This window comes from Streptomyces tremellae, assembly GCF_039540215.1.
Classification (GTDB): Bacteria; Actinomycetota; Actinomycetes; order Streptomycetales; family Streptomycetaceae; genus Streptomyces; species Streptomyces tremellae.
On record NZ_BAABEP010000032.1, the window covers coordinates 1 to 84,128 of the forward strand.

Here is an 84,128-nt window from a genome sequence, read left to right on the forward strand (position 1 = left end):
GGGGGCCGCCGCGCCGGGCGCCCAGCCGCGGCCGCAGGGCCAGGCCGGGCCGTCGGGCCGGGGGAGCGGGGGCGCGCCCGGCGGCGGGGAAGGCCGCGGGGACGGGGAGGGCGACAGGTGAGCGGCGGCGGCACGGTCGCCGGAGCCGACGGGCTGCCGCGCTGCCCCTGGGGCGTGTCCACCGAGGACTACGTCGCGTACCACGACACCGAGTGGGGCCGCCCGGTGCGCGGCGACGACGCGCTGTTCGAGCGGCTCAGCCTTGAGGCGTTCCAGTCCGGGCTCTCCTGGATCACCATCCTGCGCAGGCGCGAGACCTTCCGCGCCGCCTTCGCCGGCTTCCGGATCGCCGAGGTCGCGCGCTTCACCGGGAAGGACAGGGAGCGGCTGCTCGCCGACCCCGGCATCATCCGCAACCGCGCCAAGGTCGACGCCACCCTGGCCAACGCACGGTCCCTCGCCGGCTGGGCGCCGGGCGAGCTGACCGACCTCGTCTGGTCGTACGCGCCCGACCCCGCGACCCGCCCGCTGCCGCGCACCACGGCCGACGTCCCGGCCGTCACCGACGAGTCGAAGGCCCTGTCGAAGGAGCTCAAGAGGCGCGGCATCCGCTTCGTGGGACCCACCACCGCCTATGCGCTGATGCAGGCGTGCGGCCTGGTCAACGACCACCTGGCGGGGTGCGCCTTCGCCGGCGCGGGCGTGCGGGCCTGAGCCCGCGCGCCCGGCGGCCGCGGGCGCCTCAGCGGCCCAGGTACTCCGGCCTCCGCTTCGCCAGGAAGGCGTCCACCGCGATGGCATGGTCCTCGGACGAGCCCGCCCGCGTCTGGAGCTCGTCCTCCTTGCTCAGCGCCTCGTCGAGCGAGCGGTCGCTGCCGAAGGCGAGCGCCTCCTTGATCCCGGCGTACGCCACGGTCGGGCCCGCGGCCAGCGTCCGCGCCACGGCCAGCGCCTCCCTCGCCAGGTCGGCCGCGGGCACGACCCGGTGCACCATGCCGAGCTCGTACGCCTCGTCGGCCTTCACCGTGCGCGGGAACAGCAGCAGGTCGGCCGCGCGGCCCCGGCCGATGACGCGCGGCAGCGTCCAGGAGAGGCCCGAGTCGGCGCTGAGCGCGACCCCGGCGAAGGACGTGTTGAAGCTGGCGGTGTCCGCCACCACCCGGTAGTCGGCGGCGAGCGCGAAGCCCATGCCCGCGCCGGCCGCCACCCCGTTCACGCCGGCCACCACGGGCTTGCGCATGGTCGTGAGGGTGTGCGCGATCGGGTTGTAGTGCTCGCGCACCGTGCTCATGGTGCCGGTGGTCCCCTTGGCCCGGTTCTCGGCCAGCAGCGCGGTGTGCTCCTTGAGGTCCTGGCCCACGCAGAAGGCGCGGTCGCCCGCCGCGGTCAGCAGGACGGCCCGCACGGCGGTGTCGTCCGCAGCTTCCCGCAGGGCCTCGCGCAGCGCCACCTTGGTCGCGACGTCGAGCGCGTTCATCGCCTCGGGCCGGTTGAGAGTGATTGTCGCGAGGGCGTCGCCCACCTCGTACAGCACGGTGTCCGCCATGATCGGGGTCCCTTCGGGCTCGTCTTCACAGGTGCGCGCACCAGCATGACGGACGCCCGGGGCGCCGGGGCGGGCGAGGGCGGCGCAGTATCGCAGGCGGAACGCCGAAATGGACGGGTTTGTGTGAGCGCGTTGCGCAAGCGATGCCGTCCGATGTTGGTCATCGGGTCGTGGGATGCGGGATAATGCGCAGGAAGCAATGTGTTCGATGCCGGTGACACAGCGCCTGCCATGGGGCCGCCGGCTGCGACGAGCTGGTTTCAGGAAGGGGAACGAGCATGGCGGCCATGAAGCCGCGGACGGGTGACGGCCCGCTCGAGGTGACCAAGGAGGGGCGGGGCATCGTCATGCGTGTTCCGCTCGAAGGCGGCGGTCGGCTCGTGGTCGAGCTCACGCCGGACGAGGCGGACGCCCTCGGCGACGCACTGAAGAAGGTCGTCGGCTGAGCGGGAGGCTCGACGCCCCCTTGTCCGGAGGCCCTTGCCCGAGGGCGGTCGGCGGGAGGTTCCCCGGGGAGACCCCAGGAAGGCCCAGGAGGCCGTTCGGGTCCTTCACCCGCTGATCGCCCTCAGGCCTCCGAACGACCCGAAGTCACCGTCGCTGCCCCGGTACGGACGACCACCATCCGTGCCGGGGCAGTGTGCTGTTTTCCCCCGCCCGCCCAGCTGTTTTTCCCCGCCCGCCCAGCTGTTTTCCCCCGCTCGCACCCACCTGCTTCCCCACGCTCGCACCCGCCTGCTTCCCCCGCCCGCCCACTTGCCTTCCCCCGCCCGCACCCACGCGCGCTTCCCTCACCCGCGTCCACGCGCGCTTCCCCCGCACCCGTGCACACGCGTTCCCCCCCCGCCCGCACGAGGCCGCGGGCTCCCCTCACGCGGCCGACGAGGGCCCCCTGCGCACCGCGCACAGCAGCCCGTCGCCCACCGGGAGCAGCGAGGAGACCAGCCCGTCGCTCTCCCGCACGGCCCGCAGCAGCTCCCGCAGTCTGAGCACCTCGGTGGGCTGCACGCCCGAGTCGACCGTACGGCCGCCCGCGAAGGCCCCCTCGAAGCACACGAGCCCGCCGGGACGCAGCAGACGCAACGATTCGTCCAGGTAGTCGAGGCTCTCCAGCCGGTCGCCGTCGCAGAACACGATGTCGTAGCCGCCGTCCGCGAGGCGCGGCAGCACGTCGAGCGCGTGCCCGGGGATGAAGCGGGCCCGGTTGCCGGTGAAGCCCGCGGCCCTGAACGCCTGCCGGGCGAACTGCTGGCACTCGGGATCGGCGTCCACGGTGGTCAGCACACCGTCGGGGCGCATGCCCCGCAGCAGGTGGATGCCGGAGACACCGGTGCCGGTGCCGATCTCGGCGACGGCCTTCGCGTCCACCGTGGCGGCGAGCAGGCACAGCGCTGCGCCGGTGCCTGGTGACACCGGGCGGAGTCCACTCTCCCTGGCCCGCTCGCGGGCCCAGCGAAGTGCCTCGTCCTCGGCGACAAAGGCGTCGGCGAACGCCCAGCTCGTCTGCCGGTTGGCGGTAATGACCCTCTCCTTGTCCCCCGGTGTCGGCGCAACCGTGACTGTAGCCGCTGGGCCCGGGAACCCGCTGATGGGACCGGACGTTAAGGGGGAGTAAGCGCGAAGCGGAGGGAACGGCCGCCGCGCGTGACGAGGGAACGGCCGCCGCGCGTGACGTCGGAGGGCCCCGATCGGGGCCGCTCCCAAATTCGCGTAAAGATTCTTATCCGGAGCTAACGGGCGAGGTGGCTATGGTAGGGGCTCTACTGGAGACCACCAGAGCTGACAGGGGAGGTGCGGCCGCGACTGCGGACCTTCGGGGAGCGCTCCGGCGCTTCCTCGGGCCGGCAGGTGAGCCGAAATCCGTGACCGACACTGCTGACCGTTCCCGCTCCACCGACTCCGCGGTCACCGCGACCTTCGCATCGGATGCGGAGTCGCCGGCGTGGACGCCTCCCACCTGGGAGGAGATCGTCAGCACGCACAGCGGACGCGTCTACCGCCTGGCCTACCGCCTCACGGGCAACCAGCACGACGCGGAGGACCTGACCCAGGAGGTCTTCGTCCGCGTCTTCCGCTCGCTGTCGACGTACACGCCAGGCACCTTCGAGGGCTGGCTGCACCGCATCACCACCAACCTCTTCCTCGACATGGTCCGCCGCAAGCAGCGCATCCGCTTCGACGCCCTCGGCGACGACGCGGCCGAGCGCCTCGCGAGCCGCGAGCCCTCCCCGCAGCAGGCGTTCCACGACACCCACTTCGACGCGGACGTGCAGCAGGCGCTCGACACGCTCGCGCCGGAGTTCCGCGCCGCCGTCGTGCTCTGCGACATCGAGGGCCTTTCGTACGAGGAGATCGCCGCCACGCTCGGCGTGAAGCTCGGCACGGTCCGCAGCAGGATCCACCGCGGCCGCTCCCACCTGCGCAAGGCCCTCAAGCACCGTTCCCCCGAGGCACGTGCCGAGCAGCGCCCGTTCGTGGGCGTCGCCGGTGTCAGTGTGGCCGGGGAGGGTGGGACGGCGTGAGTGCGAGCCAGACCCCCGCGGAACACCATCTGGGGGACCGGCTCGCCGCCCTGGTGGACGGTGAGCTGGACCACGACGAGCGCGAGCGCGTCCTCGCGCACCTCGCGACGTGCGCCCGCTGCAAGGCCGAGGCGGACTGTCAGCGTCGGCTGAAGAACGTCTTCGCCGAGGTGGCGCCGCCGCCGCCGTCCGCGGGGTTCCTCGCCCGGCTGCAGAGCCTGCCCGCGGGCCGGCCGCAGCCGCCGGACGGCGACGGCGGACCGGGCGCGCCGGGCCACGAGCCGTTCGGGCACGGAGTGTTCGACGCGCAGGACCCGCGCGGCCCGCTGGCCGACACGATGGACGCCTTCGCGTTCGCCGGGGCGCACGGCGCCTCGGTGTTCCCCGTCCACCGGGCGGGGCAGCAGGAGCGCTCGGCGCGCCGCGGCAGGCGCTTCGCGTTCGCCGCGGCCGGCGCGGTCTCGCTGGCCGCCGTGGCGCTCGGCGGCACACTGCCCCTCGGCTCGTCCGTGTCCGCCCCCGCGAGGAACAACGTCGTACCGCTGCGCGCGGTGGGCACCTCCGCGACCGCGGAGACCGGCCGGAGGAACGGCACATCCGGCGGCGGCCTGCTGCCGCAGTCGGGGGCGCCCGCGAGGACCGTGGCCGCGCCGGGCACGCTCCAGGCGCGCAACCTCCCGGATCCGTCGGCGCGGCCCGCGCTCTCCGCGCTCTCCGGGGCTGGGCTCTCCGGGGGGCCGGCGCGCTCCGGCTTCTCGGCCCTGGTGGCGCACGAGCCGTCCGCGCTGACGCTCTGGGCGTTCACGGCGCCGTCGTCCGCCTCCTCGCCCTTCCCGGCCGCCGGGTTCGGCGCGCCCGCCTTCCCCGCCTCCGCGGTCAACAGCGGCCCTGCCGCCCCCAGCCTGCCCGCCACGGACCCGGCGCGCGGCGCCGCGGCGCGTCCGGAACTCCTCGCGGGCCCAGGCCCGTTGTCCGGGACGCGCTGACCGCGCGCGCCCCGGGACCTGGTTGAATCCTCAGCCTGGGCGCCCGCAGGGGGCGCCCGCCGGCGCGTACGGGGATGCGGGAGAGTGCATGGACGGCGGGGACGACGGGAAGACCACCAGGCCCGGAGTGTCGTGGTGGAGCCGTCCCGCCACCCCGCGCCCCGCCCCGCCCGGTGCCCGTAGACCGTCCCGCCCCGCGCCGGGGCCCGCGGCGGACGCGATACCCGTCCCCGACCCCGCGATACCCGGCGCCCCTGTGGGGGCCCCGCTGCACGACCCGGATCCGTACAGCACACCGCCCTACGGCGATCCCGGGCCCTGGGCGCCCGCGCCCCCGGTCCGCCACCCCGCCGCGCCCGCGGGGGCGTGGCAGGACGCCCCGGCCGGGCACGGCCCGTTCGCGGGCGTGCCGCCGCACGGGACGGCGGCTCCCGGCCCGCGCTTCGCCCCCTATCCGGCGCCCGGCGTGCGGCCCGCGGCCGACCCGTGGTCGGCCGTGGCGCCGGGCGGCGCGACCTGGCAGCGGCTCGACCCCTGGGGCGCGCCGGGCGAGGAACCGTACGCGGCGGACGGCGACGACGGGTACCCCGCGTACCCCGAGCGACCGCGCCGTCGCCGCGGTCTCGCGGCCGCCCTGGTGTTCGCGCTGGTCACCGGCGTGGTCGGGGGAGGCGTCGGCGCGTATCTCGAACAGCGCGCGGCGCTCGGGCCCACCACGCTGCCGCAGGAGGCGAAGAACGACGCGGGCCGCGCGCCCGACAGCGTCGCGGGCATAGCGGCGAGCACCCTGCCGGGCGTCGTCACCCTCCATGTGCGCGGCGCCGACGAGGCGGGCACCGGTACCGGGTTCGTCCTCGACCGCCAGGGCCACATCCTGACGAACAACCACGTCGTCGCCCTCGCGGGCAGCGGCGGCGAGATATCGGTCACGTTCAGCAGCGGGCGGACCGCCGAGGCGAAGGTCGTCGGCAAGGACGGGGGATACGACCTCGCCGTCGTGCGGGTGACGGGCGTCACCGGGCTCGCGCCGCTGCCGCTCGGCAACTCCGACAACGTCCGCGTGGGCGACCCGGTGGTGGCGATCGGGGCGCCCTTCGACCTGTCGAACACCGTCACCTCCGGCATCATCAGCGCCAAGGACCGGCCCATCACGGCGGGCGGCGAGGACGGCACGGGAAGCGACGTCAGCTATGTGGACGCGCTCCAGACCGACGCCCCGATCAACCCCGGCAACTCCGGCGGGCCGCTCGTGGACGCGCACGCCCGCGTCATCGGCATCAACAGCGCGATCCGCGCGGCCGGCAGCGGAAGCACCGGCGAAGGCGGGCAGGCAGGATCCATCGGCCTCGGCTTCGCCATCCCGGTCAACCAGGCCAAACGGGTCGCGGAGGAACTCATCGGCACCGGCAGGGCCACCCACCCGGTGATAGGCGTCACGCTCGACACCGGCTACACCGGCGACGGCGCCAGGGTCGCGGCGAAGGCGGCGGACGGCGGGCCCGCCGTGACCGCGGGCGGCCCGGCCGCCAGGTCCGGGATCAGGGCGGGCGACGTCATCACCGCGGTGGACGGCGATCCGGTGCACAGCGGCGAGGAACTGATCGTGCGGATCCGCGCGCACCGGCCGGGCGACCGCCTGACGCTCACCGTTCGCCGGGGCGGCACCGAGCGTACGGCCGCGCTGACGCTCGGCTCCGCCGGAGGGACGTGAAGGGCCGGGGGAGGTACCGCGGCGACAGGGGTGCGGGTACCGTGTAACGGCCCGGACCTTGACCCGACCGCGGACCAGGACGGACCTCAGACCGTCCCACCGGCACGGAGAGCACAAGGAGCTGCTAGGTGTTCAACGACATCGGTCCCCTGGAGATCCTCGCCCTCGTGGTCCTCGCCGTGATCGTCTTCGGTCCCGAGAAGCTGCCGAAGGTCATCCAGGACACCGCCCGGTTCATCCGCAAGGTCCGTGAGTTCTCCGACAACGCGAAGCAGGACATCAGGAACGAGCTGGGGCCCGAGTTCAAGGACTTCGACTTCGAGGACCTCAACCCGAAGACGTTCGTCCGCAAGCAGCTCCTGGAGAACGACGACTTCAAGGAGATCCGCGGCAGCCTCGACCTGCGCAAGGAGATCGCTGACGTCGCCGACCTGAAGAAGGACTTCGGCGAGGTGACCGACCTCAAGAAGGAGATGGCCGAGGTCGCGGACACCGTCCACGGCCGCGACACGGCCGCCGCGACGCCGCTCGCCTCCGCGAACGGCTCAGGCGCCGCCTCCACCACCCCCGACCTGCTCAAAAAGCGCCCCGAGTCGAAGGGCGACGGCCACCCGCCGTTCGACGCGGACGCCACCTGAGCACCGCCTGTCCCGCCCCCCGGCGGCGGGATGGCTATCCTCCATCTGTCCGGCAGGTGTGAGTCCCCGGACCCCGTGCAGATCGAGGAGGCGGCCGGACCGATGGAGACGACCAGTCAGGCGGCGACCGACGAGGTGTCCGACCGGGCCGAGAAGCCCGGCAAACAGAGCCCGCTCGAACCGTCGAGACCCGTCGACGGCTTTCTGCGGGCCACCTTCCCCTGGTACGGGCTCGACGCCGCGTACACCGGGCCGCGCAGCCTGATGCAGGCGGTCGCGGCGGCCGACGGCACGGTGCAGCACGGCGCCGTACGCCACGGCTCGGAGCCGCAGATCAGGCCGGAGGCGGCGGTGGCGCCCGAGGGCGCGGAGGACGGCGAGGACAAGCAGCGCTTCGTCGTGGTCATCACGGTCGCCGCGAACCCCGCGCGGACCAGCGGTGACGGCACGGGCAGGCTCGACGCCACCACGGCGTCCTCGGCGGCGTGGCTCGCCGGTTCCGGGCTGCTGTCCTGCACCTGGCCGGGACAGCTCGACCACACCCTGCGCGACGACTGGCTGAACCAGCAGACGGAGACCGCGTTCGACCTCGCGGACGACCTGGAGAGCCCCGAGTGGTCGACGCTCTCCCTGCCCGTGGACGGCGTCCCCACCCCCTTCCGCTACCGCGAGTCCGTGTACGGCTGGGTGCTCGCGGGCTCCGCGGAAGGCGTCCACCTGGGGGCGTACGGGCGGGGGATGAGCGCGTACGGCCTCGGCTTCGCCCGGATCGAGGACCTCAGGGCGTACGAGGGCTGACCTCCGCGCTCCCGCGCCGGCGACCCGGTCGCCGGCGCGGGGCGGCCCGGAGCGCCGGGCCGCCCCGGGCGGCGCGTCAGAACTTGTTGCGCGGGGTGATCCCGAGTGACAGCCCGGAGAGGCCGCGCTTGCGCTCGCCGAGGCGCTCCGCGACACCGCGCAGCGCGGCCCCCGCGGGCGAGTCCGGGTCGGTCAGGACCACAGGACGGCCCTCGTCGCCGCCCTCCCGCAGCCGCACGTCGATCGGGATCGCACCGAGCACCGGCACCTCGGCGCCCGTCGTGCGGGTCAGGCCCTCGGCGACGAGCTTGCCGCCGCCCGTGCCGAACACGTCGAGCATCTCGCCGCAGTGCGGGCACGGCAGGCCCGCCATGTTCTCCACGACGCCCACGATCTTCTGGTGGGTCTGCACCGCGATGGAGCCCGCCCGCTCCGCGACCTCGGCCGCGGCCTGCTGAGGCGTCGTCACCACGAGGATCTCCGCGTTCGGCACGAGCTGCGCCACGGAGATCGCGATGTCACCCGTGCCGGGCGGCAGGTCGAGCAGCAGCACGTCCAGGTCGCCCCAGTACACGTCGGCGAGGAACTGCTGGAGCGCCCGGTGCAGCATCGGGCCGCGCCACACCACCGGCGCGTTGCCCGGGGTGAACATCCCGATCGAGATGACCTTCACGCCGTTCGCGGACGGCGGCATGATCATGTTCTCGACCTGGGTGGGGCGCCCGTCGGCGCCGAGCATCCGCGGCACGCTGTGCCCGTAGATGTCCGCATCGACGACACCGACCTTGAGGCCGTCGGCCGCCATCGCCGCCGCCAGGTTCACCGTCACCGACGACTTGCCGACGCCGCCCTTGCCCGAGGCCACCGCGTACACCCGGGTCAGCGAGCCCGGCTGGGCGAACGGCACCTCCCGCTCGGTCTGGCCGCCGCGCAGCGACGACGCGAGCTCGCGCCGCTGCTCGTCGCTCATCACGTCGAGCGCCACGGACACGGACGTCACGCCGGCGACCCGCGAGACCGCCTCGGTGACATTGCGGGTGATGGTGTCGCGCAGCGGACAGCCCGAGACCGTCAGGTACACCGTCACGGCCACCGCGCCGTCGTCCGCGATCTCCACCGATTTGACCATGCCGAGCTCCGTGATCGGCCGGTGGATCTCGGGGTCGTTCACCGTCGAGAGCGCCTCGCGCACCGCGTCTTCCGCGGGGACGGTGGTTCCGTACGTGTCGGTAGCCATAACCCAGATGGTACGGCGCCGCGCGGCCCGCCCGGAAAGCGCGGAGCCCCCGCGAGACGGGTGTCACGCCGGGCCCGCGGGACCGCGTGCGGGGCCTCAGCCGTCGCGCCCCGCGCCGTCCTGCGCGGCCCCGGCCTGGCCGCCGCGCTCGTCGCCCCCGCGGTGGCCGTCGCGGCGCTCGTCGAGGTCCCGCACCAGGTCCTCCAGCTCCGACCTGATCCAGTCGCGCGTGGCGACCTCGCCGAGCCCCATCCGCAGGGCCGCGATCTCCCGCGTCAGGTACTCCGTGTCCGCGATGGACCGCTCGTTCTGCTTGCGCTCACGCTCCCGGGTGACCCGGTCGCGGTCGTCCTGCCTGTTCTGCGCCAGCAGGATCAGCGGCGCCGCGTACGACGCCTGGAGCGACAGCGCCAGCGTCAGGAAGATGAACGGGTACTCGTCGAACCGCAGGCCCTTCGGCGCCGCGACGTTCCACACCACCCAGATGATGATGATCATCGTCATCCAGACGATGAACCGGCCCGTGCCGAGGAACCGCGCCACCCGTTCCGACAGCCGCCCGAACGCCTCGGGGTCCCACTCGGGCACCAGCCTGCGCCGCTGCTCGCGCGGCTGGTCGAGGCGCTCGCGCGAGCGCCTGCCGTCGTCGAGGCGGCACCCCGCGCGGGGGCCGGCGCGCCGCCGTCCGCGGCCGTCCCCGCCGCCGTCGCGGCGCACCGCCGTCGCCCCGTGCGGGCGCGGTCCCGCGCCCGAGCCGTCGCGGCGCTGGTCACTCGTCACGGGCCGGTGCCTCCTCCATGCCGTGGAAGCCGGTCTCCCGCCAGTCGTCGGGCAGCAGATGGTCCAGCACGTCGTCCACGGTCACCGCCCCGAGCAGCGCCCCGCTCGCGTCCACCACCGCGGCCGACACCATGTTGTACGCGGCGAGGTGGCTGGTGACCGCGGGCAGCGGGGTGCCGGGCGACAGCGGCGGCAGATCGCTGTCGACCACCGCGCCGACCATCGTGAACGGCGGCTCGCGCAGCAGCCGCTGGAAGTGCACCGTGCCCAGGTACTTGCCCGTGGGGGTGTCCTCGGGCGGCCGGCACACGTAGACCTGCGCGGCCAGCGCGGGCGACAGGTCGCGCACCCGCACCCGGGCGAGCGCGTCCGCGACCGTCGCGTCGGGCCGCAGCACGATCGGCTCCGTCGTCATCAGACCGCCCGCGGTGCGCTCCTCGTACGACATGAGCCGGCGCACGTCCGCGGCGTCGTGCGGCTGCATCAGTTCCAGCAGCCGCTCCTTGTCGTCCTCGGGCAGTTCGGAGAGCAGGTCGGCCGCGTCGTCCGGGTCCATCGCCTCCAGCACGTCCGCGGCCCGCTCGTCCTCCAGCTTCCCGAGGATCTCCACCTGGTCGTCGTCCGGCAGCTCCTCCAGCACGTCCGCGAGCCGGTCGTCGTCGAGCGCGGCGGCGACCTCGGCGCGGCGTTTCGCCGTCAGGTTGTGCATGACGTTGGCGAGTTCGACCGGGCGCAGGGTCTCGAACGTCGCGACGAGGTTCTCCGCGCCCTGCCCCTCCTCCTCCAGCGAGAAGCCCGTCACGTCCGACCAGTCGACCGTGAAGGCGTCCTTGCGGCGCCGCAGCGCCCCGGAGCGTCCGCCCCGCCGCACGAAGACCTTCGCCACCTCGAACTCGCGGCGCGCGGGCAGCTGCTGCACCGCCACGTCGAGGACGGTCACCTCCGAGCCGTCCTCCACCAGCCGCACCCGCCGGTCGAGCAACTCGCCGAAGACCAGACGCTCCGTGGCCCGCTGCTCGAACCTGCGCACGTTCAGCACGCCCGTCGTGATGATCTGTCCCGAGGCGATGTCGGTGACCCGCGTCATCGGCAGGAAGATCCGGCGCCTGCTCGCCACCTCGACGACCAGCCCCACCAGGCGGGGCGGCCTGCTGCCGACCCTGAGCATGGCGACCAGGTCGCGCAGCCGCCCCACCGGGTCACCCTGGGGGTCGAACACGGGCACGCCCGACAGGTGGGACACGAAGATCACCGGGGCGCCTCCCGCCATGTCGCGCGCCTCCTCGATCACATCGCTTCGGACGTGATCAGGCTAGCCCCACGGCGGCCCGCGTGCTGCGGCGGACGCGGGTACGCTGCGGTCTGCCGCGGCCCCGGTCGTGTGCGCCGACCCCCCTCGGCCCGCCCGCGACCCGCGCAGCCACCGGTCCGCGCCCGTCCCGAACGAGAGGTTTCGCGTGTCCCTGCCCCCTTCCCGGCCCTCCTCCCGGCTCCGCTCCGGCCGTGCCCCCGCCGCCGTCGCGCTCTGCGCCGGCCTCGCGGTGGCGCTGTCCGGCTGCGCGGACCCCGATGAGGGGACCAACGGCGTGGGCAGACTCGAAGCGGGCGCGATCGAGCAGAAGGCGCGCGCCGCGGTGGGCGCCGCCACGGCGGTACGGGTCACCGGCGCGCTCGTCACCCAGGGGCAGACCTACCGGCTCGACATGCGCCTCAAGAAGGACGGCGGCGAGGGGTCCGTCACGGCACGCTCCACCACGTTCGCGCTGCTGCGGGTGGGTGACGCGCTGTTCCTGAAGGGCTCGGAGGACTTCTGGGGCCAGGCGGCGGGCGCCAGCCCGAGCCCCGGAGCCTCGGCCGGTTCCGCCGGCGCGGCCGGTTCCGCGGGTTCTGCCGGTGCGGCCGGCTCTGCCGGGTCGGGCGCGGATGTCGCGGGCAAGCTCGGCGGCAAGTACGTCAAGGTCCCCTCGGGCGACCCCGTGTACAAGCAGCTGCGGGGCTTCACCGACCTCGGCGCGCTGCTCGACGGCCTGATCACGCTCGACGGCGAGCCCGTGAAGGGCGAGCGGCCGACCGTGCACGGCGTGGAGACCATCGAGATCACCGGCGGCGAGGACGCCGAGGGCGGCCGTCTCGACGTCTCCCTGCACGGCGCCCCCTACCCCGTGCGCCTCGAACGGGCGGGCGGCGCGGGCACGTTGACGCTCGCCGACTGGGGCAAGGACTTCCCGCTGAAGGCCCCGGCCGAGGACGAGACGGTCGACTACGGCAGCGCGATTCCCCGCACCTGACGGCGCGGAACGCGCCCCGGGCGTCAGCCCCTGCGGCGGCGCAGCCCGAGCGCCGGGGGCAGGGGGCCCCTGGTCGTCGCCGGGCTCGGCGCGGGGCGTGAGGCCGCCGACGCGTCCGGCAGGTCCGTGGTGGCGGCGCACGGCGTCAGGCGCAGGACGCGGCACTCGCGCGCCCAGCGCTCCGGCACGGCCTCCGCGTCCGGCGCGTTCAGCCGCTTGCCCTTGAGCTCGCCGACCGCGCTCTCCCACTCGGCGGAGCCCGGCGGGCACTCCGCGACGCGCGCGGTCCAGGACACCAGCCGGCCGCGCTTGTCCTTGCTCGGCACGGTCACCTCGGCCCGCGCCCCCGCCGCGAGCCCCTCGGGCAGCGGCTGCTCACCCGGCCCGCCGCCGACCACCCAGGCGGCGCCGTCCAGCCACACGTGCCACAGCGGGCGGGCCCTCCCGGTGCCCCGCACCCAGACGAGGCCCGACTTCCTGGTGGCCTCCTCGACCAGGGCGCGGAGCGCGGGGGACTGTGCGTACTCCGTCATGGCGGCAGCCTACGCGGCGCGCGGGCGCCCCCTACAGCCAGCCGTTCTTCTTCAGCGTCCGGTGGATGGCCAGGCAGATCGCCGCGATCGCGCCGAGGACCAGCGGATAGCCGTACTTCCAGTGCAGCTCGGGCATGTACTGGAAGTTCATGCCGTAGACGCCGCAGACCGCCGTCGGCACGGCGATGATCGCCGCCCAGGAGGTGATCTTGCGCATGTCCTCGTTCTGCGCGACGGTCGCCTGCGCGAGGTTGGCCTGGAGGATGGAGTTGAGCAGTTCGTCGAAGCCGACGACCTGTTCGTGCACGCGGACCAGGTGGTCCGCCACGTCGCGGAAGTACTTCTGGATCGCCGGCTCGACCAGCCGCATCGGCCGCTCGCTCAGCATCTGCATCGGGCGCAGCAGCGGCGCGACCGCGCGCTTGAACTCCAGCACCTCGCGCTTGAGCTGGTAGATGCGCTGGGCGTCCTGGCCGCCCTTCTGGCCCTTCGCGGGCTCGGAGAAGACGTCGATCTCGACCTCGTCGATGTCGTCCTGCACCGAGTCGGCGACCGCCAGGTAGCCGTCGACGACATGGTCGGCGATGGCGTGCAGCACGGCGGAGGGTCCGTGCGCCAGGTGCTCGGGGTCGTCCTCCAGGCGGTGCCTGAGGTTGCGCAGCGAGCCCTTCGCGCCGTGCCGGACCGTGATGACGAAGTCCCGGCCGGTGAAGCACATCACCTCGCCGGTCTCCACGACCTCGCTGTTCTCGGTCAGCCTGTCGTGGTCGACGTAGTGGATGGTCTTGAAGACGGTGAAGAGGGTGTCGTCGTACGGCTCCAGTTTGGGCCGCTGGTGGGCGTGGACGGCGTCCTCGACGGCCAGCGGGTGGAGGCCGAACTCGGCGGCGATCCCGGCGAACTCCTCCTCCGTGGGCTCGTAGAGGCCGATCCAGGCGAAGCCGCCGTCGGCGCGCACCTGGAGCATCGCCTCGTGCGGGGTGCGGCAGGTCTCAAAGGGCACGCGGCGGCCGTCGCGGTAGACGCCGCAGTCCACCACGGCGGTGGAGACGGAGGTGTCGCGGGCCGCGTCGTACGCGGATTCGTACGGGCGGTAGCCGCGGGCGTTCTTGCGGAACGACGGGCGGACGGCCGCACGCAGGTCACGGATCATCGACATGGCAGGCTCCTTCACGACAGAGACCGTCAGGCGAGGCGTGGCGCAGCCGGGAATGAGGACGTGGCTCCGACGGAACTCCTACGTCCGCAAAGCGGGCGGCACCGGGGGTCGCGAGGACGGTGTGCGCTACCGACAGGTGAAAAACACAAGCTGGGATGACGTGTGCTCATCCGCCGGACGGAAAGCCAGGGAGCGATTGGCCGGGACGAGGCCGGAACGGACCGCGATACGCGGACCTGCGCGGTGCCCGGTCAAAGGGACGAGGCTCAGCTCACAACGCTGTGAAGCCGTACGGAGAGCGGTTGGTACTGGCCGGGTGACTTCGATCCACCGCAGCCCCACCTCCTCCGGTCGGTCCCCCGTAGGGGATGGTCGGTCCCCCTGCGGGGGATGCCGTGGGCGTGTCGGGGCTGGAGAGCAAGGCTTCTGCCTGCTGCCCCGACCGGCGCCCCAGCTTAACAGCTGGCACCGGCCCAATCTTGCGTGATGCCCCTTCCTTACGCGATCTATGCTCGCCGGGTGGCAGAAATTCTCCCGCTCGTCGAGTCCCACCTGCGCGCGGCGCTCGGCGCACCGGACGCACGGGCCGCCGTCACCTTCCTCGGCGCCGACCGGATCGAAGTGCTCCGCTTCGTTGACGCGGCGGGCGGACTCGTCCGCTACGCGACGCTCGGCATGTCGGCAGCGCCCATGGGCGACGCGGCCTCGGCGGTTGTGGACCCGGTGCGCGGCCCGCGCGCGGAGTTGCTGCTCACGGTCCGCGCCGGGCTCGCGCGCACCGACGAGGTGCTGCGGCCCCTCGCGGTGCTCGCCGCTTCGCCGCAGGTCGAGGGCGTCGTGGTGGCGCCGGGCGCGTCGCTCGACGTGGGCGGGCCGCTGTGGCCAGGCGCGCCGTTCACCTCCGTACTGGTCGCCGAGGGCGGCGGCCTCGTCGAGGACCTGGAGCTCACGGAGCTGACGGCGTCCCCGGGAGTGCCGGGCGTGCCGGAGCTCACGGGCCCCGCCGGGGCCCCGGAGCGCGGGGACCCGGTGCGGTTCCTCCCGCTGCTGCCGATGACGCCCAACGAGGCGGCCTTCAAGCGCGCCAGAGGCGCACAGGAGCTCCAGGAGCGCTGGCTGTCGCACGGCACGGACCTGCGTGACCCACTGCGCGGGGCCGTACCCCTTGACTGAGGGAGCAGGGCCCTCCCCGCAGTCGCGTGATCGCCTTGACGCGGCGTCGGCCGGAGAGGACTGTTGGCCGATATGAGGGGCGAACCCAGCTGCCCGAGGTGCGGTGGACGCGTCAGGGCGCCCGGCCTCTTCGCCGACTCCTGGCACTGCGACGCGCACGGCACGGTGCACCCGCTGCAACCCGTCGTCCCCCCGGGCGTCGAGGCGCTCGCCGTCGTGGTCAACCGGGCCAGGGTCCCGGTCTGGATGCCCTGGCCGCTGCCGGTCGGCTGGCTGTTCACCGGTGTGTCGTACGCGGGTGACGACCGCAGCGGTGGTCGCGCCACCGCCGTCGCCTGCTCGGGCCCGGGGCCCCTCGGCGGCGTCGGCGAACTGCTGCTCGTCGCGGAGGAGCCGGGCGTGGGGCTCGGCGCCCGGTACGCAGGCGTCGACGGCCCCGACCCGGGCCCGCGCCTGCGGATGGACGAGCCCCCGCGCACGAAACTGCTCGCCGCGGGCCGCCCCACCCCCCTGTGGCTGGTGTCGGGCGCGCCCGACGACCGGGCCGTCTTCGCGGGCGAGGCCCTCGGCTCGTGGCTGTGGGCCGTGCTCTGGCCGCAGGAGTCAGGGCTGCTGATGTACGACGAGATCGTCCTCACCGACCTGCGCGACGCCGGCGCCGAGGTCGACCTGCTCCCCTGCGGCGCGCTCTCGCCCCGCCTGCTGTCCTAGGCTGTGTCTTCGTCTTCCTGAGTGCCCTCCACACGTCGTGACAGGCCCTGCGCACGCGGGCCCTCCGTGACGTCGTGACAGGCCCTGCGCACGCGGGCCCTCCGTGCGTGGGGGAGCGCGGCGCGGGGGCGGAGGGCGGGCCGTTACGCTGGACGGGTCGCCGCCATGCCCAGCCGTACCGCAGACCCAGGAGCCCGTCCGTGCGCATCGACCTGCACACCCACTCCTCGGCGTCCGACGGCACCGACACCCCCGCCGAGCTGGTGCGCAACGCCGCGGCCCGCGGTCTCGACGTCGTCGCGCTCACCGACCACGACACCACCCGAGGGCACGCGGAGGCGCTCGCCGCGCTGCCCGCCCAGCTCACCCTGGTGACCGGCGCCGAGCTGTCCTGCCGCGTCGACGGCGTCAGCATGCACCTGCTCGCCTACCTCTTCGACCCCGACGAGCCCGCGCTGTTCGCCGAGCGCGAGCTGGTGCGCGACGACCGCGTGCCGCGCGCCAAGGCGATGGTCCGCAAGCTCCAGGACCTCGGCGTCCCCGTCACCTGGGAGCAGGTCGCGAGGATCGCGGGCGAGGCCTCCGTGGGCCGGCCCCACGTCGCCTCCGCGCTGGTCGAGCTGGGCGTCGTGCCCACCGTCTCGGACGCCTTCACCGAGGACTGGCTCGCCGACGGCGGGCGGGCGTACGCGGAGAAGCACGAGACGGACCCGTTCGAGGCGGTGCGCCTGGTGCACGGCGCGGGGGGCGTCGCCGTCTTCGCCCACCCCGCCGCAGCGAAGCGGGGCAGGACCGTGCCGGAGGAGACCATCGCGCGGCTCGCCGAGGCCGGCCTCGACGGCATCGAGGTCGACCACGCCGACCACGACATGCCCGCAAGGCAGCGGCTGCGCGGCCTCGCCGCCGACCTCGGCCTCCTCGTCACGGGGTCGAGCGACTACCACGGCAGCCGCAAGGACATCGCGCTCGGCGCCCACACCACGGACCCCGAGGTCTACGCGGAGATCGTGCGGCGCGCCACCGGCGCCTTCCCCGTCCCCGGCACGGGCGGTCCCGCCACCGCCTAGCGCCCGCGCCCGGCCCGCACCCCGGCCCCGACCCGGTCACCACCGGATTCCACGGCCTACCCGGCCGCGCGCCGCGCCCGTACGCACCACACCACCCGCCCAGGTCCCGTCAGCCGCCCGCGCGCGGCCGGGGCCCGCCCGTGTGTGTCCCACGTCCCCGGTCCACCCCTACGCAAGGCCCGCCATGTTCGACTTCGCCGTGTTCGGCTCCCTCTTCCTGACCCTGTTCGTGATCATGGACCCGCCGGGGATCACCCCGATCTTTCTGGCCCTGACCTCGGGCCGTACCGCCAAGACGCAGCGCTCCATGGCCTGGCAGGCGGTCGTCGTCGCGTTCTGCGTCATCGCCGTCTTCGGCGTGCTCGGCCGGCAGATCCTCGACTACCTGCACATCACCGTGCCCGCCCTGATGATCTCCGGCGGGCTGCTGCTGCTCCTGATCGCGCTCGACCTGCTCACCGGCAAGAGCGAGGAGCCCAAGCAGACCAAGGACGTCAACGCGGCGCTCGTGCCTCTCGGCATGCCGCTGCTCGCGGGGCCCGGCGCCATCGTCTCGGTGATCCTCGCCGTCCAGCACGCGCACAGCCCCGCCGCGCGGGTCTCCGTGTGGGCGGCGATCGCGGCCATGCACGTGGTCCTCTGGCTGGTGCTGCGGTACTCGCTGCTGATCATCCGGGTCATCAAGGACGGCGGCGTCGTGCTGGTGACCAGGCTCGCGGGCATGATGCTCTCCGCCATCGCCGTGCAGCAGATCATCAACGGCGTCACCCAGGTCGTGCGGGGCGGGTGAGGGGCCGGTCCGCACGGGGGACGCGCCCCGTTTGTGAGATCCCCTCATGCGAAACCGCGCCCTCCGGGTGGTGGAGGGCGCGGTCGCGTGTCACATCCCGAACCGTATGATTCCGTGAGAACAATTCTTTTGGATCATGCCAGGTGCGGGGGTCGGCGGAGAGTAGTTATGAAGCCGGCGTCTCGGCCGGCCGGATGTAGATGCGCTGGCCCATTTCGGCGGCCTGCTGCACGATCCGGTTGACGGAGGCTGCGTCAACGACGGTGCTGTCCACGGCGGTGCCGTTGACGTCGTCGAGTCGCGTGATCTCGAAGCGCACAGGCTTCTCCCTTCGTCTGATCCTCCTGCTGGAGAACTGTTGATGACAGCGAAAGTGTCGATCGATACACCGGGATCAACGGCTTGCGCTGTGCAAACATTCCCTACGCTAACGAAAAACTTCGAATTGCTAACTACTGGCGGGTACGGTGCGGCCCGCGACCCCCACGGAGAATGAGCCGGGTATGAGCGAGCCACGCGAGCCGGCGGCACAGACCGCCCCGGAGCAGGCACCCGAGGGGCCGGGCCCCGTGCCGGACGGCGCCTTCGCCGCCGACCTCGACCGGCACCTCACGCGCACCAACGAGCTGCTGAACCGCATGCTCGCCGAGGTCGCGAAGACGCCCTCCACCCACGCCATCTTCGTCGACGCCGGTTACGTCTACGCTTCGGCGGGGTTGCTGGTCGCGGGCACCGAGGACCGGCGCTCCTTCGACCTCGACGCCGAGGGCCTCATCGAGGCGTTCATCGACAAGGCGCGGGTGATCTTCGCGGACAGCAGGCTGCTCCGCGTGTACTGGTACGACGGCGCGCGGCGCCGCATCCACACGCCCGAGCAGCAGGCCATCGCGGAACTGCCCGACGTCAAGGTCCGCCTCGGCAACCTCAACGCCAACAACCAGCAGAAGGGCGTCGACTCGCTGATCCGCTCGGACCTCGAATCGCTCGCCCGCCACCGCGCCATCAGCGACGCCGCGCTCGTCGGCGGCGACGAGGACCTCGTCTCCGCGGTGGAGGCGGCGCAGGGGTACGGCGCGCGCGTGCACCTGTGGGGCATCGAGGCCGCGGACGGCCGCAACCAGGCGGAGCCGCTGCTGTGGGAGGTCGACAGCCAGCGCACCTTCGACCTCGACTTCTGCAAGCCGTTCGTCACGCGCAGGCCCGTCACCACCTGGGAGCACGACGCGGAGCCGCCGCCCAGCCGCGACGAGGTGCGCTTCATCGGCGCGCAGATCGCCGCGACCTGGCTGGTCGAGCGGGGGCGCGAGGCGCTCGCCGACCTGCTGCCCGGCCACCCCTACCTGCCGGGCGCCGTCGACCAGGACCTCTTGATCGAGGCGGAGCGGCTGCTCGGCCGCTCCCTGCGCGGCCACGCCATGCTGCGCCGCGCGCTGCGCGACGGCTTCTGGCAGCACCTCCAGTCCCAGTACTGACGCACCCGCGGGTAGGGGCGGCCCGCCCGTCCCGCTACCGGTGCGCGTCCCAGAAGGCGAGCAGCGCCGCCGCGGTCTCGGCCGGGCGGTCCGTGTTGGGGGAGTGGTTGGCGCCCGCCACGGCCGTACGGCGTGCGCCGAGGCGGCACGCCATGTCGTCGAGGAGCTCGGGCGGCCACACCCCGTCCTCGACGCCGGAGACCACATGCACCGGCAGGCCCGTGGCGGCCAGCTCCGCCACCCGGTCGGGCTCGGAGGCCAGCTGCCCGGCCGCCGCGACCAGCTGCGCGGGGTCCGTCGCGAGCCAGCGCCTGCGCAGGTCCCCGGCGCCGGTGGGGACCGCGGGGCCGCCGGCCTCGGCGCCGGGTGTCGCGGGGGCCACGGGGACTTCTTCAAGAGGCTCCATCCGTCGCATGGCCTCCCACACCTCCTCCATGCTCATCACCGCGAGGGCGTCGATCAGCAGCTTGGCCCGTGCCTTCTCGCCCTGCGAGATCGCCGCGGGCCCCGACGACATCATCGTGAACGTGCGGAAGCTCCCCGGGCCGGCGATCGCGGCGGCCCGGCCGACCTGCCCGCCGAAGGAGTGGCCGAGCAGGTGCACCGGCGCGCCGAGGGCCTCGGCCTGCGCCAGCACGTCCGCGGCCAGCTCCGTGCGCGCGTAGCCGTCGGGCGAGGCGGGCGGCGCCGACTCGTACTGCCCGCGGCCGTCGACCGCCACCACGCGGTAGCCGCCCGCGGCGACCGGTTCGAGCAGGGCGTTGAAGTCCTCCTTGCTGCCGGTGAAGCCGGGCAGCATCAGGACCGTGCCGCGCGGCTGCCCCTCGGGCTCCGCCTCGATCGCCGCGAAGCCACCGCGCGAGGTGGCGAGCGTGCGGGCACGGGCGACGGCGGGCGGCACGAAGCTGTCTGGGCGACTCATGGCCACGAGGCTAGCCGGGGCGTGCGCGGGCGCGCGCCGGGCCAGGGAAAGGGCCGTGGCGCGGACCCCCGTGCGGGGTTCCGGGCCACGGCCCCTGTGCTGTGCGCGCTCAGGCCTCCGGCTGCTGCGCCGGCTTCGCCGAGCGGGTGCGGCGGCGGCGCGGCTTCGCCTCCGCCTCGGACGCCGCCGGCGCCTCGGCCGCGGCGGGTGCCGCCTCCGCCTGCGACGCCACCGTGCGCGTACGGCGCCTGCGGGGCTTCGCGGGCGCGTCGTCCGCGGCCACGTCCGGTGCCTCCGCGGGCGCCGGGACAGCGGCTTCCGCCGCCGCGGCGCCGGAGCGGGTACGGCGGCGGCGCCGCGGCGCACGCGCCTCGTCGGCGCCCGTGGCACCGCCCGTGGCACCCTCCGCAGTGTCGGCCGCCTCGACGGCCTCCGTCGCTGCCTCGCCCAGCGACAGCCCGCCCCGGGTGCGGCGCCGCTGCCGTGGCGTACGCGTACGCGCCGGGCGCTCCTCCTGGGGCGCGGCGGGGGCCGGGGCGCCGCGGCGGCCACGGCCGCCCGTCTCGCCCAGGTCCTCGACCTGCTCGGCCGCGAGGCCCGCGCGGGTCCGCTCGGCCCGAGGGAGGATGCCCCTGGTGCCCTCGGGGATCGACAGTTCCTCGAAGAGGTGCGCCGAGGTGGAGTACGTCTCCGGCGGGTCGGGGAAGCCCAGGCCGAGCGCCTTGTCGATGAGCTGCCAGCGCGGGATGTCGTCCCAGTCGACGAGGGTGACGGCCGTACCGGTCGCGCCCGCGCGGCCGGTACGGCCGATGCGGTGCAGGTACGTCTTCTCGTCCTCGGGCGACTGGTAGTTGATGACGTGCGTGACGCCCTCGACGTCGATGCCGCGGGCCGCGACGTCCGTGCACACCAGCACGTCGACCTTGCCGTTGCGGAACGCGCGCAGCGCCTGCTCGCGCGCGCCCTGGCCCAGGTCGCCGTGGACCGCGCCCGCGGCGAAGCCGCGCTGCACCAGCTGGTCGGCGATGTCCGCGGCCGTGCGCTTCGTGCGGCAGAAGATCATCGCGAGTCCGCGGCCCTCGGCCTGGAGGATGCGGGCGACCATCTCCGGCTTGTCCATGGAGTGGGCGCGGTAGACGCGCTGCGTGGTCGCGGCCACCGTCGCACCCGCGTCGTCGGGCGACGTGGCGCTGATGTGGGTGGGCTGCGACATGTACCGGCGGGCGAGGCCGATGACCGCGCCCGGCATGGTCGCCGAGAACAGCATCGTCTGGCGGCGCGCGGGAAGCTGCTGGATGATCTTCTCGACATCGGGCAGGAAGCCCAGGTCGAGCATCTCGTCGGCCTCGTCGAGGACGAGGGCCCGCACGTGCGAGAGGTCCAGCTTGCGCTGGCCCACCAGGTCGAGCAGCCGGCCGGGCGTGCCGACGACGACGTCGACGCCCTTCTTCAGCGCCTCGACCTGCGGCTCGTAGGCACGGCCGCCGTAGATGGCGAGGACCCGCACATTGCGGACCTTGCCCGCGGTCAGCAGGTCGTTCGTCACCTGCGTGCACAGCTCGCGCGTCGGCACGACGACCAGGGCCTGCGGCGCGCTCGTCAGCTGCTCGGGGGCAGCGCGGCCCGCCTCCACGTCGGCGGGCACGGTGACGCGCTCAAGCAGCGGGAGGCCGAAGCCGAGGGTCTTGCCCGTGCCGGTCTTGGCCTGGCCGATGACGTCGGTGCCCGAGAGGGCGACCGGGAGTGTCATCTCCTGGATGGGAAAGGGGGATGTGATGCCGACGGCTTCGAGGGCCTCGGCCGTCTCGGGGAGGATCCCGAGATCGCGGAACGTCGTAGTCAGGGTGCTGCCTCTTCCGTGAGGTGCGGTACGAGGCGAACGCTGGGGGGTCCTACCGCGCAACGGTCCGCGCCGGTTCGGCTCGGCCGGCCGTGGAGGGCCGGATGGCGCGGGACCCCTGCCGTCGCTCAAGCGCTCGCGCCGCTCAGGGTGCCCCTCATGTGCGGGTTCGTGTGCTGCTGCGCACGGACCGCGCTGAGGGCGGTCGGGTCGGAGCCGATCGGGCCACCGACCGGGCATCCTCTGGGGGCCTGGCCGAGAACCTCCCGGCGGTCAGGCGCCGTGGTGGCGCACGTCCGTCCCGTCGATCCTCGGTCAAACACTGTGATGGCCCACCACACACTCGGCAGGCGCAATATCACTGTACCCCGGATCCGTGCACATGTGTCGGCCGAAGTTCACCGGCCGCTCCCCGGGCCGCCGAGTACGGGCGTCCTGCGCCCTTCCCGCGCGGACTATTGTGCGGTGACGCGGGTTACGACGAGCACACGAATCGGAAGGTTGGCCGTGGCAGACGCAGACAGCGAGAACACCGGGATCGCCGCGCAGGACTGGGCCACGGCGTCCGCGCAGCCGCAGTACCACGCGGCCGTGGTGGACCTCCTCGGCGCCCTCGCCTACGGCGAACTCGCGGCCTTCGAGCGCCTCGCCGAGGACGCGAAACTCGCGCCGAGCCTCGCCGACAAGGCTGCGCTCGCGCGCATGGCCTCCGCCGAGTTCCACCACTTCGAGCAGCTCACGGAACGGCTCAGCGCCATCGACGCCACCCCCACGGAGGCGATGGAGCCGTTCGCCAGGGCGCTCGACGAGTTCCACCGCCAGACCGCGCCGTCCGACTGGCTCGAAGGCCTGGTCAAGGCGTACGTCGGAGACTCGATCGCGAGCGACTTCTACCGCGAGGTCGCCGCCAGGCTCGACACGGACACCCGCGCGCTGGTCCTCGCCGTGCTCGATGACACGGGACACGGCAACTTCGCCGTGGAGAAGGTGCGGGCCGCCATCGAGGCCGACCCCCGCGTCGGCGGCCGCCTCGCGCTGTGGGCGCGCCGTCTGATGGGCGAGGCGCTCTCGCAGGCCCAGCGGGTGGTCGCGGACCGCGACGCGCTCTCCACGATGCTGGTGGGCGGCGTCGCGGACGGCTTCGACCTCGCCGAGGTCGGCCGGATGTTCTCCCGCATCACCGAGGCCCACACCAAGCGGATGGCGGCCCTCGGCCTCGCCGCGTGACACCCCGCCGGCATCAGGCCGGCCGCCGCGCGGGCGCTACGGCACCGCGCGGTGCGCCGGAGCGGGCGCGGCGGCCTGCGCCGCGGGGCGCAGCAGCAGGGAGACCACCACGGCGGAGACGCCGAGCGACCCCAGCAGGGTGACCAGCACATGTCCGGGGCCCAGCGCCTCGTGCGTGACGTACGCGCCCAGCAGCGCCCCGATGCCGCCCGCGAGCAGCACCAGGCGGCGGGCCGGCAGGCGGTGCGCGAGCAGCACCGCCGCGGCAGCGGCCAGGCCGAGACCGAGCAGGGCAGAACCGAGAATCTCCAGCATCACGGCGATCACCTCGCGGCTCCGGGTGTGGCGCGCCGGGCGAGCGGCCCGTGCGTCCAGCCCGTCATTACCCCGCGTGCCCGGCCGACAACCCTGCGGCGCGCGATGAGCCCGCGATCAGGTGAGGCGAACCCCGGACAGCAGAAGGGCCCGGCAGGGGCGAACCCTGCCGGGCCTTCCGTGTGTCGGCGTCTCGCCCCGGGCGGCGCCTACAGCGGGCCGAAGCCCACCCGGCGCGTCGCCGTCTCGCCGATCTCCACGTACGCGAGCCGGTCCGCCGGCACCAGGACCTTGCGGCCCTTCTCGTCCGTGAGGCTCAGCAGCTGCGCCTTGCCGCCCAGCGCGTCCGCCACCGCGCGTTCGACGTCCTCTGCGGAGTCACCGCTCTCCAGAACGATCTCGCGGGGCGCGTGCTGCACTCCGATCTTGACCTCCACGGCTATGTCCCTCCGACGGTCAGTGCGTTGCGCGGACAGCCGCGCGGTACGCAGCACACATTAGCCCGCGTGGCGGGTGCGGAAGACGCCGCGCGGCCACGCCCGCAGCGAACACGCGGCGGGAACTCAGTGCTGCTCGCCGTGGAGGGGGAAGCCCGCGATGCCCCGCCAGGCCAGCGAGGTCAGCAGGGAGACGGCGCGGTCGCGCGGCACGGGCGAGGCGCTCGACAGCCAGTACCGCGCCACCACCTGCGACACCCCGCCCAGGCCCGTGGCCAGCAGCATCGACTCGTCCCTGGAGAGGCCCGTGTCCTCGGCGATCACGTCGGAGATCGCCTCGGCGCACTGGAGCGTCACCCGGTCCACCCGCTCGCGCACGGCCGGCTCGTTGGTCAGGTCCGACTCGAAGACCAGCCGGAACGCACCGCCCTCGTCCTCCACGTACGCGAAGTACGCGTCCATCGTGGCCTCGACGCGCTGCTTGTTGTCCGTGGTCGACGCCAGCGCCGTGCGCACCGCCTGGAGCAGCGACTCGCAGTGCTGGTCGAGCAGGGCCAGATAGAGCTCAAGCTTGCCGGGGAAGTGCTGGTAGAGCACCGGCTTGCTGACCCCCGCACGCTCCGCGATGTCGTCCATCGCGGCCGCGTGGTACCCCTGGGCCACGAACACTTCCTGCGCCGCGCCGAGCAGCTGGTTGCGCCGGGCGCGGCGTGGAAGCCGCGTCCCGCGCGGGCGCGCCGCCTCCGTCTGCTCCATGGCTTTCACGCCGCCTCCCATATCGTCTGTGCGCCGGGCCGCCTCCGTGGTCCGCAGGCCGCGGGGCGCGCTCGGGCCCCGACTGGCCATCGTACTTTTGGGTAACCCGCTCGTGCGCGGGGAGGCGGCAGAAAATCACCGGCGGCCGGCCGCGGCCTGTCCCGTCGGCGCCGGTCGCGGCCGGACCCGGCGCGGGCCGGCGGCGGTCAGAACTCGCCGCCGGCCCGCGAGGGGGAGGCGGCGGTCAGCGGTAGTCGTCCTCTTCCTCCTCGTCGCCCGCCGGGATGGCCTGCTCGGCGCGGTCGGCCTCGTCCGCCTCGCCGCCCTCTGCCGCGGAGAGCGGCTCGTCCACCTCCGCCCGCAGGCCGGTGCGCTGCTCCGCGGCGTCGGCCTCCGGGGTCTCCGGGGAGAGCTCCGGCTCGCCCGCCTGCTCGGCGAAGGTGTCCGGGTCTTCGGGGTCCACCGGGTTCTGGGGGTGGCTGGGCACCGACATGTGGTTCCTCCGGTCTCGGGTCCGCGGCCGTGTCAGGGTGCGCGTCCCGCGGTCGCGTGCGTTCCGGTCGTACTCCGTACTCCCGGTTGCCCCGTGACGAGCGCGGAAACCGCCCCGTACAAGCCTAGGAGCGGCCACCGGGCGACGCCACACGTGCTGTGACCGCCACCACACGGCCCTGGGCGTGACGTGCTCGTAACATTGCGGGCATGTCTTCGACCGAGCTACCGGAATCCGTCGCAGCCGCCGCGACCCCCCGGGCCGCTCCGGTCCGGGTGGCCGAGGGGGAGGAGCTGAGCACGGTCGCGCTGCCGGGGCTCACCCTCACCGTCCGCGCCAGGACCGCCGCACGGACGGGCCTGCCGCCCGCGCTGTACGTGCACGGTCTCGGCGGGTCGTCGCAGAACTGGTCGGCGCTGATGGCCCTGCTCGCCGACGCCGTCGACGGCGAGGCGGTCGACCTGCCGGGCTTCGGTGACTCGCCGCCGCCCGACGACGGCAACTACTCGGTCTCCGGGCACGCGCGCGCCGTGGTCCGGTTGCTCGACGCCCGCGACCGCGGCCCCGTGCACCTCTTCGCCAACTCGCTCGGCGGCGCCGTCGCCACCCGGGTCGCCGCCGCGCGGCCCGATCTGGTGCGTACCCTGACGCTGGTCTCGCCCGCGCTGCCCGAACTGCGGGTTCAGCGCGGCGCGCTGCCCACCGCGCTGATGGCGGTCCCCGGGGTCACCGCGCTGTTCGCACGCCTCAGCCGGGACTGGACGCCCGAGCAGCGCACCCGCGGTGTGCTCGACCTCTGCTACGGCAACCCGGCGTCGGTGGGCGAGGAGGAGTTCGCCGCGGCGGCCGAGGAGACCGCCCGCCGACTCCAACTCCCTTATTTCTGGGACGCGATGACCCGCTCCGCGCGCGGTATCGTCAACGCGTACACCCTGGGCGGCCAGTACGGGCTGTGGCGGCAGGCCGAACGGGTCCTCGCGCCGACGCTGCTCGTCTACGGGGGCCGGGACCGGCTCGTGTCGTACCGCATGGCGCGCAAGGCGACCCGGGCCTTCCGCGACTCGCGCCTGCTGACGCTGCCCGAGGCGGGGCACGTCGCCATGATGGAATACCCGCGCGAGATCGCGGCGGCGGCGAGGCAGCTCGTCGCCGAGCACGCGGAGGATCCAGCGGGCGGCGCGTAGGCGCCGGGCACGCGAGCGCGACGACGGGAGCTGATCCGGGGAGTGGGACGACACCGCCGCACGGCTCCCTCGGGTCCTGCCGCCGGGCGTCCCGCCGACCCCGCGGCGCGCCCCGCGGACCGAGCCCTCCCGGCGGCCCGCCGGCCCGGGTCCCCCCGGCCGGCCGGTGAGGAGCACGGGCGCGCCGCGGGCGGCGCGGACACGGAAGCCTCCGGTGTGCCGGGGGCGCGCGGCGGCCACCCCGAGCACCCCGAGGCCCTGGGAGCCACGGGAGCCCCGGCAGGGCAGCGGTACGGGGACCGGGCCGCGCACCCCGGAGCCACGGGTGGCGGCCGTACGCTCCGGGCCACGGCGCCGCCCGCCGCGCACGGCGCCGCGCTCCGGGAGCCGGGACCCAGGCCCGAGTACCTCGCGGCCTTCGACGGGCCGCGGGAAGTCCCGGCCCCGCCCCTTTCGGGCGCGGCGGACGGACCCGGGGCGCCCTGCGGCAGGCGCGGGCGCGCTCTCGGCGGCGCCGCGGCGGCCGCGGTCGTCACGGTCCTCGCCCTGGTCGTCGCCGGCCAGTTCCTCGGCAGGCCCGGGGCGCGGTCGGCGGGCGCAGAGGGCGGCGCGGCGCACGCCGGCGGGGCCCGGCCGTCCGCCACGGCGTCCGCCCGCGTGCGGGCCGCGCACGCCCCGGCGCCCACGTACGACCAGCTGATGGCGCGTGTCTTCCCGCTCCCCGCCGACCTCAGGGGGACGGGCCGCTTCACCGCCGTGCCAGGATCCGACCCCGCGCCCGGCACCGGCCGCCGCTACCGCTACCGCGTCGACATCGAGGACGGACTGCCCCTGGACGGGCGGCTGTTCGCCGAGGCCGTGCAGAAGACGCTCAACGACGACCGCAGTTGGGCCCACCACGGGGTAAGGACCTTCGAGCGCGTCTCCAGCGGCAGGCCCGACTTCGTGATCACCCTCGCGAGCCCGGGGACCACCGACGTCTGGTGCGCCAAGTCCGGGCTCGACACCAGCGAGGAGCGCGTCTCCTGCGACTCGGCCGCCACCGAGCGCGTCATGATCAACGCGTACCGGTGGGCGCGCGGCGCGCGGACGTACGGGCCGGGCGCGATGCACGCCTACCGCCAGATGCTGATCAACCACGAGGTCGGCCACCGCCTCGGGCACAACCACGTGAACTGCGCCAGGCCCGGGGCGCTCGCGCCCGTGATGCAGCAGCAGACCAAGTCGCTCGACATCGGCGGCGTCCGCTGCCGCGCCAACCCCTGGCCGTACCCGCGGGGCTGACGGGCCGACCGGCGCGCCCGCCCGGGAGGGCCGCGCGCCGGCGTGCGCCCCGAAGGGCGCGAACGCGCGCGGCGCGGGAAAGTTACGTGCATTCACCCCTTCCGGTGGCGCGACGGACAACCGTCCGCCGCGCCGCCGGTGGATCCGCATACGGTCGTGGCGCAGCGGGTCGCCGGACCGGACGGCGGCCTCCCACACGGAGGAACGGGGGAAGTGTCGTGCGGATCGGACTGCTCACGGATGGTGGCTATCCGTACGCGACCGGTGAGTTGAGGCTCTGGTGCGAACGGCTCGTGCGCGGGCTGCCCGACCACGAGTTCGACGTCCACGCGCTCGTCCGCGACCCCCGGCAGGAGCGCGCGGGCCTCGTCGGGCTCCCGCCCCAGGTGCTCCGGGTGCGTACCGCGCGGCTGTGGGAGCCGGTGGACGGCGGGCGCGCCCACGGCAGGCGCGACCGCCGCAGGTTCGCCGAGCACTTCGCCCAACTCGCCCACTCCCTCTGCGACGAGGGTGCGGCAGACTCCTTCGCGGCCGGCCTCTACGGCCTCGCGGAACTCGCCAGGGAGCGCGGCGGCCTCTGCGCGGCGCTCCGCTCGGAGCGTGCCGTCCGCATCCTCGAATCCGCCTGCCGCGCCCCGGGCGCGCGCCGGGGCGTGCGCGACGCCACCGTGACCGACCACCTCGCCTTCGCCCGCGCCCTCGAACAGGCCCTGCGCCCCCTCAGCCTCGACTGGTACGGCGCGGGCGGGCCCGCGGACGACCGGGAGGCGGAGGACGGGTGGGAGGGCGCGCGGGCGGGCGGACTCGCCGCGGCCGACATCTGCCACGCCACGACCGCGGGCGCCGCCGCCCTCCCGGGGCTGCTGGCCAAACGCTTCTTCGGCACCCCTCTGCTGGTGACCGAGTACGGCGTGGGGCTGCGCGCCCACTACCTCGCGACCGACGGCGCGCGTGAGGACGCCCTGCGCGGCCCCGTACGCGCCCTGCTCGCGGCCTTCCACGGCGGGCTCGCCGCCGAGGTCTACCGCGCCGCCCACCTCGTCACCCCCGGCGACGCGCACACACGCCGCTGGCAGGAGCGGTGCGGCGCCGACCGCGCCAAGCTGCGCACCATCCACCCCGGCCTGGCGGCCGACCGGTTCGCTGAGGTGGGGGAGAGCGACGACGCGGGCGACCCCGACACCCTCGTGTGGACCGGCAGGATCGAACCGGCCAAGGACCTGGTCTCCCTGCTGCACGCCTTCGCGGAGATCCGCAGGCGGCGCCCCGGCACCCGGCTGCGCGTCGTCGGCGCGCCCGCCCAGGGCGGCGAGGCGCACGCCTACCTCGCCCACTGCCGCACCCTCGCCGCGCAGCTCTTCCCCGACGAGGCCCCCGGCGCGTACGCGGTCGGCGAGAACCCCGTCTCCTTCGAGGAGGCGGGCGGCCCAGAGGCGCCCGAGCCCGCGGACGCCTACGCGGGCGCGGGCGTCGCCGTCCTCTCCAGCTCCGTCGAGGGGTTCCCGCTCAGCCTGGTCGAGGCGATGCTCTGCGGCCGCGCGACCGTCTCGACCGACGTCGGGGCCGTGGTCGAGGTCGTCGGCGGCACCGGGCTCGTCGTCCCGCCGCACAACCCCAAGGCGCTCGCGGACGCCTGCCTCGGCCTGCTCGCCGACGACGACCGCAGGCGCAGGCTCGGCGCCGCCGCGCGCTCCCGCGCGCTCGAACTCTTCACCGTCGAACAGAACGTGGCCGCGTTCCGCGCCGCGTACCTCGACGTCCTCTCGCACAGCCCAGGACGTCCCGCGCCCCGTGCCCCCGGCGCGCCGCTGCCCTTCGCCGGTGCCGCGGAGGCGGGCGTCCCGGTCCGCTGGGCCGGGCCCGCCGCCCGCGAGACGGTCGGCGCGGGCGCCGGGAGCCGCGATGTCTGACGGAGGCACGCCCATGGCGACGACCCCGCACGCCGGCCACGGCACCCGCCGGGAGACCAGCGCGCACGCCCCCGTGCGGCGGGGGACGGCCGACCCGGTGAAGGTGCTGCTCCACCGGCACCGTGCGCTCTGCGCGAGCGCCGTCGACCCGCTGGAGATCGCCGCGGGCCTCGAAGCCCACGGCATCACCGACAGGACCGCCCTCACCCGCTTCCGCCACCGCGACGTCTTCACGCTCGCCGAGGAGCTGTACGCCCGGGTGCCGCACGACGAGCCCGCGGGGCCGCAGCCCCCGGCCGCGCCAAAGACCGCGCGGCCCGCCCTCGCGCCCTGGGCGCCGGCCACCCTGCTGCCGGGGCCGGCCGCCGCGCTGATCGAGGCCACGGCCGGCCACACCGAGGGGCCCGCGCGGATCGGCGCGGTGCTCGCAGGGGCGCTCGCGCTGAGCGCCGCCGTCGCGGCGAGCCTGCGCCGCGGCCCGCTGCGCGCGGCCGGCCGCGAGGTGCCGGGCGGCGGGCTGTGGACCGGCTGGCTGCTCGCCTTCGCCGCGTGCGGCGGCGGTGCGCTCGACGCCCTCGCAGGCGTCCGCGCCTTCCACGCGGGCCCCGCGCCCCTGGTCGCGCTCTGCTGCGCCCTGGCCCCCGCCGCCTGGTGCGCACACCTGTTCTCCGTACGGGCGGGGCGCAGGCTCGCACACAGCCGCGACCTCGCGCACTTCGCGGCCGGGACCCGGCCGCTGCTGCTCGCCTCTGTGGCGTTGTACGCGTGCGCCCTGACCGGGATCGCGCTGCTCCTCGCCCGCGCGCAGGGCGGCGGCGCGGGACCCGCGCACGTCGTCGCGCTCGGCGCGCTGCTGCTGCTCGCGCGGCTGCTCGCCGTCCACGGCTTCCCCGGCGCCGCCGCAGCGGGGCTCGCCGCCGCGTGCTGCGTGGAGGCGCTGGCCACCGCCTCCCTCCTCGCGGCGCGGCTGCCCGGCTGCGCCGCGCTCGGCGCGCCGGTCGCCCGGCTCACCGGCGCCTGGGGAGCGGACGCCGTGCCCACCCTCGCCTGCGGCGCCGCGGCGCTCGGGCTCCTCTGCCACGCGGCGGTCACCCTCGCACGGGCCTCGGCCCACACCTGAGGCGGCACAGGGCCCGCCCACCCCCACCCGTCCCCCCTCAGCCACTCATCCACAAAGGAGACACCCCGCCATGACCCCCGAGTCCCGATCCCAGGCCCCCCGGGCCGCCCGGCAGTCAGGAGCGGCGCGATGAGGGTCCTGCTGCTCGGCGCCAACGGCTTCCTCGGCCGGTTCGTCGCCGACCGCCTGCTCGCCGACCCCGCGGTCCACCTGACCGCGCTCGGCCGCGGCGACGACGCCGACGTGCGCTTCGACCTCGCGGGCGGCAGCCCCGGCGCGCTGACCCGCTTCATGGACGCCGTGCACCCCGGCGTCGTCATCAACTGCGCGGGCTCCACCCGGGGCGGCGCGCGCGACCTGATCCGCCACAACACCGTCTCCGTCGCGACGGTGTGCGAGGCGCTGCGGCGCAGCGGCTGCGGCGCCCGCCTCGTCCAGATCGGCTGCGCCTCCGAGTACGGGCCCTCGCAGCCCGGCTCCTCCACCGCGGAGGACGCGCTGCCGCGCCCCGGCGGTCCGTACGGGGTGAGCAAGCTCTCCGCCACCGAACTGGTCCTCGGCTCGGGGCTCGACGCCGTGGTCCTGCGCGTGTTCTCGCCGGTCGGCCCCGGCACCCCAGCGGGTTCACCCCTCGGCCGCCTCGCGGAGGCGATGCGCCGTGCCATGCAGGCCGGCGACGCGGAGCTGAAGCTCGCGGGGCTCGGGGTGCAGCGCGACTTCGTCGATGTGCGGGACGTGGCGCGCGCCGTGCACGCGGCCTCGCTCTCGGCCGCGCAGGGCATCGTCAACATCGGCACGGGCCGCGCCGTCAAGCTCCGCGACGCGGCGGCCGTGCTGGCCCGCGTCGCCGGATACGCGGGCGCGCTCAACGAACTCGACGCGCCACCGCCCGGTGCCCAGCGCCCCCATGTGCACGGCCCGATCGGCGCCCCGCGCGGCGAGCCCGCGGCCGAACACCTGGGCATCGGCCCCTTCCCGTACCCCGACGGCTGCGGCCCCTGGCAGCAGGCCGACGTGCGCACGGCCCGCGACCGGCTCGGCTGGCGCCCGAGGATCGGCCTCGAAGAGTCGCTCGCGGACATCTGGATGGAGGCGGCGTGCCGCATCTGACCAGCGCGGGAAGGAAGTTGTCCGGCACGGCGGCCGGCCGTACGGGCTTCGGCGTGCCGGGGTACGCGCACCCGCTGCTCGCGCCCGTCGAATGGGCCGAGCTGACCCGGCCGGGCACGCCGCTGCACTGGGCCGTGCTCAACGTCGCGGACGGGCCGGGCGCGCGGCCGGACCCGCACTGCCTTGAGGCGGCGGGGCGGCTCACCAACGCGGGCCTCAGGCTGCTGGGCCACCTCGACCTGAAATACGGCATGTACGACTTCGCGGACCTGGTCTGCGACGCGCAGCGCTACGTCGACTGGTACCGCGTGGACGGGTTCTACCTGGACCGGGCGCCCGCCGACCGGGCCGAGCTCGCCGGAGTGAGAAGAGTCACCGCGACGCTGGACGCGGTGCTCGACGGCGGACACCTCGTCCTCGGGCACGGCACCCACCCGTACGCCGGGTACGCGGAGGCCGCCGACCAGTTGGTGACGTACTCGGGGCCCTGGGCCGACTACCGCTGGTCGCAGGCGGCGCCCTGGACCGCGGCCTACACGCAGGACCACTTCGTCCACCTGGTGCACGGCGTGCCGCGCGGGCACCTCGACGAGGCGATGCGCATCGCGCGCTGGCAGGGCGCCGGCACCATCTTCTTCACGGACCGGTCGGACCCCGGGGGCGCGTTCGCCGCGCTGCCCGGGTACTGGGACGAGATCGTCTCGCGCGTCGGACCGGGTATCTCGGAATGAGAAAGCGCGTGGCACTGTTACAGGGAGAACTCGTTAGTGAATGACCTACCCCTGTAGAGGTCCCTGTGTCGTTGCCCCCCTTGGTCGAGCCCGCCGAAGGGCTCACCGTCGACGAGGTCCGCAGGTACTCCCGTCATCTGATCATCCCCGACGTGGGCATGGACGGGCAGAAGCGGCTGAAGAACGCGAAGGTGCTGATCGTGGGCGCCGGCGGACTCGGGTCCCCGGCGCTGATGTACCTGGCGGCGGCCGGTGTCGGCACGCTCGGCATCGTGGAGTTCGACGAGGTGGACGAGTCGAACCTCCAGCGCCAGATCATCCACAGCCAGGCCGACATCGGCCGGTCCAAGGCCGAGTCCGCCCGGGACTCGATCAAGGGCATCAACCCGTACGTGAACGTGGTCCTCCACGAAGAGCGGCTCGAAGCCGAGAACGTGATGGACATCTTCGCGCAGTACGACCTGATCGTGGACGGGACGGACAACTTCGCCACCCGCTACCTGGTCAACGACGCCTGCGTGCTGCTGAACAAGCCGTACATCTGGGGTTCGATCTACCGGTTCGACGGCCAGGCCAGCGTGTTCTGGTCCGAGCACGGGCCCTGCTACCGCTGCCTGTACCCGGAGCCGCCCCCGCCGGGCATGGTCCCCTCCTGCGCCGAGGGCGGCGTGCTGGGCGTGCTGTGCGCGTCCATCGGGTCCATCCAGGTCAACGAGGCGATCAAGCTCCTCGCGGGCATCGGCGAGCCGCTGGTCGGCCGGCTGATGATCTACGACGCCCTGGAGATGCAGTACCGCCAGGTGAAGGTCCGCAAGGACCCGAACTGCGCGGTCTGCGGCGAGAACCCGACGGTCACCGAGCTGATCGACTACGAGGCGTTCTGCGGGGTCGTGTCGGAGGAGGCCCAGGAGGCGGCGGCCGGTTCGACGATCACTCCCAAGCAGCTCAAGGAGTGGATCGACGACGGCGAGAACATCGAGATCATCGACGTCCGCGAGCCGAACGAGTACGAGATCGTCTCGATCCCCGGCGCGAAGCTGATCCCCAAGGACCAGTTCCTGCTGGGCAACGCGCTGGAGACACTGCCCCAGGACCGGAAGATCGTCCTGCACTGCAAGACCGGTGTCCGCAGTGCGGAGGTGCTCGCGGTGCTGAAGTCGGCGGGCTTCTCCGACGCGGTGCACGTCGGCGGCGGCGTCATCGGCTGGGTCAACCAGATCGAACCGAGCAAGCCGGTCTACTAGACCGCGCTGTCTCCGGGGGAGGGGCCGGTCCGCGCACGTGCGCGGACCGGCCCCTCCCCCGTGTGCTCCCCGCGCAGGTCAGCGGCAGACCGTGCCGGCCTTCGGCACCGTGCCGTCCAGCAGGTACGCGTTGACGGTGCGCTGCACGCAGGCGCTGCCGCTGTCGTACGCGCCGTGGCCCTGCCCCTTGTACGTCAACTCGACGGCGACGCCCTTGCCGAGGGCCTTCTCCATCGCCTTGGCGCCCTCGTACGGCGTCGCGGGGTCGCCGGTGTTGCCGACGACCAGGACCGGGCCCGCGCCGGGCGCGCTGACGTCCGGGTGCGTCCAGCGCCCCGGCACCGGCCACTTGGTGCAGCTGAGCATCCCCCAGCCGAGCAGGTCGCCGAAGGCGGGGGACGCCTTGCGGAACTCGGGCAGCCGCTCGCGGGTCTCGGCCACGCTGAACCGCTGCTTGGAGTCGAGGCAGTTGACGGCCGCGTTGGCTGCCTGCGTGTTGCTGTAGCGGCCGTGCTCGTCGCGGCCGTTGAGCGAGTCGGACAGCGCGAGGAGCAGGGCGCCGTTCCCGCCGTGCGCCTCGTCGAGGCCCTGTTCGAGCAGCGGCCAGAAGTCCTTGGAGTACAGCGCCTCGACCACGCCGTTGGTGCCCTCGGTCTGGGTGAGCCTGCGTCCGCCGATGCCCGCGACCGGGTGGGCGTCGAGGCCGCGCAGCAGCTTCACCACGAAGGACTCGACCTGCCGCGGGGTGGAGCCGGGCAGCCGGCAGGCGTCGCCGCGCGCCACGCAGTCCTCGGCGAAGTTGTCCAGGGCGAGCTGGAACCCCTTTGCCTGGCCGAGCGCGCCCTGCTCCGCGTCCTGCGTCGGGTCGACGACCCCGTCGAACACGGCGCGCCCGAGGCGGGTGGGGAAGAGGTGCGCGTAGACGCCGCCGAGTTCGGTGCCGTACGAGATGCCGAAGTAGTACAGCTTCTTGTCGCCGAGGACCTGCCGCATCAGGTCCAGGTCGCGCGCGGTCTCCGTCGTGCCCACGTGCGGGAGTTGGCGCGGCGAGCGCCGCTCGCACGCGGCGGCGTACCGCGCGAGGCCCGCCGTGTACGCCTTCTGCTCCGCGGCCGTGTCGGGGGTGGCGTCCTGCGCGTAGAACGTGTCGAGCCGCCGGTCGTCCTCGCACTGCACCGGGGCGCTGCCGCCGACGCCGCGCGGGTCGAAGCTGACCAGGTCGTAGCGCGCCCTGAGCTTCTCGTAGTCCTTGGCGAACGACGGCAGCCCCGTGACGCCGGAGCCGCCGGGGCCGCCGAAGTTGAAGACGAGGGAGCCGATGCGGTGCTTCTGGTCGACGGCCTTCGCGCGGATGAGGGCGAGGCGCAGGGTGCCGGCCGAGGGGTGCGCGTAGTCGAGCGGCACGGCCATGGTGGCGCACTGCCAGCGGGTGCCGCCCGGCAGCGGCTTGGGGGCTGCGCCGCCGCCCTGCGCGACGTTCGGGGCGGTGCAGGCGCGCCAGTCGGGCTTCTGCGTGCCGAGGTCGCTGGGCGCGGGGGAGGCCCCCGAGTCGCCCGCCGAGGAGGCGGCGGGCGCCGCGGAGCGGTTGGTTCCGCTGTCGGAGCACCCGGCGAGCGCGACGAGGGAGAGTACGGACACGGCGGCGACCAGGGATCTGCGCATGTCCCCATGCTCGGTGCGCGCCCCAGGACCCGCCCGTGGCCGCGGTCCAAGCGGGTGGCGGGGCCGCGGCCGGGCCCAGGCGCGCGCGGCTACAGGGAGCCTCTGCGGGTGAGCTGGTTGAAGCAGACCCAGCCGGGCAGCACCGGCAGCCACAGCGTCATCAGGCGGAACAGCAGCACCGCGGGCGCCGCGACCTCCTTCGGCAGGCCTACCGCGAGCAGGCCGAGCGTCAGGGCGCCGTCGATGGCGCCCACACCGCCGGGCGTCGGGGCGGCCGAGCCGATCGCGTTGCCCGCGAGGAAGACCACCGCGATGCTCGCGTAGCTCAGCTGCTGGGCGCCGTCGTCGAACGCGCGGATCGACGCGTCGAGGCACATCACGAACATGCCCGTGAGCAGCAGCTGCCCGCCGATGCCCGTCGCCAGCTTCATCGGCTGCTGGAGCACGTCGAGCATGCGCGGCACGACCCCGGCGAACAGCGACCGCAGCCGCGTCACCACGAACTTCCGCAGGAACGGGATGGCCGTCACCACGAGCACCAGCACCGCGACCGTCAGCAGCCCGGCGATCACCGTCCTCGACGGCGTCAGCGACGTCGTCTTCTCCGTGCCCGTCAGATAGCCGAAGGCCGCGAGGAGCAGGATGTGCGCGCCGAGCCCGAACAGCTGCGACGCGCCCACGCTCGCCACCGCGAGCCCCGGACGCACGCCGGAGCGCTGGAGGAAGCGCGTGTTCAGGGCGACCCCGCCGACCGCGGCGGGCGCGACGATCTTCACGAAGGACCCGGCGACCTGCGCCGACACCGTACGCAGGAACGCCACCCGCTCCGGCACGAAGCCGAGCAGGCTCATCGCGGCCGCCACGTACGACAGCGCGGAGAACGCCACCGCAGCCGCCACCCAGCCCCAGTGCGCCTGGCTGACGACCATGCCGAAGTCCAGCTGCGTGAGCTGCGACAGCAGGAAGTACGCGGCGATCGCGCCCGCGATGAAGCCGATCAGCGTGCGCGGCCTGATCCGCTCCAGGCGCACGGGCTCCACCGGCGCCTGCGGCCTGATCAGCAGGACCTGCTTGCGGATCTGCGAGAGCAGGTCCTCCTCGCGCGCCTCGTCGAGCGCGTCGTCTATGGCGCGCTTCTCCGCCTGCTTCTCCTGCCGCAGCGACTTGCGCACGGCCTTCCTGCCGCCGTCGGCGGCGGCTGCCGCCTCCGCGACGCGGGCCTTCTTGTTCGCGTCGGACGCTTCGAGCACCGCGTCGCGCTCCCGCTGCGCGCGCTCCCTGGCGAGCCTGCGCAGCGTCGCCCTGGTGGAGCGGCTCAGCGCGATCGGCTGGAGCAGCGGCAGGCAGTCGGCGACCGCGTCGGGCCCGAGCACCTCGACGGCTGCGGCCACGGAGCGCTCGGCACCCACCCGCAGCCCGATCGTGGTGAGCAGCTGCGCGGTGTCCATGCGCAGCACCACGTCGCCCGCGGCGATCTCGCCGCCGCGCAGCTCGGTGAGGATGACCCCGCCCGCCCGGTCCACGAGCAGCGCGTCGCCGGTCAGCCCGCGGTGCGCGATGCGCCGCGACTGGAGGTGGCGCACCTGCTCCCAGGCGCCGCGCACCAGCTCGTCGGTGATCTCGGCGTCCGTCAGCGCGTCCAGGGTCCGGCCGCCGAGGTGCTCGTACACGAGCATGACCGCGTCGGGGCCGAGCTCGGAGGTGGCGATCAGCTTCGGGGCGCGGGCGCCGGCCGCGATCGCCGCGTACGCGAGCAGCGCCTCCTGCTCCAGGGCCTGGCGCAGCGAGGGGATGGAGCGGCGCGAGGTGATGGAGCGCAGCGTCAGCCTGCGCCACACGCGGTAGAAGAACCCCTGCGCCTGCTGTTCGCGGTCGACGACGGTGACGTCGAGCGGAGCGCCGTCCTCCAGGGAGACGAAGTAGCGCCGCCCCCGGTCGCCCGCCTCGACCGACTCGGCACCTGGCTCCTCCGCGCGCATCGCGCTGACCGGGCGGAAGCCGACCCGGCGCAGGCCCGCCATCAGGGTCTGGCCCGTGGGCCGCACATTGGGCGAGCCGACCGCGTAGAGGGTGCCGTACGCGACGGTCCAGCCGATCATCACGGTCAGCACGATCGAGAACGGCGTGGTGTACCCGGCGACCAGCATGGCGAACGCGTCGAGCAGCAGCACCGCCCACAGCACCACGCGCCAGCGCGGTCTGCGGGCCATCCCGACCGCCGTCATGTACGCGATAACCGGAGCGAGGTAGCCGTGCACGGGGTCGGTGGCGCCGCTGCCCGCCTGCGGCAGCGTCAGCGCGTCCTGGAGGGCGTGCGGGGCGGCGCGCGCCACCCACAGGTCGGTGGCGAGGGTCACGCCGTGCGCCAGCACGGCCGCGAGCACCCCGTCCGCGATGCGCAGCCCGTCGCGTTTGATCAGCCGCTCGATCGCGAAGGCGACCGGCACGAGCAGCACCGCGATGCTGGAGAGCAGGCCCGCGAACTTCGCCAGCAGGTCGGGCGCCTGGCCGGTACCCCTGCTGATGTCGTGTTCGAGACCCGAGGTGGTGCCGTGCGCGAAGGCCGCGAGCAGCAGGATCAGCGCGATCGCGAGCAGCCCCACGAGCAGGCGCAGCAGGTCGGAGGGGCGGTGCACCCGGGCGGCGAGCAGCGGCTCGTCGCCGGAGACGCGGTCGGTGTGGGGCACGCCGTCCTCGTCGCAGGCGGGCTCGGTCTCGGCGCGCACGACCTCGGGGTCGTCGGTGCCGGTGCCCGCGGCGGTCGCGCCGAGCGCGTCCCGCGGGGCGCCGCCGGTGCCGTCCTCCCGGTCCGCGCCGCCGTCCGCGCCGTTCGCGTCGCCTGCCGTGAAGCCCGCGGGGGACCCGGTGCCGCCGTCCGCGCCGCGCGGCGTGCCGTCCGCGGTGCCGTCCGCTGCGGGCCTGGCCCGCTCCCCGGCCCCGCGGGTCGCCTCAGCGCCGGAGTGGCCCTCGGCCCCGGCAGACCTCCCGGCCTGCCCCTCCGTCGCGTCCGTCTCTTCTCGGTCTCGTATCACCAGTCACCGCCCGCACGATGGTGGCACGCGAGGCCCGCGTACGGGAGCAACACGGGGCGTTGCGCGGGCCCGGCCGAGCCCACGCCTTCCGGTTTGCGCGGAAAAGCAGGGATTGGTCCGGTGCGGGGCCGCTGTCGGCGGGGTGAGGCAGGATGGGACGGATGAGGCGCCAGGAGGAGCGGGACAGCGGACGGGGCGAGGGCCGGGCGGTGCAGCCGTCCGGCCCCGGCGAGCTGCCTTTGTACGCGGAGCGGGTGCTCGACGTGGCCGAGCTGGTCCCGCCGGGCCGCGTCATGACGTACGGCGACGTCGCCGAGTGGCTCGACGAGGGCGGCCCGCGGCAGGTCGGCCGGGTGATGGCGCTCTACGGGGCCGCCGTCCCCTGGTGGCGGGTGGTGCGCTCCGACGGGGTGCTGCTGCCGGGCCACGAGCTGCGCGCGCTCGACGCCTACCGCGCGGAGGGCACGCCCCTGCGCGAGGCCCCGCGCTCCGCCGAGGGCCACCTGCCGCGCCTCGACATGAAGCGCGCCCGGTGGGACGGCGGCGCGGGGGACGGCGGCGGGCAGGCCGCGCGGGGCGCGGGCGATCGGTCTCACATATGACAGTTTCCGCCATCGTGGTGCGTGGTGGGGGCACCTGGGCCGCCTCGTCTGTTCCGTACGACTGCCCGCGCCGCACCGGCCCGCGGGCGTAACGTCGCCCGCGGGCGTCCCGCGCGGCGGGGCGGCCGTCCGTCCGTGCGCCCCCGGTGGCCTCCGCACCTGGCCAAGCACCTCCCGATGCACGCGCCCTCGCGCGTGCGTACCGTCGTCCCCTCCGTCCGCGGAGCGGGACCCTGCCCCTCGAACGTCGCAGCTTCCAGGACCGGCGAAATCCACGTGAGTCTCCCCACCGTCACCGGCCGCCCCCCGCACACCGGGGCGCGGCAGCGCGGCACCGGCACGTTCCGGCTGGTGCGCACCGCGCCCGCCGCGCCGGCCCCTCCCGTACTGGACGCGGACCAGCGCGCCGTGGTTGAGCACGGCGCGGGACCGCTGCTGGTGCTCGCGGGCCCCGGCACAGGAAAGACCACGACGCTGGTCGAGTCGGTCGCCGAGCGGGTCGCCCGGGGCACGGACCCCGCGCGGATCCTGGTGCTCACCTTCAGCCGCAAGGCCGCGGTCCAGCTCCGCGACCGGATGGCGGGGCGGCTCGGCGGGGCGCGCGCCCCGCAGGCCACGACGTTCCACTCGTTCTGCTACGCGCTGGTACGCGCCCACCAGGACGCCGACCTGTTCGCCGAGCCCCTGCGGCTGCTCTCGGGGCCCGAGCAGGACGTCGCCGTGCGCGACCTGCTCGCCGGCCAGATCGACCTGGCGCGCGAGGGCCGACCCCGCGCCGGCTGGCCGGGCGACCTGCGGGCCTGTCTGACCACCCGCGGCTTCGCCGACGAGGTGCGCGCCGTGCTCGCGCGCAGCAGGGAGCTGGGACTCGGCCCCGACGAGCTCGCCGCGTTCGCCGCCCGCACCGGGCGCCCCGACTGGGGGGCCGCGGCCGCGTTCCTCGCCGAGTACCTGGACGTGCTCGACCTCCAGGGCGTCCTGGACTACGCGGAACTCGTGCACCGCGCGGCGCTGCTCGCCCGGCGGCCGAGGACCGGGGCGCGGCTCGCCGACGCGTACGACGCGGTCTTCGTGGACGAGTACCAGGACACCGACCCCGCCCAGGTCCGGCTGCTGCGGGCGCTCGCCGGCGGCGGCCGCACCCTGGTCGCGTTCGGCGACCCGGACCAGTCGATCTACGCGTTCCGCGGCGCCGACATCAACGGCATCCTCGACTTCCCCGCCGCCTTCCCGCGCCGCGACGGCACCCCCGCGCCGGTCGCGGTGCTCACCCGCACCCGCCGCTCCGGCACCCGGCTGCTCGCGGCGACCCGCGAGGTCGCCCGCAGGATGCCGCTGCCCCGCCTGCCCCAGCGCGCGGTGCGCGCCCACCGCGAGCCCGAGCCGGTGCGCGAGGGCGGCCGGGTCGAGGCGTACACCTTCCCCACGCCCTCCGCCGAGCTGGACACCGTCGCGGACATCCTGCGCAGGGCCCACCTGGAGGACGGGGTGCCCTGGGGTGAGATGGCGGTCCTGGTCCGCGCGGGCGGCCGCACGATCCCCTCGATGCGGCGCGCCCTGACCTCCGCGGGCGTCCCGCTCGACGTGGACGGCGACGACGTGCCGCTGCGCCACGAGCCCGCGGTGGCGCCGCTGCTCGCCGCGCTGCGCGCCGCGGCGACGGGGGCGCTGCGGCCGGCGGAGACCGCGGGGGAGCCCGGCGCCCCCGCCACCGAGACCGCTCCCGCCACCGAGACAGCCCCCGCCACCGAGACCGCTCCCGCCACCGAGACCGCCCTCGCGCTGCTGACCTCGCCGCTCGGCGGGATGGACGCCGCCGACCTGCGGCGCCTCGGCCGCGCCCTGCGCGACGACGAGCGCCTCGCGGGCAACCCGCTGCCCCCGCCCTCCGACGAACTCCTGGCGCGGGCGCTCGCCGAGCCCGAGCGGCTCGTCGTCCACGACACGTACGCGCGCGGCGCGCGGCGCCTCGGCGTACTGCTCCGCGAGGCCCGCGAGCTGCTGCGCGGCGGCGGCACCGCGGAGGAGGCCCTGTGGATCCTGTGGGACGGTACGCCCTGGCCCGCCAGGCTTGAGCGGACCGCGCTGCGCGGCGGGCCCGCCGGCCGCAACGCGGACCGCGACCTGGACGCGGTGTGCGCGCTGTTCGAGGCCGCGGCACGCGCCGAGGAGCGCATCGGCGGGCGCGGTGCTCTCAACTTCCTTGAGGAACTCGACGCGCAGGACATCGCCGCCGACACCCTCGGCCGCAGGGCGGCGCGCCCCGACGCCGTGCGCCTGATGACGGCACACCGCGCCAAGGGCCTTGAGTGGCGGCTCGTCGTCGTCGCGGGCGTCCAGGAGGGGCTCTGGCCCGACCTGCGGCGCCGCGGCTCGCTGCTCGAAGCCGACCGCATCGGCCGCGACGGCCTCGCCGAACCCCTCACCCCGGGCGCGCTGCTCACCGAGGAGCGCAGGCTGTTCTACACCGCCGCGACCCGCGCCCGCGACCGGCTCGTCGTCACCGCGGTGAAGTCCGCGGCGGACGACGGCGACCAGCCGTCCAGGTTCCTCGCGGAACTCGGCGTCGAGCCCCGCGACACGACCGCCCGCCCTCGCCGCCCGCTCGCCGTCGCGCCGCTCGTCGCCGAGCTGCGGGCCACCACCGTCGACCCGGCGGCGAGCCCCGCGCTGCGGGACGCGGCGGCCCGCCGCCTCGCCCGCCTCGCCGCGCTCAGGGACGAGGAGGGCACCGCGCTGGTGCCCGCCGCGCACCCCGACAGCTGGTGGGGTCTTTACGAGCCGACGCACAGCGCCCTGCCGCTGCGCGAGCGCGACCGGCCGGTCGCGCTCTCCGGCAGCGCGCTCGACCAGCTCGCCAACACCTGCGCGCTCCAGTGGTTCCTCGGCCGCGAGGTGAAGGCCGACGCGCCCGCGACCGCCGCCCAGGGGTTCGGCAACGTGCTGCACGTACTCGCCGACGAGGTCGCCTCCGGGCGCACGCCCGCCGACCTCGCCGTCCTGATGGAGCGGCTCGACACCGTCTGGGACGGCCTCGCCTTCGACGCGCCGTGGAAGTCCCGGCAGGAGAAGGACCAGGCGCGCGCCGCCCTCGAACGCTTCCTGCGCTGGCACGCCACCGACCGCGGCGGACGGCGCACCGTCGCCACGGAGCACGCCTTCGACGTGAGCATCGCGGCGGGGGAGTACGAGGTGCGGATCAGGGGCTCCATGGACCGCGTCGAGGCCGACGACGGGGGCCGGGCGTACGTCGTCGACTTCAAGACCGGCAAGCAGGCCCCCACGAAGGACGAGGTCGCGCACCACGCGCAGCTCGCGGTCTACCAGCTCGCGGTCGGCGAGGGCGCGGTCGACGGCGCCTTCGAGGGCCGCCGCCCCGAGCCGGGCGGCGCAGAACTGGTCCAGCTGCGGCAGGGCGCCCCCGCGCGCGAGGGCGGCGACGCCCTGCCGAGGGTCCAGGCGCAGGAGCCGCTCAGCGGCGACTGGGCGCCGAGGCTGCTCGCCGAGGCTGCCGGCCGGGTCCTCGACGAACGCTTCACCCCCACCCCTGGTGGCCACTGCGCCCACTGCGCGTTCCGCGCCGCGTGCAGCGCCCAGCCGGAGGGGCGCCACGTGGTGGAGTGACGCCGGGGGTGCCGGGGGGCGCCGGGGGCGCGGGGGACGCCGGGGACACCGGGTTCCCGGGGCGGGGGGTGCCAGGCCACGGTGTGCCGAGGCCTCGGGCGCTGAGGCGGTGGGACGGTGCCGGCGGTGCCGGCGGGGCCGGCGGGGCGGCGGGCAGCCGGGCCCTCGGTGGCGGCAGGGCCCCGGGCCGTGGGGCGGTGTCGGCGGCGCCGGTTAGCCTTCCCGGGTGGCCGAGCGCATCACGGAGCCCGCGCAGCTGAGGGAGCTGCTCGGCATCCCCTTCACCCCGGAGCAGCTGGCGTGCGCGACCGCGCCGCCCGCCCCGCAGGTGATCGTCGCAGGCGCGGGCTCGGGCAAGACGACCGTCATGGCCGCGCGCGTGGTGTGGCTCGTCGGCACCGGGCAGGTCGCGCCCGAGCAGGTGCTCGGCCTCACCTTCACCAACAAGGCCGCGGGCGAGCTCGCCGAGCGGGTGCGGGCCGCGCTGGGGCGCGCGGGCGTGCTCGACCCGGACGTGATCGACCCGGACGCGCCCGCGGGCGAGCCCCGCATCTCCACGTACCACGCCTTCGCCGGGCAGCTCCTGGCCGACCACGGCCTGCGCATCGGGCTCGAACCCACCGCGCGGCTGCTCGCCGACGCGACCCGCTTCCAGCTCGCCGCGCGGGTCCTGCGCGAGGCGCCCGGCCCCTACCCGGCGCTCACCAAGACGCTGCCCGCCCTCGTCAGCGACCTGCTCGCGCTCGACGCCGAGCTGTCCGAGCACCTGGTGGCGCCCGCCGACCTCGCCGCGTACGACGCCCGGCTGCTCGCCGGCCTCGCCGCGGTCCGCCTCACCAACGCCGACCTGCGCAAGGTCCCGGAGGCCGCCGCCGCGCGGCGCGAGCTGACCGACCTCGTCGGCCGCTACCGCGAGGCGAAGCGCGCCCGCGAACTGCTCGACTTCGGCGACCAGATCGCGCGCTCCGCCGAGCTGGCCCTCACCCGCCCCGAGGTCGGGCGCATGCTGCGCGAGGAGTTCAGGGTCGTCCTGCTCGACGAGTACCAGGACACCTCGGTCGCCCAGCGCCGCCTGCTCGCGGGCCTCTTCGGCGGCGGCACCGGGCACGCCGTGACCGCTGTCGGCGACCCCTGCCAGGCCATCTACGGCTGGCGCGGCGCGTCCGTCGCCAACCTGGACGACTTCCCCGCGCACTTCCCGTACGCGGACGGGACGCCCGCCGCACGCTTCTCCCTCAGTGAGAACCGCCGCAGCGGCGGCCGCCTCCTCGACCTCGCCAACCGGCTCGCCGCGCCGCTGCGCGCCCTGCACGAGGGCGTCGAGGCGCTGCGCCCCGCGCCGGGCGCCGAGCGCGACGGGAGCGTGCGGTGCGCGCTGCTCGACACGCACGCCGACGAGCTGGCCTGGCTCGCCGACTCGGTCGCCCACCTGGTGCGCACCGGCAAGGCGCCCGGCGAGATCGCCGTCTTGTGCCGCACCGCGGGCGACTTCGCCGCGATCCAGGGCGCGCTGGTCGCGCGGGACGTGCCGGTCGAGGTCGTCGGCCTCTCCGGTCTGATCCACCTGCCGGAGATCGCCGACCTGATCGCGGTGTGCGAGGTGCTCCAGGACCCGGGCGCCAACGCCTCCCTCGTCCGCCTCCTCACCGGCCCGCGCTGGCGGATCGGGCCGCGGGACCTGGCGCTGCTCGGGCGGCGCGCACGGCTCCTCGTCCGTACGGCGAGCCCCGAAGGCGCCGACGCCGACACGCGGCTCGCCGCCGCGGTCGAGGGCACCGACCCGGCGGAGGTCATCTCGCTCGCCGACGCGCTCGACACCTTCCTCGACGGCGCGGGCGGCGACGACGGCCTGCCGTTCTCGCCCGCCGCGCGGGTGCGCTTCGCGCGTCTCGCGCGGGAGCTGCGCGACCTGCGCCGCTCGCTCGCCGACCCGCTGATGGACGTCCTGCACCGGGTGCTCGCCACCACGGGCCTCGAAGTCGAGCTCTCCGCCTCCCCGCACGCCCTCGCGGCCCGCCGCCGCGAGACGCTCGGCAACTTCCTCGACCTCGCCGCGTCGTTCGCCGCGCTCGACGGCGAGGCCGGCCTGCTCGCCTTCCTCGGCTTCCTGCGCACGGCCGCGCAGTACGAGAAGGGCCTGGACAACGCGCTGCCCGGCGGCGAGAACACGGTCAAGGTGCTCACCGCGCACAAGGCGAAGGGCCTCGAATGGGACGTCGTCGCGGTGCCCGGCCTGGTGAAGGGCCAGTTCCCGAGCGCGAAGGCGCGCGAGGCGTGGACCTCCCAGGGCAGGGTCGTCCCGGGACCCCTGCGCGGCGACGCGGCCACGCTCCCCGGCGTCGCGGAGTGGACCGCGCGCGGCATGAGGGACTTCAAGGAGGAACTGCGCGAGCACCAGGAGACGGAGGAGCTGCGCCTCGGCTATGTCACCTTCACGAGGCCCCGCACCCTCCTCCTCGGCTCCGGCCACTGGTGGGGCCCCGACCAGAAGCGCCGCAGGGGCCCGTCCTCGTTCCTCACCGCGCTGTACGACCACTGCGCGGCCGGGTACGGCGAGATCGAGGCGTGGGCGGACGAGCCACCGGAGGACGCGGGGAACCCGTCCCTCAGCGCGGACGCGGCGACACCCACCCCCTGGCCCCTCCCCCTCGACGAGGACTCCCTGCGCCGCCGCCGCGAGGCCGCGCACACGGTCCGCGCCCACCTGGACGCCCTGGCCGCCGCGCCGCCGCCCGCCCCCACGGCGGAGCCCGCCCCGTACGACCTCTGGCCGCAGGAGCCGCCGGACGACCTGGACGACGAGGAGCCGCCCGAGCCCGACGAGCCGCGCGAGCCGGAGGAGCCGTTCGCACCGGAGGAGCCGCCCGAGCCGGAGGAGCGGTTCGAGCCCGACGAGCTGTTCGACCCCGGCGAGCCGTCCGCCGCGCGGTCTGCTGACCGCCCCGCCGACGCGATCGGCGCGGATCGGCCCTCCGACGCGATCGGCGCGGACCGGCCCGCACGTGACGGCTCCGGTGTGGTCGACGCGGCACCCGGCGCCGACGCGGCCCCAGGCGCCGACGCGGCCCCAGGCGGGAACGCCGACGCGCACGCGCCGGTGCCCGCGCCGCGGGTCGGGGCCGGTCTCAGCCCTGAGGAGGCGCGGGTCCTCGCCTCGTGGGACCGGGACCTCGACGCGCTCGCCGGGGAGCTGACCCGGGCGCGCGCCGCGGTGCGCGAGGTGGCCGTGCCCGCCTCGCTCTCCGCGTCCGAGCTGCTGCGCCTCGCCGCCGACCCGGAGGCGTACGCGCGGGAGCTGGCCCGCCCGATGCCGCGCCCGCCGCGGCCCGCGGCCCGCAGGGGCACCCGCTTCCACGCCTGGGTCGAATCGCGTTTCGGGGCGCTGCCGCTGCCCCTGCTGGGACCCGACGAGCTGCCGGGCAGCGACGACGACGATCCCGGCATCGCCGACGAGCGGGACCTCGCCGATCTGAAGGAGGCGTTCGAGCGCTCCCCGTACGCCCGGCGCACGCCCTACCGCGTGGAGGCACCCTTCCAGCTGACCCTCGCGGGCCGCCTGGTGCGCGGCCGGATCGACGCCGTGTACCGGGAGCCCGCGCCGGACGGCGCGCCCTACCCGTACACGTACGAGATCGTCGACTGGAAGACCGGCAGGGACCGTGACGCGGCCGACCCGCTCCAGCTCGCCGTGTACCGCCTGGCCTGGGCCGAGGAGCACGGGCTGCCGCTCGACGCGGTCGGCGCCGCGTTCGTGCGGGTGCGCACGGGGGAGACCGTACGGCCCGCGGACCTGCCGGACCGCGCCGCCCTCGAACGCATCCTGACCGGCGAGGACGCCGGGTCCGGCCCCACCGGCGGCGGCCGGTGGGCGCGGGGCGAACCGCCCGGGGGACACCGCGGCCGGGCCCGTTAGGCTCGACAGTATGAGCGAGAACCCGGACAGCGCCGTCCACCCCCGCCACGCGGCCCCCCGCGCCGCGGCGCCGGGCCCGGAGCACGGCCGCTGACCGAGTTCTGCGCACCCGCGCCGCCCGCCACGAACCAGAAGCCGCCCGCACCCCCAGGGGGAGTTGGAAGTACCCGTGCCCACCAGCAGCACCAGCGGTGACGACACCGCACACCGGCCCATCGGACTCACCGCCGACAGCGGCATCGACCGCGCCGCGCACCACCGGCTCGACGAGGCGTGGCTCGCCGCCGCCTGGAGCCACCCCACCACCCGCGTCTTCGTCGTCTCCGGCGGGCAGGCGCTCGTCGACGACACCCCGGACGGCCGCACCGAGCTGGTGATGACCCCGGCATTCGAGGCGCCGCTCACCGAGACCCACCGCTACTTCCTCGGCACCGACAAGGACGGCGTGCGCTACTTCGCCCTCCAGAAGGACTCGCTGCCCGGCCGCCTCGACCAGCCCGCACGCGCCGCCGGGCTGCGGGAGGCCGGCATGCTGCTCTCGCCGCGCGACGCGGGCCTGATGGTGCACGCCGTCGCCCTGGAGAACTGGCAGCGGCTGCACCGCTTCTGCTCGCGCTGCGGCGAGCGCACCGTGATCGCCGCGGCCGGCCACATCCGCCGCTGCCCCGCCTGCGGCGCCGAGCACTACCCGCGTACGGACCCGGCCGTGATCATGCTGGTCACCGACGAGGAGGACCGCGCGCTGCTCGGCCGCCAGGTGCACTGGCCGAAGGGCCGCTTCTCCACCCTCGCGGGGTTCGTGGAACCCGGCGAGTCCATCGAGAAGGCCGTGGCCCGCGAGGTGTGGGAGGAGGCGGGCATCACCGTCGGCGAGGTCGAGTACGTGGCCAGCCAGCCGTGGCCCTTCCCGTCCAGCCTGATGCTCGGCTTCATGGCGCGCGCCACGGACTCCCGGATCACCGTGGACGGCGAGGAGATCGAGGAGGCCCGCTGGTTCTCCCGCGAGGACCTGCGCACGGCCATCGAGAGCGGGGAGATCCTGCCGCCGATGGGCATCTCGATCGCGGCCAGGCTGATCGAGCTCTGGTACGGCAAGCCGATGCCGAAGCCCCTCCCACGCCCGGAGGACTGAGCGCACGCGCACACGCGGAAAGCCCCCGGAGCACCGAGGGCGGGACGCTGTTGGTCAATGCGGGGGCCTGATCACTTCGCCCCGCCGAGCATGGGCTCGGCGGGGCGAAGTGTTGCGAAGGTGCGGGTGCGGGTGCGGGCTCGGGGTGTGTCGGTCAGGTGGGTGTCGATGCGGGCGAGGTTGGTCGCGGCACCCGTGAGCTGGTGCTGGAGGCTGGTCTTCGCGAGGCCGCGGAAGCGGGATCTGCGCAGGCCCCAACGGCGGACGCCCTGGGAGATGGCGCCCTCGACTCCGGCGCGGATCGTGCAGCGCTCCTTCCAGGTACCGGTGTCCTGGTCGGCGCGGGCCTGGCGGAGGGCTTCGTGTTCCTCGCGGGGCCGCAAAGTCAGCCGCCGGCCGACGCTGGAGGTGGCGCACTGCCCGCGGACCGGACAGGGCGGGCAGTCGCTCTTGTTGAAGCGCACCCGGATCACGGGAGTGCCCTCGGGCGAGCGGTCGGGATTCCACCGGGTGGTTTTCCTGCCTCCGGGGCATCTGACCTGCTCGTTTACCCAGTCGATGGTGAAATCGTCGCCGGTGAGTCCGTCGCCCGCAGCGGTCTGGGGGCTGATGGCCAGGGGGCCGGGCCGGTCAGCGTGATGCCGTTCCAGCCCGAGCGCGTACTTGAAGTCGATCCTCGCCCGCACCGCCTCCGCAGCCTGCCGGTCGGTAAGCCCCTCCACGGACTGCAACACCAGCACGAGTGCCAGCCTGCCCGGTGACCAGGCAGGCTTCCCCCGCGCCGGGAACAGGTCCGCGAACTCCTCGTCGCGGAACCACGGCCCCAGCTCGTCCCGGACCCGGATCGCCGGGCTCCCTCTCGGGAACGCGGCCCGCGCCACCCGCACCGTGTCCGCCGGAATCGTCGCCGGCTCCCTCGGCTGCACCGACATCGGCACCCACCCCACACAACAACGTCGGCCCACATGACAACGTCGGCCTTCAAGACCACAACCGGGTCTTGAAGGCCGACGTCACGCAAGCCCCCGAATTGACCAACGGGGTCTCCGAGGAGGATCCGGGGGCCTTCGCCGCGCGGGACGTCGGGTCAGGCGCCGAGCGCCTGCTTGACCTGGGCCAGGCTCGGGTTCGTCATGACGACCTCGGCCCCGCCGCCCGCGGGGACGATCTGCACGGTCGGGACCGTCTGGTTGCCCCCGTTGGCCTTCTCCACGAACGCGGCGGACGCCGGGTCCTGCTCGATGTTGATCTCGCTGTACGCGATCCCCTCGCGGTCCAGCTGGCTCTTGAGCCGACGGCAATAGCCGCACCACGTGGTGCTGTACATCGTCACACTGCCCGACATGTCCCTCGCGCTCCTTCGTGTCCTTCCCGGCCGGCAGGGGCTCCGGCGCGGCGCATCGGGAGAACGTACGGCGGCCGTTCACCATTCCCGCACGCCTGCCGACCGCCGCCGCCCCGGCGGAGCCCACGGGACCAGGTACGGCCCGGAAGGACCCGACAGGACCCAGTAGGACCATCACACACCGCCTGTGGACAGTCGTGCGCTCACGCCCCGGGGGACCTGGCAGCATGGCGGGGTGACAGCAGCACCGCACTCCTCACCCCTCCCGCCGCCCGACGCGGACGCCGTGCTCGACGGGCTCGACCCCGAGCAGCGCGCCGTCGCGACGGCGTTTCAGGGACCCGTGTGCGTGCTCGCAGGCGCCGGTACGGGCAAGACCCGCGCCCTCACCCACCGCATCGCCTACGGGGTGCGCGCCGGCATGCTCCAGCCCGCGAGCGTCCTCGCCGTCACGTTCACCAACCGCGCGGCCGGCGAGATGCGCGGCCGCCTGCGCCAGCTCGGCGCCGGGGGCGTGCAGGCGCGCACGTTCCACTCGGCGGCCCTGCGCCAGCTCCAGTTCTTCTGGCCGAAGGCTGTCGGCGGCGAGCTGCCCAGGCTCCTCGACCGCAAGGCGCAGCTGGTGGCCGAGGCCGCCGCGCGCTGCCGCGTGCGCCTCGACCGGGGCGAGCTGCGCGAGGTCACCGGCGAGATCGAATGGGCCAAGGTCACCCAGACCGTGCCCGGCGACTACGCCGCCGTCATCGCGAAGTCCGCCCGCGAGACCGCCCGAGACCCGGCGGAGACGGCCCAGATCTACGCGATGTACGAGCAGCTCAAGCGCGACCGCTCGGTCATCGACTTCGAGGACGTGCTGCTGCTCACCGTCGCCATCCTCCAGGACCGGCACGACATCGCCGACCAGGTCCGCGGCCAGTACCAGCACTTCGTGGTCGACGAGTACCAGGACGTCAGCCCGCTCCAGCAGCGCCTGCTCGACCTGTGGGTCGGCGACCGCGACACCCTCTGCGTGGTCGGCGACGCGAGCCAGACGATCTACTCCTTCACCGGCGCCACCCCCGACCACCTGATCAACTTCCGCGCCCGCCACCCGAACGCCACCGTCGTCAAGCTCGTCCGCGACTACCGCTCCACCCCCCAGGTCGTCCACCTCGCCAACGGCCTGCTCGCGCAGGCTCGCGGCCGGGCGGCCGACCACCGGCTCGAACTGGTCTCGCAGCGCGAGAAGGGCCCCGAGCCCGTCTACACCGAGTACGGGGACGAGCCCGCGGAGGCCGAGGGCACGGCACGCCGCATCCGCGACCTGATCGCGGCGGGCGTCCCCGCGGGCGAGATCGCCGTCCTCTTCCGGATCAACGCCCAGTCCGCGGTGTACGAGCAGGCGCTCGCCGACGCGGGCGTCCCCTACCAGCTGCGCGGCGCCGAGCGGTTCTTCGAGCGCCAGGAGGTGCGCGAGGCGGGTGCCGCGCTGCGCGGCGCGGCCCGCTTCGGGGGCAACGACGCGCTGCTCGACGGCATGGTCGACCTGCCCTCCCAGGTGCGCGCCGTGCTGTCCACGAAGGGCTGGACGGACCAGCCACCGGCCGGCTCGGGGCCGGTGCGCGACCGCTGGGAGTCGCTGACCGCCCTGGTCAGGCTCGCCGAGGACTTCGCGGCCGCCCGCCCGGACGCGACGCTCGCCGACCTCGTGGTCGAGCTGGACGAGCGGGCGGCGGCACAGCACGCGCCGACCGTGCAGGGCGTCACCCTCGCGTCCCTGCACGCGGCCAAGGGCCTCGAATGGGACGCGGTCTTCCTCGTCGGCCTCGCCGAGGGCACCCTGCCCATCACGTACGCCAAGACGGAGGCACAGATCGAGGAGGAGCGCCGCCTGCTGTACGTGGGGGTGACGCGCGCCCGGATCCACCTGTCGCTGTCCTGGGCGCTGTCCCGCGCGCCCGGCGGCCGCCCGTCCCGCAGGGCCACCCGCTTCCTGAACGGCCTGCGCCCCGGCGGCGGCCGCGCGTCCTGGAGCGCGGGTTCGGGCGCGGGCTCCTCGGTGGAGCTGGGCGCGGCCACGGCCCGCCCCGCCGGGGAGGAGCGTGCCCGGCCCCGCCGCGACCGCAGGCCCGCACGCTGCCGCGTCTGCGGCCGGACGCTCACCGAGGCCGGCGAGATGAAGCTGATGCGCTGCGAGGACTGCCCTTCCGACATGGACGAGGGCGTGTACGAGCGGCTCCACGCCTGGCGCGAGGCGCAGGCCCGCGCGCTGGGCCAGCCCGCCTACTGCGTCTTCACCGACAAGACCCTCGTCGCCATCGCCGAGAACGTCCCGTCCGACGAGCGGGAGCTCGGGGCCATCGCCGGGGTCGTGCGCCGCAAGCTGACCCGCTTCGGCGCCGACGTCCTGGCCATCTGCGCAGGTGAGGACCGCTCCGGCGGCGAAGGAACCGGCTGAGTCAAACTCGTCGGGAAAATGGTTTGCGCCCGCCGGGCGAATCCCCATAGGTTCTTAACCACGGAAACGGCACTCTTCTCCGAGGCTGTTTCCCATGCTGTACTTGACATGCTCGGAACTGACAGTCCGGGTGCGTCCCAGCTCCACGACATTGTCCGCAGAGGTAGAGACCGGCTTCGCGGCCGGACTCCCCGAGACGCCGAGAGGAGGCGATTGCAGTGACCACGACGACCATCAGCTTCAGCACCACCGGCAAACTGGCCGGTCACGCCTTCGCCTGTGTTCCCTCGCTCGGCCTCTCGGCCCCGGTTCTCGACGGCTCCGGCATGCCCGGCGTCTTTGAGATGCGTCCCCTCTCCCCGTCCGGTCTGGACGTGTCCTCCCTGCCCGTCGTCGAGCGCGGCGGCAATGAGCGACCGACCAAGGCACCGGAAGCAGGAGTAGAGGCGCGGGCGACGGCCTACGCCGACGCGGCGGCCGGTGCCGGAGCGCAGACCAAGCAGCACACGCACGACTACACGATGTGGGCCTTCCGTGGGCCACAACCCTGGAGTTATCCAGCCTGATCGGCAATCAGGCCGGCGCCTTCAGGGCCGCGGAACCCCACCCGGGATTCCGCGGCCCTTCTGTTTGTCCCGACCGGGACGGGCGGAGCGAGGGGGCCTCGGGCACGAAACCCCGGTACCAGACGCCGTCCGGCCCACCGGCCGGACCGAACAGACGAGGAAAACCGACCGTGCAACTCGAAGCGCACGCCCCGTCCGTACCGCCATCCGAAACGATCCCGCCGCCCGGTTCCACGGAGGACTCCGCCTTGACCCCGCCCACTCAGCTCACCGCCCTCGACGAGGCGATCGAGAACCTCGCCTCGCCCGTCCCCTGCCGCGCCTACGACCCGGAGGTCTTCTTCGCCGAGTCCCCGGCCGACGTGGAGTACGCCAAGTCGCTCTGCCGGACCTGCCCGCTCGTCGAGGCGTGCCTCGCGGGCGCCAAGGAGCGCCGCGAGCCCTGGGGCGTCTGGGGCGGCGAACTCTTCATCCAGGGGGTGGTCGTCCCCCGCAAGCGGCCGCGTGGCCGCCCGCGCAAGAACCCGGTCGCGGCATGAACATCCGCGGAACGATCGACCGTCCCCTCACGCACGATCCCAAGAAGCAGGCTCCGATGACCTCTTCCCCGAGCGAGCCCAACGGCTCCGCCACCGCTGTCCTCACCACCCGGGGCGCGCACGAGACGCGCCAGAACAGGACCCGTGAGATGCAACTCATCCCAGAAGCCCTGGCCCGCGCGCATATGGACGAACGCCTGCGCGAGGCCGCGGTCAGCCGTCAGGCGGCGCACGTCCTGATGGCCCGGCGCATGCAGCGCCGCGCGGAGCGCGTGTCGCGCCGCGCCCGCCGCGCCCTCGCGATGGCGGTCATGCAGTGACCGCGCCCGCCGCGCGCTAGCCCGTGCGGGCCGCCGTACGCGGGCCCGCCCGTCCGCACCCCAGCCACCGACGGCGGGGGCGGGTCCCACGACCCGCCCCCGCCGTCGCCGTATCCGCACACCCCGCGCCCGGCACGGGAACGAGCGCCGCCACCGGACCCGCGCGGGCCCGGTGGCGTAAGGTCCGCCCGCGCCCGGAAGGACCCGGGCCGCCCGAGCCCGACAGGACACCCGCCCCGGCAGGGCCCGACCGGCCGCACGCGGTGTCGGGGCGGCCGTCGTCAGGGGCTCGGCGTCGCCGTCTCCTCGGGCGCCGGGGCCGCCGTCCGGTCGGCGGCCGACGGGGCGACGGCCGGGGCGTCCTCGGGGGCCGGGCCGTCTTCGGGGGCTTCCTCGTCGTCCTCGTACTCCCACTCGACGTAGAAGCCGGGCAGCCAGTCCTCCAGCTCCTCGCGCAGCCGTACCGTCGCGCCGAGCTGGCACAGCACACCGATCGTGGACAGCGTGACGCGGTGGATGAGCAGATACGACGGCGGGAGGTTGAGCTGCCTCCCCAACTGGTGCGCGGGGGAGCGCGGATCGGCGATCCGGGCCGCCTGGTTGCGCATCCACGCCCGGGTGAAGGTGAACTCGTCCACCCCGGCCGGCTCGATGATCGGCAGCAGGTAGTCGAGCACCGCCTCGGGTTCGAGGTCGATGCTCTCCCGCACGAAGCCCTCGGCGCGGAGCATCTCGTACACGGCGCCGGACTCGCCGTCGATGGTCATCCGCAGGGCCTCGCCGATGATCTCGGGCAACCCGCCCGGCAGCCGGTCGACCGTCCCGAAGTCCAGCACCCCGAGCCGCAACTCGTCCCCGCCCTCGCCCGGCGGCAGCAGCCGGAAGTTGCCCGGGTGCGGGTCGGCGTGGAGCAGCCCCGTCCGCATCGGCCCGGAGAACAGGAAGCGCGCGAGGAGCTGACCCGCGCGGTCCCGCTGCTCCTGGGTGCCCGACGCGATGACCTCGGCGAGCGGCGTCCCGTCGATCCACTCCGTCACCAGGACCCGGTCCGCCTGGTGCACCACGTCGGGCACGACCACGTCGGGGTCGTCGGAGAACTGGTGGGCGTGCTCGCGCTGCGCCTCCGCCTCCAGCGCGTAGTCCAGCTCCTCGGAGACCCGGTCCCGCATCTCCGCGACCAGCGGCTTCATGTCCATGCCCGGGATCAGCGGCCCGAGCAGCCGCACGAACCGGCTCAGCTGCGCCAGGTCGGAGAGCAGCGCCTCGCCCGCCCCCGGGTACTGCACCTTGACCGCGACCTCGCGCCCGTCGTGCCAGACCGCCCGGTGCACCTGGCCGATCGACGCCGCCGCGGCCGGCTTGTCCTCGAACTCGGCGAACAGGTCGCGCCAGTCCTCGCCCAACTGTTCCGCCAGGACCCCGTGCACCGTCTGCGTCGGCATCGGCGGCGCGGCGTCCTGGAGCTTCGTCAGCGCGGCCCTGTAGGGCCCCGCGACCTCCTCGGGCAGCGCGGACTCGAAGACGGACAGCAGCTGCCCGAACTTCATCGCGCCGCCCTTGAGCTCGCCGAGCACCTTGAACAGCTGGTCGGCCGTGCGCTGCTGGAGCTCCTTGGAGACGATGTCGGCGGACTTGCCGCCGATCCGCCTGCCCAGGCCCCAGGTCGCCCTGCCCGCGAACCCGATCGGCAGCGCGGCCAACTTGGCAGTGCGGGTGACCGCCTTCCGGGGAAGATCAGACATTACGCCCCTCCTGGTACCGGACAGCCGTGCCGTGGTGCGGCGGCTACCCCGCCATTGTGTCGCGCCCGGCCCCCGCCGTGGCCATGCCCACCCCCTCTGTCCCTCCTCCTGTCCTTCCCACGGCGCCGCAGCCGCAGCCCGGATGGGGCGCGATCCGCTCCGCGCGCCAGTCGAGCAGCGGCAGCGCCACCTCCCAGCGGGCACCCGTGCTCGTCGGCAGCTCCCCGTCGAGGAAAGAGAGGGCGTGCGCCGCGGCCAGCCCCGCCACCACAGCGGCCAGCGGCCCGTCGCAGGCGGCCACCGGCCGGGCGCCCCGGCCCGAGCGCCACTGCGCGAGCATGGCGGGCGCGTCGGGGTCGGCGTCCGCCTCGCAACGCCGCGCGCAGCCCGCACACGCCGTGCCGCCCGGCAGCACCAGTGGCCCCACGAACCCCGTGGCCTCGATCACCCCGGCGAACAGGTGCGGTACGCCGGCCGCGAGCCATGGCTCGGTGTCGGCGGGCTCCGGGCGGTACGCGGCGAGGCCGTCCCTCGGCGCCACCACGACCAGCGAGAGCGGCACGGCCGCGGTGCCCGGCGCGGCGCGGGGCGCGGGCAGCGGGGCCGCGTCCCTGACCAGCCGGGCCGCGGCGTCGGCCCTGCGCTGCGAGACCGCGGAAGCGGGCAGCCCGCCCGGCGCCACGTCCGCGCCCCGCACCGAGCCGCCGTCCCGCACCTCGACCCGGCCGACGCCCGCCGCGGCGAGCGCCGCCGCCACCGCGTCGCCCACCCGGCCCGCGCCGAGCACCCGCACCCGCACGGCCCGGCGCGCGGCAAGCGTCGCGGCACCCGCGCCGGGTGCCGCGTGCACCAGCGAGAGTGACGCCAGGTCGGGCCGCAGCCGCTCCAGCGCGCCCGGCGCCCCGCTCAGATCGGCGAGTGCCGCACCGTCCGCCGCCGGGTCGGCCACCACCCCCGCGGCCACGAGCCGCCGCACCAGCTCCTCGGCCCGCTCCTCCCGCAGCCCCATCGCGCGGGCCTCGGCCCGCAGCACCGGCAGGCTGCGCGAGCCGTCCAGCCGTTCGAGGAAGGCGGCCGCCACCCCGTCCACCGGGGTCAGCCGCAGCGCGTGCGCCGGTGCCACCCCGAACTGCACCGTCCGCCGCCCGCGCCAGGCCCGCCGCAGCGCGGGCTTCACCATCGGTCCCATCGTCTTGCCCCCGTATCCCCGTGACCCGTGATCACGTACTCCCGTACTCCCGTACTCCCGTACTCCCGTACTCCCGTACTCCCGTACTCCCGTGCTCCCGGTAGTCCTGTCTCCGCCCGGTATTCCCGCTGCCCCGCGCGCCGGTTTCCTCCGGTCCGCGGCCGGTCTTCCCCGGCGCACCACCGGCCCGGAAACCAGAGTGCCCCGGAGCGGCGCGAGAGCGCAGAAAGTTGTCCACAGGCGTGGGGGGAAGTCGTATCGATGATTCATCTCACCGGACGGTGCCCCTGCCCGGTGGGACACCCCAGCGGGTAACGTCGTGGCCGTGCCCGCCGCCCCACGCCCCGAACGAAGCCGCGCCCCGCGCCGCACCGCGGCGTCCGCGGGCGCCGCGGCCCCCGTCCCGGCCGACGCCGTCGAGGTCCGCAGGAGCACCCGGCGCAGGCGCACCGTGTCCGCGTACCGCGAGGGCGAGCGGACCATCGTGCTCATCCCGGCCCGGATGACCAAGGCCGAGGAGCAGCGCTGGGTCACGGTGATGCTCGACAAGCTGGCCGCGCAGGAGAGCAAGCGCCGGCTCGGCGACGAGGACCTGGGCGCACGCGCGGCCGAGCTGTCCGCGCGCTACTTCGGCGGCCGGGCCCGCCCCGCCTCCGTCCGCTGGGTCACCAACCAGAACACCCGCTGGGGCTCGTGCACCCCCGCCGACGGCAGCATCAGGCTCTCGCACCGGCTGCGCGGCATGCCCGAGTACGTCGTCGACTACGTACTCCTGCACGAACTCGCGCACCTGCTGGTGCCCGGACACGGGCCGCGGTTCTGGGAGCTGCTCGACGCCTACCCGCGCACCGAGCGGGCCCGCGGCTACCTCGAAGGGGCCGTGGCCGCGGGGCGGCTGCCCGAGCCGGCCGCCGACGACGCGGAGTGAGGCGGGGAAGTCCGCGCCGCCGCGCCCGGTTTTGCCGATCCTGTACCGAACGCGTACCAGCCTGCCGCACCGCGCGACCCAGCGGTTAGCCTGACGCGACCACACATGCTGTCGGGATGGGGGACGGTCGTTACGCATGCCCAGGGAATTCCAGCGCGGCCACAAGGCCAAGGTCAGCGATCTCACGGCGGGCACGGACCTGTACGTCGGCGTGCAGATCGCCGGGCCCGGCCTCACCTTCGACATCAGCTGCTTCGGCCTCGACGCCGACGAGCGCCTCTCGGACGACCGCTACTTCGTCTTCTTCAACCAGCCCACGTCGCCCGAGGAGTCGGTGCAGCTGCTCGGCGCGCAGGCGGGTGACACCGAGTCGTTCAGGGTGACGCTCGACCGGGTCCCCGCGGCCGTCCACCGGCTCTCCTTCACGGCGACGATCGACGGCGCCGGCCAGATGTCGCAGATCGGGCCCGGCTACATCCGGATCGTCGCGGGCGGCGAGGAGGTCGTGCGCTACGCGTTCACCGGCGCCGAGTTCTCCACGGAACGCGCGGTCATGCTCGGCGACTTCTACCGCAAGGACGTCTGGCGCTTCGCAGCGGTCGGACAGGGCTTCGACGGCGGCCTCGAAGCGCTGCTGAAGCACTTCGGCGGCGAGGTCGCGGAGGAGCAGGCCCCCGAGGCGCCCGCGCCCGCCCCCGCGCCCGGCGCGGTCCCCGGCTTCGCGCCGCCGCAAGCACCGGTCCCGGCGCAGGGCGCCTCGCAGGCACCCGCACCCGCCCCGTCGTTCGGCGCGCCGCCGGGCGCACCCGCCCCGCAGGCACCATTCGCACCACAAGCCCCGGCCGCCCCGCCTGCCCCCGCACCCTCGTTCGACGCGCCCCAGCCGCCCGCCCCCGCGCCCTCGCTGCACGCCACCCCCACCGTCATCGCGCCCCTGCCGGGCGCCACCCCGCCGCCGTACGGCCAGGTGCCGCCGCCCGCACCGCCGCCCCCGGCACCCGCTCCCGCGGGGTTCGGGCAGCCGGCGGTCCCCGGCCAGGCGCCGTTCGGCGCGCCGCCGCAGCCGATGGGCAACCCGTTCGCCCAGCAGCCGTCCCAGGGCGGCGGGTTCGGCGGGCCGCCCGCCGCGGTCCAGGGCTTCGTCCCGCAGGGCGTGCCGCCCGGCGGCGCCGGGCTGACCGCGGGGCTCAGCCTCTACAAGGAGACGCCGACCGGGCAGCGGTGGACCGCGCAGAACGGCCACCTGATGCGCGTCGACCTCACCCTCGGCGACGGCGCCCCCGTGCTCGCCCGGCAGGGCAGCATGGTCATGTACCAGGGCAAGGTCGACTTCGGCTACAAGGGCGCGGGCTTCGCGGGCCGCGTCATCGGCAACGCCACCGGCCAGGAGATGCAGCTGATGCGCTGCACCGGCCGCGGCCAGGTCTTCCTCGCCGAGGACAACGCGCACCTCCACCCGGTGGAGCTCCAGGGCGACGGCATCTGCGTCTCCGCAGAGAACGTCCTCGCCTTCGACGAGTCCCTCCAGTACGAGGTCCGCAGGATCGAGGGCCACGGCATCCCGGGCGGCGCGCTGTTCACCATGCTCTTCCAGGGCACGGGCACCGTCGTCGTCAAGACCCACGGCAGCCCGGTGGTCCTGCCGGTCACACCCACGACGTTCGCCGACTGCAACGCGGTCGTCGCCTGGTCGGCCGCCGCGCAGGTCATCCTCTCCAGCCAGGTCAGGCTGCGCCGCACCGCGTACCCCGGGCACAGCGGGGAGACCGTGAACCTCCAGTTCCGCGGCGCCCCCGGGAACTTCATCGTCGTCCAGCCGTACGAGGTCTGAGGGAGCCCGACATGACGGAACAGCAGCTCGCGGGCTTCGCGCCGACCCCCATCGCGGCCCGCATGGAGAACCACGGCCACACCATGCTCAAGGTCGCCATGGCGAGCGGCCAGGACCTCTACGCGCGCACCGGCTCGATGGTCGCCTACGAGGGCTTCATCCAGTACGAGCCCAACCCGCCCTCCGTACGGCACATCGCCGAGCACTGGGTCACGGGCGAGGGCACCCCGATCATGAAGTGCAGCGGCGACGGCCTGCTCTACCTCGCCGACTACGGAGCCCATGTCGTCGTGATCAACCTCAACGGCGACGCGATCTCGGTCAACGGCTCCAACGTCCTCGCCTTCGACGCCCACCTCCAGTGGGGCGTGGAGCGCGTCAGGGGCCTCGCGAAGTTCGCAGGACAGGGCCTGTGGAACGTGCAGATCTCCGGCACCGGCTGGGTCGCCCTGACCTCGCGCGGCACCCCGGTCGTGGTCGACTGCGGGCGCGGCGAGGACGAGACGTACGTCGACCCGGACGCGCTCGTCGCCTGGTCGCCGAACCTCAAGGTCAAGGGCAAGCGCAGCTTCAAAGCGGGCGCGCTGATCGGGCGCGGCAGCGGCGAGGCGTACCAGATGGCCTTCTCGGGCCAGGGGCTCGTCGTCGTACAGCCCAGCGAGGACAGCACCGACCGCCTGCGCGTCCGCGGCTGAGGGGGAGACACCATGCAGAGTCCGCTGTTCGCCTACACGGAGGCGCAGACCCAGGAGCGGTACGCGCTCCAGAACAGCCAGTTGCTGCGCGTCGCGCTCACCGGCCAGGACGACGTGCTCGCCCGCAAGGGCGCCATGGTCGCCTACCAGGGGCTGCTGGAGTTCGACGGCGAGTACCGGAGCACCGGCAGGCGCGTCGCTCGGGCGCGCACCGGCGAGGGCCTCGACCTGATGCGCGTCTTTGGGCAGGGCACGGTCTACCTGGCCAACCTCGCGCAGTACGTCCATGTCGTGGACGTCGAGAGGGACGGCCTCACCGTCGACAGCGCCTACGTGCTGGCGCTCGACTCGACGCTGCACCACGAGGTGGTCGCGGTGGACAGCCAGTACGGCATCTCCGGCACCGGCAAGTACCAGCTGAACATCACCGGCACCGGCAAGGTCGCCCTCATGACCTCGGGGCAGCCGCTGATGCTCCAGGTCACGCCGGAGAAGTACGTCAGCGCCGACGCGGACGCGATCGTCGCGTGGTCGTCGTCGCTGCGGGTGCAGATGCAGGCCCAGACGTACTCGTCGCCGGTACTGCGGCGGCGCGGCAGCACCGGCGAGGGCTGGGAACTCAGCTTCCTCGGCCAGGGCTTCGCCCTGGTGCAGCCGAGCGAGCTGCTGCCGCCGCAGAACGCGGTGATCGGCTCCGGCATCGCCGCGCAGTTCGGCGCCGGCCAGCGTGGCGCACACGGGCAGAACCCGGGGAGCGTCTGGAGCTGACACCCGGCAGGCGCACGCGGTGCGGAACGGGGCGGGCCACCCCGCCCGCCCCTTCACGCCGGTGCGCTCAGCGGCTCCCGGCGTGCACGTTCCGCAGGCCGAGCGGCGCGGGCGGCGGCAGCGGACGCGCCCCCTGCGCCCTGAAGGACTGCAGCAGGTACGCGGCGAGCCGGCGCGACGCCGCCACCGCGACCTCCTGCGGCTCCGCGGCCACCCCCGCGTTGGCAAGCAGCACCAGGGTCAGGTCGGAGACCGCGAAGTCGGCCCGCAGCCGCCCGTCGGCCTTCGCCCGCCGCACGAGTTCCACCAGGCCGTCCTCCGCCCGCCTGCGCACCTGTTCGTAGTCGGTGCCGCCGTCGGGGAACTGAGCGAGGAACGCCGCGGTGAATCCCCGGTCGACCGCCTGCATCACACACACCTTCTCGACCACCGTGCAGAACCCCCGCCACGGATCGGGGTCGGCGAGCGCGTCGTCCAGCAGGCCCGCACAGACGGCGAGCTGCTCGGCGAAAGCCTCCGCGACGAGGGCGGCGCGCGTCGGGAACCGGCGGTACAGGGTCGCGACCCCCACGCCCGCCCTGCGCGCGATCGCGGTGAGCGGCACGTCGATCCCCCGCGCCGCATACGCCTCACGGGCCGCGGCGAGAATCCGCTCGCGGTTGTGCCGGGCGTCGGAGCGCAGCGCCCCCGCCCCCTTCTGATACGGCTCACCTGGCATGTCTCTCACTTCGACGCGGACGGGCAGGGGCGCGGCACCAACGGCGTTAGCGTCGGCGGAGGCAAGCGGAAGCCCCCCACCACTTATCCTGCCGCGCCCCGCGGCGGATGCGGCAGGGGACACGGGACGGCACGAGGAACGGCAGGACGGCAGGACCATGGACGACATGCGCGCGGTGCTCCACGACAGCTACGGCCCGCCCGAGGTGCTCTACGTGGGCGCCGTCCCCGTTCCCGAGCCCGGCCCCGGAGAGGTGCTGGTACGGGTGCGGGCCGCGAGCGTCAACGGCGGCGAGACCGCCGCGCGGGCCGGCCGGCTCAAGCTGCTGACCGGCCGCTCCTTCCCACAGCGGGTGGGCATCGACTTCGCAGGAGAGGTCGCGGGCGCCGGCCACGGGGTGACGGGGCTGCGGGAGGGCGACCCGGTGTGGGGGCTGCTGCCGCGCACCCGCTTCGGCAGCGCGGCCGATTACGTCGTCGTGCGTCCGCGGCGGCTGGCACGGGCCCCCGAGGGACTCACCGCGGTCGAGGCGGTGTCGCTGCTCGCGGGCGGCACCACCGGCCACACGGCGCTGGTCGGCAAGGCCGGGCTCAGGCCGGGGGAGCGGCTGCTCGTACGTGGCGGGGCCGGCGGTGTCGGCAGCGTCGCCGTGCAGCTCGGGGCCGCGCTCGGCGCCCGGGTCACGGCACTCGCGGGCCCCGGCAATCTCGACTTCGTCCGGGGCCTCGGCGCCCACGAGGCGCTCGACTACACGACCACGGGGCCCGGGTCGCTCGGCGCGTTCGACGTGGTCCTCGACACCGTCGGTGCCGGCCAGGAGGCGTACCGGCGGCTGCTCGCGCCCGGCGGCCGGATGGTCGCCATCGCCTTCGACCTCGACCACATGGCGACGGGCCTCGCACGAATGGCCGGCTCGGCCGTGCACGGGTCCCGCAGGACGCGGTTCTTCAGCGGCAACCCGGACCACGGCCTGCTGGCGCGGGTGGCGCGCTACGCGGAGGACGGCATCCTGCGCCCCGTCGTCGACACCGTCCGCCCGCTCGCGGAGATCGCCGCCGCGCACCGCGCCCTGGAAGCCGGCGGCGTGCGCGGCAAGCACGTCGTACGGATCGACTGAGCGGTACGAGGACCCGTCAGCCGAGGCGCGCGCGGGCCGCGGCGAGCAGCCGTACGACCGAGGTGTCGGCGACGCCCGCCACCTCGTCGTAGCCGAACCACCGCAGGTCGAGCGACTCCTCGCTGATCGCGGCGACGGAGCCCGCGGGGGCGAGCGCCGCGTACTGCACGTCGAAGTGCCAGTGGCAGGGCGCCGGGATCGGGTGCCGGTCGAGGCGGACCGGGCCGCCGGGCAGCAGCCTCAGGCCGCCAATCCCGGACTCCTCCACGGCCTCGCGCAGCCCGGCCGCCGCCAGCGAGGCGTCGCCCGGCTCGCAGTGGCCGCCCATCTGGAGCCACATCCCGAGCTTGCGGTGCAGGGTCAGCAGGACCCGCTCCCGCGCGGGGTCCACCACCAGCGCGCTCGCCGTCAGATGCCCGGCGCCGCACGCCTTCCACAGGCCGTCCGGGTGCGCGGCGAGGTGGTCCAGATACGCCTGCCGCAGTTCCTCCTGCTCCTCGGCGAGTTCGGCGGGGCCTGCGAAGCCGGTCGGGCGCAGGCGGCCCGGGTCACCCGCCGCCTCGGCGGCGGGCGCGTCCGGTGGTGCGGGGGCCGGGAACTCCTTCAGCACCCGTACCGCGTCGCCGTAGAGGCTCACCGGCCGCCGTCGCCCTTGTCGCCCTTGCCCTCTTCCTCCGTGCCGTCGCCGCCCTCACGCCCCTCGTCCTCACCCTTGGCCTCGGGAGCCTCGGGAGCCTCGGGGGATCCGGGTGCCTCGGGAGTGCCGGAGGAACCAGGAGTTTCGGAAGCCCCACGGGTCCCGGATGCCTCAGGGCCCGCCGCCTCCCCGAGCATCTTGTCCAACTCGGAGAAGTCGATCTGCTCGCGGTGCACGAAACCGTCCGGGTCGTCCAGGTCGGACGCGGTCGGCAGCATGTCCGGGTGCTCCCACAGGGCGTCGCGGCCGTCCACCCCCCGCGCGTCCGTCAGCGACGCCCAGAGCCGGGACGCGTCCCGCAGCCTGCGCGGCCGCAGCTGGAGGCCGATCAGCGTGGCGAAGGTCTGCTCGGCCGGGCCGCCGGACGCCCGGCGCCTGCGCAGGGTCTCGCGCAGCGCGTCCGCACCGGTCAGCCTGGTCTTCGCGGCCTCGTGCACCACCGCGTCCACCCAGCCCTCGACCAGCGCGAGCGCCGTCTCCAGACGGGCCAGCGCGGCCTTCTGCTCGGGGGTGTCCTCCGGCTGGAACATGCCCTGCTGGAGCGCCTCCTGGATCTCCTCCGGGCGCGACGGGTCGAACTGGCCGACCACGTCCTCCAGCTTCGACGTGTCGACCTTGATGCCCCGCGCATAGCCTTCGACGGCGCCGAAGATGTGCGACCGCAGCCACGGCACGTGCGTGAAAAGCCGCTGGTGGGCCGCCTCCCGCAGCGCGAGATACAGCCGCACCTCGTCCTGCGGGACGCCCAGGTCCCTGCCGAACGCCTCCACGTTCAGCGGGAGCAGCGCCGCCTTGCCCGCGGGGCCGAGGGGAAGGCCGATGTCGGTGGAGCCGACGACCTCGCCGGCCAGCACGCCCACGGCCTGCCCCAGCTGCTGGCCGAACATCGCGCCGCCCATGGAGCGCATCACCCCGATGAGGGGGCCCGCCATGTCCTGCATCTCGGCGGGCAGCACGTCGCCCATCGCCGTGCCGACCCGCTCGGCCACCGGGTCCACCAGCTGCTGCCAGGCGGGGAGCGTCGCCTCGACCCACTCGGCGCGGCTCCACGCCACCGCCGTGTTCGCACCCGAGGGCAGCGAGGTCACGCCGTCGAGCCAGAGGTCGGCGAGGCGCACCGCCTCGCCCACCGAGGCCCGGTCGCCCGCGGTGACGCTGGCGTCCTTCGTGCCGTCCTGGGTGCCCTGCGCGACCGTCTGCCGGGCGATCTGCTTCGCCATGTCCCAGTTGACCGGGCCGCCCTCGAAGCTGAGCATCTGCCCGAGCTGCTGGAAGGCCTGCCCCAGGTCGCCGGGGTTCAGGGAGCCGAACATCGCGGCGAACGGGTTGTCGCCCGCTCCGCCGCCCCCGCCCGGCAGGCCGAAACCGAAGCCGAACGGGTTGCCGCCCGCACCGCCCTTGCCACCGGAACCCTGACCTCCGGCGGGATCGTTCTTCTTGCCGTCGCCGTCCTCCGGCTCCTCCGGCGGAAGGCCGAATCCGAATGGGGTGTCACTCACGGGTTTCCTCGGCTCGTTGGGCCGCCGGCTCCTGCCGGCGGCGGCTGCCCTGCACATCCAGCCTATGCTTCTGCGCGCTCCGGGGGCACGGCGTCGGCCGGCGACCGCGGCCGGGCACGCGCACCACGCCCCTGACGTCCGGAAACGACACACGGGCGGCTTCCGGGCCGAACGCACACCTCCTGGCGGTCTGCGGCAGGATGAACGCCACCTGGTACGTACGCGTCCTTCCCGTACGTACTGAAGACAACCGCTGGAGACGCCCGGTGAGTTCCCCAGAGCCACAGGTTCGCGCTACGCGAAACCCCGCATCCCCGAGCAGGTCCCGCGGCCCCGTCGTCGCCGTCACCGGCGCCGCCACCGGGGTCGGCGACCTGCTGACCCGCAGGCTCGCCGAGTCCGGCGAGATCCGCCGCGTCCTCGCGTTCGACGAACGCAGGGGCGAGGTGGAGGACGCAGCGTGGCACGTGCTCGACATCCGCGACCCCGCCATCGCCGACCGGCTGCGCGGCGCCGACGTGGTGGTCCACCTCGCGCTCGACCTCGACCTCGGCAGCGACCCGGCCGCGAGGACCGCGTACAACGTGCGCGGCACGCAGACCGTGCTGACCGCGGCGGCAGCCGCCGGGGTGCACCGCGTCGTGCTGTGCACGTCGGCCATGGTCTACGGCGCGCTGCCCGACAACGACATCCCGCTCTCCGAGGACGCCGAGCTGCGCGCCACGGCCGAGGCCACCGGCGTGGGCGACCTGCTGGAGATCGAGCGGCTCGGCCGCCGCGCGCCGCGCGCCCACCCGGGCCTCAACGTCACCGTCGTACGCCCCGCCCTGCTGGTCGGTGGCACCGACACCGCGATGACCAGGTACTTCGAGTCCCCGCGCCTCCTCGTCGTCGCCGGGTCGCGCCCCACCTGGCAGTTCTGCCACGTCGAGGACCTGGTCAGCGCCCTGGAGTACGCGGCGCTCGGCAAGGTGGAGGGCGAACTCGCGGTCGGCTGCGACGGCTGGCTCGAACAGGAGGAGGTGGAGCGGCTCAGCGGCATCCGCAGGATGGAGCTGCCGTCCGCGGTGGCCCTGGGCGCCGCGGCCCGGCTGCACCGCATCGGCCTCACGCCGTCCCCCGCGGGCGACCTCGCGTACACCATGTACCCGTGGGTGGTCAGCGTGACCGCGCTGCACGACGCGGGGTGGCGACCGCGCTGGACCAACGAGGAGGTGCTCGGCGCGCTCCTCGAAGAGGTCGGCGGCCGGCACACCGTCGCGGGCCGCAGGCTCGGCCGCAAGGACGCCACCGCGGCGGGCGCCGCGGGCGCCACGGTCGCGCTGCTCGGCACGGCCGCGGTGGTCCGCAGGGTGCGCAAGGCACGCAGGAGGCTGTAGCGCGGGCGGTGACGGTGCTCACCCCGGTGGGGCACGATGGAGGCCATGGTGACCACACAGGACCGTATGGACCATCCGGGTGAGCGGCCGGGCGGCGGCCCGATACGGCTGCTCGCGATCCGCGAGACCCCGCTCAGCCTCGACGAGGTCTTCGCCGCGGTCGGTGACCGGTCGGCGGGCGGAACGGCCCTGTTCGTCGGCACGGTACGGGACCACGACGGCGGCGCGGGCGTCGAGGGCCTCGGGTACTCGTCCCACCCCACCGTGGAGGCGGAGCTGCGCCGCGTCGCGGAGAAGGTCGTCGCGGACTTCCCGGTGCGCGCGCTCGCCGCGGTCCACCGTGTGGGGGATCTGGCCGTCGGAGATCTCGCGGTCGTCGTCGCCGTGGCCTGCCCGCACCGCGCGGAGGCCTTCGCCGCCTGCCGCAGGCTCATCGACGACCTCAAGCACGACGTCCCCATCTGGAAACACCAGACCTTCAGCGACGGCACAGAAGAGTGGGTTGGGGCGTAGCCCCTTCCCATAGGGGTGGTGGTCGGGTGACGGGTGGGTGGGTTGGGGCGTAGCCCCTTCGCATAGGGGTGGTGGTCGGGTGACGGGTGGGTGGGTTGGGGCGTAGCCCCCATCCGTTCGGGGGGCGGTGGCCGGGCGACGGGCGGGCGGTCCGGCCCGGGGTCTAACCTCTCGTGGCCGGCCACCGCCCGATTTGCGTAACCCGCCCACCCCCAGCAGCGTTGGATATACAGACGGTAAATCCGTAGATCCAATCTGCTGACTGGGACGGAGGATCGCGATGGGCGTGCTGACCTGGTTGCTGATTCCTGTCGTCGTCGCCCTCGGCGCGGCGATATGGGGGAGCTGGGTTTCCAAGAGCCGGATCGTGGGTGACATGGCCGAACTGCACGGCTACGCCCGCTTCCGGGACGCGATGGAGATGGAGCGCGACCGCGCCGGGTAGCCGCCGCCCGGAAGGCGTGCTCACAGGCGTTTCCCGTACTGTCGTTCCATGCCACGCCGTACGGTGACGATGCTCGCGTCCACTCTCGTCCTGATCGCTCTCCTGTGCGTGGGCGTCCTCACGAAGGTGCCGTACGCGGAGATGAGCCCGGGGCCGACGACGAACACCCTGTCGAGCGTCGGCGGCAAGCCGGTGCTCCAGATCTCGGGCCACAAGACGTACCCGACCTCGGGCCACCTCAACATGGTCACCGTCCGCGTCACCAGCGCGGACACCCGCCTCAACATGGTGGAGGCGGTCTACGGCTGGCTCTCCCACGACCAGGTCGTCGTCCCGCACGACACGCTGTACCCGGACGGCCAGACCGAGCAGCAGTCGACGCAGGAGAACGCCGAGGAGTTCAGCGAGTCGCAGGAGAGCGCCAAGGTCTCCGCGCTCCGGCTGCTGCACATCCCCTTCGTCTCGCACGTCGACGTCGCGAGCGTGCTGAAGGGCAGCCCCGCGGAGGGCAGGCTGCACGCCGGCGACCTGATCCTCGCCGTGGACGGCACGGGGGTCACCAGGCAGGAGCAGGTGGCGCAGCTGGTCACCCGGCACAAGCCCGGCCAGGACGTCACCTTCACCGTGGTCCCCGCCGAGCAGGCCGCCGACGCGAAGAAGGCCGACAAGCAGCCCACCGGGGGCCGGGAGGTCGTCGTGAAGACCGCGACCTCGCACGACCAGGGCAAGAAGCGCGCCATCGTCGGCATCGCCGCGGGCACCGACCACACGTTCCCGTTCTCCATCGACATCAAGCTCGCTGACGTCGGCGGCCCGAGTGCGGGACTGATGTTCTCCCTCGGCCTGGTCGACAAACTGACGCCGGGCTCGCTGACGGGCGGCACGTTCGTCGCGGGCACGGGCACGATCGACGACAGCGGCACGGTCGGCCCGATCGGCGGCATCGCCATGAAGCTGGTCGGCGCGCGCGACGCGGGCGCGCGCTACTTCCTCACCCCGGCGGACAACTGTGCGGCCGCCGCGGCGGACACCCCGAGCGGCCTGACGCTCGTCAAGGTCAAGAACATCTCCGACGCGAAGGCCTCGCTCGACAAGATCCGCACCGGCGACACGGCCGGCCTGCCCCGGTGCTCGGCAGGCTGACCGCGCCTCGTGCGCCCTACGCCTCGAAGGTGGCCGACAGCGCCTCCGCGAGCCCCGGCACGAGCCCGGACCCGGTCAGCACCTCCGACGCGCTGTCCTTCTCGCGCAGCCGCAGCGCCGACTCGCGGCTCCCGTCGCGCAGCACCGCCACCGTCATCCGCACCTCCTGCCGGTCCGGGTGGCGCGCGACCCAGTCGCCGAGCGCGGCCTCGTCGAGGCCCTCGGGCAGATTGGCCTCCGCGGTCGGCGGGAGCATGAGACGCTCCACGGCGAGGGCGCAGCCCGCGACCGCGTCCGGCCAGGCGATGGTGGCGAGGAACTCGTCGAGCGCGGTGCCCGCGGGGATCTCGTCCTGCTCGACGGGGGTGAGGGGGGCGACGTCGTCGCCGTGGTCAAGACCCAGCTGGGTCGCGAGTTCGGGTTCGTCCGCACGCATGCGGTCGCTGTCCACGAGCGCGAAGAGACGGGCGGGCTGGTCCCAGCCGAGGCCCGCCGCGTACTCGTCGATTTCGAGCACGGCCCGCGTCAGCGGGTTCGCGGCCATCGGGGTCCCTGAAGGGGAAACGTTCGACATGGCCAACATCCTGCCTCCTTCACAGCCCCCAGCGGGAACTGAGTAAAGCCCCAGTAAGTTGCATGGTGGGGTCCTACGATCGCCTGGCCCGGCGGAGTACGACCCGCCGGCCGCGTCCTCACCGGACCACCGGCAGCACGACCCTGACCCTTCCCCCGGTCCGACCGGGGGTTCCCGGATTCTTTCGAGGTGCGCACGTTGGCTTTCCAGATGCCGGACCGCGGCTCAGGCCCGACCGGGCCACGGACGAGGGCGGGCCGCCCGTCGGGGCGCGTGCGCGTCCTGCTGCTGGTCCTGGGCGCGCTGGCCGTGCTCGCCATGGCGTTCGCGATGTTCGCGGGCTTCTGGACGGACTGGCTCTGGTACCGCTCGGTCGACTACACGTCGGTGTTCACCACGACCCTGTGGACGAAGATCGGCCTGTTCGCCGTCTTCGGCGCGCTCATGGCGCTCGCCGTGGGCTTCAACATCTGGCTCGCGCACCGGCTGCGGCCGCCGCTGAGCGCGATGTCGATGGAGCAGCAGAGCCTCGACCGGTACCGGATGAGTGTCGCGCCGTACAAGAAGTGGGTGCTCTCCGCGATCACGGCGCTGGTGGGCCTGATCGCCGGGGCCTCCGCGTCCGGCGAGTGGCGCACCTGGCTGATGTGGGTCAACGGGGTGCCGTTCGGCACCAAGGACCCGCAGTTCCACATGGATGTGTCGTTCTACGCGTTCGACCTGCCCTGGTACCGCTTCCTGCTCGGCTTCGGCTTCGCCGCCGCGGTGCTCTCGGTGATCGCCGCCGCGCTCACGCACTACCTGTACGGCGGGCTCCGCGTGACCAGCCCCGGCGCGCGCGCCACCGCGGCGGCCACCGGCCACCTCTCCGTGCTGATCGGCCTGTTCGTGTCGCTGAAGGCGGTGGCGTACTGGCTCGACCGGTACGGGCTCGCCGTCAAGTCGAGCGACCTGCGGGCGACCACGGGCAACTGGACGGGGCTGCGGTACGTCGACGCCGACGCGTACCTGCCCGCGAAGACGATCCTGTTCTGCATCGCGGTCATCTGCGCGGTGCTGTTCTTCGCCACGCTGTGGCGCCGCACCTGGCAGCTGCCGGTCATCGGCCTCGGCCTGATGGTGCTCTCCGCGATCCTGATCGGCGGCCTCTACCCGGCGATCGTGCAGAAGTTCACGGTCCAGCCGAACGAGCAGGCCAAGGAGGCGCCGTACATCAAGAAGAACATCGACGCCACCCGCGCCGCGTACGGCATCGGCTCGGCGAAGGTGACGGACTACACGGGCACCGGCGGCGGCTCGGCCAAGGCCGACCAGCGCAAGGCCGCGGACGCGGCGGCGAGCTACCGCCTCATCGACCCGAACGTGGTCTCCCCGGCCTTCCAGCAGGTCCAGCAGCGGCGCAAGTACTACCAGTTCCCCGCGACGCTCAACGTCGACCGCTACAAGGACCCGTCGACGGGCAAGCTCCAGGACACCATCGTGGGCCTGCGCGAGCTGAACATCGCGGGCATCCCGCGGCACAACTGGATCAACGACCACTTCACCTACACCCACGGCTACGGGATGATCGCGGCCAAGGGCACGAGCCCGGTCACCGACCCCAAGCAGGGCACGCTCGGCTCGCCGGACTTCACCGAGTCGGGCCTGCCGACCACCGGTCAGCTGGGTGAGTACCAGCAGCAGATCTACTACGGCGAGAAGACCACGCAGTACTCGATCGTGGGCGGCCCGCAGAAGGAACTCGACTACGAGTCCAACGGCGAGAAGACCACGAGCTACCAGGGCAAGAGCGGGGTCTCGCTCTCCAGCCCGCTCAACCGGGCCGCGTACGCGGTCTCGTTCAGCGAGCCGCAGATGCTCTACTCCGGTGCCATCGGCAAGGGCTCACGGATCCTCTACAACCGGACCCCGAAGGACCGGGTGGAGGCCGTCGCGCCCTGGCTGACGCTCGACGGCGACTCCTACCCGGCGGTGGTCGACGGCCGCATCCAGTGGATCGTGGACGCCTACACGACCACCGACAGCTATCCGTACTCCTCCCGCACCACGCTCGGGGACACCACGGCCGACTCGCTGACCAGCGACACCCGCGCGGTGGTCGCCCAGCAGAACCAGGTCAACTACATCCGCAACTCGGTGAAGGCCACGGTCGACGCGTACACCGGCAAGGTCACGCTCTACCAGTGGGACACCAAGGACCCCGTGCTCAAGACGTGGATGAAGGCGTTCCCCGGCACGGTCGAGCCGAAGAAGGACATCCCGGCCGATCTGAAGGCGCACATGCGCTACCCGCAGGACCTCTTCAAGGTGCAGCGTGAGCTGCTGACCCGCTACCACGTCACGGACGCGGCCCAGTTCTACAGCGGCAGCGACGCCTGGCAGGTCCCCGACGACCCGACGACCCGCGCGGGCAGCGCCGTCCCGCCGTACTACCTGAGCCTGACGATGCCGGGCCAGAAGCAGCAGACGTTCTCGCTGACGACGACGTTCACGCCGAGCGGCCGGCCCAACCTGGGCGCCTTCATGGCCGTCGACGCGGACGCGACCAGTCCCGACTACGGCACCATCAGAGTGCTCAGAGTCACCGGCAACAACGTGCAGGGCCCCCAGCAGGTGCAGAGCGAGCTCAACGGCGGCACCGACGTCGCCGCGTTCGTGCGCGACCTCAAGGGCACCGACTCCGACATCGAGTACGGCAACATGCTGACGGTGCCGCTCGACAACGGCTTCCTGTACGTGGAGCCCGTGTACACCCGCGGCGGCAGCCAGAACTACCCGCTGCTCAAGAAGGTCGCCGCGTCCTACGGCGGCGGCAAACCGGTCTTCGAGGACTCGCTCTCCGAGGCGCTCGACGCGGTGTTCGGCACGTCGGACACCACGCGCCCGCCGACGTCGAGACCGCCGGGGCAGGACCAGACGAAGCCGCCGACGGGCGGCGACCGGGCGCTCCAACAGGCCGTCGAGGACGCCCAGAAGGCGTACGACGAGGGCCAGGCGGCACTCAACAAGCCGAAGCCCGACTGGACCGCGTACGGCAAGGCGCAGCAGGAGCTCCAGGAGGCGCTCGCCCGGGTCGAGGAGGAGTCGCGCTCCAAGAGCACCGCGGGGGCCTCGGGCGGCGGTGGCTGACCGGCCCTCACCTCGCTGAACAGCGGGCACCCCGCGCCGTGGTACGGTTGATCACACAACGGCGCGGGGTGGAGCAGCTCGGTAGCTCGCTGGGCTCATAACCCAGAGGTCGCAGGTTCAAATCCTGTCCCCGCTACAGAAGTCCGAGGGCCCGGAAGATCCGAGAGGATCTTCCGGGCCCTCGGCACGTGTGGGCACGTGTTTGTGCGAAGTGTGTAGCGGTCCGTGCGGAACGGCCTCCGCCGTGTTTGACTTATCACTCTGTGGGCATGTCGACAAAACGCTGTAGTGACCTTGTGGGCCGCGATATACCGGGTGTGCGCGGGTAGCAGGTAATGCGACGATGAGTTTTATGGGGGATAGGACAACTCTGTTGGAGACGGGGCGGTTTGCGCAGAGGCGTACCGATGTCGGGTCCGGCGTCGGTACGCTCCATCCGGCCGCCCCCGCAGAGTCGGCCGGACCCACCGAGTCCACGGAGATCATGGACCAGGCCGAGCAGTCCGAGGTTGAACGCGTCGAGGCGGAGGCCCGCCACCGCGCCGCGGCGGAAGCCGGCGACGCGGCGGCCGCCAGCGCCCTCGGCGCCCTGCTGCTGCGCCGCGGCGACCTCGACGGCGCCGAACCCCACTTGCGCTCGGCCACCGCGCAGGGCGACCGCGCCGCGGCCAACAACCTCGGCGTCCTGCTCCACCAGCGCGGCTACGGCGAAGAGGCGGCCGGCTGGTGGCGGGTCGCAGCAGTCGCGGGCTCCGCGTCCGCCGCGCACGCCCTCGGCAAGTACTTCCGCGAGCGCGGCGACGAGCCCGCGGCCGAGTACTGGCTGCGCCAGTCCGCGGAGCAGGGCCACGCCTCCGGCGCGTACGCGCTCGCCGACCTGCTGGAGCACCGCAGCGACGTCGGCGCCGAGCGCTGGCTGCGCGCCGCGGCCGAGCGCGGCCACCGCGAGGGCGTCTACCGCCTCGCGCTCGCACTGGAGCGCCGCGCCCGCGAGCGCGCGCGCCCGGCGGGCGACACCGCGGGCCCCGCCCTGATCGAGGACGCCGTGCGCTGGTACCGCGAGGCTGCGGCGCGCGGCCACCGCCGCGCCGCGCTGCACCTCGGCGCGCTCCTGGAGCGCCGCGGCGAGCTCAAGGAGGCCGGGCGCTGGTACCTCAGCTCCGCCAAGGACGGCGAGCCGAAGGCCGCGAGCGCCCTCGGCTTCCTGCTGCGCGACGCGGGCGACGAGGAGTCGGCAGCCGTATGGTGGCTGCGCGCCGCCCAGGAGGGCGACGGCTCCGCCGCCAACGCGCTGGGCGCGCTGCACGCCGCGCGCGGCGAGCAGCAGACCGCGGAGCGCTGGTACCGCAGGGCGATGGACGCGGGCGAGGTCAACGGCGCCTACAACCTCGCCCTGCTGTGCGCGGCGCAGGACCGGGACGCGCAGGCCGAGCAGTGGTACAGGCGTGCCGCCTACGCGGGCCACCGCGAGGCGGCCAACGCGCTCGCCGTGCTGCTCCTGCAGGCCGGCGACCCGATCGGCGCCGAGCCGTGGTTCTCCAAGGCGGCGGAGGCGGGCAGCGTCGACGCCGCGTTCAACCTCGGCATCCTCTACGCGAGCCGGGACGACGACGGCTCCGCCCTCAAGTGGTACGAGCGCGCCGCCGCGGCCGGCCACGCGGAGGCCGCGCTCCAGGTCGCCATCGCCTGCCTCAGGGACGGTGACGAGCGCACCGCCGAGCGGCACCTGCGGGTCTCGGCCGGCGGCGGCAGCGTCGAGGCCGCGTACCGCCTCGCCATGCTGCTCGACGCGCGCAGGCCGCCGGCCGCCCCGCCCGCGCTCGGCGAGGCGCAGCTGCGCACGGAGAAGACCGAGTGCGAGCTGTGGTACGAGCGCGCCGCCGAGCAGGGGCACGTACGGGCGCAGGTGCGCGCGGGCATGCTGGCGGCGCGGCGCGGCGACACCGAGGCGGCGGCCCGTTGGTACCGCGAGGCAGCCCAGGCGGGCAGCCGCAGCGGCGCGTTCAACCTCGGGCTGCTGCTCGTGCGGGAGGGCAGCGAGGCCGAGGCCGTGCAGTGGTGGACGCGGGCCGCCCAGGCCGGGCACGGCAGGGCGGCGCTGCGGCTCGGGCTGCTCGCGGCCCGCGGCGGCGAGCTGCCCCGGGCGCAGCGGTGGTGCGCGAAGGCGGTGGAGCTCGGCCCCGCCGAGGTGGCGGAGCGCGCGGCGAAGCTGCTCGACGCACTTCAGCAGGAACTGACGGCCTGAGCGAGGCCTGAGTGGGGCCGCCCGGAAGGGATTTGCCCCTGGGATGGCGGTGACGTAATGTTCAGTTCATCGACGCGGGGTGGAGCAGCTCGGTAGCTCGCTGGGCTCATAACCCAGAGGTCGCAGGTTCAAATCCTGTCCCCGCTACTGCAGTTCGAAGGCCCGGATCTCCTGGAGGTCCGGGCCTTCGGTGTTGCCGCGCGGTCTTCCGCGCTGCCGCGGCGACGGGTGCCTCCGGTCTCAGGCGGCGGCCGCGCACCGCGGGCACAGGCCGCGGAAGGTGACCTCCACGTCGAGCACGGTGAAGCCGAAGCGCTCGCCCTCCGGCAGGGAGCCCAGCGGGTCGTCCGCGGTGTGCACGTCGCGGATGGCGCCGCAGCCCGCGCAGACCAGGTGGTGGTGGGGGCGGTGGGCGTTCGGGTCGTAGCGCTTGGCGCGGCGGTCGGTGCTCACTTCGAGCACCTCGCCGAGCTGCACCAGTTCGCCGAGCGTGTTGTAGACCGTCGCCCTGGAGATCTCCGGCAGCCGCTCGACGGCGCGCGCGTGCACCTCGTCCGCGGTGAGGTGGACATGCTCCCCGTCGAGGACCTCGGCGACCACGCGGCGCTGGGCCGTGATGCGCCACCCGCGGGTTCGCAGCCGTTCCAACAGGTCACTCATGGCATCAGGCTAACAGCGGAAGGCCACGGGGCCCAGGACGAGTACGGCTTTGGAAGACCCCTTGACTTGGACAAAGTCCATTGTAGGATCGGCCTCGGTGAGCGGCCGGAGGCCGCGGTCAAGGCCCTGTGCGGCCGGTTCCCCGCTCGCCGGACGCACAGGAGGCCGGACCCCTCGGGGCCCGGCCTCCTTCCGTCTCCTGCGCGCGGCGCGCCGCACGGCCTCAGCCGCGGTCGCCGAGCCGGTCGAGCAGGGTGCCGTGCAGGATGCCGTTGGACGCCGCCGCGTTGCCGCTGTGCGGCCCGTCCTGGCCGTCGAGCCCGGTGAACCTGCCGCCCGCCTCCTGGACGACGATCGACGGCGCCGCCATGTCCCACAGCGACAGCTCGGGCTCCGCGCACAGGTCGACCGAGCCCTCCGCGACCATCATGTACTGCCAGAAGTCGCCGTATCCGCGGGTGCGCCAGCACGACCGCGCCAGGTCGAGGAAGCCGTCGAGGCGGCCGCGCTCCTCCCAGCCGCCGAGCGAGGAGTACGCGAACGACGCGTCGCCCAGGCTCGCCACGTCCGAGACCCGCAGCCGGGTCGCCGACGTCAGGCTGCGGCCCGTGTGCGCGCCGCCGCCCTTCTCGGCCCACCAGCGGCGGCCGAGCGCGGGCGCCGAGACCACGCCGACGACCGGCTCGTAGCCGCCCTCGCCCGCCGCCATCAGGGAGATCAGCGTGGCCCAGACCGGCACGCCCCGCACGTAGTTCTTCGTCCCGTCGATGGGGTCGACCACCCAGCGGCGCGGTCCTGTGCCCTCGACGCCGAACTCCTCGCCGAGGATCGCGTCGCGCGGGCGCGCCCGCTTGAGACTGCCTCTGATCAGCTCCTCGGCGGCCTTGTCCGCCTCGCTCACCGGCGTCATGTCCGGTTTCGTCTCGACCTTGAGGTCGAGGGCCTTGAACCGGTCCATCGTCGCGGCGTCGGCGGCGTCCGCGAGGACGTGGGCCAGCCGGAGGTCATCGTGGTAGTCGGACATGGCCGTCACAGTACCGGGGGTACGGCCGCCTCCCGTGCCGCGCCGGGGCCGGGCGCGCTCAGTGCGCGGAGCCGGAGAGCTGGAGGCCGATGACGCCGAGGATCACCAGCGTGATCGAGACCAGTTTCAGCGTGGAGACCAGGTCGCCGAGGAAGACCATGCCGTAGATCGCCGTGCCCGCCGCGCCGATGCCCGTCCAGACCGCGTACGCGGGGCCCACATCGAGCTTCTTGAGCGCCAGCGTCAGCAGGCCGAAGCTGCCGAGTGCGAAGCTGGCGAAGGCGATCGTCGGCCACAGCCGGGTGAACCCGTGCGAGAGCTTCAGACAGACGGCGAAACCCGTCTCCAGCAGTCCGGCGACCACGACAAGCAGCCACGCCATCGTCGAGGGCCTCCCAGGTCAGTGACTGCTTCGTCGCGCTTGGTGCGATTATGCACTTACCAATGCGGGCGCGGGGCAAACTTTTCCTGCCGGTCCGCCTCCCTGCCGGTCCGCCTCCCTGCCGGTCCGCGGGCCGCCGGGGCGACGGCCGGTCAGTCGCCCTCGTGGCGCTCGCGCGCCGCCAGCAGCCTGCGCAGCGAGTACAGCCGCGCCGGGTCGGCGTGCCCCTCGGCCACCCACGCGTCCAGCGCGCAGTCCGGCTCGTCGTGGCTGCACGCGCGCGGGCAGCCCTCCGTGCCCGGCACCAGGTCGGGGAAGGCGAGGATGACCCGCGACGGGTCGATGTGCGCGAGGCCGAACGAGCGGATGCCGGGCGTGTCGACGACCCAGCCGTCCGCCTTCGCGAGCGGCAGTGCGAGCGCGGAGACCGTGGTGTGCCTGCCGCGTCCCGTGACCGCGTTGACCACGCCGGTCACCCGTCGCCTGTCGTCCGCCACCAGCGAGTTGACCAGCGTCGTCTTGCCCACGCCCGAGTGCCCGACGAACGCCGTCGTGCGGTCGCGCAGCAGCGCGCGCACCCGCTCGGCGCCATCGCCTGCGGCGAGTTCGTCGCGGCGCGTCACGACGTACCGCACGCCGAGGGGCCGGTAGGTCTCCAGCAGCGGCTCGGCGGGCGCGAGGTCCGACTTCGTCAGGACGAGGAGGGGTTCGAGCCCGCCGTCGTACGCGGCGACGAGCGCCCGGTCGATGAGCCGGGGCCGCGGCTCCGGGTCGGCGAGCGCGGTGACGATCGCCAGCTGGTCGGCGTTGGCGACGACCACCCGTTCGTACGGGTCGTCGTCGTCCGCCGTGCGCCGCAGCACCGAGGTGCGCGGCTCGATCCGCACGATCCGCGCGAGGGTGTCCTTCGCGCCCGACAGGTCCCCGACGAGGCCCACCCTGTCGCCCACGACGGCCGCCTTGCGCCCCAGCTCGCGCGCCTTCATCGCGACCACGACCCGCTCGTCGACCAGGCAGGTCAGGCGGCCCCTGTCCACGGTGAGGACCATGCCGGACGCGGCGTCCTCGTGCTTCGGCCTGGTGTGGGTGCGCGGCCGGCTGCCCTTGGGGTTCGGGCGGGTGCGGATGTCGTCCTCGTCGGGGTTCTTGCCGTAGCGGCGCATCGCGTCAGGCTCCCGCGCCCGCTTTGGCGCCCGCCAGCATGTCGGTCCACATCCGCGGGAAGTCGGGCAGCGTCTTCCCCGTCGTCTCCACGTTCTCGATCTCGACACCGGGCACCGCGAGGCCGAGCACCGAGCCCGCCGTGGCCATCCGGTGGTCGTCGTACGTGTGGAAGACGCCCCCGTGCAGGGGGCGCGGCCGTACGACGAGGCCGTCCGCGGTCTCCGTGACGTCGCCGCCCAGCTCGTTGATCTCCTTGGTCAGCGCGGCGAGCCGGTCCGTCTCGTGCAGCCGCAGGTGGGCGACCCCCCGCAGTGTCGAGGGCGAGTCCGCGAGCGCGGCGACCGCGGCGATGCCCGGCGCCAGCTCGCCGACCTCGCTGAGATCCGCGTCGATGCCGTGCACCCGTCCCGAGCCCGCGAAGGTCAGCGCCGTGCCCCCGGCCGTCGAGACGATGCCGCACGATCCGCCCATCCGGGTGAACAGCGAGCGCAGGGCGTCGCCGGGCTGCGTGGTGCGCGTCGGCCAGTCGGGGATGGTCACCCGGCCGCCCGTGACCAGCGCGGCCGCGAGGAACGGCTGCGCGTTCGACAGGTCGGGCTCGATCGTCAGGTCCCGGCCGAGCAGCGCGCCCGAGCGCACCCGCCACACGTCGGGCTCCCCGCCCGTCTCCGGCTCGTCCACCCGCGCTCCCACCGCCCGGAGCATGTCGACCGTCATCCGGATGTGCGGCAGGGACGGCAGCGCGGCGCCGACGTGCCGCACCTCCACGCCCTGGTTGAAGCGGGGCGCCGAAAGCAGCAGCGCGGAGACGAACTGCGACGAGGCGGAGGCGTCGACCTCCACCCGGCCGCCCTCCAGCGCGCCGCAGCCGTGCACGGTCAGCGGCAGCGAGCCGCGGCCGTGGTCGTCGACGCGGGCACCGAGCGCGCGCAGCGCCTGGATGACGACGCCGAGCGGACGCTCGTACGACCGGGGGTCGCCGTCGAAGGAGACCGGGCCGTCCGCGAGCGCGGCGACCGGCGGCAGGAACCGCATGACCGTGCCCGCGTTCCCGACCCGCACGTCCGCGGGGCCGTGCAGGCCCGCGGGGATGACCCGCCACGCCTCGCCCGTGGTGGCGGCCTCGCCGGTGTCGCCCATGCCGCGCGACGCCTGCGACGACGACGAGACGGTCTCCTCGATGCCGACGCCCATGGCCCGCAGCGCGTCCGCCATCAGCAGCGTGTCCCGCGACCTGAGCGGGCGGCGCAGCCAGCCGGGCTCCGCGGCCAGCGCGGCGAGCACGAGCGCCCTGTTGGTGACCGACTTGGACCCTGGCACGGTCACCGTCGCTTCGACGGGCCCCGTGGCGAGGGGGGCGGGCCAGAGGGCGGGCTGCACGGAACTCTCGGTCATGGCCCTCACTTTAATGGCTGGACCCTTGGGGGGATTCCTGCCAAAAACGACGAAACAGGGGCGTAATCCGGCCGTGGTAGCGCCGCTGTCCGGCGCCGGCGCCCCCGCCGCCCCCACGGGCCGCACGGGGTATACGGCGTCCCCGCGCCGTCACAGCCCGAGCAGCCAGCGCCCGCCGCCGATCAGGCAGCACAGCGACACCACGTGGAAGAGGAAGAACCACAGGCCCGCGCCCACCCCGGTGAGCCGGGCCAGCTGGTCGGCGTCCGAGTCGCCCGCCCCGCCGCGCCGCCGCTTCGCCTGGAGCTCGAAGGCCGGGCGCACCCCGCCGAGCAGCAGGAACCACACCACCGTGTAGGTGAACGCGGCCTGCACCTCGGGCCCGGTGAGCCACGACACCAGCACGAACGCGGCCCCCGCGACGAGCACGGTCAGCACGCCGTACGCGTTCCTGATCATCAGCAGCATCGCGACCAGCAGGACCGTCGCCGACCACAGCAGCAGCGTGATGTGGTGGGCGGCGAGCAGCCAGGCGCCGCCGAGCCCGAGCAGCGGCGGCGCCGTGTACCCGGCGGCCGCCGTGAGGATCATGCCGAGGCCCGTCGGCCTGCCCCGGCTCACGGTGAGGCCCGAGGTGTCCGAGTGCAGCCTGATGCCCTCCAGCTTGCGGCCCATGACCAGCGCGACCAGGCCGTGGCCGCCCTCGTGCGCGATCGTCACCGCGTTGCGGGTGACCCGCCAGACCCGGTGCGGCAGCACGCACAGCAGCGCCAGCACCCCGGCCGCCGCCACCAGCCAGGCATCGGGTCCTGGCTGGGTGCCGGCTATCCGGTCCCACAGGTCCTGCATGGGTGCGCTCCTGTCCGGCGGGTGACTGGGGCTGGCAGTGTCCCAGAGCCCGCTGAGAGCGCCCCCGCGGGGGTTTGGACCGGGGCCGCGGCGATGACCTAGGCTCGACGGTCCTGGCGGGGCCCGAGGCGCCCGGCAGGCCGGAGGGGTGGTGGAAGGGCATGTGCGGCAGGTACGCGGCGAGCAGGTCGCCCGAAGACCTGCGGAGCACGTTCGGGATCGAGGCGTGGGAGCCCGCGGAGGAGCTCGCGGCCGACTGGAACGTCGCCCCGACCAAAGAGGTGCCCGCGGTACTCGACCGGCCGCGCAAGGACGATCCCGGCGCGGGCCCCGTGCGCCAGCTGCGCACCCTCACCTGGGGGCTCGTCCCGTCCTGGGCCAAGACACCGGACGGCGGCGCCCGCATGATCAACGCGCGCGCCGAGACCGTCCACGAGAAGACCGCGTACCGCAGGCCCTTCAGCGCCCGCCGCTGCATCCTGCCGGCCGACGGCTACTACGAGTGGCTGACCGGCGCCGACGAGCGGCAGCTCGAAGAGAAGGGAAAGCGCAAGCGCCCGCGCAAACAGCCCTACTTCGTCACCCCGGCCGACGGTTCCGTGATGGCGCTCGCCGGGCTCTACGAGTTCTGGCGCGACCCGTCCCTGCCGGGCGACCACCCCGGGGCCTGGCGGGTCACCTGCTCGGTGATCACCACCGAGGCCGAGACCGCTCCGTTCGCGGGCGCGCCCGCGGAGGGTCCGCGCTCGCTCGCCGACATCCACCCGCGGATGCCGCTCGTCCTCACCCCCGACCGCTGGGACGCGTGGCTCGACCCGGCGCGCACCGAGGTGGAGGTGGTGCGGCCGCTGCTCGCGCCGCCCCCCGCCGGCCTGCTGCGCGCCTACCCGGTGGCCACCGCGGTCTCCGACGTGCGCAACAACGGCCCGCAGCTGGTGGCGGAGCTCGCGGCGCCCGAGGAGGGCACCCTCTTCTAGGTCGTGTCTGACACCTACCGCCTGGCTGACGGCACCTGGCACGCGCTCTCGCCGCGTGGTCGGCGTCGGCCCGGTACGTCCGCGGTACACGGCCGGTCCTCCGCCGCGCGACAGCACGCACCGGACGCCGTCGGCCCCGCTCTTACGGCGGCCGACGGTATGTGTCGGACACGCCCTGGCGGGACGGGCGCGCCCCGCCAGGGGCCGGGTGCACCGCCCGCCGCGCGCCCCGAGGCACCATGGGCCGCATGAGCAGCAGTACCAGCCCTACGGAAACGCCCGACACCCCCGCGGGGCCCGCGAGGATCACCTGGCACCACGCCCCCGAGGCCCGTCTCGTGCTGGCGCTCGGCCACGGCGCGGGCGGCGGGATCGAGGCGCGGGACCTGGCGGCGCTGGCCGCCGCGCTGCCGCCGCTCGGCGTCACCGTCGCCCGGGTGGAGCAGCCCTGGCGGGTGGCGGGCAGGAAGGTCGCCCCCGCGCCGAAGACGCTGGACACGGCGTGGCGCGCCCTGTGGCCCGCGCTCGCGCGCCGCGGGCTGCCGGTCGTCGCGGGCGGGCGCAGCGCGGGCGCGCGCGTCGCCTGCCGCACCGGCGCCGACCTGGGCGCGCACGCCGTGCTCGCGCTCAGCTTCCCGCTGCACCCGCCGGGCCGCCCGGAGAGGTCACGCGACGGCGAACTGCTCTCCACGGGCCTGCCCACCCTGGTGGTCCAGGGCGGCGCCGACCCGTTCGGAAGGCCCGAGGAGTTCCCCGGGGGCGACTTCGAGCTGCTGGAGGTCGCGTACGCGGACCACGGCTTCGCCGTGCCGAAGCGGGCGCCGCTCTCGCAGGAGGACGCGCTGGTGACCCTCACCGAGGGCGTCGCGACCTGGCTCGGCCGCCTCGGGAATGCCCGCTGAGTGGCTGCTGTTGTGAGTGGAACCGGTGAAGCCAGCCGGTGAACCGAGCAGGAAGAGGGAGTCCCGCCTCATGGGTTCCATCATGTGCCCGCGCCGCTCCGACGCCGTACACCCGGGTGGGCACGGCATGGACTGGGCGGCGGTGTCCGCAGGCACCGGTGCCCCCGCGCTGGGGTCCGCCGCCGCGGAGCAGCAGACCTCGAAGCCCGATGGTCGACTATTCTCCGATGCGAGTGGGGTCGGGTTCGGCTCCGCGACCGCACTGGAGGAGGTGGGTCCGGTCACTGGGACTGAATCAGGGACGGCGGGGACGGGCGACGGACGCATCGAGGAGACCGCTGCGGAGCGCAGCGCGCGCTTCGAGCGGGACGCCCTGGGCTACCTCGACCAGATGTACTCGGCCGCGCTGCGCATGACGCGCAACCCCGCGGACGCCGAGGACCTCGTGCAGGAGACCTACGCGAAGGCGTACGGGTCCTTCCACCAGTTCCGCGAGGGCACCAACCTCAAGGCGTGGATGTACCGCATCCTCACCAACACCTTCATCAACTCCTACCGCAAGAAGCAGCGTGAACCCCAGCGCAGCGCGGCCGAGGAGATCGAGGACTGGCAGCTGGCGCGCGCCGAGTCGCACTCGTCCACGGGGCTGCGCTCCGCCGAGGCCGAAGCACTCGACCGCCTCCCCGACTCCGACGTGAAGACCGCCCTGCAGGCGATCCCCGAGGAGTTCCGCATCGCGGTGTATCTCGCCGATGTCGAGGGCTTTGCCTACAAGGAGATCGCCGACATCATGGGAACACCCATCGGCACGGTGATGTCCCGGCTCCACCGTGGCCGCCGCCAGCTGCGCGGCATGCTGGAGGACTATGCCCGTGACCGCGGGCTGGTCCCCGCGGGTGCTGCCGGTAAGTCGTCCGACAACGGGAAAGGCGCGGGCTCATGAGCTGCGGAGAGCCGCATGAGACGGATTGCGCCGAGGTACTCGACCACCTCTACGAGTTCCTCGACCACGAGATGCCCGACAGCGAGGGGCACAAGTTCGAGGAGCACTTCGAGGAGTGCTCGCCCTGCCTGGAGAAGTACGGGCTCGAACAGGCCGTCAAGAAGCTCGTGAAGCGCTGCTGCGGCCACGACGACGTGCCGACCGATCTGCGGGACAAGGTCATGGGCCGGATCGAGCTGATCAGGTCCGGCCAGACCCCGCCCGACACCGAGGTGTCGACCGGCGCGCCGCGCCGCGCCACCGCCGAGTAGCGCCCGCCGGCGGCCCCGGGGCCGTCGCGCGCCCGCCCCGCTCGAACGGCCGCTCGCACATGCGCCGGGCCTCCCGTCACCCGATGGTGCTAATCGGGTGCATCGGCCCCTGGCGGTGCGCCCCCGCTCACTAGCCTGACCCGTTGTTCGGTCCCGGATGTCGGCACATCCGGTGGAGTCCGATCAGCGGGTGGGGACGACGAGGGGCGGGGACGTCGTGAAGGTCATTCCCGGCGCGGCACGCGCCGGCGTCGCGGGTACGGCCCTGCTGGCCGCGGCCTGCCTGGCGCCCGCCGTGCGTACGGCGGAGACGCCCTGGGCCACCGTCGTGCCGCTCGCCCTCCTGTACGCCCTGTGCGAGGCACCACTGCCCGCGCGTTTCCGGCTGCGCAACCGCGGCCCCGCGGGCGACGCCGAGGCCATCGCGCCGGTCGCCGCCGGATCGTTCTTCCCCGTGCTCCTCGCGGCGGCCTTCCTGCTGCCTCCCGCGGCCGCCGCGCTCGTCGCGGTCCCAGGATCGCTGCTCGGCCGGGTCGAGCGGCGCCCGTACGCGGCCCGCAGGATCTGGCGCGCCGCCCAGTCGGCCCTGGCGACCTGGGCCGCGGCGCGGGCGCAGGCCGCCTTCGGCGGGCCCGTCGCGCTCGGCGGCGGTGGCTACGGCCTCACCGCCCCCGACTTCCCCTACGTGCTGCTGCCCGCCGCCGCTGCCGCGCTCGCCTTCTGCCTGGTCCTCACCGCACTCGACGGCGTCATCCTCGCCACCGCCGAGCGGGTGCCGGTGCGTGCGGCCTGGCGCGGCCTGCTGCCGCGGTCGCTGGCCGCGCACGGCGTGCACACGCTGGCGGGACTGATGATGGCCGTGCTCTGGCGCGGTCCCTTCGGCCCGCTGTCGTCGCTTTTCGTGCTGCTGCCGATGGCCATCTCCTGCTGGGTCTTCGCCCAGTACCACCGCGAGCGCGCCGCCCACCAGGCCACTATCAGGGCGCTCGTGCAGGCCGTCGACCTCAAGGACCGCTACACGCGCGGCCACAGCGAACGGGTCGGGCGCGCCTCGGCGATGATCGCCGCGGAACTCGGCATGGACCGCGACCGCCTCGAAGTGCTGCGCTTCGCGGGCATCCTGCACGACGTGGGCAAGCTCGGCGTGCCCACCCGCATCCTGCGCAAGGACGGGCCGCTCACCCCCGAGGAGCGCCGCGTCATCGAGCTGCACCCCGAGTACGGGCACGAGATCGTGCGCGGCATCGGCTTCCTCGGCCAGGCGCGCGCCGCGATCCTCCACCACCACGAGCGGATGGACGGCAGCGGCTACCCGCACGGGCTCGCAGGCGGGCAGATCCCTGAGTTCGCCCGGGTGGTCGCGGTGGCGGACGCCTTCGACGCGATGACGTCGACCCGCTCGTACCGCAGGGCGAGGCCGGTGCCCGCGGCCGTCGCGGAGCTGCGGAGGTGCGCGGGCACGCAGTTCGACCCGGAGATGGTGGCGGCGCTGGTGCGGGCGCTGGCGCGGCACGGCTGGCAGACGGCGGTCACCGCGGACGAGCCGGGCGGCACGGCGCTCGGGCGCCCGGCGAGGGACCGCACCGCCGCGGCTGCGGCGGCGGGCCCACCCGCCTCACCGGGCTCACCGGCAGGCGCTGCGGGCCCGCCGGTCTCCGCGGGTCCCGTCCAGGCCACGCCGCGGCCGGGCACCGCCCGGGGCGCCGGCCCCGCCGCGCGCACGGGCAAAGTCGGAGGCCAAGCGGGGTCTTAG

General features: G+C 74.4%; 74 protein-coding genes, 2 tRNA genes and 1 pseudogene. 47 read left to right on the forward strand and 30 right to left on the reverse strand.

Annotation, left to right across the window (positions count from 1 at the left end):
• Positions 1-117 precede the first annotated feature (117 nt).
• Positions 118-714: a DNA-3-methyladenine glycosylase I gene (locus tag ABEA77_RS20965; protein ID WP_345649772.1), complete on the forward strand. Its 597-nt coding sequence runs from the start codon at positions 118-120 to the stop codon at positions 712-714.
• A gap of 28 nt (positions 715-742) precedes the next feature.
• Here ABEA77_RS20965 and chcB read toward each other — a convergent pair whose 3' ends face one another.
• Positions 743-1,546 (reverse strand): 2-cyclohexenylcarbonyl CoA isomerase, encoded by an 804-nt coding sequence (gene chcB / locus ABEA77_RS20970; RefSeq protein WP_345649775.1) that lies wholly within the window; start codon positions 1,544-1,546, stop codon positions 743-745.
• A gap of 278 nt (positions 1,547-1,824) precedes the next feature.
• On the opposite strand from chcB, the gene ABEA77_RS20975 reads away from it, so the two are divergent.
• Positions 1,825-1,992, forward strand: a complete 168-nt coding sequence (locus ABEA77_RS20975; protein ID WP_003966491.1) for a DUF3117 domain-containing protein — start codon at positions 1,825-1,827, stop codon at positions 1,990-1,992.
• A gap of 424 nt (positions 1,993-2,416) precedes the next feature.
• On the opposite strand, the gene ABEA77_RS20980 is transcribed toward ABEA77_RS20975, so the two are convergent.
• A complete protein-coding gene (locus ABEA77_RS20980) occupies positions 2,417-3,136 on the reverse strand; it encodes an O-methyltransferase (protein WP_425588346.1) in 720 nt (239 codons plus the stop codon).
• A 158-nt stretch (positions 3,137-3,294) separates the two neighbouring features.
• Between ABEA77_RS20980 and sigE the strand changes: the two genes are divergently transcribed.
• From sigE to ABEA77_RS21005, 5 genes are all read left to right on the forward strand, one after another.
• On the forward strand, positions 3,295-4,068 hold the full coding sequence (sigE, locus tag ABEA77_RS20985; protein WP_345649777.1) for an RNA polymerase sigma factor SigE: 774 nt from the start codon (positions 3,295-3,297) through the stop codon (positions 4,066-4,068).
• Positions 4,065-5,054 carry an anti-sigma factor family protein gene (locus ABEA77_RS20990; protein ID WP_345649780.1) on the forward strand — a complete coding sequence of 330 codons (990 nt, stop codon included), beginning with the start codon at positions 4,065-4,067 and terminating at the stop codon, positions 5,052-5,054. The genes sigE and ABEA77_RS20990 overlap by 4 nt, the downstream gene beginning before the upstream one ends.
• 88 nt (positions 5,055-5,142) lie before the next feature.
• Positions 5,143-6,765, forward strand: a complete 1,623-nt coding sequence (locus tag ABEA77_RS20995; protein WP_345649783.1) for a trypsin-like peptidase domain-containing protein — start codon at positions 5,143-5,145, stop codon at positions 6,763-6,765.
• Positions 6,766-6,893: 128 nt separating this feature from the next.
• Positions 6,894-7,403 (forward strand): sec-independent translocase, encoded by a 510-nt coding sequence (locus tag ABEA77_RS21000; RefSeq protein WP_345649785.1) that lies wholly within the window; start codon positions 6,894-6,896, stop codon positions 7,401-7,403.
• Between the two features lie 102 nt (positions 7,404-7,505).
• Positions 7,506-8,201, forward strand: coding sequence for a hypothetical protein (locus tag ABEA77_RS21005; RefSeq protein WP_345649787.1), 696 nt, complete (start codon positions 7,506-7,508; stop codon positions 8,199-8,201).
• 76 nt (positions 8,202-8,277) lie between these two features.
• On the opposite strand, the gene ABEA77_RS21010 is transcribed toward ABEA77_RS21005, so the two are convergent.
• The 3 genes from ABEA77_RS21010 to ABEA77_RS21020 all read right to left on the reverse strand — a co-directional run bounded on the left by ABEA77_RS21010 (position 8,278) and on the right by ABEA77_RS21020 (position 11,488).
• Positions 8,278-9,438 (reverse strand): Mrp/NBP35 family ATP-binding protein, encoded by a 1,161-nt coding sequence (locus tag ABEA77_RS21010; RefSeq protein WP_345649790.1) that lies wholly within the window; start codon positions 9,436-9,438, stop codon positions 8,278-8,280.
• Between the two features lie 96 nt (positions 9,439-9,534).
• Entirely contained in the window at positions 9,535-10,155 is a 621-nt protein-coding gene (locus ABEA77_RS21015; RefSeq protein WP_425588347.1) for a DUF1003 domain-containing protein, read from the reverse strand.
• 52 nt (positions 10,156-10,207) lie between these two features.
• Positions 10,208-11,488, reverse strand: coding sequence for a magnesium transporter MgtE N-terminal domain-containing protein (locus tag ABEA77_RS21020; RefSeq protein ID WP_345649796.1), 1,281 nt, complete (start codon positions 11,486-11,488; stop codon positions 10,208-10,210).
• Between the two features lie 193 nt (positions 11,489-11,681).
• On the opposite strand from ABEA77_RS21020, the gene ABEA77_RS21025 reads away from it, so the two are divergent.
• Positions 11,682-12,506, forward strand: a complete 825-nt coding sequence (locus ABEA77_RS21025; protein WP_345649956.1) for a hypothetical protein — start codon at positions 11,682-11,684, stop codon at positions 12,504-12,506.
• A 23-nt stretch (positions 12,507-12,529) separates the two neighbouring features.
• Here ABEA77_RS21025 and ABEA77_RS21030 read toward each other — a convergent pair whose 3' ends face one another.
• Together ABEA77_RS21030 and ABEA77_RS21035 are read right to left on the reverse strand one after the other, a co-directional pair.
• Positions 12,530-13,039 (reverse strand): hypothetical protein, encoded by a 510-nt coding sequence (locus tag ABEA77_RS21030; protein ID WP_345649799.1) that lies wholly within the window; start codon positions 13,037-13,039, stop codon positions 12,530-12,532.
• A gap of 31 nt (positions 13,040-13,070) precedes the next feature.
• A complete protein-coding gene (locus tag ABEA77_RS21035) occupies positions 13,071-14,198 on the reverse strand; it encodes a magnesium and cobalt transport protein CorA (protein ID WP_345649802.1) in 1,128 nt (375 codons plus the stop codon).
• Positions 14,199-14,717: 519 nt separating this feature from the next.
• Between ABEA77_RS21035 and ABEA77_RS21040 the strand changes: the two genes are divergently transcribed.
• The 4 genes from ABEA77_RS21040 to ABEA77_RS21055 all read left to right on the forward strand — a co-directional run bounded on the left by ABEA77_RS21040 (position 14,718) and on the right by ABEA77_RS21055 (position 17,939).
• On the forward strand, positions 14,718-15,371 hold the full coding sequence (locus ABEA77_RS21040) for a suppressor of fused domain protein (RefSeq protein ID WP_345649805.1): 654 nt from the start codon (positions 14,718-14,720) through the stop codon (positions 15,369-15,371).
• A gap of 72 nt (positions 15,372-15,443) precedes the next feature.
• Positions 15,444-16,082 (forward strand): DUF6758 family protein, encoded by a 639-nt coding sequence (locus ABEA77_RS21045; protein WP_345649806.1) that lies wholly within the window; start codon positions 15,444-15,446, stop codon positions 16,080-16,082.
• Positions 16,083-16,282: 200 nt separating this feature from the next.
• Positions 16,283-17,149, forward strand: coding sequence for a PHP domain-containing protein (locus ABEA77_RS21050; RefSeq protein ID WP_345649809.1), 867 nt, complete (start codon positions 16,283-16,285; stop codon positions 17,147-17,149).
• Between the two features lie 184 nt (positions 17,150-17,333).
• Entirely contained in the window at positions 17,334-17,939 is a 606-nt protein-coding gene (locus ABEA77_RS21055) for a MarC family protein (protein WP_345649812.1), read from the forward strand.
• A gap of 166 nt (positions 17,940-18,105) precedes the next feature.
• On the opposite strand, the gene ABEA77_RS21060 is transcribed toward ABEA77_RS21055, so the two are convergent.
• Entirely contained in the window at positions 18,106-18,258 is a 153-nt protein-coding gene (locus ABEA77_RS21060) for a hypothetical protein (RefSeq protein WP_345649814.1), read from the reverse strand.
• A 319-nt stretch (positions 18,259-18,577) separates the two neighbouring features.
• Here ABEA77_RS21060 and ABEA77_RS21065 point away from each other — a divergent pair, with 319 nt between their 5' ends.
• Positions 18,578-19,411, forward strand: coding sequence for an NYN domain-containing protein (locus ABEA77_RS21065; RefSeq protein ID WP_345649958.1), 834 nt, complete (start codon positions 18,578-18,580; stop codon positions 19,409-19,411).
• A gap of 34 nt (positions 19,412-19,445) precedes the next feature.
• Here the strand turns inward: ABEA77_RS21065 and ABEA77_RS21070 are convergent, their stop codons facing one another.
• Together ABEA77_RS21070 and ABEA77_RS21075 are read right to left on the reverse strand one after the other, a co-directional pair.
• Positions 19,446-20,333, reverse strand: a complete 888-nt coding sequence (locus tag ABEA77_RS21070) for an alpha/beta fold hydrolase (protein WP_345649817.1) — start codon at positions 20,331-20,333, stop codon at positions 19,446-19,448.
• Between the two features lie 109 nt (positions 20,334-20,442).
• On the reverse strand, positions 20,443-22,083 hold the full coding sequence (locus ABEA77_RS21075; RefSeq protein ID WP_345649820.1) for a DEAD/DEAH box helicase: 1,641 nt from the start codon (positions 22,081-22,083) through the stop codon (positions 20,443-20,445).
• 591 nt (positions 22,084-22,674) lie between these two features.
• Between ABEA77_RS21075 and ABEA77_RS21080 the strand changes: the two genes are divergently transcribed.
• Positions 22,675-23,400, forward strand: coding sequence for a ferritin-like fold-containing protein (locus ABEA77_RS21080; RefSeq protein ID WP_425588342.1), 726 nt, complete (start codon positions 22,675-22,677; stop codon positions 23,398-23,400).
• 36 nt (positions 23,401-23,436) lie between these two features.
• Here ABEA77_RS21080 and ABEA77_RS21085 read toward each other — a convergent pair whose 3' ends face one another.
• From ABEA77_RS21085 to ABEA77_RS21100, 4 genes are all read right to left on the reverse strand, one after another.
• Positions 23,437-23,715 (reverse strand): hypothetical protein, encoded by a 279-nt coding sequence (locus ABEA77_RS21085; RefSeq protein WP_345649825.1) that lies wholly within the window; start codon positions 23,713-23,715, stop codon positions 23,437-23,439.
• Between the two features lie 209 nt (positions 23,716-23,924).
• Positions 23,925-24,152, reverse strand: coding sequence for a DUF3107 domain-containing protein (locus ABEA77_RS21090; protein WP_345649828.1), 228 nt, complete (start codon positions 24,150-24,152; stop codon positions 23,925-23,927).
• A 126-nt stretch (positions 24,153-24,278) separates the two neighbouring features.
• The gene (locus ABEA77_RS21095) at positions 24,279-24,917 is read right to left on the reverse strand and encodes a TetR/AcrR family transcriptional regulator (protein ID WP_345649831.1); all 639 of its coding nucleotides are present in this window, start codon (positions 24,915-24,917) and stop codon (positions 24,279-24,281) included.
• Between the two features lie 235 nt (positions 24,918-25,152).
• Positions 25,153-25,401 carry a hypothetical protein gene (locus ABEA77_RS21100; RefSeq protein WP_345649834.1) on the reverse strand — a complete coding sequence of 83 codons (249 nt, stop codon included), beginning with the start codon at positions 25,399-25,401 and terminating at the stop codon, positions 25,153-25,155.
• A 209-nt stretch (positions 25,402-25,610) separates the two neighbouring features.
• On the opposite strand from ABEA77_RS21100, the gene ABEA77_RS21105 reads away from it, so the two are divergent.
• The 7 genes from ABEA77_RS21105 (at position 25,611) to moeZ (ending at position 33,984) form a co-directional block, all read left to right on the forward strand.
• On the forward strand, positions 25,611-26,585 hold the full coding sequence (locus tag ABEA77_RS21105) for an alpha/beta fold hydrolase (RefSeq protein WP_345649837.1): 975 nt from the start codon (positions 25,611-25,613) through the stop codon (positions 26,583-26,585).
• 216 nt (positions 26,586-26,801) lie between these two features.
• Positions 26,802-27,869 (forward strand): DUF3152 domain-containing protein, encoded by a 1,068-nt coding sequence (locus tag ABEA77_RS21110; RefSeq protein ID WP_425588343.1) that lies wholly within the window; start codon positions 26,802-26,804, stop codon positions 27,867-27,869.
• Between the two features lie 218 nt (positions 27,870-28,087).
• A complete protein-coding gene (locus ABEA77_RS21115) occupies positions 28,088-29,779 on the forward strand; it encodes a DUF3492 domain-containing protein (protein WP_345649843.1) in 1,692 nt (563 codons plus the stop codon).
• Positions 29,780-29,792: 13 nt separating this feature from the next.
• On the forward strand, positions 29,793-30,899 hold the full coding sequence (locus ABEA77_RS21120) for a hypothetical protein (RefSeq protein ID WP_345649846.1): 1,107 nt from the start codon (positions 29,793-29,795) through the stop codon (positions 30,897-30,899).
• A gap of 129 nt (positions 30,900-31,028) precedes the next feature.
• Positions 31,029-32,009: an SDR family oxidoreductase gene (locus tag ABEA77_RS21125; RefSeq protein WP_345649849.1), complete on the forward strand. Its 981-nt coding sequence runs from the start codon at positions 31,029-31,031 to the stop codon at positions 32,007-32,009.
• Positions 31,997-32,740, forward strand: a complete 744-nt coding sequence (locus ABEA77_RS21130) for a spherulation-specific family 4 protein (protein WP_345649852.1) — start codon at positions 31,997-31,999, stop codon at positions 32,738-32,740. Before ABEA77_RS21125 ends, ABEA77_RS21130 begins: the two co-directional genes overlap by 13 nt.
• 65 nt (positions 32,741-32,805) lie before the next feature.
• Positions 32,806-33,984 (forward strand): adenylyltransferase/sulfurtransferase MoeZ, encoded by a 1,179-nt coding sequence (gene moeZ / locus ABEA77_RS21135; RefSeq protein WP_345649855.1) that lies wholly within the window; start codon positions 32,806-32,808, stop codon positions 33,982-33,984.
• 78 nt (positions 33,985-34,062) lie between these two features.
• Here the strand turns inward: moeZ and ABEA77_RS21140 are convergent, their stop codons facing one another.
• Together ABEA77_RS21140 and ABEA77_RS21145 are read right to left on the reverse strand one after the other, a co-directional pair.
• Positions 34,063-35,646: an alpha/beta hydrolase gene (locus ABEA77_RS21140; RefSeq protein ID WP_345649858.1), complete on the reverse strand. Its 1,584-nt coding sequence runs from the start codon at positions 35,644-35,646 to the stop codon at positions 34,063-34,065.
• Positions 35,647-35,735: 89 nt separating this feature from the next.
• Positions 35,736-38,372 carry a lysylphosphatidylglycerol synthase transmembrane domain-containing protein gene (locus tag ABEA77_RS21145; RefSeq protein WP_425588348.1) on the reverse strand — a complete coding sequence of 879 codons (2,637 nt, stop codon included), beginning with the start codon at positions 38,370-38,372 and terminating at the stop codon, positions 35,736-35,738.
• 467 nt (positions 38,373-38,839) lie between these two features.
• On the opposite strand from ABEA77_RS21145, the gene ABEA77_RS21150 reads away from it, so the two are divergent.
• The 4 genes from ABEA77_RS21150 (at position 38,840) to nudC (ending at position 47,949) form a co-directional block, all read left to right on the forward strand.
• Positions 38,840-39,280 (forward strand): MGMT family protein, encoded by a 441-nt coding sequence (locus tag ABEA77_RS21150; RefSeq protein WP_345649864.1) that lies wholly within the window; start codon positions 38,840-38,842, stop codon positions 39,278-39,280.
• A 276-nt stretch (positions 39,281-39,556) separates the two neighbouring features.
• Positions 39,557-42,904: an ATP-dependent helicase gene (locus tag ABEA77_RS21155; RefSeq protein ID WP_345649867.1), complete on the forward strand. Its 3,348-nt coding sequence runs from the start codon at positions 39,557-39,559 to the stop codon at positions 42,902-42,904.
• 226 nt (positions 42,905-43,130) lie between these two features.
• Positions 43,131-46,817, forward strand: coding sequence for an ATP-dependent helicase (locus ABEA77_RS21160; RefSeq protein WP_345649870.1), 3,687 nt, complete (start codon positions 43,131-43,133; stop codon positions 46,815-46,817).
• A 169-nt stretch (positions 46,818-46,986) separates the two neighbouring features.
• Complete coding sequence (gene nudC / locus ABEA77_RS21165; RefSeq protein ID WP_345649873.1) at positions 46,987-47,949, forward strand: NAD(+) diphosphatase; 963 nt, start codon at positions 46,987-46,989, stop codon at positions 47,947-47,949.
• 146 nt (positions 47,950-48,095) lie between these two features.
• Here nudC and ABEA77_RS21170 read toward each other — a convergent pair.
• Positions 48,096-48,881, reverse strand: a pseudogene (locus tag ABEA77_RS21170) (transposase); the annotation flags it as partial.
• Between the two features lie 155 nt (positions 48,882-49,036).
• Positions 49,037-49,294, reverse strand: coding sequence for a mycoredoxin (locus tag ABEA77_RS21175; RefSeq protein ID WP_345649878.1), 258 nt, complete (start codon positions 49,292-49,294; stop codon positions 49,037-49,039).
• A gap of 235 nt (positions 49,295-49,529) precedes the next feature.
• Between ABEA77_RS21175 and ABEA77_RS21180 the strand changes: the two genes are divergently transcribed.
• From ABEA77_RS21180 to ABEA77_RS21195, 4 genes are all read left to right on the forward strand, one after another.
• Positions 49,530-51,731 carry an ATP-dependent DNA helicase UvrD2 gene (locus ABEA77_RS21180; protein ID WP_345649881.1) on the forward strand — a complete coding sequence of 734 codons (2,202 nt, stop codon included), beginning with the start codon at positions 49,530-49,532 and terminating at the stop codon, positions 51,729-51,731.
• Between the two features lie 218 nt (positions 51,732-51,949).
• Positions 51,950-52,297: a hypothetical protein gene (locus ABEA77_RS21185; RefSeq protein ID WP_345649884.1), complete on the forward strand. Its 348-nt coding sequence runs from the start codon at positions 51,950-51,952 to the stop codon at positions 52,295-52,297.
• A gap of 170 nt (positions 52,298-52,467) precedes the next feature.
• On the forward strand, positions 52,468-52,836 hold the full coding sequence (locus tag ABEA77_RS21190) for a WhiB family transcriptional regulator (RefSeq protein WP_345649887.1): 369 nt from the start codon (positions 52,468-52,470) through the stop codon (positions 52,834-52,836).
• Positions 52,833-53,156 carry a hypothetical protein gene (locus ABEA77_RS21195; RefSeq protein ID WP_345649890.1) on the forward strand — a complete coding sequence of 108 codons (324 nt, stop codon included), beginning with the start codon at positions 52,833-52,835 and terminating at the stop codon, positions 53,154-53,156. Before ABEA77_RS21190 ends, ABEA77_RS21195 begins: the two co-directional genes overlap by 4 nt.
• A 281-nt stretch (positions 53,157-53,437) precedes the next feature.
• Here ABEA77_RS21195 and ABEA77_RS21200 read toward each other — a convergent pair whose 3' ends face one another.
• Positions 53,438-54,898 carry an ABC1 kinase family protein gene (locus ABEA77_RS21200; protein WP_345649893.1) on the reverse strand — a complete coding sequence of 487 codons (1,461 nt, stop codon included), beginning with the start codon at positions 54,896-54,898 and terminating at the stop codon, positions 53,438-53,440.
• A 43-nt stretch (positions 54,899-54,941) separates the two neighbouring features.
• A complete protein-coding gene (locus ABEA77_RS21205) occupies positions 54,942-56,087 on the reverse strand; it encodes a ThiF family adenylyltransferase (RefSeq protein ID WP_345649896.1) in 1,146 nt (381 codons plus the stop codon).
• A 325-nt stretch (positions 56,088-56,412) separates the two neighbouring features.
• On the opposite strand from ABEA77_RS21205, the gene ABEA77_RS21210 reads away from it, so the two are divergent.
• From ABEA77_RS21210 to ABEA77_RS21225, 4 genes are all read left to right on the forward strand, one after another.
• The gene (locus tag ABEA77_RS21210; protein WP_345649899.1) at positions 56,413-57,015 is read left to right on the forward strand and encodes a M48 metallopeptidase family protein; all 603 of its coding nucleotides are present in this window, start codon (positions 56,413-56,415) and stop codon (positions 57,013-57,015) included.
• A 136-nt stretch (positions 57,016-57,151) separates the two neighbouring features.
• Entirely contained in the window at positions 57,152-58,846 is a 1,695-nt protein-coding gene (locus ABEA77_RS21215) for a TerD family protein (RefSeq protein WP_345649902.1), read from the forward strand.
• A gap of 11 nt (positions 58,847-58,857) precedes the next feature.
• Positions 58,858-59,541: an AIM24 family protein gene (locus ABEA77_RS21220; protein ID WP_345649904.1), complete on the forward strand. Its 684-nt coding sequence runs from the start codon at positions 58,858-58,860 to the stop codon at positions 59,539-59,541.
• Between the two features lie 12 nt (positions 59,542-59,553).
• The gene (locus ABEA77_RS21225) at positions 59,554-60,309 is read left to right on the forward strand and encodes an AIM24 family protein (RefSeq protein WP_345649907.1); all 756 of its coding nucleotides are present in this window, start codon (positions 59,554-59,556) and stop codon (positions 60,307-60,309) included.
• A 67-nt stretch (positions 60,310-60,376) separates the two neighbouring features.
• Here the strand turns inward: ABEA77_RS21225 and ABEA77_RS21230 are convergent, their stop codons facing one another.
• Positions 60,377-61,027 (reverse strand): TetR/AcrR family transcriptional regulator, encoded by a 651-nt coding sequence (locus ABEA77_RS21230; RefSeq protein WP_345649909.1) that lies wholly within the window; start codon positions 61,025-61,027, stop codon positions 60,377-60,379.
• A gap of 157 nt (positions 61,028-61,184) precedes the next feature.
• On the opposite strand from ABEA77_RS21230, the gene ABEA77_RS21235 reads away from it, so the two are divergent.
• Positions 61,185-62,144, forward strand: a complete 960-nt coding sequence (locus tag ABEA77_RS21235; RefSeq protein WP_345649912.1) for an NAD(P)-dependent alcohol dehydrogenase — start codon at positions 61,185-61,187, stop codon at positions 62,142-62,144.
• A gap of 16 nt (positions 62,145-62,160) precedes the next feature.
• Here ABEA77_RS21235 and ABEA77_RS21240 read toward each other — a convergent pair whose 3' ends face one another.
• Positions 62,161-62,682 (reverse strand): NUDIX hydrolase, encoded by a 522-nt coding sequence (locus ABEA77_RS21240; RefSeq protein WP_345649961.1) that lies wholly within the window; start codon positions 62,680-62,682, stop codon positions 62,161-62,163.
• 95 nt (positions 62,683-62,777) lie between these two features.
• Positions 62,778-64,340: a zinc-dependent metalloprotease gene (locus ABEA77_RS21245; protein WP_345649915.1), complete on the reverse strand. Its 1,563-nt coding sequence runs from the start codon at positions 64,338-64,340 to the stop codon at positions 62,778-62,780.
• Positions 64,341-64,606: 266 nt separating this feature from the next.
• Here ABEA77_RS21245 and ABEA77_RS21250 point away from each other — a divergent pair, with 266 nt between their 5' ends.
• From ABEA77_RS21250 to ABEA77_RS21265, 4 genes are all read left to right on the forward strand, one after another.
• Positions 64,607-65,719, forward strand: a complete 1,113-nt coding sequence (locus ABEA77_RS21250; RefSeq protein ID WP_345649918.1) for an SDR family oxidoreductase — start codon at positions 64,607-64,609, stop codon at positions 65,717-65,719.
• A 45-nt stretch (positions 65,720-65,764) separates the two neighbouring features.
• Positions 65,765-66,232 (forward strand): molybdenum cofactor biosynthesis protein MoaE, encoded by a 468-nt coding sequence (locus ABEA77_RS21255; protein ID WP_345649921.1) that lies wholly within the window; start codon positions 65,765-65,767, stop codon positions 66,230-66,232.
• 286 nt (positions 66,233-66,518) lie between these two features.
• Complete coding sequence (locus ABEA77_RS21260; RefSeq protein ID WP_345649973.1) at positions 66,519-66,677, forward strand: hypothetical protein; 159 nt, start codon at positions 66,519-66,521, stop codon at positions 66,675-66,677.
• A 48-nt stretch (positions 66,678-66,725) separates the two neighbouring features.
• Entirely contained in the window at positions 66,726-67,820 is a 1,095-nt protein-coding gene (locus tag ABEA77_RS21265; protein WP_345649923.1) for a YlbL family protein, read from the forward strand.
• A 16-nt stretch (positions 67,821-67,836) separates the two neighbouring features.
• Here the strand turns inward: ABEA77_RS21265 and ABEA77_RS21270 are convergent, their stop codons facing one another.
• Positions 67,837-68,394, reverse strand: coding sequence for a PPA1309 family protein (locus tag ABEA77_RS21270; RefSeq protein WP_345649924.1), 558 nt, complete (start codon positions 68,392-68,394; stop codon positions 67,837-67,839).
• Positions 68,395-68,604: 210 nt separating this feature from the next.
• Between ABEA77_RS21270 and ABEA77_RS21275 the strand changes: the two genes are divergently transcribed.
• From ABEA77_RS21275 to ABEA77_RS21290, 4 genes are all read left to right on the forward strand, one after another.
• Entirely contained in the window at positions 68,605-71,523 is a 2,919-nt protein-coding gene (locus ABEA77_RS21275; RefSeq protein WP_345649964.1) for a UPF0182 family membrane protein, read from the forward strand.
• 62 nt (positions 71,524-71,585) lie between these two features.
• Positions 71,586-71,659, forward strand: a tRNA-Met gene (locus tag ABEA77_RS21280).
• A gap of 348 nt (positions 71,660-72,007) precedes the next feature.
• Positions 72,008-73,768 carry a tetratricopeptide repeat protein gene (locus tag ABEA77_RS21285; RefSeq protein ID WP_425588344.1) on the forward strand — a complete coding sequence of 587 codons (1,761 nt, stop codon included), beginning with the start codon at positions 72,008-72,010 and terminating at the stop codon, positions 73,766-73,768.
• 73 nt (positions 73,769-73,841) lie between these two features.
• Positions 73,842-73,915: transfer RNA gene (locus tag ABEA77_RS21290), tRNA-Met, on the forward strand.
• Positions 73,916-74,008: 93 nt separating this feature from the next.
• Here ABEA77_RS21290 and ABEA77_RS21295 read toward each other — a convergent pair.
• The 6 genes from ABEA77_RS21295 to ABEA77_RS21320 form a co-directional block, all read right to left on the reverse strand.
• A complete protein-coding gene (locus ABEA77_RS21295) occupies positions 74,009-74,428 on the reverse strand; it encodes a Fur family transcriptional regulator (protein ID WP_345649929.1) in 420 nt (139 codons plus the stop codon).
• A 223-nt stretch (positions 74,429-74,651) separates the two neighbouring features.
• Positions 74,652-75,452 carry a histidinol-phosphatase gene (gene hisN / locus ABEA77_RS21300; protein WP_345649932.1) on the reverse strand — a complete coding sequence of 267 codons (801 nt, stop codon included), beginning with the start codon at positions 75,450-75,452 and terminating at the stop codon, positions 74,652-74,654.
• Between the two features lie 58 nt (positions 75,453-75,510).
• On the reverse strand, positions 75,511-75,834 hold the full coding sequence (locus ABEA77_RS21305; RefSeq protein WP_345649935.1) for a DMT family transporter: 324 nt from the start codon (positions 75,832-75,834) through the stop codon (positions 75,511-75,513).
• Positions 75,835-75,986: 152 nt separating this feature from the next.
• Positions 75,987-76,997, reverse strand: a complete 1,011-nt coding sequence (gene rsgA, locus ABEA77_RS21310) for a ribosome small subunit-dependent GTPase A (protein ID WP_345649938.1) — start codon at positions 76,995-76,997, stop codon at positions 75,987-75,989.
• 4 nt (positions 76,998-77,001) lie between these two features.
• On the reverse strand, positions 77,002-78,393 hold the full coding sequence (aroA, locus tag ABEA77_RS21315; RefSeq protein WP_345649941.1) for a 3-phosphoshikimate 1-carboxyvinyltransferase: 1,392 nt from the start codon (positions 78,391-78,393) through the stop codon (positions 77,002-77,004).
• Between the two features lie 150 nt (positions 78,394-78,543).
• Entirely contained in the window at positions 78,544-79,242 is a 699-nt protein-coding gene (locus ABEA77_RS21320) for a M50 family metallopeptidase (RefSeq protein WP_345649944.1), read from the reverse strand.
• Positions 79,243-79,403: 161 nt separating this feature from the next.
• Here ABEA77_RS21320 and ABEA77_RS21325 point away from each other — a divergent pair, with 161 nt between their 5' ends.
• The 5 genes from ABEA77_RS21325 (at position 79,404) to ABEA77_RS21345 (ending at position 84,128) form a co-directional block, all read left to right on the forward strand.
• On the forward strand, positions 79,404-80,219 hold the full coding sequence (locus tag ABEA77_RS21325; protein ID WP_345649947.1) for an SOS response-associated peptidase: 816 nt from the start codon (positions 79,404-79,406) through the stop codon (positions 80,217-80,219).
• A 239-nt stretch (positions 80,220-80,458) separates the two neighbouring features.
• A complete protein-coding gene (locus ABEA77_RS21330; RefSeq protein WP_425588345.1) occupies positions 80,459-81,121 on the forward strand; it encodes an alpha/beta hydrolase family protein in 663 nt (220 codons plus the stop codon).
• Positions 81,122-81,392: 271 nt separating this feature from the next.
• Positions 81,393-82,064, forward strand: coding sequence for a sigma-70 family RNA polymerase sigma factor (locus ABEA77_RS21335; protein WP_345649967.1), 672 nt, complete (start codon positions 81,393-81,395; stop codon positions 82,062-82,064).
• Positions 82,061-82,375 carry a mycothiol system anti-sigma-R factor gene (gene rsrA / locus ABEA77_RS21340; RefSeq protein ID WP_345649953.1) on the forward strand — a complete coding sequence of 105 codons (315 nt, stop codon included), beginning with the start codon at positions 82,061-82,063 and terminating at the stop codon, positions 82,373-82,375. The genes ABEA77_RS21335 and rsrA overlap by 4 nt, the downstream gene beginning before the upstream one ends.
• Before the next feature lie 217 nt (positions 82,376-82,592).
• Positions 82,593-84,128 (forward strand): HD-GYP domain-containing protein, encoded by a 1,536-nt coding sequence (locus tag ABEA77_RS21345; RefSeq protein ID WP_345649970.1) that lies wholly within the window; start codon positions 82,593-82,595, stop codon positions 84,126-84,128.

Excerpts from the sequence above, each read along its gene's own strand:
- ABEA77_RS21295 (WP_345649929.1), bottom strand. The coding sequence starts at position 74,428 with ATGAGTGACCTGTTGGAACGGCTGCGAACCCGCGGGTGGCGCATCACG.
- ABEA77_RS21020 (WP_345649796.1), bottom strand. The coding sequence starts at position 11,488 with ATGGCGGGAGGCGCCCCGGTGATCTTCGTGTCCCACCTGTCGGGCGTG.
- ABEA77_RS20995 (WP_345649783.1), top strand. The coding sequence starts at position 5,143 with ATGGACGGCGGGGACGACGGGAAGACCACCAGGCCCGGAGTGTCGTGG.
- ABEA77_RS21010 (WP_345649790.1), bottom strand. The coding sequence starts at position 9,438 with ATGGCTACCGACACGTACGGAACCACCGTCCCCGCGGAAGACGCGGTG.
- ABEA77_RS21325 (WP_345649947.1), top strand. The coding sequence starts at position 79,404 with ATGTGCGGCAGGTACGCGGCGAGCAGGTCGCCCGAAGACCTGCGGAGC.
- ABEA77_RS21235 (WP_345649912.1), top strand. The coding sequence starts at position 61,185 with ATGGACGACATGCGCGCGGTGCTCCACGACAGCTACGGCCCGCCCGAG.
- ABEA77_RS21140 (WP_345649858.1), bottom strand. The coding sequence starts at position 35,646 with ATGCGCAGATCCCTGGTCGCCGCCGTGTCCGTACTCTCCCTCGTCGCG.
- ABEA77_RS21005 (WP_345649787.1), top strand. The coding sequence starts at position 7,506 with ATGGAGACGACCAGTCAGGCGGCGACCGACGAGGTGTCCGACCGGGCC.
- ABEA77_RS20975 (WP_003966491.1), top strand. The coding sequence starts at position 1,825 with ATGGCGGCCATGAAGCCGCGGACGGGTGACGGCCCGCTCGAGGTGACC.
- ABEA77_RS21285 (WP_425588344.1), top strand. The coding sequence starts at position 72,008 with ATGGACCAGGCCGAGCAGTCCGAGGTTGAACGCGTCGAGGCGGAGGCC.
- ABEA77_RS21225 (WP_345649907.1), top strand. The coding sequence starts at position 59,554 with ATGCAGAGTCCGCTGTTCGCCTACACGGAGGCGCAGACCCAGGAGCGG.
- ABEA77_RS21330 (WP_425588345.1), top strand. The coding sequence starts at position 80,459 with ATGGGCCGCATGAGCAGCAGTACCAGCCCTACGGAAACGCCCGACACC.
- ABEA77_RS21275 (WP_345649964.1), top strand. The coding sequence starts at position 68,605 with ATGCCGGACCGCGGCTCAGGCCCGACCGGGCCACGGACGAGGGCGGGC.
- ABEA77_RS21055 (WP_345649812.1), top strand. The coding sequence starts at position 17,334 with ATGTTCGACTTCGCCGTGTTCGGCTCCCTCTTCCTGACCCTGTTCGTG.
- ABEA77_RS21035 (WP_345649802.1), bottom strand. The coding sequence starts at position 14,198 with ATGTCGATGATCCGTGACCTGCGTGCGGCCGTCCGCCCGTCGTTCCGC.
- ABEA77_RS21195 (WP_345649890.1), top strand. The coding sequence starts at position 52,833 with ATGAACATCCGCGGAACGATCGACCGTCCCCTCACGCACGATCCCAAG.
- ABEA77_RS21255 (WP_345649921.1), top strand. The coding sequence starts at position 65,765 with ATGGTGACCACACAGGACCGTATGGACCATCCGGGTGAGCGGCCGGGC.
- ABEA77_RS21305 (WP_345649935.1), bottom strand. The coding sequence starts at position 75,834 with ATGGCGTGGCTGCTTGTCGTGGTCGCCGGACTGCTGGAGACGGGTTTC.
- ABEA77_RS21105 (WP_345649837.1), top strand. The coding sequence starts at position 25,611 with ATGTCTTCGACCGAGCTACCGGAATCCGTCGCAGCCGCCGCGACCCCC.
- aroA (WP_345649941.1), bottom strand. The coding sequence starts at position 78,393 with ATGACCGAGAGTTCCGTGCAGCCCGCCCTCTGGCCCGCCCCCCTCGCC.
- ABEA77_RS21030 (WP_345649799.1), bottom strand. The coding sequence starts at position 13,039 with ATGACGGAGTACGCACAGTCCCCCGCGCTCCGCGCCCTGGTCGAGGAG.
- ABEA77_RS21320 (WP_345649944.1), bottom strand. The coding sequence starts at position 79,242 with ATGCAGGACCTGTGGGACCGGATAGCCGGCACCCAGCCAGGACCCGAT.
- ABEA77_RS21150 (WP_345649864.1), top strand. The coding sequence starts at position 38,840 with ATGAGGCGCCAGGAGGAGCGGGACAGCGGACGGGGCGAGGGCCGGGCG.
- sigE (WP_345649777.1), top strand. The coding sequence starts at position 3,295 with ATGGTAGGGGCTCTACTGGAGACCACCAGAGCTGACAGGGGAGGTGCG.
- hisN (WP_345649932.1), bottom strand. The coding sequence starts at position 75,452 with ATGTCCGACTACCACGATGACCTCCGGCTGGCCCACGTCCTCGCGGAC.
- ABEA77_RS21215 (WP_345649902.1), top strand. The coding sequence starts at position 57,152 with ATGCCCAGGGAATTCCAGCGCGGCCACAAGGCCAAGGTCAGCGATCTC.
- ABEA77_RS21205 (WP_345649896.1), bottom strand. The coding sequence starts at position 56,087 with ATGGGACCGATGGTGAAGCCCGCGCTGCGGCGGGCCTGGCGCGGGCGG.
- ABEA77_RS21270 (WP_345649924.1), bottom strand. The coding sequence starts at position 68,394 with ATGTCGAACGTTTCCCCTTCAGGGACCCCGATGGCCGCGAACCCGCTG.
- ABEA77_RS21175 (WP_345649878.1), bottom strand. The coding sequence starts at position 49,294 with ATGTCGGGCAGTGTGACGATGTACAGCACCACGTGGTGCGGCTATTGC.
- ABEA77_RS21075 (WP_345649820.1), bottom strand. The coding sequence starts at position 22,083 with ATGACACTCCCGGTCGCCCTCTCGGGCACCGACGTCATCGGCCAGGCC.
- ABEA77_RS21200 (WP_345649893.1), bottom strand. The coding sequence starts at position 54,898 with ATGTCTGATCTTCCCCGGAAGGCGGTCACCCGCACTGCCAAGTTGGCC.
- ABEA77_RS21070 (WP_345649817.1), bottom strand. The coding sequence starts at position 20,333 with ATGAGTCGCCCAGACAGCTTCGTGCCGCCCGCCGTCGCCCGTGCCCGC.
- ABEA77_RS21230 (WP_345649909.1), bottom strand. The coding sequence starts at position 61,027 with ATGCCAGGTGAGCCGTATCAGAAGGGGGCGGGGGCGCTGCGCTCCGAC.
- ABEA77_RS21265 (WP_345649923.1), top strand. The coding sequence starts at position 66,726 with ATGCCACGCCGTACGGTGACGATGCTCGCGTCCACTCTCGTCCTGATC.
- rsgA (WP_345649938.1), bottom strand. The coding sequence starts at position 76,997 with ATGCGCCGCTACGGCAAGAACCCCGACGAGGACGACATCCGCACCCGC.
- ABEA77_RS21220 (WP_345649904.1), top strand. The coding sequence starts at position 58,858 with ATGACGGAACAGCAGCTCGCGGGCTTCGCGCCGACCCCCATCGCGGCC.
- ABEA77_RS21120 (WP_345649846.1), top strand. The coding sequence starts at position 29,793 with ATGGCGACGACCCCGCACGCCGGCCACGGCACCCGCCGGGAGACCAGC.
- ABEA77_RS21125 (WP_345649849.1), top strand. The coding sequence starts at position 31,029 with ATGAGGGTCCTGCTGCTCGGCGCCAACGGCTTCCTCGGCCGGTTCGTC.
- ABEA77_RS21085 (WP_345649825.1), bottom strand. The coding sequence starts at position 23,715 with ATGCTGGAGATTCTCGGTTCTGCCCTGCTCGGTCTCGGCCTGGCCGCT.
- ABEA77_RS21065 (WP_345649958.1), top strand. The coding sequence starts at position 18,578 with ATGCTCGCCGAGGTCGCGAAGACGCCCTCCACCCACGCCATCTTCGTC.
- chcB (WP_345649775.1), bottom strand. The coding sequence starts at position 1,546 with ATGGCGGACACCGTGCTGTACGAGGTGGGCGACGCCCTCGCGACAATC.
- ABEA77_RS21045 (WP_345649806.1), top strand. The coding sequence starts at position 15,444 with ATGAGGGGCGAACCCAGCTGCCCGAGGTGCGGTGGACGCGTCAGGGCG.
- rsrA (WP_345649953.1), top strand. The coding sequence starts at position 82,061 with ATGAGCTGCGGAGAGCCGCATGAGACGGATTGCGCCGAGGTACTCGAC.
- ABEA77_RS21100 (WP_345649834.1), bottom strand. The coding sequence starts at position 25,401 with ATGTCGGTGCCCAGCCACCCCCAGAACCCGGTGGACCCCGAAGACCCG.